The sequence below is a fragment of the Cupriavidus laharis genome (genome assembly GCF_914271435.1).
GTDB classification, from domain to species: domain Bacteria; phylum Pseudomonadota; class Gammaproteobacteria; order Burkholderiales; family Burkholderiaceae; genus Cupriavidus; species Cupriavidus laharis.
Map to the genome: position 1 here is coordinate 56,913 of NZ_CAJZAI010000012.1, position 89,183 is coordinate 146,095.

The 89,183-nt window shown below is 61.8% G+C and carries 91 protein-coding genes and 5 pseudogenes (1 of these 96 only partly in view); 61 read left to right on the forward strand and 35 right to left on the reverse strand.

Annotation, left to right across the window (positions count from 1 at the left end):
• Positions 1–130 carry the start of a PRTRC system protein D gene (locus LDO29_RS21110; protein WP_224081693.1) on the reverse strand. Its footprint begins 893 nt before the window's first position, so the window shows 130 of its 1,023 coding nt (coding positions 1–130); it begins with the start codon at positions 128–130; the stop codon falls past the left edge of the window.
• 1,131 nt (positions 131–1,261) lie between these two features.
• Here LDO29_RS21110 and LDO29_RS21115 point away from each other — a divergent pair.
• A complete protein-coding gene (locus tag LDO29_RS21115; protein WP_224081694.1) occupies positions 1,262–2,434 on the forward strand; it encodes an integrase domain-containing protein in 1,173 nt (390 codons plus the stop codon).
• A gap of 478 nt (positions 2,435–2,912) precedes the next feature.
• On the opposite strand, the gene LDO29_RS21120 is transcribed toward LDO29_RS21115, so the two are convergent.
• From LDO29_RS21120 to LDO29_RS21170, 11 genes and pseudogenes are all read right to left on the reverse strand, one after another.
• On the reverse strand, positions 2,913–3,068 hold the full coding sequence (locus LDO29_RS21120; protein ID WP_224081695.1) for a hypothetical protein: 156 nt from the start codon (positions 3,066–3,068) through the stop codon (positions 2,913–2,915).
• A 13-nt stretch (positions 3,069–3,081) separates the two neighbouring features.
• Complete coding sequence (locus LDO29_RS21125) at positions 3,082–4,032, reverse strand: DNA/RNA non-specific endonuclease (RefSeq protein ID WP_224081696.1); 951 nt, start codon at positions 4,030–4,032, stop codon at positions 3,082–3,084.
• Between the two features lie 51 nt (positions 4,033–4,083).
• Entirely contained in the window at positions 4,084–4,692 is a 609-nt protein-coding gene (locus tag LDO29_RS21130) for a hypothetical protein (RefSeq protein ID WP_224081697.1), read from the reverse strand.
• 175 nt (positions 4,693–4,867) lie between these two features.
• Positions 4,868–5,191: a hypothetical protein gene (locus LDO29_RS21135; protein WP_224081698.1), complete on the reverse strand. Its 324-nt coding sequence runs from the start codon at positions 5,189–5,191 to the stop codon at positions 4,868–4,870.
• Positions 5,192–5,458: 267 nt separating this feature from the next.
• Positions 5,459–5,848: pseudogene (locus LDO29_RS21140) on the reverse strand (DUF5131 family protein); the annotation flags it as partial.
• A complete protein-coding gene (locus LDO29_RS21145; RefSeq protein WP_224081699.1) occupies positions 5,845–6,420 on the reverse strand; it encodes a hypothetical protein in 576 nt (191 codons plus the stop codon). The gene LDO29_RS21145 and the pseudogene LDO29_RS21140, both read right to left, overlap by 4 nt.
• A gap of 45 nt (positions 6,421–6,465) precedes the next feature.
• Positions 6,466–6,996 carry a DNA translocase FtsK gene (locus LDO29_RS21150; protein WP_224081700.1) on the reverse strand — a complete coding sequence of 177 codons (531 nt, stop codon included), beginning with the start codon at positions 6,994–6,996 and terminating at the stop codon, positions 6,466–6,468.
• Positions 6,993–7,520 carry a hypothetical protein gene (locus LDO29_RS21155; RefSeq protein WP_224081701.1) on the reverse strand — a complete coding sequence of 176 codons (528 nt, stop codon included), beginning with the start codon at positions 7,518–7,520 and terminating at the stop codon, positions 6,993–6,995. The genes LDO29_RS21150 and LDO29_RS21155 overlap by 4 nt, the downstream gene beginning before the upstream one ends.
• 143 nt (positions 7,521–7,663) lie before the next feature.
• Positions 7,664–8,896, reverse strand: coding sequence for a DUF1173 family protein (locus LDO29_RS21160; RefSeq protein ID WP_224081702.1), 1,233 nt, complete (start codon positions 8,894–8,896; stop codon positions 7,664–7,666).
• Positions 8,897–8,921: 25 nt separating this feature from the next.
• On the reverse strand, positions 8,922–10,382 hold the full coding sequence (locus tag LDO29_RS21165) for a 3'-5' exonuclease (protein WP_224081703.1): 1,461 nt from the start codon (positions 10,380–10,382) through the stop codon (positions 8,922–8,924).
• A gap of 2 nt (positions 10,383–10,384) precedes the next feature.
• Positions 10,385–10,639, reverse strand: a complete 255-nt coding sequence (locus LDO29_RS21170) for a hypothetical protein (RefSeq protein ID WP_224081704.1) — start codon at positions 10,637–10,639, stop codon at positions 10,385–10,387.
• Positions 10,640–10,696: 57 nt separating this feature from the next.
• On the opposite strand from LDO29_RS21170, the gene LDO29_RS21175 reads away from it, so the two are divergent.
• The 7 genes from LDO29_RS21175 to LDO29_RS21205 all read left to right on the forward strand — a co-directional run bounded on the left by LDO29_RS21175 (position 10,697) and on the right by LDO29_RS21205 (position 19,360).
• Positions 10,697–11,494: a hypothetical protein gene (locus tag LDO29_RS21175; RefSeq protein ID WP_224081705.1), complete on the forward strand. Its 798-nt coding sequence runs from the start codon at positions 10,697–10,699 to the stop codon at positions 11,492–11,494.
• A gap of 726 nt (positions 11,495–12,220) precedes the next feature.
• Entirely contained in the window at positions 12,221–13,468 is a 1,248-nt protein-coding gene (gene ltrA / locus LDO29_RS21180; RefSeq protein WP_224081706.1) for a group II intron reverse transcriptase/maturase, read from the forward strand.
• 442 nt (positions 13,469–13,910) lie between these two features.
• Positions 13,911–14,396, forward strand: a complete 486-nt coding sequence (locus LDO29_RS21185) for a hypothetical protein (protein ID WP_224081707.1) — start codon at positions 13,911–13,913, stop codon at positions 14,394–14,396.
• Positions 14,397–14,470: 74 nt separating this feature from the next.
• A complete protein-coding gene (locus tag LDO29_RS21190) occupies positions 14,471–15,256 on the forward strand; it encodes a hypothetical protein (RefSeq protein ID WP_224081708.1) in 786 nt (261 codons plus the stop codon).
• Complete coding sequence (locus LDO29_RS21195) at positions 15,256–15,948, forward strand: hypothetical protein (RefSeq protein WP_224081709.1); 693 nt, start codon at positions 15,256–15,258, stop codon at positions 15,946–15,948. The genes LDO29_RS21190 and LDO29_RS21195 overlap by 1 nt, the downstream gene beginning before the upstream one ends.
• 65 nt (positions 15,949–16,013) lie before the next feature.
• Positions 16,014–19,121: an SNF2-related protein gene (locus LDO29_RS21200; protein ID WP_224081710.1), complete on the forward strand. Its 3,108-nt coding sequence runs from the start codon at positions 16,014–16,016 to the stop codon at positions 19,119–19,121.
• Positions 19,118–19,360, forward strand: coding sequence for a hypothetical protein (locus LDO29_RS21205; protein WP_224081711.1), 243 nt, complete (start codon positions 19,118–19,120; stop codon positions 19,358–19,360). The genes LDO29_RS21200 and LDO29_RS21205 overlap by 4 nt, the downstream gene beginning before the upstream one ends.
• A gap of 533 nt (positions 19,361–19,893) precedes the next feature.
• Here LDO29_RS21205 and LDO29_RS21210 read toward each other — a convergent pair.
• The 5 genes from LDO29_RS21210 to LDO29_RS21230 form a co-directional block, all read right to left on the reverse strand.
• Positions 19,894–20,880: a tripartite tricarboxylate transporter substrate binding protein gene (locus tag LDO29_RS21210; protein ID WP_224010945.1), complete on the reverse strand. Its 987-nt coding sequence runs from the start codon at positions 20,878–20,880 to the stop codon at positions 19,894–19,896.
• A gap of 42 nt (positions 20,881–20,922) precedes the next feature.
• Positions 20,923–22,209 carry a phosphopyruvate hydratase gene (eno, locus tag LDO29_RS21215; RefSeq protein ID WP_224081712.1) on the reverse strand — a complete coding sequence of 429 codons (1,287 nt, stop codon included), beginning with the start codon at positions 22,207–22,209 and terminating at the stop codon, positions 20,923–20,925.
• A 9-nt stretch (positions 22,210–22,218) separates the two neighbouring features.
• On the reverse strand, positions 22,219–23,637 hold the full coding sequence (gene pyk / locus LDO29_RS21220; RefSeq protein WP_224081713.1) for a pyruvate kinase: 1,419 nt from the start codon (positions 23,635–23,637) through the stop codon (positions 22,219–22,221).
• 13 nt (positions 23,638–23,650) lie between these two features.
• Complete coding sequence (locus tag LDO29_RS21225) at positions 23,651–24,919, reverse strand: glycerate kinase type-2 family protein (RefSeq protein ID WP_224081714.1); 1,269 nt, start codon at positions 24,917–24,919, stop codon at positions 23,651–23,653.
• A 338-nt stretch (positions 24,920–25,257) separates the two neighbouring features.
• On the reverse strand, positions 25,258–26,346 hold the full coding sequence (locus LDO29_RS21230; RefSeq protein WP_224010937.1) for a tartrate dehydrogenase: 1,089 nt from the start codon (positions 26,344–26,346) through the stop codon (positions 25,258–25,260).
• Between the two features lie 124 nt (positions 26,347–26,470).
• Here LDO29_RS21230 and LDO29_RS21235 point away from each other — a divergent pair, with 124 nt between their 5' ends.
• The 24 genes from LDO29_RS21235 to LDO29_RS21350 all read left to right on the forward strand — a co-directional run bounded on the left by LDO29_RS21235 (position 26,471) and on the right by LDO29_RS21350 (position 48,345).
• Positions 26,471–27,394: a LysR substrate-binding domain-containing protein gene (locus tag LDO29_RS21235; protein WP_224010935.1), complete on the forward strand. Its 924-nt coding sequence runs from the start codon at positions 26,471–26,473 to the stop codon at positions 27,392–27,394.
• Positions 27,395–27,895: 501 nt separating this feature from the next.
• The gene (locus tag LDO29_RS21240; RefSeq protein WP_224010949.1) at positions 27,896–29,197 is read left to right on the forward strand and encodes an MFS transporter; all 1,302 of its coding nucleotides are present in this window, start codon (positions 27,896–27,898) and stop codon (positions 29,195–29,197) included.
• 44 nt (positions 29,198–29,241) lie between these two features.
• Positions 29,242–30,141 carry a L(+)-tartrate dehydratase subunit alpha gene (gene ttdA, locus LDO29_RS21245; protein ID WP_224010933.1) on the forward strand — a complete coding sequence of 300 codons (900 nt, stop codon included), beginning with the start codon at positions 29,242–29,244 and terminating at the stop codon, positions 30,139–30,141.
• Positions 30,138–30,746, forward strand: coding sequence for a L(+)-tartrate dehydratase subunit beta (gene ttdB, locus LDO29_RS21250; protein ID WP_224010931.1), 609 nt, complete (start codon positions 30,138–30,140; stop codon positions 30,744–30,746). The genes ttdA and ttdB overlap by 4 nt, the downstream gene beginning before the upstream one ends.
• Before the next feature lie 715 nt (positions 30,747–31,461).
• Positions 31,462–32,337 carry a tyrosine-type recombinase/integrase gene (locus tag LDO29_RS21255; RefSeq protein WP_224081715.1) on the forward strand — a complete coding sequence of 292 codons (876 nt, stop codon included), beginning with the start codon at positions 31,462–31,464 and terminating at the stop codon, positions 32,335–32,337.
• Between the two features lie 21 nt (positions 32,338–32,358).
• The gene (locus tag LDO29_RS21260; RefSeq protein WP_224081716.1) at positions 32,359–33,528 is read left to right on the forward strand and encodes an IS91 family transposase; all 1,170 of its coding nucleotides are present in this window, start codon (positions 32,359–32,361) and stop codon (positions 33,526–33,528) included.
• A 636-nt stretch (positions 33,529–34,164) separates the two neighbouring features.
• Entirely contained in the window at positions 34,165–35,829 is a 1,665-nt protein-coding gene (locus LDO29_RS21265) for a PRTRC system ParB family protein (RefSeq protein ID WP_224081717.1), read from the forward strand.
• A 59-nt stretch (positions 35,830–35,888) separates the two neighbouring features.
• Positions 35,889–36,335, forward strand: a complete 447-nt coding sequence (locus LDO29_RS21270; RefSeq protein WP_224081718.1) for a PRTRC system protein E — start codon at positions 35,889–35,891, stop codon at positions 36,333–36,335.
• An 11-nt stretch (positions 36,336–36,346) separates the two neighbouring features.
• Positions 36,347–36,571 (forward strand): PRTRC system protein C, encoded by a 225-nt coding sequence (locus tag LDO29_RS21275; RefSeq protein WP_223999906.1) that lies wholly within the window; start codon positions 36,347–36,349, stop codon positions 36,569–36,571.
• Entirely contained in the window at positions 36,558–36,776 is a 219-nt protein-coding gene (locus LDO29_RS21280) for a hypothetical protein (RefSeq protein WP_224081719.1), read from the forward strand. Before LDO29_RS21275 ends, LDO29_RS21280 begins: the two co-directional genes overlap by 14 nt.
• A gap of 41 nt (positions 36,777–36,817) precedes the next feature.
• Entirely contained in the window at positions 36,818–37,804 is a 987-nt protein-coding gene (locus LDO29_RS21285) for a PRTRC system protein F (RefSeq protein WP_253074142.1), read from the forward strand.
• Positions 37,805–37,812: 8 nt separating this feature from the next.
• On the forward strand, positions 37,813–38,532 hold the full coding sequence (locus tag LDO29_RS21290; protein ID WP_224081720.1) for a PRTRC system protein B: 720 nt from the start codon (positions 37,813–37,815) through the stop codon (positions 38,530–38,532).
• A 2-nt stretch (positions 38,533–38,534) separates the two neighbouring features.
• Positions 38,535–39,179, forward strand: a complete 645-nt coding sequence (locus LDO29_RS21295; RefSeq protein ID WP_224081721.1) for a PRTRC system protein A — start codon at positions 38,535–38,537, stop codon at positions 39,177–39,179.
• Positions 39,176–39,970 carry a PRTRC system ThiF family protein gene (locus LDO29_RS21300; RefSeq protein ID WP_224081722.1) on the forward strand — a complete coding sequence of 265 codons (795 nt, stop codon included), beginning with the start codon at positions 39,176–39,178 and terminating at the stop codon, positions 39,968–39,970. The genes LDO29_RS21295 and LDO29_RS21300 overlap by 4 nt, the downstream gene beginning before the upstream one ends.
• Before the next feature lie 63 nt (positions 39,971–40,033).
• Positions 40,034–40,294, forward strand: a complete 261-nt coding sequence (locus LDO29_RS21305; protein WP_224081723.1) for a hypothetical protein — start codon at positions 40,034–40,036, stop codon at positions 40,292–40,294.
• A 125-nt stretch (positions 40,295–40,419) separates the two neighbouring features.
• Positions 40,420–40,887, forward strand: a complete 468-nt coding sequence (locus LDO29_RS21310) for an outer membrane lipoprotein (RefSeq protein WP_224081724.1) — start codon at positions 40,420–40,422, stop codon at positions 40,885–40,887.
• Between the two features lie 189 nt (positions 40,888–41,076).
• Entirely contained in the window at positions 41,077–41,457 is a 381-nt protein-coding gene (locus tag LDO29_RS21315; RefSeq protein ID WP_224081725.1) for a hypothetical protein, read from the forward strand.
• 195 nt (positions 41,458–41,652) lie between these two features.
• Entirely contained in the window at positions 41,653–42,033 is a 381-nt protein-coding gene (locus LDO29_RS21320) for a hypothetical protein (protein ID WP_224081726.1), read from the forward strand.
• Positions 42,034–42,043: 10 nt separating this feature from the next.
• On the forward strand, positions 42,044–42,517 hold the full coding sequence (locus LDO29_RS21325; protein ID WP_224081727.1) for a hypothetical protein: 474 nt from the start codon (positions 42,044–42,046) through the stop codon (positions 42,515–42,517).
• 230 nt (positions 42,518–42,747) lie between these two features.
• Complete coding sequence (locus LDO29_RS21330) at positions 42,748–43,119, forward strand: hypothetical protein (protein WP_224081728.1); 372 nt, start codon at positions 42,748–42,750, stop codon at positions 43,117–43,119.
• Positions 43,120–43,215: 96 nt separating this feature from the next.
• Positions 43,216–44,781 (forward strand): hypothetical protein, encoded by a 1,566-nt coding sequence (locus tag LDO29_RS21335; RefSeq protein WP_224081729.1) that lies wholly within the window; start codon positions 43,216–43,218, stop codon positions 44,779–44,781.
• Between the two features lie 282 nt (positions 44,782–45,063).
• Positions 45,064–46,089 carry an ATP-binding protein gene (locus LDO29_RS21340; protein WP_224081730.1) on the forward strand — a complete coding sequence of 342 codons (1,026 nt, stop codon included), beginning with the start codon at positions 45,064–45,066 and terminating at the stop codon, positions 46,087–46,089.
• 101 nt (positions 46,090–46,190) lie between these two features.
• The gene (locus tag LDO29_RS21345; RefSeq protein ID WP_224081731.1) at positions 46,191–47,114 is read left to right on the forward strand and encodes a hypothetical protein; all 924 of its coding nucleotides are present in this window, start codon (positions 46,191–46,193) and stop codon (positions 47,112–47,114) included.
• Between the two features lie 7 nt (positions 47,115–47,121).
• Entirely contained in the window at positions 47,122–48,345 is a 1,224-nt protein-coding gene (locus LDO29_RS21350; protein WP_224081732.1) for a vWA domain-containing protein, read from the forward strand.
• An 81-nt stretch (positions 48,346–48,426) separates the two neighbouring features.
• Here LDO29_RS21350 and LDO29_RS21355 read toward each other — a convergent pair whose 3' ends face one another.
• On the reverse strand, positions 48,427–48,726 hold the full coding sequence (locus LDO29_RS21355) for a helix-turn-helix domain-containing protein (RefSeq protein ID WP_224081733.1): 300 nt from the start codon (positions 48,724–48,726) through the stop codon (positions 48,427–48,429).
• Between the two features lie 175 nt (positions 48,727–48,901).
• Here LDO29_RS21355 and LDO29_RS28225 point away from each other — a divergent pair, with 175 nt between their 5' ends.
• Entirely contained in the window at positions 48,902–49,033 is a 132-nt protein-coding gene (locus LDO29_RS28225; RefSeq protein ID WP_290369613.1) for a hypothetical protein, read from the forward strand.
• Between the two features lie 78 nt (positions 49,034–49,111).
• Here LDO29_RS28225 and LDO29_RS21360 read toward each other — a convergent pair whose 3' ends face one another.
• Together LDO29_RS21360 and LDO29_RS21365 are read right to left on the reverse strand one after the other, a co-directional pair.
• Positions 49,112–49,549, reverse strand: a complete 438-nt coding sequence (locus LDO29_RS21360; RefSeq protein WP_224081734.1) for a bactofilin family protein — start codon at positions 49,547–49,549, stop codon at positions 49,112–49,114.
• 664 nt (positions 49,550–50,213) lie between these two features.
• Positions 50,214–50,813 (reverse strand): hypothetical protein, encoded by a 600-nt coding sequence (locus LDO29_RS21365; RefSeq protein ID WP_224081735.1) that lies wholly within the window; start codon positions 50,811–50,813, stop codon positions 50,214–50,216.
• A 719-nt stretch (positions 50,814–51,532) separates the two neighbouring features.
• Between LDO29_RS21365 and LDO29_RS28435 the strand changes: the two genes are divergently transcribed.
• The 10 genes from LDO29_RS28435 to LDO29_RS21410 all read left to right on the forward strand — a co-directional run bounded on the left by LDO29_RS28435 (position 51,533) and on the right by LDO29_RS21410 (position 61,128).
• The gene (locus tag LDO29_RS28435) at positions 51,533–51,772 is read left to right on the forward strand and encodes a DUF7696 family protein (RefSeq protein ID WP_449720083.1); all 240 of its coding nucleotides are present in this window, start codon (positions 51,533–51,535) and stop codon (positions 51,770–51,772) included.
• Positions 51,721–53,046 (forward strand): recombination directionality factor, encoded by a 1,326-nt coding sequence (locus LDO29_RS21370; RefSeq protein ID WP_224081736.1) that lies wholly within the window; start codon positions 51,721–51,723, stop codon positions 53,044–53,046. The genes LDO29_RS28435 and LDO29_RS21370 overlap by 52 nt, the downstream gene beginning before the upstream one ends.
• A 110-nt stretch (positions 53,047–53,156) precedes the next feature.
• Entirely contained in the window at positions 53,157–54,596 is a 1,440-nt protein-coding gene (locus tag LDO29_RS21375) for a metallophosphoesterase family protein (protein WP_224081737.1), read from the forward strand.
• 162 nt (positions 54,597–54,758) lie between these two features.
• Positions 54,759–55,277, forward strand: a complete 519-nt coding sequence (locus LDO29_RS21380; protein WP_224081738.1) for a hypothetical protein — start codon at positions 54,759–54,761, stop codon at positions 55,275–55,277.
• Entirely contained in the window at positions 55,265–57,589 is a 2,325-nt protein-coding gene (locus tag LDO29_RS21385) for a sbcc family protein (RefSeq protein ID WP_224081739.1), read from the forward strand. Before LDO29_RS21380 ends, LDO29_RS21385 begins: the two co-directional genes overlap by 13 nt.
• Positions 57,590–57,670: 81 nt before the next feature.
• Positions 57,671–58,180, forward strand: a complete 510-nt coding sequence (locus tag LDO29_RS21390; RefSeq protein ID WP_224081740.1) for a hypothetical protein — start codon at positions 57,671–57,673, stop codon at positions 58,178–58,180.
• 152 nt (positions 58,181–58,332) lie between these two features.
• Positions 58,333–58,563 (forward strand): hypothetical protein, encoded by a 231-nt coding sequence (locus LDO29_RS21395; protein WP_224081741.1) that lies wholly within the window; start codon positions 58,333–58,335, stop codon positions 58,561–58,563.
• Between the two features lie 247 nt (positions 58,564–58,810).
• The gene (locus tag LDO29_RS21400) at positions 58,811–59,074 is read left to right on the forward strand and encodes a hypothetical protein (RefSeq protein WP_224081742.1); all 264 of its coding nucleotides are present in this window, start codon (positions 58,811–58,813) and stop codon (positions 59,072–59,074) included.
• Between the two features lie 12 nt (positions 59,075–59,086).
• Positions 59,087–59,287: a cell division protein ZapA gene (locus LDO29_RS21405; RefSeq protein ID WP_224081743.1), complete on the forward strand. Its 201-nt coding sequence runs from the start codon at positions 59,087–59,089 to the stop codon at positions 59,285–59,287.
• A 71-nt stretch (positions 59,288–59,358) separates the two neighbouring features.
• Positions 59,359–61,128, forward strand: coding sequence for an adenine nucleotide alpha hydrolase family protein (locus LDO29_RS21410; protein ID WP_224081744.1), 1,770 nt, complete (start codon positions 59,359–59,361; stop codon positions 61,126–61,128).
• A 79-nt stretch (positions 61,129–61,207) separates the two neighbouring features.
• Here the strand turns inward: LDO29_RS21410 and LDO29_RS21415 are convergent, their stop codons facing one another.
• The gene (locus LDO29_RS21415) at positions 61,208–61,642 is read right to left on the reverse strand and encodes an HU family DNA-binding protein (protein WP_224081745.1); all 435 of its coding nucleotides are present in this window, start codon (positions 61,640–61,642) and stop codon (positions 61,208–61,210) included.
• A gap of 127 nt (positions 61,643–61,769) precedes the next feature.
• Positions 61,770–62,681: a tyrosine-type recombinase/integrase gene (locus LDO29_RS21420; RefSeq protein ID WP_224081746.1), complete on the reverse strand. Its 912-nt coding sequence runs from the start codon at positions 62,679–62,681 to the stop codon at positions 61,770–61,772.
• A gap of 877 nt (positions 62,682–63,558) precedes the next feature.
• On the opposite strand from LDO29_RS21420, the gene LDO29_RS21425 reads away from it, so the two are divergent.
• The 5 genes and pseudogenes from LDO29_RS21425 to LDO29_RS21445 all read left to right on the forward strand — a co-directional run bounded on the left by LDO29_RS21425 (position 63,559) and on the right by LDO29_RS21445 (position 68,745).
• On the forward strand, positions 63,559–64,011 hold the full coding sequence (locus tag LDO29_RS21425; RefSeq protein ID WP_224081747.1) for a hypothetical protein: 453 nt from the start codon (positions 63,559–63,561) through the stop codon (positions 64,009–64,011).
• A 70-nt stretch (positions 64,012–64,081) separates the two neighbouring features.
• Positions 64,082–66,193 carry a Mu transposase C-terminal domain-containing protein gene (locus LDO29_RS21430; protein WP_224081748.1) on the forward strand — a complete coding sequence of 704 codons (2,112 nt, stop codon included), beginning with the start codon at positions 64,082–64,084 and terminating at the stop codon, positions 66,191–66,193.
• Positions 66,183–67,109, forward strand: a complete 927-nt coding sequence (locus LDO29_RS21435) for a TniB family NTP-binding protein (RefSeq protein ID WP_224081749.1) — start codon at positions 66,183–66,185, stop codon at positions 67,107–67,109. Before LDO29_RS21430 ends, LDO29_RS21435 begins: the two co-directional genes overlap by 11 nt.
• Before the next feature lies 1 nt (position 67,110).
• Positions 67,111–67,416 (forward strand): annotated as a pseudogene (locus LDO29_RS28375) (hypothetical protein); the annotation flags it as partial.
• A gap of 321 nt (positions 67,417–67,737) precedes the next feature.
• Positions 67,738–68,745, forward strand: coding sequence for a hypothetical protein (locus LDO29_RS21445; RefSeq protein WP_224081778.1), 1,008 nt, complete (start codon positions 67,738–67,740; stop codon positions 68,743–68,745).
• Between the two features lie 359 nt (positions 68,746–69,104).
• Here LDO29_RS21445 and LDO29_RS21450 read toward each other — a convergent pair whose 3' ends face one another.
• Together LDO29_RS21450 and LDO29_RS21455 are read right to left on the reverse strand one after the other, a co-directional pair.
• The gene (locus LDO29_RS21450) at positions 69,105–69,437 is read right to left on the reverse strand and encodes a hypothetical protein (protein WP_224081750.1); all 333 of its coding nucleotides are present in this window, start codon (positions 69,435–69,437) and stop codon (positions 69,105–69,107) included.
• Positions 69,434–70,222 (reverse strand): DUF6884 domain-containing protein, encoded by a 789-nt coding sequence (locus LDO29_RS21455; RefSeq protein WP_224081751.1) that lies wholly within the window; start codon positions 70,220–70,222, stop codon positions 69,434–69,436. The genes LDO29_RS21450 and LDO29_RS21455 overlap by 4 nt, the downstream gene beginning before the upstream one ends.
• Positions 70,223–70,556: 334 nt before the next feature.
• Between LDO29_RS21455 and istA the strand changes: the two genes are divergently transcribed.
• On the forward strand, positions 70,557–72,110 hold the full coding sequence (gene istA / locus LDO29_RS21460; protein WP_224081776.1) for an IS21 family transposase: 1,554 nt from the start codon (positions 70,557–70,559) through the stop codon (positions 72,108–72,110).
• Between the two features lie 7 nt (positions 72,111–72,117).
• Positions 72,118–72,873, forward strand: a complete 756-nt coding sequence (gene istB, locus LDO29_RS21465; protein ID WP_224081752.1) for an IS21-like element ISRme9 family helper ATPase IstB — start codon at positions 72,118–72,120, stop codon at positions 72,871–72,873.
• A gap of 56 nt (positions 72,874–72,929) precedes the next feature.
• On the opposite strand, the gene LDO29_RS21470 is transcribed toward istB, so the two are convergent.
• Entirely contained in the window at positions 72,930–73,334 is a 405-nt protein-coding gene (locus LDO29_RS21470) for a hypothetical protein (RefSeq protein WP_224081753.1), read from the reverse strand.
• A 95-nt stretch (positions 73,335–73,429) separates the two neighbouring features.
• On the opposite strand from LDO29_RS21470, the gene LDO29_RS21475 reads away from it, so the two are divergent.
• Positions 73,430–73,693 (forward strand): hypothetical protein, encoded by a 264-nt coding sequence (locus LDO29_RS21475; RefSeq protein ID WP_224081754.1) that lies wholly within the window; start codon positions 73,430–73,432, stop codon positions 73,691–73,693.
• A gap of 3 nt (positions 73,694–73,696) precedes the next feature.
• Here the strand turns inward: LDO29_RS21475 and LDO29_RS21480 are convergent, their stop codons facing one another.
• Positions 73,697–74,164, reverse strand: a complete 468-nt coding sequence (locus tag LDO29_RS21480) for an RES family NAD+ phosphorylase (protein ID WP_224081755.1) — start codon at positions 74,162–74,164, stop codon at positions 73,697–73,699.
• Positions 74,164–74,592, reverse strand: coding sequence for an antitoxin Xre/MbcA/ParS toxin-binding domain-containing protein (locus tag LDO29_RS21485; protein WP_224081756.1), 429 nt, complete (start codon positions 74,590–74,592; stop codon positions 74,164–74,166). Before LDO29_RS21485 ends, LDO29_RS21480 begins: the two co-directional genes overlap by 1 nt.
• Before the next feature lie 1,068 nt (positions 74,593–75,660).
• On the opposite strand from LDO29_RS21485, the gene LDO29_RS21490 reads away from it, so the two are divergent.
• The 4 genes and pseudogenes from LDO29_RS21490 to LDO29_RS21505 all read left to right on the forward strand — a co-directional run bounded on the left by LDO29_RS21490 (position 75,661) and on the right by LDO29_RS21505 (position 78,117).
• Positions 75,661–75,909 (forward strand): DUF4160 domain-containing protein, encoded by a 249-nt coding sequence (locus LDO29_RS21490; RefSeq protein ID WP_224081757.1) that lies wholly within the window; start codon positions 75,661–75,663, stop codon positions 75,907–75,909.
• Positions 75,896–76,321 carry a DUF2442 domain-containing protein gene (locus LDO29_RS21495; RefSeq protein ID WP_224081758.1) on the forward strand — a complete coding sequence of 142 codons (426 nt, stop codon included), beginning with the start codon at positions 75,896–75,898 and terminating at the stop codon, positions 76,319–76,321. The genes LDO29_RS21490 and LDO29_RS21495 overlap by 14 nt, the downstream gene beginning before the upstream one ends.
• A gap of 624 nt (positions 76,322–76,945) precedes the next feature.
• Positions 76,946–77,446: pseudogene (locus LDO29_RS21500) on the forward strand (DUF808 family protein); the annotation flags it as partial.
• A 335-nt stretch (positions 77,447–77,781) separates the two neighbouring features.
• Positions 77,782–78,117, forward strand: coding sequence for a helix-turn-helix domain-containing protein (locus tag LDO29_RS21505; protein ID WP_224081759.1), 336 nt, complete (start codon positions 77,782–77,784; stop codon positions 78,115–78,117).
• A gap of 73 nt (positions 78,118–78,190) precedes the next feature.
• Here LDO29_RS21505 and LDO29_RS21510 read toward each other — a convergent pair whose 3' ends face one another.
• The 6 genes and pseudogenes from LDO29_RS21510 to LDO29_RS21535 all read right to left on the reverse strand — a co-directional run bounded on the left by LDO29_RS21510 (position 78,191) and on the right by LDO29_RS21535 (position 85,533).
• Positions 78,191–79,738 carry a DEAD/DEAH box helicase family protein gene (locus LDO29_RS21510; RefSeq protein ID WP_396022704.1) on the reverse strand — a complete coding sequence of 516 codons (1,548 nt, stop codon included), beginning with the start codon at positions 79,736–79,738 and terminating at the stop codon, positions 78,191–78,193.
• Between the two features lie 39 nt (positions 79,739–79,777).
• Positions 79,778–80,585 (reverse strand): annotated as a pseudogene (locus tag LDO29_RS28380) (TOTE conflict system archaeo-eukaryotic primase domain-containing protein); the annotation flags it as partial.
• Positions 80,542–81,123, reverse strand: coding sequence for a hypothetical protein (locus LDO29_RS21520; protein WP_224081762.1), 582 nt, complete (start codon positions 81,121–81,123; stop codon positions 80,542–80,544). The gene LDO29_RS21520 and the pseudogene LDO29_RS28380, both read right to left, overlap by 44 nt.
• A 94-nt stretch (positions 81,124–81,217) precedes the next feature.
• Complete coding sequence (locus LDO29_RS21525; RefSeq protein ID WP_224081763.1) at positions 81,218–82,396, reverse strand: PDDEXK nuclease domain-containing protein; 1,179 nt, start codon at positions 82,394–82,396, stop codon at positions 81,218–81,220.
• Positions 82,397–82,955: 559 nt separating this feature from the next.
• Complete coding sequence (locus tag LDO29_RS21530) at positions 82,956–85,067, reverse strand: diguanylate cyclase domain-containing protein (protein WP_224081764.1); 2,112 nt, start codon at positions 85,065–85,067, stop codon at positions 82,956–82,958.
• A 175-nt stretch (positions 85,068–85,242) separates the two neighbouring features.
• The gene (locus tag LDO29_RS21535; protein ID WP_224081765.1) at positions 85,243–85,533 is read right to left on the reverse strand and encodes an SMP-30/gluconolactonase/LRE family protein; all 291 of its coding nucleotides are present in this window, start codon (positions 85,531–85,533) and stop codon (positions 85,243–85,245) included.
• A gap of 287 nt (positions 85,534–85,820) precedes the next feature.
• On the opposite strand from LDO29_RS21535, the gene LDO29_RS21540 reads away from it, so the two are divergent.
• Both LDO29_RS21540 and LDO29_RS21545 read left to right on the forward strand, forming a co-directional pair.
• A complete protein-coding gene (locus LDO29_RS21540) occupies positions 85,821–86,084 on the forward strand; it encodes a type II toxin-antitoxin system Phd/YefM family antitoxin (protein ID WP_224081766.1) in 264 nt (87 codons plus the stop codon).
• Positions 86,081–86,350 (forward strand): Txe/YoeB family addiction module toxin, encoded by a 270-nt coding sequence (locus tag LDO29_RS21545; RefSeq protein ID WP_224081767.1) that lies wholly within the window; start codon positions 86,081–86,083, stop codon positions 86,348–86,350. The genes LDO29_RS21540 and LDO29_RS21545 overlap by 4 nt, the downstream gene beginning before the upstream one ends.
• A 113-nt stretch (positions 86,351–86,463) precedes the next feature.
• On the opposite strand, the gene LDO29_RS21550 is transcribed toward LDO29_RS21545, so the two are convergent.
• Positions 86,464–86,847, reverse strand: a complete 384-nt coding sequence (locus LDO29_RS21550) for a hypothetical protein (protein WP_224081768.1) — start codon at positions 86,845–86,847, stop codon at positions 86,464–86,466.
• Between the two features lie 353 nt (positions 86,848–87,200).
• Here LDO29_RS21550 and LDO29_RS21555 point away from each other — a divergent pair, with 353 nt between their 5' ends.
• The 4 genes and pseudogenes from LDO29_RS21555 (at position 87,201) to LDO29_RS21565 (ending at position 88,688) form a co-directional block, all read left to right on the forward strand.
• Entirely contained in the window at positions 87,201–87,704 is a 504-nt protein-coding gene (locus tag LDO29_RS21555; protein WP_224081769.1) for a helix-turn-helix transcriptional regulator, read from the forward strand.
• Between the two features lie 122 nt (positions 87,705–87,826).
• A pseudogene (locus LDO29_RS28290) lies at positions 87,827–88,078 on the forward strand (nucleotidyl transferase AbiEii/AbiGii toxin family protein); the annotation flags it as partial.
• Positions 88,079–88,155: 77 nt separating this feature from the next.
• The gene (locus tag LDO29_RS28295) at positions 88,156–88,398 is read left to right on the forward strand and encodes a hypothetical protein (RefSeq protein ID WP_318035522.1); all 243 of its coding nucleotides are present in this window, start codon (positions 88,156–88,158) and stop codon (positions 88,396–88,398) included.
• A gap of 23 nt (positions 88,399–88,421) precedes the next feature.
• On the forward strand, positions 88,422–88,688 hold the full coding sequence (locus LDO29_RS21565) for a hypothetical protein (RefSeq protein WP_224081770.1): 267 nt from the start codon (positions 88,422–88,424) through the stop codon (positions 88,686–88,688).
• Between the two features lie 181 nt (positions 88,689–88,869).
• Here LDO29_RS21565 and LDO29_RS21570 read toward each other — a convergent pair whose 3' ends face one another.
• Positions 88,870–89,019, reverse strand: coding sequence for a hypothetical protein (locus tag LDO29_RS21570; protein ID WP_224081771.1), 150 nt, complete (start codon positions 89,017–89,019; stop codon positions 88,870–88,872).
• Between the last annotated feature and the right edge of the window lie 164 nt (positions 89,020–89,183).

Here is an 89,183-nt window from a genome sequence, read left to right on the forward strand (position 1 = left end):
CCAGTGGGGCCAGCGACGGAAACATATTCATGGTGATGTCCGAGCCGAGCGCCCAGGCGGACTTGGTGTTGCCGTAGCCGACGTCGATGGCGATGGTCGAGTGTTTGATGTGCTGAATGTGTTGTTTCATGGCTTGCTCTCAGATAGTTTGGGCTTCTCGGTTCGTGTGCCAGGGCGGAATTGGAAGGCTCAAGTCGGTCGACGTGCCACTTGATGCCTTCATGTGGCACTTCGAAGGCCGTTTCGTCTTGGTTCACGTGGCACGATGTGGCACTTGGTGGGACGTGGGCCGTCGATGTGCCACCAAGGCCTACTTGGTGGCACATCGTCATGACCCACTTTACCGTTGGAGATGCGATGTCAAGAGAACGAAAGCTCGTGATTATCAGATCCGTTTCGACGCAAGCCGGGCTTGCACGTGGAAGCCCAGCTCGCTATCCTTGACACACTTCTCGCGTCCCCGACGCATCGACCTCGCCGCCAGTTTGGCGGCCATCCCAAGCACTGACACTGCCCAAAATGGGCCGTCAGTCGCCTCTCTGTACGAGCCGGATATTGATCCGGTTTTTTTTCAATCAAATCAAGTGGACAGTGTCGGATAGTGAGGACACCGGACACCGCGATACCAAGCCGATTTGCGGTCTGTTTGTGAAAGTGGATCGTAGTGTGGACGATTCCGAAGCCGGACACCGGACAGTGTTCGAAGAGTCGCCAAACGAATGAGATACGTCCCTACAGCCGGAGGCTGGGCACGGATCACGAAGCCCGACACACCGCGGCGGAGATGATCTGGCTTCGGGGCGGGGAGCTGGTTGCGAGCCACGACTGTGGCTGACGCAGGCTTCTGAGAGCATGACGATCCGGGGGGGCGCTACCGGTACCAAAACGGCGCATCAGGAATCACCCACCACGGCGGAGGCCACGAACGCAAGGACGACAATCCTGGCGAGCGAGGGTCGGCATCGAAACGATGCACCGGGTGGATGGCCGCGCAGCGGCACACAAGGCAAAGGCCTGTGTGTTCGCGTAGCGGACAGTCACGACGCATTGCTTCCATGCTCAGGGCTGATCGGTTGGCATCGCTAAAGGACAGGAAGAAGTGGACTCCGGCATGGTGGCCGGTTAGCTGGATGTGGTAGTCCGGCGCACCACGTGGTTAGTGTCGTTCGGGGCGGCATTACACCTCGCGTAGAAGCTCGCCCATGGGGCTGGGCGGAGTCATTCGCTTTGGCGAATCAGGCCGCCGATTGGAGTAACGACGATGAGCAAGGGCATCAACCTCCGCGCGGTACTGGCCGCGTACAACCTCCCCGAGAACTTCAAGGCCGCTTTCGCAGTGTTGGCGTTAGAGCACCTGCACTTGCCGCAAAGCGGAACGCGTGTCAGTGGCCGGTCGCTGTCCCAGCTAACGCAGCGGCAACGGGCACAGGCGCTGCTCAAAATGTTCGTGGATCTGCGCAAGGGTGGTTTCGCGCTGACGACGCCGTACAACCTCAGGCAAAAGCATGTCCAGTGGCTGGTGCAATCCTGGGTGGAGGGACAGAAGTTGGATGTTGGGTCGGTGGAGCTGCGACTGACGCACTTGCGCGCGCTCGCCGCGTGGATGGGCAAGACAGCCATGATCGGGAGAATCGAGGACTACGTTGAGCGTCCGGCCGACTACAAGCGAAGCTACATCGCGCGAAAGGATCGATCCTGGGAAGGTAACGGGATCGATGCGCTGGCGAAGATCGAGGAGATTGCCGGGACGGACCGTCATGTCGCGATGCAATTGAAGTTGGAAGCTGGATTCGGCCTGAGGGCGAAAGAGAGCTGGTGTTTGCGACCGGTTCATGACGTGTTGCCGTCCGGACATTTGCACACGGTCGATGGAACGAAAGGTGGTCGGCCAAGGAAGGTCCCGATTGAGTTCATCTGGCAATACGACCTGTTAATCGAGGTTGCCGAGTTGGCGGGGCAGACGAACCCAACTCGTGGCACGCTGATTCCGCGGCACTACACCCTGAACCAATGGCGGCGGCATTTCTACGCTGTTCTGGAAAAACACGGGGTCACCAAGGACGGGTGTGGCGTGACAGCGCATGGCCTGCGGCATCAGTACTTTCACCAAATGTACGAGCGGATGGCTGGGCAGGCTGCGGCCATCAAGGGCGGCGGGAAGGTGATTGACCGCGAACGGCACGAAGAAGCGATGCGCAAGATTGTCGCGGCGGCTGGGCACAGCAGGCAGACGAAGGCAAACGCATATCTGTCGACCTACTCGTTTCAGGCTGCAGAGTCCCGCCCGGCGGTCACGCCGGAGATGGCTGCTCAGGCGGTGAGAGACGCCGACGGCGTGAAAGCCAAGGCGGCTATCGCGCTTGGAATCACGCGGCAAGCACTGTACCGAATTTTGGCAAAGCTTCAGACCACCCCCAACGGGAGTAATCAATGAAGGACAATAAGCAGCACTAAGATCGCGTGTAAGGAACGGACGAGGTGTGCGGCATTCTGGCGATGGGCATTGCCTGGACTTGGCGTGTCGCTGGCATTCTGGCTCGGGGAGTCTGACTTCGACCAGATTGTGAATGATGTTGGAACGCCGGCAGCGTTACGGACAGAGACTGAAAAGAGCCTGCTTGCGAGGGACAGACTGCACTAAGTAACGGGATCGAGTGTCGCCGTGTTTTGCTGTGAACAGCGAGCATGGCGGCAGCCGTTTCGCGACTCCGTGCAGTGCAAATTTCGGACCGGCATTGAAGGTGGCCGGTCGCCGGACTTCCGCGCGTTCGACCGGTTGAATGCGCCAGCACAGAGACAAGCGCAGGGAAGGGTGCAATGCCCGGCTGCACGTTTCTGGATGTCACCACGTATCAATAGGGTGGTCGAAGCTGGACGGCGAGTTCAACCGGTTGAACTCGCTCGCCGAGCGATCAGCGAAGGAAGTTCGGAAGCCAGGGATCGTAATCGAAATGCCCGGTCGCGCCCCACCAGCAGATGAAGAGAACGGCGGCGACAACGCCTACGACCTGGAAGCGGGCCCGTTGGTCGGTGCGCAGGGTGTGGATGCTCTGTTTGATGCGTTCCATTTTTGCTTCCTGATTACTGAGGATTGAACACGGCGCGCACGAACGATACTGCGGAGGACTGTCGGAAGGCATAGTGATGCGGCTGGGCCTCGCGCGATGATGACCGTTCGACGGCGGTAGCTGTGAGCGTGGCGAGGCTTACTTTGCGACCTGTCTTCTCGCCCGGATGGGGCGTCGGCGCAAGCAGGGTCATCGGGGTATCCCGATAGGCCTTGTCCAGGCGAGGAAACGGATCGACACCAGCGAAGCCAGCCAACTCGGCAATGCTAACGACCGCATAAGACGGCGTGGCGTCATTGCGGGCCACGTAGGCGGCGGCCCCGACACCTGGGACGTAGACGGCCTTCCATAGATAGGTCGGGATCGAGATCCGGCCATTGAGCTGCGCCGCCTGCTGGGCATCGAATGCCGGGCCGGTCACCACGAAGGCCTGACCGTACTCGCGCACCATGCGACGGGTCGACGTTTCAATGTGACTCCACAGTCGGCGATTGCTGGTCGATGCCTGCGGTACGACGTTCGCAAGACTGAAGCTCTCGGCTTGCGATGCCTGGTCCGGGAAATCACCCGACGGAGCGAGGTGGCCACGATCCAGCCCGCTGCCGCGACCATAGTCCGACAGGCGCGCGCGGTCTGCAGTAGGAATCTCGGCCTCCTCGTAGAACTCGCTGTCTCGGGGAACCGAGCGGGCAGCCAGTACGGCTTGGGCGGTCAGGTTTTCAGCCGACCAAAGTGCAGTGCGGGTGGTTGCGGAAGTCTGAACGGCATAGCCCCGGTAACAGATGAAATGCGTGCGGCTGGCATAGGTCGACGCCGTGAGATTCGGCTGGCCGTTGGTCCCGAAGACCTGTGGGCAGGCCGTGGTCGGGCCTTTGGCGTAGGCGGCGCTACCAACGGTGTTAGTGACAGCCGCACTGATGGCGGTTGCAGCGATGGCCGCGGCAAGGAACAGAGGTTTGCGCATCGTTAGGATCTGGAATGGCGATACCCCTATCTTGCCAAGCCGAGCGGGAAGTCAAGGGGCCGACTGCTTGCCCGGCGGCGATGAAAGCGAAGGGCTGCTCTCCGGGGCGCAATCGAGCGCGCGTGCCAGAAACTCTTCCAGAATGATCGTGCCGCCAAACAGCTCTTCTGAGACCGTTGCCGGCAAGGCGTCGATAGGCTCAATGTGAACCCAGGGGCGGCCGTCGATCTGGACTAGCTTCGCGCGGCGCATCAGTTTGCGATAGCGGTCGGCGTCCCGGAGCAGCGTTTCAGCGGGCACCAGGTCCTGGAGGAATGGCTCAGGCTGCAATAGCTTCTCCGCCATGGCGGCAAACAGCGGCCCGCGCTCTTCCCAATTGTCTTCGTTGCGAGCGATTAGGGCGAGCACCGTGCCGAGGTCGGAACTGGATAGCTCCCTGCGGACGATCCCTGACAGCTCGTGTTGCGCGGTCGGCCGCAGGGTCACGCGCGTATTCCAGATACCCCGGAGCACGGCGTGAGCTAGGTCATACCCATCGTCGATGGATTGGGGTGGGGTGGACATGCCGCAGCCGGTGCAGACCATGACCGCCTCGAAACGATTGGCAATGAATCGAGGCTTGCTGTCGCAGTGGGCGCAGTTGAGAAGGTCGTCGGCCATGGTCGGGCGGATTGGCGGGAGTCAGGCGCGCATTATGCCAACTTCCGAGAGCCGACAGCCCATTCGAGGCTAGGTGGTGGGCGGCTGAAGGCCAAGATACTGCTCGCTGATCGCTAGCAGTTCACTGATCGCTTGTTGCATGGATTGTTCCGGGATTGCTTGATTCTGTTGCACTTCAGGTGTCGTTATCGGCAGGGGTGGGCCCAGGCTCAAGCCTGGCCGGGTACAGTGCATCGATGGCGCCGGCAGCGCGGGTGAGTGCATTGAGGTGATCCTGCAAGTGGGCGGTGTCGTCGCCTACCAATTGCTGGAATCCGTGAGCCGAATCATGCATAGCCTCGGCCGCGACGCGGGCGGTGTCGCCGACCTTCCAAAATTCAGCGAGCCACGACCCATCCGCGGGCCTGGGGCCACCCTGCAGTCCAAGGGCAATGGCGCCACGAATAGCGAGAACGGTCGACGGGCATGGGAAATCTGGATCGAGCTGGTAAGCTTGCATGAAGGGAAGTCCGATTGGTTCAAAGTTTGTGTTCGAGTCGAGGCAGGGGGCCTCGCGAAAGAGCTCTCGACAGGTCCGCTTCTGCATAGGCGGCGGCAACATGCGGGAAGAGTTCAAGCTGCGCTACGGTCGACCTCCCCAGTCGTTGGTGGAAAAGCGTGATGCTTCACCCCGTCTAGGAGGCGGCCAGCGGCCTTCTTGCCGACTCGCCGTATAGCGCACCGATTGTCGGCATCCTGGTCCGTGGCTTGCTTTGACGAAATCGCGCCGCTGCATGGCATGAGCGTTGCCGATACGCTTGGTCAGGAGAAGCCAATCGAGATTAGGCGTGTCAGCAATTAGCTGCAGCAGGTCGAGCCGCCAGCCGGGGTCAACGGCGTTATCGAAGACGTCTGCCAGGCTGGCACAAAAGACTCGCTGCCGGCGCCCGTGTTGTGCAAAGAATTCCGCATGCGACCTGTTCCATTGCAGCGGCTTTCGCCAGTTCGCTACCGACGTCCGGCGGCGCTGGGCACCAGGGCCCCATTGAACCTGATGCAGGCGCGTATCCATCATGGCCTCGGCGTAACAGTGATCGCAGCCCGGCGACACCTTTGTGCATCCGGACCATGGATTGAACGTGTGGTCGGTCCACTCAATCTTGCTGTTCTGGCTCACGCGGCCTCCTTTTTGGCGGTGCTGCCGTCGACAGAGGCTTCAAGTTCAGCAGCATCGATCGCAGCAATCGCGTCCGCCGCGGCCATGTACGCCCGCTCGCGTGCCTTCTCGTCGGCATGCCCCCTGCCTGCTTCAAATGCAAACGGCATATCGATCATGGCTTGCAGTGCTGCCCTGGCTTGGGCAAGTGCTGCCTGATGGGAATTCCGGGCGGCCTTCAAACTGGCAACTTCTGCGCGCAGGATTGCGCTGATATGCATGGCTTCGATCGACCGTTGCAACTGTTCGCGCAGCAAGGCTCGGCCGTGCTCCGCGCTCGCGGCGTCAGCCGCCAGGGACCCCAGTACGTCCCGCGGCACATAGTCCAACGCGCCGTCGCCGAAATAGAACCGATTGCCATACGATCGCTCTTTCCAGAAATTGTCGTGGCTGGCCCAGCGAAGCAGGCAATCGTGTTGCTTAAGTATGCCGCCGGCGGTGATCTCGAGGTCGTCAGCGGCTGCTGGCGTATCCTCGGGCGAGGCGCTGTCGGAGCCCTGATGGTTCGAGGGGGAAGGGATATATGCGGGCATGGTTTATCTAAGGCACCGGCAGGAGGCGCCGGTGATGCAACCAGCCTACGCCGAAGGTTTGCCTGTCAAGGCAGCATCCGGAAGTAGGCCGGTCGATGTCGAAAGGGCTGGATCCCCATCCTGAGCGGCCCCGGCATGCGTCGCGGGGCGGAAGCACTGCACTGGGAAGTCCAGCAGCTCCGCACAGGCACACGTCGGCGAGCACGGGCCGTCGATCGGCGTCTCGGTGGCCAGCCCGTAGCGCAGCGCTTCGGCCCGAAGGACGTCGGGATTGAGGTCGCCGGCCTGGAGTGCCCGGATGACCGTCCGTGCGAAGCCTCGTAAGGATGCCAATTCGCTCCCGATGGCACTTGGCGCGTAGAGGTAGAGCCCGCCTTGCGTCGGCAGCACGAAGGTGGTCTCGCTGGCCATGCGGGCGAGCAAGCGGCACGCAGCCTCGTAGCCAATCCGCAGGCGACGCTGGACCAGCGATATCGAGGCCGCCCTAAAGGTGTGGACCAGGTCGATGGCTTCGACGTAGGCCGCCTCGAAGGCTTCGGGCGAAGACAACTGCGGGTCGCGGCGGCACTTCGTCATGCTCTCGCCCTCCAAAAGATCGACTCAACGGCGGGCAACAGATCCCGCACGGGCTGATCCGGATCCGCGCGCAGCAGAGACAGTACTTCCGCAATCAGGCCGCCATGCATTGGAGGCAAGACCGCCCCGCCTGCATGGCTGCGGCGGATCATGCAGTCGTCGGGATCGCGCATGCCGCCGGGAAAGTCACGGGAGAGCCAGCGCAGGAATCCATCGCGGCGCCCCGGCTGGTAGGCACCAATTCGGGCTACTTCGTTGTAGACCTGGCGGGCTGTGGTCAGATGCGCTTCCTGGCACTCTGTCGTGAGTCCGCCGAAGCGCGGGTTCAGGCAGGCGGCGATGCTGACCAGGAGAGCGACGTCGGGCACCAAGGGCAAAATACCGGCGGGCGCCGCTAGCGTCGCCGGGGGCCCGAAGCACTGTTTGCAGTCCTCGAAGCCGTTGACGTAGGCTGTCGTGGCGGCACGGCGGATAACGGCCTCGCCGGAAGCGACGTCCTGCGGCAGCCGGTGGTAGAGCTCCAATGCGTCTCGTACCTGTCGTTCGGTAAGAGGGCCGCGGGGCAGCTGAGCAGGCCGGCTGAGTGTGGCGTTTCGTTGTCGATGCATGAGAGAGCGTTCCTGCGCGAAGTTGAGATGGAGTCCAGCCTAGCGATTGGCCGGGCAAGTCAAGTTCCGGTCGCCCTGATGGAGCGCCGTGCAGCCGGTGCTGGCAGTTGAACCGCGGCCAGAGGTTCCGCTGTCGGCACCCATTCAACGATAGGGATGCCACTTTCCCGGTAATGAGCGCGCTTCTGCGCCGTCCGCTGGTCGTACTCGGGTTGCCCGGCGAGACCAAGCACTTCGATCACCGTCTCGGGCGCGGTGTCGGTCAGGCGGAAGTCGGGGTGGATGGGTGCATTGTCGACATGCCGCAAGGGCTTCTCGAAAGCGCGACCTTCGCCCACCAGGCGATCCGCCATTGCGGCCTCATACGAAGAATCGCAGGGGATGAACTGCACGTTGGCCAGCATCGCTGCCGCGTCCATCACATTGAGATAACCCTGCCGAGACTTCTCGAAGACCAGCACAACGACACAGCGCAGGTCCTCGCGGCCGATGCCGGTGAGGGCGATCTTGTATTTTTGCTGGAACTGCTCATAGAGTTGGGTGGACAGGAAGTACCAATGCCGGGCCTGTCGCAGCTTGAGTTGACCGCCGTGCGGGCTGGGTCGAAGCACATCGACCTCGCCGAGGATGAGGCGACGCTGGTAGCCGTCCTTATCGATGCTCGCGCCGTCATGAAAGGCCTCCAGCTCCGCCGCCAGGTCAGCCTTGCGTGCCTCATCCCACCGCTCCATGATGTGAAGGACCTCGCTCCCGGGGCGGCCATTAATCTTGCACTCGGCCATCTCGGCCACCAGTCGCGACCAGCAGGCATTCCAGCCACGGCGTCCGCGGCCCGGCCAGATGTGAAGTCCTGCGGACTGCCAGGCGTACTGCAGGAAGCCGAGCAATGGTGCGGCGCGCCGCTGAGTACGAGTAGCCGAAGTTGATGACTGGCTGGGCGATTTCAGGCCGCCTGCAGCGACTTTCAACGCGACGTCGAGCCGCATGTCATGGATGCCGCCGGTGAACTGGAAGGCGTCGCGCTTCGTCGTGGTGCCGTTCAGGCGGGTAGACCGTTCGAGGAACGGGCAGCCCTCACGATGCGGTCGCGGGTCGTCCGGCCAGCGTGCCAGGATGAAGATCTTGCCGTGAGCGCGAACCACCAGCTTCGGCCTTGGTGAGGTCATGTTGCAGCCGCATTCCGCGTAACCGCGGAGCTTCTTGGCAAATTCCAGCTGCCGCGCATAGTCCGCGGGGAATTCAAGAACCTTTTCCAGGTCCAGTTCGTCACTGCCGATCCGAATCGTGGTCATTCGAGTTCATTCCTCTGGAGGTAGGTCAAACGCTTGCATCGCGGAACACCGCTTGCAGGCTGTGATCGATCCTCGAAATGTCGAGTGTGTGCTGGGCCCGGGTCAGTGCGACATAGAGCAAGCGCTTCTCGTCGGCGGCCAGCGTTTCGCGACCGTCGTCCTCGCGGCGAAAGCGGAAATCGTCGGCCAGGGTGACGGTGGGCCATTCCAGGCCTTTGGCGCGGTGCACGGTCGATACGACGTAGTCGGCCTGCTCCTCCGGAGCGATGGCGGCCAACAATTGGCGCAGGTAGGCGGGGCCTTGCTCATCGATGAGCTTGACCAGCGGCTGTAGGTCCCGCCCGGCGAAGGATTCGGCGTATTCCTGCACGTCGCGCCAGTTTTCGAAAAGGGAAAGGGCGGCCGGGTAGTGCGTGCGCTGGCCGGCGCGCAGGCGCTCCGCGCCGTCGATGAAGGCTACTAGCTCCTCCTTCTTCGTCCGGGCAGCGACCCTGTCGCCGCGTTGCAGGCCCTCGGCCACCGTGGCAAGCAAGGTGGTGTTCTTGCGGCACAGGATGGCGTTTGGACGAATTTCACCGGGCGCTGCGTGCCGAATGACACGGGAGGGGAGAGCGGCCTGCCCACGTACCGGAACGTCCTCATCCATCAGGCACAGCATGCGGCTGGCAAGCTTTGCGATGGCGTTACCGAACCGGAAAGACTCGGTGAGTCCCTTCATCGGTGCCCTAATGTGGTCCATCGCGTTGACGGCGCCGCGCCACTCGTAGATTTGCTGGTACGGATCGCCCACGTAGACGACTTGGGACGACTGCCCGCGTAGCACCGACAGCATCAACCCATCGGCGTCCTGGGCCTCATCGAACAAGATGAAATCGGCCGGGATGCGCGGACGACTGAGCTGCCAGAGCTTGACATACGTCGCGTGACTGACGGCGGCCACACCCCTCGGATCGATGCTCTCGCGCCAAAGCGTTTGCACGTGTGGAAGTAGTTCCTCGCGAAGCGCTTCGGCCAACTCCTCGTCGATCAGAGGGTCGACCGGGATATGCCATGCCTGGGGCTCGGCCTGCGCCGACGAGCAGAAGCGCGCCACGCCGTCCATCACCATGCGGCCCAGTTTGCCGGTGGTCAGTTCGACGGTCTTACCGATGGTCGTCGGTAGCTTCAGTGGGCCAAGGCCGTAGCGCATGGCCATGCTGTGGGCGGGCTCCACCGGGTAATTAAGCTTGCGCGTAATTTCCTGGGAGGTCGAGCCGAACGCAAGCGAATGCACGGTCCGACAACGCGTGTTTGCGGGGAACTTGCGCTGGGCTTCCTGGGCGATGTCCTTGTTGAAGGCCAGATACAGGCCGCGTGCGCGCGGCCGGGCCTCAGACGCCATCCGCAAAAACGTCGTCTTGCCGGCGCCGGCGTAGGCTTTGACCTTGAGCGGGCCGCCGGCGGCCACTGCGCCGACCGCTTCGGTTTGTTCCTGAGTTGGCCGCATGCTTAGACAGGCAGTGCTTCCTGCACCGGCGTCGCAGCGACGCGGGCAGTGCGTGTGGCATCGTATCGGGCTTCGCAATCTGCGACGCGGCGCGCCTGGTTGCCGCTTTCCACGTCCACCATCCAAGAGAAGTACGTGGAGGTGGTCGGGCCCGCCCATGTGGCCCACTTGGTGCGGATGACGGCCCTCACTTCCTCCGGCTGGGCGAAAAAGATGCGGCGCGCGTCGCGCCAGCACTTTGCGTGGAAGGAGCGCATGCTTTGCTCAAATGATTCCCCACGCGCGGTACGGCGTGCCAGCTCCGCATCCACCGAATGCTGCTCGGCAGCCACGTGATCGGCAAACAGTGGATAGCGGTCACGCTCGCGGGCCTGCTTGCGAGCAAACGCGGCTTGCCGGCGGGCAATGAAATCGACCGGATTGTGGCGTTCGTAACGAGTGAAGCGCATGGTATCGATTGGGACGATGTGGCGATCGATTTAGCTTATCGACTCCGCGGCAGAGTCAAGGCTGCTTCTGGACCCATCGCGGCAAGCACCATTTTCGGGGCGAAGAGGCACGAATCGGCCGGCGAAAGGCGTATGATTTCGCTCGTCTTTCGCCGAATAGCGCATATTTCAACCAAAGTCTCCATGAAGGAAGTCAACCTCGGTAATCGGCCGCGCGACGAGCGAAATCACATCGCCCCGGGCGAGCCGCTTTACCGCGAAGTCGCCACCATTGATGCACTGACCTACCGGCGCCTGCTGGATCGGGTCTTCTGGCACCCGCCCGCCGACGTGTTGCGCTTTGAAGTACGCGCCATCCCGTCGGAGAAGGGCAGTGAGTACACGGTCACAGCGATCATGGGCGGCCTGGGCGAGGTCTGGTTCGATGCCGATGCTGTTCCCGCTCGTTGGGATGCCATTTCGACGTTCGAGTTGTCGTGGTCGCTATCGCAACTGCACGCGGCGCAGCACGGGCTGGACCTGCGAGGCTTTGAGAAGCCCGGTGGCAAGCCGGGGAATGAGCGCATGCCGGACTATTCATCGGTCCAGGACCCCGCCGAGGTCGCGCGTCATCGATGGAACGTTGTGAACCGGCTGCGCAAGGCGGAAATCACGTTGAAGTAAAGGTCGGGGACTTTATCGCCGGCCGGCTTTGCGCTATTCTGCGGGCTACTTCCGCGTCTCAGACGCATCGACCTGCCGACCCGTCGGCACACAGCTTTTTTCACCCGTTGGGGCTTTGTCCCCACGGGGCATGGCTCCATCTTCCGTTTGGAGCCATCATGCCCGTCATTCACGCTCGTGAAACGTGTGCCAAGAACGCGAGCATCAGCCAATCGATGTTCGCGATGCTTTACTGAAGATGAGGGCCGGCCCCTCGAAGTCGGCTTGCAGGAGCAGGCTTCAAACCGCCACAAGCTGCGTGGGTAAAGAGCCCTCGTGGTGAGCGTTGTTGGAAAAGTCGGGGGGAAACCCCGGCAGGTGAGAGTCAAAGAGACGAACGTGAGTGAACCGCTGATGACGTGTCGTAATCGTGATAATCGATGTCAAAACCGGAGGGGTTTCATGCTCCGGGACGAGTTTGGGCGATGCCTGCTGACGGCCCATTCGGCATCCGGCATAAAGGCGGCGTGCCTTTGACTCAGGCTTCAGTAAGGAACTTGGGAACCTGTCGTCCCGATGCAAAGGGAGAAATCCAAGCGGAAGGCCTCCGCAAGGATGAGAGTACTGATGCGGGGCACAGGGGCGGAGACGTCCGTAGTAGGGCTGAAGGTCCTGTAATGGGGCTGGACCGAAGGGGCGTCATCGTCTGGCTTTGTGCTGCGGGCAACCCGCAAGGGGAGGACCCGCATGGATAAAGCAAAACCGTTTTGTATTTCCAAGCGCGAGGTGTGGGAAGCATATCAACAGGTGAAGGCCAACCGTGGGGCGGCGGGCGTGGATGGACAGTCGATGAAGGAATTCGAGGCGGATTTGAAGAACAATCTGTATCGGATCTGGAATCGGATGTCCTCCGGCAGCTACATGCCGCCGCCGGTGCTGCGGGTTGACATACCCAAAGCGGGAGGTGCGGGAACGAGGCCGTTGGGAATACCCACGATCTCCGATCGCATCGCTCAGACGGTGGTCAAGCGATATCTGGAGCCGCTCGTGGAACCGGTGTTTCACGGTGACTCATACGGGTATCGTCCCGGACGATCGGCGCATCAGGCGCTCAACGTCACCCGGCAGCGATGCTGGGAGTACGAATGGGTGCTTGACCTCGACATCAAGAATTTCTTCGGTAGTATCGATTGGGAACTCATGATGCGCGCGGTGCGCTGTCACACGGACTGCGCGTGGGTGCTGCTGTATATCGAGCGCTGGCTCAAGGCACCCGTGCAAATGCCTGACGGGGCCGTGGAGTATCCGGACAAGGGCACGCCGCAAGGCGGTGTCGTCAGTCCGGTGCTGGCTAACCTGTTCCTCCACTATGCGTTCGACCGGTGGATGCAGAAGCATCATCCGGACGTGCCATTCGCGCGTTATGCCGATGATGTCATCTGTCATTGCAAGAGCGAAGCGCAGGCGCGGCTGCTCAAGCAGGGGCTAGAGACGCGGCTGGCCGAATGCAAGCTGGATTTGCATCCAGAGAAGACCAAGATCGTGTATTGCAAGCAGGCCAACAGGCATGCAAGCTATCCGCTATGTCAGTTCGACTTCCTGGGCTATACGTTCAGACCGCGAAGTGTCAGAAGTCGGGTGGGTAAGCTGTCGGTTGGCTTCGTGCCTGCAGTCAGTAACAAGGCTGCAAAAGCGATGCGGCAAGAGTTGCGTCGCCGCAGTGTGTTGCACCGCTATGACTTGAGTTTGACTGAGTTGGCGGACCGAACGCGTCCGACGTTGCTTGGTTGGATTCACTACTACGGTCGATTCTATCGGTCTGCGCTGGGGCGGGTGCTGCTTGTGCTCGATGCCGCACTGGTCCGCTGGGCGCAACGGAAGTACAAACATCTCCGCGGTCGTAAGCGGCGTGCAGCGGCATGGTTACGAGACGTCAAGTCTCGGCAGCCGGGCCTCTTTGCGCACTGGGCCGTGGAGACCTCGGTTGGACGATAGGAGCCGGATGAATCGAGAGGTTCACGTCCGGTTCTGTGAGGGCGTGAGGGTGCGATTCCCTTGCGCTACTCGACTGCCATCGCCATCGCTGCGATGGTTGTCATTCTGTTCGTTGCACTTTTCTTCACTGTCACCACGGTGAACGTCTCTCTGCTTGCCATGCAACTCGCCTCATGCGTGACTATAGGCCTTGCCGTAGCCGCCGCATGGGGACTCATCCGGTTCGCAAAGCTGTCTGATAAGGCCTGAAGGCGGCCAGCATGCAGCCAGAGAATCGGCTCAGCAATACAGCTACGGTCTGAACTGACCACCATTCCCGCAGGAACCCATGGTTCGTGCGGCTTTCATCTTGCCCGGCCGGGAAGCATCCGAGTCGGGCGCTTCCTGATCATTGGGGCCTTGTTCCCAATGGGGCATGGCTCCGCCTTCCAAAGGAGTTGCTATGCGTTACCAGAAGACCATTAACACCGAAGTTGGCCCAGTGCCTTGTGACGAGACTTGTGCCCAAGTCGGTCAACCGAACTACGAAGCGCAGTCGCGATTGGAGTGCGCCGTCTACATCCGGCAGCTCGAGCGTCTCTTCGGCAACCCGGATCCGGCCATCCTATCGTTCGTCCGCCGCGGCTTCCCGCATGACTTCGGTCGGTATCATGAAGTGGTCGCAGTAGTGACCGCTGCCGGTGCTGCGGTATTCGACGAGTCCATGCTACCAATGAACTGGGACCACATCGCGCGCGCCGAGCTTACCTGGCTGCGGATGCATGCTCAGTGGCGTGAGCTTGTTGTGGCAGGTACCGCTGAACTGGCGGACGTTCCGCAATTGTTTCGCAGCAACGAAATTCCCGATTTCCCGGACCATCCGGTCGCGAGCTGGTGGGCAATGGGCTTTGCGCCCATGCCTAGCGGGCCGTCGCTCTGCCTCCATTAACGTCCATCCGGACCCAATTTGACCCCCACGGGAGACTCCCGTGCGGGTGGTCTCCCAGTTCCAGGAGAGACCATATGTACAACGAAATCATCGAGCGCTTCATTGCCGCTCAGAAGGCTGCGCGCGCGGCGTACCTGTCCGTTGCCGCATTCGAACGCGAGGTATTGGGCGACGTCCCTGAGCACTATCGGACGGTCGAGCTGCGTACCGAGTACAAGACGCGGGACGAGATCCGTAAGATGTGCCGGACTCTTGCCGGCAACGTCGTAAATCGCGCCCGGCGCGATTTCGCCCCACCCGGCAGCCGCCTCGACATCAAGGATCACGACGAGCACGATATCGCTGGTTTGGATATCGAAGACGCCTTGAACAAGGGGCGCATTCCCGATATCGACCGTTTGTGGTCGTCCCTGCAAGCCAGGTATCAAGGTGATGGCGGGCGAGAAATGGCATACCGTCAGGCTGCCGCCCGCATCGTCAGGACATTCGGTTTGAACCGCAAGTCCGAAGTGAAGCGCACGGCGTCAGCGATCATCCTTCGCAAGACGGTGCATTCGGAAGCCGTTAGCAGATCCAGCAGCCGACGGGTCGGTCACTACAGCACGCAATTTACCGCGGACTGTCTCTCCGGTCTGGCGACCTTCGCAGGCAAGGCTGGCTTCCCCCAAATCCAGGCGAATCTCAGCCGCGTGAACCTCTATGACCTGACGTATGACTACAGGGAGAAATGGAGCATGCCGGGCCTGGACGTGGTGTTCTTCAAGGACGCGTGGGAATTCAAGTTCTCGCACGAGGTCGGCAACGAGCTGATGCTGTTCGTCGGTGAGTATGGCCAGGAAGCCCTGAGGGAGCGTGACTGATGTACAACGCGCTGATTCAGAAGTTCCTCCGGGCCTCCCCGTCGAACGGGCCTGCCGAGACGAAGAAGTTTTGCCGACGGCTTGTGGCAAACATGATCGAGCGCGCCAGCATTCAGTTTGGTGTCCCGGACATGCCGCTGGCGATTGATGAGACCCGCATTGCTGTCGCAGGCTACCCCAACATCAGGGAAGCAATCGGGGCGGGGATCACTCCGGACCTTGATCGCTTCTGGGATCTCCTGAGCGAGACGTACGAGCCGACGGGTGTCGCGATGGCCTACCGACAAGCGGCAACAACGCTGGTCGACGGGCTGCATCTGACCCATCCCTCATCGATCTGTCGCACGGCGAGAACGGCGCGCATGCGTCTCCTTGCCGAGTCCGAATCGGCTGCCACCGATGGTCGGCCATTCCGACGCTTGACGCCGGTGTCGCTGGAGCCGGTCGGCGCTGTGGTTGCATCGTTGGTTATTGCAGCCAGGCAGGCGGGCGCATGGCCTTTAGCCGGCTGCCTCCGGCAGTTTGACTATGGCGAGCCGTTCCTCGCGCAGCGGCGCAGGACCTTCCCGGAGCTCGATGTCGTTCAGTTCAACGAGTACTGGGAGTTTCGGTTTGACGTCGCACTCGCTGACCGGCTCATGCAATTCGTGAGCCAGCATGCAGGCATTCCAGCCTGTCGGTTTTCCTCATAGTCGCTTGCGACTGCCCTTCAACTGCCCCGTCATCGACGGGGTTTTTTTCTTTATTGGAATCCAGTATGAACCATTGGTACGAGCCCTTGCGGGCCATTGTCAGTCTCGGTTCGCAGGCCGAGAAGATTGCCCACATGGGCGAATTGCACGCGGCGCGCCAGCGCCATCTTTCCCAGTTCTTCACGCCCGATGCTATCGCGCGCTTGATGTGGGGCGTGGTCTGCGGCTGGTTGCCGGAGCGCAAGGTATCCATCCTCGACAACTCGGTCGGGTCTGGCCGCCTGCTGCAGTTCGCGGATCCGGCCAAGTACAGCCTCCACGGTGTGGATGTGCATGCCCCAACGATCGAAGCAGTCCAGCATGCCGTGGAAGCCGCCGGCTTCGATGGCAGTTTTCGGCACGCTGGGATGGAGGAAATCCACCCGAAGCGCTTCGATATTGCCCTTATCAACCCGCCGTTCTCGATCCACCTTGAGTCGCCGCATCTGAAGCCATACGACTGCACCACCTGGGGCCGCTTCGGAGCTAACACCAGCGCCCTGAGCCATGAATATGCGCTGTCACAGGCGCTCGACGCGGCTCAGATCGTGGTGGCGCTGCTGCCGACGACCTTCGTCGACAAGTTCGCCAACCTGATAATCGCCCACGGCGAGCCGTTTAGTGATGCCGCGAGGCGCGTGGTCGGCGTATTTGACCTGCCCACAAGCGCGTTCCGGGAGGAAGGCGCAGAGGTGCGTACCTCCATCGCGGTGTTCGCGCGCTTCCGGATGCGAGCCCGCGATTTCGTGCGGCAAGCCGTGTCGGATCTGGCCCAGCCGCTGCCCGCGCTGGAACTGCAAGCCGACGATCGTCTCTATGGCGAGCCGCGACTGGCCCACCAGTTGCTCGACGACGAAGGGCCCGCCATCACGCGCCCGGTAACCTCGCAGAAACGGGTACGCATCGCGCATGACGGACGGCGCATCGTGTTCGGCTTCGAGTGTGGATTCACCGAGGCCATGGTGCTCAACCGAGTGCTGGAGAGCCGGATCGTGTCGCTGGAGGGCCAACGCCTGCCGCGTGGTTTTCGCTATGCCGGTACTGGTCGGTTGGACCTCGAGACCTATCTGGCGCAGGACGATCCAATCCGTGCGCTCGACCGGCTCATCAAACTGGTGAAGTCTGCGGGCGGTGAGCCGGAGTTCGCGCCGGGCTTCCTCGAGCACTTCCGCCGCCGGCTGCGCCGCAGCGCCCGTCAGGCGCTGCCTCTTCGCCACGCTGTATGGACCACGGGCGCGGGGCAGGCCGACACGATGGTTGGTGCTGCGACGAAGTCTCATGTCGTGGATCCGACCTCGTGGGGTAGCCCGGTCATCAAGGCGGGCCAGGAAGTGCGCTTCGACCGGCTGCCCGATGGCAATTACGCCTACGAGTGCGCAGGAAAGCTCTATTCGATGTCCCTGGATGAGCTTATGACGCGCTTCACCGTTGAGAGATCGGCCCAGGCATGGGAGGTTGTCCACGACGGCCTGCAGCGCCGCTACCCCGAGCAAGCAAACCACTTGCGCAAGCGGCTGCGTGCGTTGGGGATCGATAAGTGGCTGGACTGGGAATTCCAACAGGAGGACCTGGTCGAGCTGCTGCTGAAGCCCAACGGAGCCGTGGCCGCGTGGGAGCAGGGGTGCGGCAAGTCGCGGCTCGCTGCGGCGCTGATTCTGCTGTCCGGGGTCAGGCACGGCCTGATCGTGATCGAGGCCCGGCTGGTGCCAGAGATGCGCGCGGAACTGGCGCTGATCCTGCCGCCAGGCGACGTTCACGTCATCCAGTCGCCAGAAGATCTTGGTGCGCTCGGTCGAATCAACCTGATTGCCTATGAGCGTTTGCGCATGCCGGTATGCCGAGAGGCGTCTCGGCGCGTCACATATGCCCACCGGTTGCGCCGTCGCGTTGGCCTGCTGGTAGCGGACGAGGGCGAGCGGCTGTCGAACCCGGCCAGTGACCAAAGCCGTGCGCTGTGGCAGCTGTCGGCCAGGCGCCGCTACATCCTGACCGGCAGCCCCATTGCCAACTACCCGCGCGACATATTCGGGTTGATCGCTTTCACGGGAGGCGATGGCACGGCGGCTCAGCCCTACGGCTACCGGCGAGGCTATCTGGAAGCCAACTGGCTCGCTACGGTGCAGCACGCCGAGCGAGGCATTGACCGCTTCCGCAACGACTTCGTCGTGCTGGAGTGGGTGACGTGGGAGTTTGCGGAGAGCCTGCAGGATGGGGCGAAGCGCGAAGTGCCAAAGATCGGCAACTTGCCGCGGTACCGGCAAATGCTGGCGCCGCATGTGAAGCGCCGATTGGTGTGCGAACCGGATGTGTCGCGATACATTCAGATCGACCCGCCGGCGGTGGAGGTGGTCGAGACGGAATGGGATCCTGCGCACCTGTCGCTCTACCTCCGTACGGCGGACGAGTTTGCCGAGTGGTACCGGGACATGCGCAAGGTCGTGGGGAAGTCCAACAACCTCATCGCTATCCTGGCACGCATCCGGGCCGTGCACTTCGCCGCCAACTACCCGCAGCATGGGGTCGATGGCGTCGGCGGACTGCGGCAGCTCACCAGCAAGCAGCGCGCCGTGATCGAGCGAATGGAGGAAATTGCGGGCGAAGGCAAGGCAATTCTGTTCGCGGAGAACCCGGGCGTGATCAACCTCATCGCCCGGCACTTGAAGGCGAAGGGCGTTGACACCGTGCCATTCCATGGCGGGATTCCGATTGCGAAGCGCGTGGCCGACAAGGACAAGCGATTCGTGAGCGGTAGCGCCACGGGGCTCCTGTGCACCAAAGCGTCCGGCCGGGCTGGCTACAACCTGCCCAATGCCGACTATGTGCTCTTCTACGACCGCTCGTGGACGTGGCGTATCGAGTATCAGGCGATGCGGCGCGCACTACGGTGGAACCGGAAGGGCCAGCTGAAGGTGGTGTACTTCCATTTGCCCGGAAGCATCGACGTCTACCAGGACCAGATGGTTGCGCACAAACGAGACGCCATGGAGGCGGGCTTGGACTGGGCAACCCCGGAACTGGATGACGAGGCATTCCTGCACATGGATACGCTGTTGGACGATTTTGTGGCCGATCTCGCCATGCTGCACGGCCTCAAGGCCCGGGATCAACGTGAACTTTTGAAGGAGGCCGCATGAAGGCTCAAGGCTGCAGTATCGCCCTTGGCGAAGGCGTGGTGACCGTGAAGCGCCGCGGTACCTGCGGGACCACCGTGGCATCCATCCTGGGCACCGTTGAAGCGGACGGCGTCGAGGTGATTTGCCTGGACCGGCTGGTGCACGGCATCCACGAATCGGAGCTGGACGGCTGGCAAGTCGCCGGCGCCGTTACCACGCTTTTGTCGCGGCCGATTGGCCCACGCCAGCCGATACTCTGATGGCCACGCTGGCGGATCGCAGTACGCGGTCCGCCAGTGGGTCATCGCCGCGCGCTGGACGCGGGGCTATTCGGCGAAAGCGGTAGCAAATTGGTGAGCTTTCGGCGCGCCCTCCCACTGGGAGGGCAATTTTTTGGCTCATCGACGATTTGCGGGGATGACGCGATCGTCTCTGAACGACCCTTCCGAGACGTTGCATAGGATTGGTCGCAATGGCAGCTACTCGGTCAACATCGGTCGTTCATATCGGGTCGGTGTCTGAAGCGTCGCCAAAGCCTGTGCCATCCCTTACTGAATGATGCGTCGAGAGTCAAACGAAAGGCTTGTATTTTGACGCCGTTGTTCTCGCGAGAACGTCGGACGGCGAGGGACATTCCCAATGCGGCATAGCTCCTTCGGCCGTACGTCAATGCTTCTCCGCGAGTGACCGCGAGAAGCAAATTGCCTCGCTGTCAGCCTCTCCGGCGTTTTGCCAGCAGACAGCGAGGGCGGCTTGAAGGATTCGGCAACGGAACACCGAACCGCCAGCAGTCTTACTCGATCGTGACCTTGCCTTCCTTCACCAGGGTAGCGAACTTTGCGGTCTCGTCATTGATCCGCTTAGCAAAGGCTTCGGGACTACTCGACATCGGCTCTGCACCGGCGGCAAGCAGGCGCTGCTGGAAGTCAGCGGAGCCGACGATCTTTACGATTTCTGCGTTGAGACGGGTCACAATGGGTTTCGGGGTAGCGGCGGGTGCGAGCACGCCAAACCAGGTGCCGATGTCAAAGCCCTTCAACCCCGCTTCTTCCATGGTCGGAACGTCAGGCAAGGCCGACGAGCGCTTCGCGGTCGTCACCGCCAGGGCGGACAGCTTTCCCCCTTTTATGTGGGGCAGGACGGTAGTGATCGTATCGAATGACATACTAACCTGGCCGCCCAGCAGGTCGGTGGTCAGCGGCCCGCTCCCCTTGTACGGCACGTGAAGCAGTTGCGTGGCCGTTGCCTTCTGAAACTGCGTGCCGATCAGGTGTTGGGCCGTTCCATTGCCGTTTGAGCCGTAGGACAGCTCGGGCGAGGCTTTCTTCGCCAGCCCTACTAGTTCCGATACGTTCTTGGCTGGCGTCTTGGCGCTGTTAATGACTAGCACGTTCGGCACCATGGCCAGCGTTGAGATGGGTGCCAGATCTTTCTGGAAACTGTAGGGCAGTTTCTTGTACACGCTGGTGGCGATTGTATGGTGGACGGCTCCCATGAGAAGGGTATAGCCATCAGGCTTAGCCTTTGCAACGTAGTCGGCACCGACGGTTGCGCCGGCACCCGGGCGGTTTTCCACAATGACTGGTTGCCCGAGGTTCTTCGATAGCTGGTCGCCCAGCGCCCGGGCCAGGATGTCTGTCGTGCCGCCCGAGGGGAACGGCACGACCAGGCTGATCGGTTTGGCCGGCCACGTCTGGGCAATAGCCCCATTGGTTATACCGATCCCGGCAACGGCCAGGATAGCGCCGAGCGCCTTGGTTGCGAACTCTGACTTACGCATGATGTGTCTCCTCTGGTTGTAGTAGTCTGCGAAAGAATGGCTTTACTTCGAGGCGGATAGGGCGGCGCGCCCCGCGAATGTGGCAGCGCACCCCAACTCAGCTTCAATGAACAACAGTCGGTTGTACTTTGCCGTCCGATCGGACCGAGACAGAGAGCCCGTCTTGATTTGGGTGGCGGCAGTACAAACGCTCAGGTCTGCGATGGTGGTGTCTTCGGTTTCACCTGAGCGGTGGGAGATGACCGATGCATAGCCTGCGGTCCGGGCCATCTCGATGGCCGCCAGTGTCTCGGTCAGCGTACCGATCTGATTGGGCTTAATCAGGATGGCATTCGCGACGCTGGCGTCGATGCCTTCCTTCAGGATTGCCGTATTGGTCACGAAAAGATCGTCGCCCACCAACTGGAGTTGGCGGCCCAGGCGGTCAGTCAACAACTTCCAACCGCGCCAATCATTCTCGGCCATGCCATCCTCGATCGAGACGATCGGGTAGTGGGCGGCCCAGTTCGTCAAAAGTTCGACGAAGCCTGCGGCGTCATAGCTCCGCCCCTCGGATTCGAGCACATAAGCGCCGCCACGGTAAAACTCGGAACTGGCCACATCGAGCCCCAAGGCGATATCGCGGCCTGCTTCGAAGCCGCTCGCGTCGATGGCCTGCATGATCACGTCAAGCGCCTCGACATTCGACTTGAGGTCGGGTGCAAATCCACCTTCGTCGCCGACGGCCGTCGACAGGCCACGTTGCTTGAGCAGTGACTTGAGCGTGTGAAACACTTCCGCGCCCCAACGCACCGCTTCCGCGAACGACGGAGCGCCGATGGGCAGGATCATGAACTCCTGCATGTCGACGTTGTTGTCGGCGTGGGCGCCGCCGTTGACGATGTTCATCATCGGCATTGGCAGACGAAGTTCTTGGTTTGCGCCGGCAATCGAGCGATAGAGCGGGATCCGTGCGGACGAGGCCGCAGCGCGCGCTGCAGCCAACGACACGGCAAGCAGCGCGTTTGCGCCAAGCCTGGACTTGTCCGCCGTCCCATCAAGCTGGGTCAGGCAACGATCGATCTCCGCCTGTCCGGAGATGGGGAGTCCAGACAGTGCGCGCGAAATGTCCGTGTTGACGTGCTTCACCGCATTCCGGACGCCCTTGCCAGCATAGCGGTGCGGTTCTCCGTCGCGAAGCTCGATGGCCTCGCGAGACCCGGTGGAAGCGCCCGATGGCGCCGCGGCAAATCCGACACTGCCGTCGGCAAGCAATACCTGTGCAGCGACGGTAGGATTGCCTCGCGAATCCAGCACCTCATAACCACGCACTTCTTGAATCACAGACATGTTGCTTCCTCAGGCGATTTGCGCGATGCGCAGGAGGTTGGTGGTGCCGGCGACCGTGAAGGGCAGGCCGGCCGAGATCACGATGGATTGACCGCTCTGCCCAAAGCCCTCCTTCAGGACGGTGTGGCTCGCCAGGTCGGTCATTTCGAGCACGTCGACGACTTCATGGCAAAGGACCGCGTGGACGCCCCAAGCCAGTGCGAGACGGCGCGCGGTCGCCACGCGTGGTGTCATGCCAAGAATCGGAACCTCCGGGCGCTCGCGGGCCATGCGAAGGGCCGAGTATCCGGAACTGGTGTAGGCCACCGTCGCTGGGACCTTCAGCAGCCCAGCAATATGGCGAACGGCATAGCCGATGGCATCGGCTGCCTCTGCACGCGGTGGGGTATGAGAGGCCTGGATTGCGTCGTGATAAAGCGGATCCGATTCGGTGCGGCTGATGATGCTGTTCATCATCTTGACGGCTTCGACCGGAAAGCGGCCCGAGGCAGATTCGGCGGAAAGCATGACCGCATCCGCACCATCGTAGATGGCGGTGGCCACGTCGGACGCTTCCGCGCGTGTGGGAACCGGCGAAGAGATCATCGACTCGAGCATTTGGGTCGCTACGATGACCGGCTTCCCGGCCTTGCGGCATGCGCGAACGATCTGCTTCTGCAGCGAAGGCACTTGCTCCGCGGGCATCTCAACGCCGAGGTCACCACGGGCGACCATCACCGCGTCCGACTCGGCGACAATGGCCTCGAGGCTCTGGATCGCTGCTGGCTTCTCCAGTTTCGCGACGATGCCTGCGCGATTCTGCACGATGGCCTTGATTTCCTGGATGTCTTCAGGACGCTGCACAAAGGAGAGTGCGATCCAGTCGACGCCAAGCGTCAGGCCGAAGTCGAGATCGCGTCGGTCCTTTTCCGTCATGGCCGACAACGGCAGCACAACGCCGGGCACGTTCACGCCCTTGCGTTCGGACAATGTCCCACCATTGATGACAGTCGTCTCGGCAAAATCGGGCCCGCAGCGATCGACGCGAAGACGAAGCTTGCCGTCGTCGAGAAGCAGTTCCGTTCCCTCCTCTAATGCAGCGAAAATCTCCGGATGAGGCAGACTGACGCGCTCGCTCGTTCCCGGCACGCTCTTTTCCAGATCGAGTCGGAATTTTGCTTGCGCGGAGAGTTGGACCGGGCCCTCGGCAAAGGTGCCGATCCGGAGTTTCGGGCCTTGTAGATCGAGCAGGACGCCGACGGGACGAGCGCGGCGTTGTTCGATCTCGCGGATCGTTGCAAGTCGCTGTTTGTGGTCGTCATGCGAACCATGACTGAAGTTCAGCCGAAATACATCGGCTCCAGCCTCAAACAGCGCGTCGATGATCTCGGGGGACGTGCTCGCCGGACCGAGGGTGGCAACGATCTTTGCATTGCGTTGGCGTCTCATATTCTCTTGCCTTTCAAGGTGCGATCAGGATCGCGCGGAAATCATTGACGTTGGTGAGGGTCGGGCCGGTGACCACGGAATCGCCCAATGCCTCGAAGAATCCGTGGCCGTCATTGTTGGCGAGGGCGTTCTGGGGACGGATCCCGAGATCTCTCGCACGCTGCAGGGTGTCAGGCGCAATGACTGCGCCGGCGATCTCTTCCTGTCCGTCCACCCCGTCGGTATCACCAGCCAAGGCGTAGATGGAGGGATGCCCGCGCAGGGTGAGCGCCAAGGACAGCAGGAATTCGACATTGCGACCGCCGCGGCCAGTGCCTCGCACTGTCACGGTCGTCTCGCCGCCTGAGAGCAGGACGCAGGGCGGCGCGAACGGTTGCTGGTGGTTCGCCGCTTCCAAGGCTAGGGATCCCAGCACGAGGCCGACATCACGGGCTTCGCCTTCGATAGCGTCACCAAGCATGTACACCGGCAGGCCGGCGCGACGCGCCATTGCCGCTGCGGCTTCGAGAGCCATGCGGGGCGTGGCGATCATCGTGGTCTGGATCGGCGGCAGTTGCGGGCTGCCCGGCTTGATGGTTTCCGCCTGCTCGGTGCTGAGCGCCGTCATCACGTGCGAGGGCACCTCGATGGCGTAGCGCCGCAGAATGTCGATTGCGTCGTCGCGCGTGGTCGGATCGGCGACAGTCGGCCCGGATGCGATATCGATGGGGTCATCCCCGGGAACATCGGAGAGCAGCAGATTGAAGACCTTTGCGGGATGGCAGATGGCCGCCAGACGACCGCCCTTGATAGCCGAGAGGTGGCGGCGAACGCAGTTCATCTCCGTAATGGTCGCGCCGGACTTCAATAGCTCGCGATTGACGGCCTGTTTGTCTTCGAGTGAGATGCCCGACAGTGGCAAAGGCAGCAGTGAGGAGCCACCGCCGGAAATCAAGCTGACAACCAGGTCGTCTTCCGTGAGGTTCGATACCAGTTCGAGCAAGCGCCGCGCGGCGTCATGGCCTGCCTGATCGGGCACGGGATGTGCAGCTTCGACGATTTCGATGTGTGTGCAGGACACCGCATATCCATACCGGGTGACGACCAGCCCTTCGACAGGCCAGGGACAAGCCGATTCAAACGCCTGCGCCATGGCGGCTGAGGCTTTTCCGGCGCCGATCACGATGGTGCGTCCGCGGGGACGCTCGGGAAGATGGTGTGCCAGCGTTCTAGACGGCTGCGCTGCGGCGATCGCCGCATCGAACATTTCGCGCAGCAAGCCGCGCGCCTGATCCGCGTTCATGATTATGTCGGAGAGCTAGTGGAGCAAATGGGCATGGGCTTCGGCGGTTCTTTGTAGAAGCGCGCGAAGCTTGGGGAGACAGCGCTTGGCGTGGCCGCCATGGTCGGCCTGGCCGGCTCTTCTGCGCAAAAATCCTGCGGCTGCGGAGAGCCGGTCCAATGGAGCGATTTTGACGGACTGCGGGCCCTCCACTCTGTGAATCATGGCTGTCTCCTTCTGATTCGGAATGTTCTCGCGCTAGCAGCTCTGGTGGCTGTTTGAGCTAGCGCAAGGGTGCGTGCGCAAAAGGTGCCCGCGGTGCACGCAATCGTGCGGTGGGGGTGTATACCCTCTGCGGCTCAGGCGGCCAGGTTCTGTTGGCTCTTCGCCAGGAAGTCGCAGACCGCCTTGGTGACGTCAACGGTCTTGGCCTTGCCACCGAGGTCGCCGGTGTGCAGCGCCGGGTTGGCGGTCACGGCTTCGATGGCGGCCATCACGCGCTGGGCCGCGTCGTTTTCGCCGAGGTGTTCCAGCAGCATGACCACCGACCAGAAGGTGCCTACCGGGTTGGCCAGACCCTTGCCCATGATGTCGAAGGCGGAGCCATGGATCGGTTCGAACATCGACGGGTAGCGGCGTTCCGGATCGATGTTGCCGGTCGGGGCGATGCCCAGGCTGCCGGCCAGCGCGGCGGCCAGGTCGCTCAGGATGTCGGCGTGCAGGTTGGTGGCCACGATCGTGTCGAGTGTCTTCGGGCGGTTTACCATGCGCGCGGTGGCGGCATCGACCAGTTCCTTGTCCCACGTGACGTCCGGGAAGTCCTTCGCGACTTCTACAGCCACTTCGTCCCACATCACCATGGCGTGACGCTGGGCATTGGATTTGGTGATCACGGTCAGGAGCTTGCGCGGACGCGATTGGGCCAGCTTGAAGGCGAATCGCAGAATGCGCTCGACACCCACACGCGTCATCATGCACACGTCAGTGGCAGCTTCGATCGGATGGCCCTGGTGGACGCGGCCGCCCACGCCCGAGTATTCACCCTCGGAGTTCTCGCGCACGATGACCCAGTTCAGGTCTTCGGGCGCGCAACGCTTGAGCGGGCCATCGATGCCGGGCAGGATGCGCGTCGGACGCACGTTGGCGTATTGGTCGAAGCCCTGGCAAATCTTCAGGCGCAGGCCCCAGAGCGTGATGTGGTCGGGAATCTGGTTGTCGCCGGCCGAGCCGAACAGGATCGCGTCCTTGTCGCGCAGTGCATCCAGGCCATCGGCGGGCATCATCACGCCGTGCTGGCGGTAGTAGTCGCCGCCCCAGTCGAAGTCCTCGAACTCGAAGCGGAAGTTGGCGCCGGCAGCGGCCAAGGCTTCCATGACTTCACGACCCGCGGGCACTACTTCCTTGCCGATGCCGTCACCCGGGATGGTTGCGATCTTGTACGTCTTCATCTTTCGTCTCCTGTTTTTGAATCGAACTTCAACCAAAAATGCGTGAAGGTGATTCTGTCGGGTAGACGCAAGTTTTGACTGCGGCTAAAGTTAAACCGTTTTTAACTACAGGTTGAAGATTCAGATGGGTGCAGGGAATGCGATCCAGCCGGCGGAGCTGGGCTTTTTCGTGTCGGTCGCGGGCGCCGGCAGCCTTAGTGCAGCGGCACGGGATCTTGGGATTTCGACCGCGGCCGTCAGCAAGCGCTTGGCGCTGATGGAGACGCGTATCGGCATGCCACTCGTGACGCGTACGACCCGTCGTATGAGTCTGACCCCCGAGGGCGAAGTTCTGCTGGAGCATGCCCGCCGCATTCTTGGCGATATTGACGATCTCGAACAGTTGCTGACCAGTGCCAAGGGACGGCCTAGCGGCCTGTTAAGGGTAAACGCTACGCTTGGCTTTGGACGCATGCACGTAGCGCCGGTCATTTCCGAGTATTCGCGCATGTATCCGGATGTGGACGTGCAGTTGCAACTATCGGCCGACCCGCCGCCGTTAATCGAGGATGCGTTCGACGTCTGCGTCCGTTTTGGCGAGCCGCCGGATGCGAGAGTCGTGGCGCGGCACTTGGCGCCGAACCGCCGCATCCTGTGCGCGTCGCCGATGTATCTTAGGGAGCACGGCGTACCGCAAACACCGCAAGAACTCTTGCGACACAACTGCATCGGAATTCGGCAGGGTAGCGATGCCTACGGCGTGTGGCGCCTTGGAGCCACGAAGGGTCCGAAACAGCAGTCGGAGTCGATCCATGTGCGTGGCAACCTCACGACCAACGACGGCGAGATTGCCGTCCACTGGGCGCTAGAGGGACATGGCATCGTGTTGCGGGCGGAATGGGATGTTGAACGTTACCTGCGTAGCGGCAGGCTGGTGCAGGTCCTCTCCAACTACGCGACGCCCGAAGCAGATATCTACGCGGTGTATCAGCAGCGGCACCAGTTGTCCTCACGTATTCGGCTCTTCGTCGAGTTCCTGGCCAAAAAATTCGGGCAATTCGGCAAGTAAAACTTCTTCCCTCTGATACGCCTTGCCGCAGCCCTAGGCATGTCACTCGACGGCGGCCGCGTTGCGCATCCCTTTTCGCGTGTCCCGCGAAGGCTTAGGGCGACAGGCCAGTACGGCGCACGCCGCCCTGATGCGCGTTTTGCGCGGTCCTACGCGTGAACAGCTAAGCTTTTCTGCCCCCATCTTTAAGCTGAAGTTAAGAGCAGTTTAACTTCGCCCTCGCGCCATTGGCGTCCCGCGCCACCAAAATCCACTCCACGCAATAACGCTCCATTCACGAGAGCGGCACGCGACCTCGACTTGCTGGCTAGCAGCGCCATCGCGCTGTTCACCGTGCTGACGCACATGGCAATCGAAACATCGACGCGAGAAAAGGCGTTCGATCCAATGCAGCCGAAGAGCTCAGATCCGATGTCGCAGAAGGGCAAGTCCCTCAGCGTAGCCAGACAAGAAACCTCACACATGATTGGCACTGCCAGTCGGAGACATGGAGACATAAAAATGGAGCGAGACATTGAGAAACGCACCTTGCGCAAGATCACTTGGCGCATCGTGCCGTTTATCATGCTGCTGTACTTCATCGCCTATATCGACCGAGTCAACATCGGCTTTGCGTCGCTCACCATGAAGGATGACCTCGGCTTTACTGCGTCGATTCTTGGCTTCGGCGCAGGCATCTTCTTCTGGGGTTACTTCCTGTTTGAGGTGCCCTCCAACATTGCTTTACACAAGGTAGGAGCACGGCTCTGGATCGCCCGCGTGATGCTGACCTGGGGCCTGATCTCCGGGGCGATGGCGTTTGTCCAAGGGACTACGAGCTTCTACGTCATTCGCTTTCTGCTTGGCGCCGCCGAAGCCGGCTTCTTCCCCGGCATCATTCTGTACCTGAGCTACTGGTTCCCGGCGAAGCACCGCGCAGGGGTCACGGCCTTCTTCATGGCCGCGGCACCGATCTCAACGGCACTTGGATCGCCGCTCTCGGCGGCACTCCTCGAAATGCACGGATTCTGGGGCTTGGCCGGATGGAAATGGATGTTCCTGCTTGAGGCCATTCCGGCGGTGGTGCTTGGCGTGGTCGTGTTCTTTTACATGACGGACCGGCCTCAGCAGGCGCGATGGCTGCAGGATGACGAGCGCGAATGGCTTGTGAAAGTCATGGAGGAAGAGAATGCGGGGAAGGCCAAACACAGCGGTCACAGCATCCTGCGCGGCTTGGCCGATTTCCGGGTAATTGCCTTGTCATTGATCTACTTCGGCACTTCGGCTGGGCTGTATACGCTCGGCATCTGGGCGCCGCAGATCATCAAGCAGCTCGGCATGTCTTCGATGACGGTTGGCGTGCTGAATGCGATTCCGCCGTTGGTCTCGGTGGTCGCCATGGTGATCTGGTCGCGGCATTCCGACCGGACCCGGGAACGGACGTGGCACGTTGTGCTGCCCTGTCTCGCAGCCGCCGTCGGCCTGGTCATCGCGGGCAATTCGAACGGCGTCATCGGACTGATCGCTGCGCTCACGCTTGTCAACGTAGGCATCAGTTGCGCCAAGCCCCCGCTCTGGAGCATGCCAACGATGTTCCTGTCTGGCGCGGCAGCCGCGACCGGTATAGCGACGATCAACTCGATCGGCAACCTCGGCGGGTTCGTCGGACCTGCAATGATTGGATGGGTTAAGGACAAGACCGGCAGCTTCTCCGGCGGTTTGTATTTTGTCGCAGGTCTCTTGGTTCTTTCCGCAACGCTCGCGCTAATTCTCTCGCTGGCGCAGAAAGTAAAGCCAAGCACAAACGAGGTCGCTGCGCACTGAGCGTACGCGGCTTGCATACCCCCACAAAGAAACTGGAGTACTCCATGGAAAAGGAAAGCGCTGTTGTCGCGTTGACCGACACGATGGCCAAGTTCACGGCCTACATCGGCAAGCGCCTGCCGAAGGATGTCACGAAGAAGCTTGGCGAGCTGCGGACGATGGAAACGAATCCGTTGGCCAAATCGATCTATGACTCGATGGCGGGCAATCAAGAGGCGGCAGACAAGCTCGACCGGCCGAGCTGCCAGGATACCGGCGTGATCCAGTACTTTGTTGAGGCTGGCGCCCACTTCCCACTGCTTGGAGAGCTTGAGGACATCCTGAAGGAAGCGACGGCAGAAGCAACGCGCATCGGTCCGCTGCGCCATAACGCGGTGGAAACGTTCGACGAGAAGAACACCGGCACGAACACCGGCACGCAGATTCCTTGGCTTGACTGGCGCATCGTTCCCGACCGTGACACGTGCACCATCGACGTCTACATGGCGGGTGGCGGCTGCACACTGCCTGGGGCGGCAAAGGTGCTGATGCCAGGGCAAGGTTATGAAGGTGTCGCGGAGTTCGTGATGGATGTCATCACGGAGCGTGGCGTCAATGCGTGCCCGCCGCTTCTCGTTGGCGTCGGTGTGTCGACATCGGTCGAGACGGCCGCCCGCTTGTCCAAGCTGGCAATCATGCGTCCCGTGGACTCGAAGAGCGACAATCCCCGTGCCGCGCTGATGGAGGATCTGTTGGAACAGGGGCTGAACGAGATTGGTATCGGACCCCAAGGCTTGACGGGCAACAACAGCGTCATGGGCGTGAATATCGAATCTTCCGCACGCCATCCTTCGACCATTGGTGTGGCGGTCAACACGGGATGCTGGGCGCACCGGCGCGGAAAGATCCGCATCAACGCGGACATGTCGTACGAAATCATTTCCCACGAAGGAGTGGTGCTGTGAAGAAGATTCTGACTACGCCTATCAAAGACGAAGACCTTGCCGATCTGAATGTTGGTGACGTGGTGTACCTCACTGGGCGACTCGTCACTTGCCGCGATGTCGCACATCGTCGACTCATCGAGCAGGGCCGTGAGCTCCCGGTGAATCTGGAGGGCGGGGCGATCTTTCACGCGGGCCCCATTGTGCGCAAGAAGGAAGACGGCAAGTTCGAGATGGTTTCCATCGGGCCGACCACGAGCATGCGCATGGAGAAGTTTGAGCGCGAGTTTATCCGTCAAACAGGCGTCAAACTGATCGTTGGTAAGGGGGGCATGGGTCCGGAGACGGCGGCAGGCTGCCAGGAGAACATCGCAGTGCATGCCATTTTCCCGGGCGGATGCGCGGTGCTCGCAGCCACGCAGGTCGAGGAGATCGAAGCGGCGGAGTGGCAGGACTTGGGTATGCCTGAAACGCTGTGGGTGAACCGTGTCAAGGAATTTGGCCCGCTGATCATTTCCATCGACACCAAAGGTAACAATCTGATCCAGCAGAACAAGGAAGAATTCAAGGCAAAGAAGCAGCCCGTTCTGGATCGGATCAATCAGCAGTTGAGCTTCATCAAGTAATTAGTTGTGGGTCACGATCGGGCGGTAGCGGGCCGGCGATGTCTCAAAACAGATTTATCGCTCCTGGGCGCCTGCGCTCAGTGACCGAGTTGACTTCCGGTGCGGCGTCGGCAGTCGGTGTTGTTTGAACGGTGCCCGGAGGGAATCCATCCAAAAGAACCGGGCACCGTCTTTGTTCTATCTAGAACGCAGCAGTCGGCTTTTGTGTTGTCGCCAAGGCAGGCGGAGGACGGCTACCCCCGCCAAGCTTCGCCGCGGGAGTGACACCGGACACGCTCATCGACACAGGACCTGCGCCGCTACATGCTTGAAGGGCCAACATCACCGACGATGGTGCCAACGGTGTTCTGACCGCGGCAGGGTGATTGAGGAGTCCAGCAATATTGGCATGACCAAGGTATTCGAACAGGCAGGGCCCGCAGTGGCCAGTCCGCCGGGCCTCATTCGAGCTTTGACACCACGACCGCCCTGCCGCGGCGCTATTTTTTCGAATTAACACCATGTAGTCGTCTTTGCCATCCTCGTAGAGATGTCCGGTGTGCTACCCGAAGCGGCCATTCGAGGGCGAGTTGCAACTGTCGGCAATTGGCCGGCGGACTAAACCGCTCGCGCGGTAGGGGCTACGGCCATACGGTTGCGGTCAGGGAGAGGCCGGTCACACGGTTCTATGTTGGCGAATGAGGCAATCCGCCTCGTTCTCCACAGGAGCCGAATCATGACCTCCTTACCGGCAAACGCCAGTCCACTGCGTCAGCGCATGATCGACGACATGCGCATGCGTCAGCTTTCGCCGAAGACGCAGGACACCTATCTGCACATCGTGCACGAATTTGCCCGGTTTCTCGGGCGCTCACCTGACACCGCCACCGTCGAGGACCTGCGGCGCTACCAACTGCATCTCGTCGATCACGGCACATCGCCTGTGTCACTGAACCACGCGATCACCGGCCTGAAGTTCTTCTTCGAAGTCACGCTCGACCGGCCTGAGCTGATGGTCAGGATGCACCCGGTGCGCGTGCCCCGCACATTGCCCGTCGTGCTCAGCCCCGATGAAGTGCGCCGGCTAATCGAGGCGGCCGGCAACCTCAAGCACCAGACCGCGCTGTCGGTTGCCTACGGCGCCGGCCTGCGCGCCAGCGAAGTGGTGGCCCTGAAGGTGACCGACGTCGACAGCCAGCGCATGACGCTGCGCATCGAACAGGGCAAGGGCCGCCGCGATCGCTACGCCATGCTTTCCCCAGTGCTGCTCGAGCGCCTGCGTACCTGGTGGCACGTGGCCCGGGCCCAAGGCAAGATGCTGGATCGCGGCTGGCTGTTTCCCGGGCTCGATCCCGTCGACGCGCTCAGCACTCGGCAACTGAACCGCGCCATCCACGCCGCCGCCGAAGCTGCGCACATCGACAAGCGCGTGTCCATGCACACCTTGCGGCACAGCTTTGCCACGCACCTGCTCGAACAGAAGGTGGACATCCGCGTGATCCAGGTGCTGCTCGGCCATGCCAAGCTCGAGAACACCGCGCTCTACGTCCAAGTGGCCACCGACCTGCTGCACGAGGTCACCAGCCCGCTGGACCGACTGCCTCCCGAGTAAGCCCGCGCGCTGCAGCACCTCATGCTGGAGGTTGCGGACATCTTCCGCAGCCACGGGCCAGCGTGGCGAGCCACGACACACCTGAGCCTGGGGCAGTTGAAGGTCATGTCGGCCATCGAACAGTGCCGCACGGCGGCGCTGGGCGGGCATGTGCTGCGCTGTTCAGGTTGCGAGCGCATCGAGGTCGCCTTCAACTCCTGCCGCAACCGCCATTGCACGAAGTGCCAGGCCAGTGCCGCCCACCGTTGGCTCGAAGCGCGCCAGGCCGACCTGCTGCCTGTCGAGTACTACCACGTCGTGTTCACACTGCCTGCACCGGTCGGTGCGATCGCCTGGTACAACAAGACGGTGATCTACGGGCTGCTGTTCGACATTGCCGCCGAAACACTGCGTACCATCGCCGCGGATCCCAGGCACCTCGGTGCCCAGATTGGCGCCACGCTCGTGCTGCACACCTGGGGCTCGGCGCTGACGCATCATCCGCACGTGCACGGCATCATCCCGGGCGGGGGCCTCTCGCCCGATGGTGAGCGGTGGATCGCATGTCGGCGCGGCTTCTTCCTGCCCGTGCGCGTCCTGTCGCGTCTGTTCCGGCGCCGCTTCCTCGAAGCGCTCGAATCCGCTCACCAGCGTGGCCAGTTGCAGTTCTTCGGCGAATACACGGAGCTTGCCAATGCGGCCACCTTTGCACGGTGGCTCGCGCCGCTGCGCACTTGCGAGTGGGTCGTCTACGCTAAACGTCCCTTTGCCGGACCGGACGCCGTCCTCGAATACCTCTCACGCTACACGCACCGCGTGGCGATCTCCAACCAGCGCCTGGTCGCCTTCGATGAACGCGGTGTCACCTTCCGCTGGAAGGACTACCGCGCAAAGGGACGCACCCGCCACAAGATCATGACGCTCGAAACCGGCGAGTTCATACGCCGCTTCCTGCTCCATGTGCTGCCCGCCGGCTTCCATCGCATCCGTCACTACGGCCTGCTCGCCAACCCGGTGCGCCGCGCCAGTCTCGCGAAGGCCCGTGAACTGCTGGGTGTCGTGCCTGAGGTCGACACCCAGCCCGACGATCCCGGGGTTGCTATCCCTGCGGTCTTCGTCTGCCGGCACTGCGGTGCGCCGATGATCGTCATCGAGATCCTGGAGCGCACTGCGCCCATTCGCGCACCACCCAAGCGGCGAGGCCAGACATGAGCGCCACGCTTCCTGGACGTGCAACTCGACCGTCGGCTTTGCGGCAACGCGGCCTACGAGCGGACGCTTGCGCTTGCCGCTTCGCCAAGCCCCTCGCACGTCCGCTTCATCCTCAAGACTGCGCGACTCGACCACCTCGTCACCGCACCAGGCCCTATCTAACATCTTATTTGACCGCGCAGCCTCCAGCACCGTTGGGCATCCCGGCCGATCAATCGCCATAGCCGCCAACACTCCGACCGCCTCGGAGCACTCCGCGGTTTCCTCCATCGAGGCTTGTTCGCCGCCTGCCAGCAAAGCGCGGTGGCACACTCACATTCCTGCGGGTGACGGCAGGCATCGAACAACCCTAAACGAACTCGGTCGCTTGGTCCTCGCCGCAAATCAACGAAGAGCCATTTTTTTTTCCTGTTAGATTCGTGCGCACCCGGCGGCAACTGGCGCGGTCAGCACAATTGCGCTATTCTTGCGGCTACTTCCGCGTCTCTGACGCATCGACCTCGCACCACCCGGTGCACAGCTTTTTGCAGTAATTGGCTTCCCGCAGTGCCGGGCCGCCATGCCTTCCTTCTTATCCCATCGGGAACCTGTTCCCGGTGCGGCTACGGGTTCCCATTTCCGTTCCGGAGAACCCAAATGCAATCCCAACTTACCGTCAAGCTCGGCAAGATCCGTCCTGGCCGCAATCCCCGTAAGTATTTCGATCCCGCGGAGATGGCGGAGATGGAAGCCTCGATCAAGGCTGTAGGCATCATCCAGCCTCTCGTGGTTCGTCCCGTCGACGATAATGAGTTCGAGCTCGTCGACGGCGAGCGGCGATACCGCGGCGCTCAGCCGCTCGGGCCCGATTACGACGCGCCCGTTGTCATCAAGCATCTGACAGATGAGGAAGCCGATGAAATTGCGCTGATCGCCAATATCCAGCGCGCCGACATGGCTCCTTCCGAGGAGGCTCTGGCGGCGGCCCGGATCGTTGGTCGTTACAAGGGCGATCGCGATGAAGCTGCCCGCGTACTCGGCTGGTCCCGCTCGACGCTGGACAAGCGCCTGGCGCTCATGAACTGCAGCGAAGCCGTGCTCGACGCGCTCAACACGCGCGCGCTCCAGCTTGGTCACGCCGAACTCCTGGCTACCCTGGCCAAGGACAAGCAGGACAAGCTTCTGCCGGTCATCATCGCCGAGCGAAAGTCGATTGCCGAGCTGAAGAAGACCATCGAGGCCGCCGCGTGCAGTCTCGCCACGGCCATCTTCGACAAGGCCGACTGCGCTGCCTGCCCACACAATTCGTCGTTGCAGACGGAAATGTTCGGCGAGGCCATTGCCACCGGCAATTGCACCAACCGCACGTGCTACAGCCACAAGACCGACAAGCAACTGGAAACGGTTGCCTATGGCCTGAGGGATGAGTACCCGGTGATACGGATTGTGCGCGCGGGGGACAACCACACGCGCGTGCAACTGGTGGTGGACGGCCCGACGGGCGTTGGCGAGGAACAGGCGAAAGCCTGTCACGCCTGCGAGAACTTTGGGGCGGCCGTTAGCGCCTTGCCGGACAGCATCGGCAAGGTCTATCGCGGCCAGTGCTTCGATACTGCGTGCAACACCAAAAAGGTGGCGGCACGTTTAAAGGCGGAGCGCGATACCAAGGCGGCCAAGCAGGCGCCCGCGAAAGCTGCGGCGAGCACACAGGCTGTGTCGAAGGGCACAACCAAGGCTACGGCCGAGGAGAAGCCCGTCACGCGGATCAGCGAATCCGAGAAGGTGAAAGCCTACCGGACCGCGCTGTGGCGCAAGGCCTTGCGCCGCGAGGCGGCGGCCAGTGCTGACACGGCCAACACCTATCTGCTGGCGATGGCACTGACGGGGCTGACCCGCCACATTTCCGGCGAGACGATGGGCAAGATCTTTGAGAAGCTCGTGGACGAGAAATCATCGGCCACGGATCTCAAGAAGAACTTGTCAGCAGTCCACGATCTGGACGCCGGCAAGCGCCAGAACCTGACCATTGCGCTCACTGTCGCTGCAATCGAAGGGATCGACGTCAGTGACCTGACAGCGCTGTGCCAGTACCACAAGCTTGACTTGCGCCAGCACTGGAATCTTCAGAAGTCGAAGGACTTCCTGGAGATGCTCACGAAGTCCGAGATGAAGGTGCTTGCGGACGAACTCGGCTTGCGCGCTGCGCTTGGTGACAACTTCGGCAAGGTGTTCAACAAATCCAAACCGGAACTGATCGAGGCGCTTCTCCACGTGGAAGGCTTCGACTACAGCGGCAAGGTGCCCAAGGTCCTTTGCTTCTGATTCATCTTCTCTGAGGCGCCGCGTGCGCCTCTCTCTTGCCCATTCTCAAGGAATCTCCCATGTTCTCGGAACTCGTTCCGCTCGTTCGTGCGAGCGAAAAGGTCGTGCTTACCCTCACCATGCAGGGCGACACGATGTCTGTTGTCGTTGTCCCGGTCGTCAAGAACCCGACCGACGGTGCGCTCGCAACGCCTCTGGCGCTGTCCGCATCGCCGGCGGAACTCGATGCTGGGTTCGCTGACGCTGTCTCCACGGTCACCGACGCTCGCCAGTCTCTGGCCGAGCAGGCCGAGGCAACAAAATCGATCCTGGATGCCGCCAAGTCCACGCAGTCGGTCAAGGCGACGAAGGCGCTGGTCAAGGCCTCGCCCACGTCCCCTTCGTCGTCGGCGGATGCTGATGATGAGGTTGAGGAAAGCGGTGAAGGTGCGGGCACACAGGCGAAAGCCGAGCCCGAGCAGCCCGCCGAACCGGCCGGCACCAACCTTGCCGATTTGCTCGGTTGAGGGGGATCGCAATGGCTATCGAAGTCAAGAAGCTCAAGCGCGAGTTTTCCTACAACGGCATGACGCTGATGGACCCGGGGCCGACGTTTTCCCCGGAACAGGTACGCGACGTGTATTCCGCCCAGTACCCGGAGTTGACCACCGCCGCGGTGGATGGCCCGGAGCACAAGGGCGATGTCGCGCACTACACGTTCGTTCGCGCCGCCGGCGCGAAGGGCGCCTATGCGCAAGTCTGATCTGATGAAGGCGCTGTCCACCGGACAGTTCAGCCATCCGAACACGAAGCCGCCCGAAAGGGCGGTTTTTTTTCATTCTGAGGAGATTCAACAATGCTGTTCGATCCTCGGTCGTTTGTTCTTGAAGACGTTGGAGGACAACCCGCATGGTCGTCATCGCGACAGCATTCCGCTGCCCAACGTCGACCTGCCCATGATTTTCTGACGCTTCCGGTCATCCCAGCAGGGGTCCCCGGCAAGGCCTCTCTGGCTTACCAAGAGGACGTGGACTTCACGGACCTGGTTCGCGTGCAGTTTGCGACTGGCGTGCTCCGTGCCGCGCATGTCGTGAATCCCACCGGTGCTGGAGATGCCTTCGCCCAGGCGATGTTCGCGTGGATTGGCGCCCGCATGCCGAAGTGCCAGCGGTTGCAGTTCAGCTTCTCGTTGCTCGATCAGTCGGCAGTCGCCGATCAGGTGAGCCAGTTCGGCTGGGACGAAGAGCTGGACAACCCGCTGTACCTGGGCGTTGACTTGCCCGGCGACGAGACCTATGTCATCGGCATGGAGCGCGCACAGGCATTGCGAGCGGTGCACTCTTCATTGCTCTACACGGCAATGGGCATCATCAATGCCGCGGCGGGCAAGTCGTTGTACCTCCGCACGCCGGATGAGTTGCTGGACATGTTCGCGCGCTGGCATTGGGAGTTTGATTCCACGCTCACCGATGACGACGATGCACGGAGCTTCTTGAAAGAGCGCTTCGGAGAGGACGATTCCGATATCGAGCGCTACCTGCCGTCCGTCGTGCGCCCTGAACTGGCACCCGATGACACGTTGCCGAAGTTCTGTCATACCAACTCAGGGTCCTCTCATTTGCGCACGCTGAGCCAGCGCATGCTTCGTGCCCTATCGCGTTCGCAACGCGGCTGGGTAGGAGAGCTATGTGGGGCGCTCGCCGACCTGCAGTTGCTCGTTGCCCAACAGGGCGAGCGGTCAGCGCTTGAGGGCTCGCAGTGGGCGGAGCCTGCCTACTCGGCCGCAATCATCGCGTTCAGCGATTGTGACTACGTCTCGGAACTCCTGGACGACCACTACGACTGCATTAACAACTCCGGTGATGCGACCCTTTTCCAATGCTTCATTCCGCTAGCGAGCGAACCTGACGCCATTCGAAAGCAGTTCCGGGATTTGGACGGGATGCTGCGGATCATCGGTGCCCTCGACCGCGTACTCACGCTCATTTCTTCATAGGAGGCCTCATGGCCGAAATTCTGACCGCCTCGCGGTCACACGATGTGGCCCTGCAAGGGGCCATTTTGCTTTACGGCGCTCGGCCCGAGCAGTTCTCGTACGCAACCGCCCACGTCATCCAACAGGATGTGGGCGGGCGTCCGGTGATGGGTCCTGGCACGCCGCTCAACCGGCAGGCGCTGATCTACGCCGTGCGCCAGGTTGCCAAGGAAGCGCTGCCGAAAGGCGAATTCCTGACGCCGAACGTCCTGTCGGTCAGTCCCACCGCGGTGACGTGGTGGTGTCCGGCGGGCGAGCGGCGTGTTTTCTTCGATTGCAAGGAGCTGGGCAAACGCAGCGCTGTCGTTCCGCATCCGGCGCTGGTATTCCAGGCGTCTCATGCGGGATTTCGGGTCTTCGCGCTGGACGGCGAAGATCGCCCGGTGCCGACCACGGTCCTGCATGAACCTCCGTACTTCAACACCTGGGACCAGGGAAAGATCTGCATCGGGAGCGCACAAGTGCCCAAGCAGATCGACGTGGCTTCCATTACCGGGTGGGAAGAGAGTTTTTTCAACTCTGCATTCACTCACCCCAATGTGGGCGGTCAGCGCGTGAACTACGAGCGCGGCGCTTACGCCTTCTGGAAGGACATGCTTGAGGGGAAGTTTCGCAACTACCCCAAGACCGTCCTGATCTCCATGAACCTCACGCTGGCCGATCTCATCGCCGGCAAACTTGACCATTGAACATGCATCCCGCTGATACTGCCCTGCAACAGTCCTTTCCGACCGTCATGGTTCCGCGCTTTGGAGATCTGCACCCAATGCAGACGTCCGGGGAACGGCTCCTGATTGGCCAGAACGGCATCTTCCTGGAAATCGCTCGACCGTGGATCCGCCTGGTCCGCCGGCTGGCATCCTATGTATTCGAGACGCCGATCCCGTACGGTGCTGTCCAGCCGGCCACGGAGCTTCACTGTGGTCAGGTACCGCTGGAGTTAATTGGGCAGTTCGCCCGAATGGCTCGCGATGCCCACCCGAACGAGACGGGCGCGTGGATCGCCTGGAACAGCCAGACCCGCGCGTTCCGGCTTATTCCGGTGCGAATCCTGGAGCATGGGCCAGGCCACCTTCGCTACGACCGGCCACGGCTGGAAGAGGCGGAGGTGCTGGTGATGGACTGTCACTCGCACGGGCGCCATCGTGCATGCTTCTCCTCGACCGACAATGCCGACGACCGCTTCGACGTGAAGTTTGCATTGGTCGTTGGCGAGTGTGACCGTCAGTATCCGTCACTGGCACTGCGCCTGTGCGCGAAGGGGATCATGGAAGACGTCAAGCCGGTCCCGGTCGCGTGGTTTCGTGCAACGGCAGCTTACGGGGAGGTCGCATGAGCCTCGTCCATCAGATCCCCGCTGCGATGACCCAGCGAGCATGGCGTGTCGCGGTTGTTGGCGCCGGCGGTACCGGCAGCGCCTTGCTGCCGAGTCTCGCCAGACTGCACCACGCGATGTTGGAACTCGGTCATCCCGGTGGCATTGATTGCACGGTGTATGACGACGACACGGTGAGCGAAACCAACGTGGGCCGCCAGGGGTTCTACCCAGTGGACGTAGGCCAGTACAAGGCTACGTTGCTGGTGAACCGGTTGAATAACCTGATGGGTACCCGCTGGGAAGCGAAAACACGCCGGATCGGTAGCAAAGACCGCTTCGTGTGCGACCTGGTGGTCGGTTGCGTCGACACGCGGGCGGCCCGTAAGGCCATCCTTGGGTCGATGCAACGCGGAACCGGTGGCTACTACCTCGACTGCGGCAACGAATCCGATAGCGGCCAGGTCATTCTTGGTCAGGTCCGAGGCAAGGCCGCCGACCGGTTGCCTCATGTGGGCGATCTGTTCCCGGAACTGCTGAACCCGAAAGGGGACAAGGCGGACACGGCGCCGTCCTGCTCGATGGCCGATGCACTGCGCAAGCAGTCGCTGGTCATCAATCAGGCCATCGCCGTGCAGGCTTACAACCTGCTCTGGACGCTCTTTCGCACTGGCACGCTGCAGTACTGCGGTGCCTTCGTGAATCTGGCCGCCGGCCGGACGAACCCGCTGCCGGTCGACCCGGCAGCCTGGGAACGCTTCGGCTACAAGCTGCCAACGAAGGCGTCTCGTAAGCGAGCGCCGACGAAATGATCCAACGCTTCATGTAATTGCCCCCCAACTTGCTTGGGGGGCTTTCATTTTCAGGAGGACATCATGTCCGAGCTTCAGACCACCATTGCGCCGCCCTTTGGCTATCTTTATCACGATACGGTGCACTGCGCGGACTGCACAAAGACCAAATTCCGCAGGCAGGCATACGGCCGGCCGAAGGATGGCAACGGCGTACCGTTCGCCCCGTTCACCGGGGATTTCTCCGGATTTAAGAGTCTGTATCCCACGCGTGACGCGGCGGATTGGCAGGGTTGCACCTGCGATGACTGCGGACGATTGCTTGCCACAGGCCAGGACTGCTAACATAGCTGCACTTTCCGCGTCCCTGACGCATCGACATTGCCGGCATCGCTGGCACAGCTTTTTTTCTTCCCCCTACGGGCCTTCCTGCCCGTGGGCATGTTGGCCCATTTTTACGTGAGGCCATCATGATTAAGCGTTTTTTCCTGTTCGTTGCCATCGTTAGCCTGTTCACTGGCTGCGCTGCGCAATCCTCGCCGAATACCTATCGTGGATCCGACGCCATGCGCACCGGGTCCGTCGAGCAGGTGACCGTGCTACGAGTTCGCAATGTCGTCATCGCGGGCGACAGCATGCTCTCGGCAAGCTCAGGCGTTCCTGCAATTCTCAGCACATTGGTTGGCGCGGTCCTTGGCGCCCGCGTGATTGGCAATGGCGATGGTCGTTACATCGCCGGCGCCCTGTCGGGAACCGCGGCCGGCGTCGTCGGCCAACTCACTGCCACACACCTGTCGCAGCGTGACGGCGTCGAGGTCATCGTCCGTACGGACAATGGCCGTCAGCTCGTTGTGACACAGGGCTCGGAACAGCAGTTCGTTTCTGGCGAGCGGCTGTACCTGGTGTCGTCGGGAAGTAACTACCGCCTGACGCGATGACTCGAGGGCCGCACAGGCTCTCCCATCCCTTGCAAGCCCGAAAGGGCTTGCCCCAGCGTTCGCGCTTGGGCAAGCGCTTTTGATGGCGTCATGTGGCGCATCGAAACCTGCGCCTGGCTTGTCCAGGACCATCCCTTGCACCCACGGGGCACCGCCTCCGTGAGCGGCGTCCCCTTTCTGGAGCCGACTATGCAAACCATTTCCCCGATCACCACCGAAGGCAAGACCGTGCAGGAAGTTTCCGACCTGCTCGCACTCACCCTGCGTGCGATCGAACTCGAGCCGGAGTGGATCATCCCGACAAACTTCCTCGCCGACGCCGATGAAGCACAGTATGGTCTTCGACCTACCGCGCCCTGGCCAGCTGAGCATGCCCGCCACCGCTTCGCAGTCTCTGTGGAGCGCGGTATGTCGGAAGGCTGGCGTGTCCACGTCGATCACATCGCAACGATCGTAGAGGGTCCCTCCAGTAGCACTACGCTACGCAAACTGGTCTCGGCCAAGATGTTCAATCGAGAACAGGCCTGGCAGACGGCGCGCGCCATCAATCGCGCGCTGGACCTAGACTGATCACTTCGCTGGCTTGCGCGGCGCCCTGGGCGTTGCGCAGTCAGAGGAGGGCGTTTGCTCAATCGAGCGCCGATTCGGCAAGCACCCTTTGATCGCGTCGTCGACGCATCGAACCACGTCTGGCTTGCCCAGACCTTCACCCATTGCGGGACACTGTCCCGTGGGGATGGCTGTCCCGATTTACCAAAGACTGCCATGAAAATCCCAAAATCCATTAACCGACCGCACCAGCCCGGCAACGCCGCCGCTTGCGCCACCCTCAAGCGCGATGCCTCGCGCGTCATTCGCCGCCTGGCGAGCGACCTTGGACTCCGCCAGCGGGACTTCACCGTCCGCGAACGCCGCCATCGCCGCGATCGCACCGACCTCTATGTGCTGCACACCGATACGCTGTATGTGCAGATTGCCCACGCGCCGCAGCAGACGGCCGCCAGCATGAGCTTTCGCACCTGCCGCGGCCGCGACGACCACACCGGCGGTCGGGACAACGCGGTCTGCCTGCAGTCGATCGGCTCTCCGGAAGGCTATGCGTCGCTCGTCGCCACGCTCCGCGTGGTGGCCGGCCGGCGCAGCTGAAGGGGCCGCGATGACCCAGATCGCCAAAGTCCTTCTGAAGTCGACGAGCGGGGATGAGTTCTCGTGCTCGGTACACTACGAGCGAAGTTCCGGGCTTGTCATGCTGCCAGCGCGCGTGGACAGTCTAGTGGACGCGTCCACAGCGCTGGGCGAGCGGCATGTCCTAATGTTGCTCGAAGACGGTTACCAGTATCCGCTCATCCGCGAGGAGGGACCGACATACCGGGTTGACCGTGCTAGCGTAGCAAAGCGCGGATGGTTGCAGGAAGCCCGGATGGCCGTAAAGACCCCATCAAAGGACCAGCGCTTGCAGTATGGGCGCCTGGCTCATACGCTGTCGGCTGCTGCGACGATTGGCTCGGTCACCTACCTGTCCGGAGCCAGGGTCTGGAACCTCACCACTATAGGGAATGGCGCATGCCTGTTTCTGATGGCCGGTGTACTATTCGTCGTAGGCGCCGTCCTTTCGAAAGGAGACAAGTGATGTTTGGTCCACCGCTTTTGCTTGTGACCCTGCTGTTCGCGGCTTACCTGTTGTGGGCCGACCAGAACGGTCGTCGCTACCACAAGGACTGACCGCCATCGATCCTCTCAGGTGTCCGGTTTCCCGGACGTCTGCTCTGACGCACCCTTTGGGGTGCGTTTTTTGTGTCCACCACCAACACCCACACGGGGCGCGCCCCGATGGGGCGCCCCTGCACTCAGGAGTCCCCCATGGAAGACCGAATCCTTTGCGCTGGCGTAGCCAGCTACCCGGCAGGCCTGCATCTGCGCGTCCACGTCTACCAAAGCAACAATCGCCCAGCGCTGTCGCTGGTTTGCGCCGACGACTTCATGCCCTACGTCGATCTCACCTGCAACGTTCCCTGCCATCCGCTGGCGGATGACGAGGTGTTCGTGGCGGCGTGGAATGTACCCGTGGACGTCTTAGCGGCATTGCTTGAGACAGAGCTGTTCGCGCCAGTGCGCATGCTTTCCACCGGCTTCGCGCGTGGACCGGTCTGGAAAATCCAGTCCACCGAGCTGCTCGAGTGGATTGCCGACGCCCGCGCGGACGCCGCCGCGGACGCTTCGCCAAGCGCCTGACCATCGTCCGCGAGTTTGATCTCGCGTCGCTGCTACCTTTCAACCCATACGGGGCAATGCCCCGATGGGCTTGCTCCGTCGCTTTCGGAGCAAACCATGTACGTGATCTCAATTGGGCCGGAACGGGTCGAGAGCCGCACGACCCTCGCCGGCGTGCTGGCATTGCTTAACCATGAGCCTGGCCAGAAGCCCGGCATGCGTGCAGAGGAAATTTCTGTGCGACATGTGGAGCGCGGCGCCATTCCTGTGCTGCGTCTCCCTTCAGGGAGGTTCGCAGTCCGGCCTGCTGGCGAGGCTAAAGCCATACTGACCTCAATCCTCGATGAGGTCGACCGCTACATCGTCCGGCCGGACGGCAAAGTGCTGCGTCCGCATGAACTGAGCCGCACCTCCTGGCAAGCGGTGGCTGCGGCCGGACGGTTGGCGGTGTTCACCAACGAGGCAGTCGATCCGGACCAGGCTGGGAATTCCCAGTCTGCGAACCTCGACCTGTTTGCGGTGGCAGAGCCCTTCGACGCGAGCAGCTTCGTGCATGAAGAGTTCTATCGGCGCTTCGGCTACGGGACCAACGGACCGGAGTACTCGCCGGGTGCTGGCACGAACTGCCGCCATGAGGTCCACGTCGCCTATGCATTGCAGCGCGGCGAACCTGTCCGAGACTGCATCTTGAACGCCTACCGCCGTGACGGCGATGCCGTGGATGCCGGGCGCCACGACCTGCACTGGCTGCAAACGTTGATCGAGGTACCAGCGCTACGGGGTGCACTGTCCGCCAACAAGCTGCAGGCGCTGTGCTCGGTGATGCGCCATGACAAGCTGGCGATCACGGCGCGCAACGCTGCACGCCTGATTGCCTTGGTGAAGCCGCTGCCTGATGACTGCACCCATGTCGACGTCGACAATGCCCTGTATGCCGCGAAAGTGGTCCCACCGCTCTCCGCCCCGTTGGGCAAGGCCCCGACCGGAGACGATGCCAAACCGGTGTCGCCGCTGGCCGCACGTTTGCACGCCTTGATCGGTGCTAAGCGATATGCGAAGCACGTTGAGCGAGTGGCAGCGGAGCGGACCAAGGGCAACCTCAGTGAGCGGCGCTTCCAGTCGGAAATGACCATGGCCGCAGTCGAACGGGACCATGCCAGCTTCAGCTGGCCCAACCGCTTCGCCCTGGCCGTGCTGCAGCGGGACATCGCGACGCTGCTGCAGGTCCTCGATACGCCGAACGACCGCAACACGTCGTCCAAGCGTGCCCTGCGTGAGGTGTGCGGTGTCGCGCTGACGGGAGTCCCCGCGATAACGCGCCGGCGCCGCATCTTCGAGATGTGCGGCTTTTCCGAGTCGGAGCAGCAGCAGTGGGAGCTTCAGGCCCAGGCTGCGAAGTCCCAGCGCCTGCAGGAGCAAGACGCCGAATGTGCGCGCAAGCGTGCCGAGGCCTCGCGCTGGAATCTGAATGGCAAGCGGATGAACGGCCGGGAGTACGTGGATCTGTGCATCGATGAAGGCTTCAGCCAGATCCGACACTTCCCGCGTGGGAGCGCTAGGGTCTACTACATTGAGCAGCCCGCGACACGCACCGCCCGGCGCCTGCGGGCCAAGGATGGCACGCTGGACTATGCCCGTGCCCGCCTGTCCAAGCCGGTGACCGCGCTGGCGATGGCCGCGTGAGCTTCCTTGCAAATTTCCCCCGGCCTTGCGCCGGGGGACCTCTCTCCCTCATAAGCGATACGCAATCTCTCGCCTTTCGGCATTCCGCTCGTGCCGCGTTGCCTGTAGTCTTGTCGATGAAGCGTTGTTCGCACTGATACGGATTAGTCCAAACAGCGTTTTACCCGCGTCTAGCGACGCATCGACCCAAGCCAGCACTGCTGGCGCATTCATTGAACCTTCCCACAGGGACACCCTCCCTGTGGGAAGAGTGGCTTTGTGGGATCCCCTTTAGGAATTCCCATGAAAGTCAATCCGCTCCAACTGCAAACGCTTCTCGCAGCCTTCATTCCGGCACGCCTGCCTGTCCTCATTACCGGTGCCCCTGGCATCGGCAAGAGCGATATCGTCGCCCATGCCGCCAAGGCGGCCGGCTACGACCTGCTGATCTCCCACCCGGTGGTGGAGGATCCAACCGACTCCAAGGGCCTGCCGTTTCCGGCAACGGACGGTGCCGGCGCCAAGTTCCTGCCTTTCGGGGACCTGGCCACGGCGCTTAACAGCACGCGCCCCATGGTCTGGTTTATCGACGACCTCGGACAGGCCTCCCCGGCCGTCCAGGCCGCCAAGATGCAGCTGCTGCTCGCACGGCGTATCGGTGAGCACGTACTGCCGGACCACGTCACCTTTGTCGCGGCGACCAACCGTCGCAGCGACAACGCGGCGGTGTCCAACATCCTGGATCCGTTGAAATCGCGCTTCAGCACCATCGTGGAGCTGGAGCCGACGATTGAGGATTGGACGCGCTGGGCGGTCACGAACAACGTGCCGCCGGTGCTGATCGCGTTCCTGCGCTTCCGTCCGGACTTGCTGCTCTCCACGGAGCGCAGCAAGGAGGTGGAGAACCTGCCGTCGCCGCGAGGCTGGGGTCATGTGGCGCGCCAATTGCCGCTGGTACCCCCGGGCATGGAAATCATCGTCACGGCCGGCGCGGTAGGCGAGGGGGCAGCACTCGAGTTCGAGTCGTTCCGCCAGATCTACCGCGAGCTGCCCAGCGTGGACTCGGTGCTGGCTGCGCCGGAATCCGCCAGGATCCCGGACAACGTGGCGGCACAGTTTGCCATCTGTTCGGCGCTGGCATCTGTCGCCAACGAGAACAACTTCGATCGCGTGATGGTGTATGCCAATCGCCTGTTCGAAGCCCATCTCGGTGAGTTCGCTGTGATGCTGGCCACGGACGCGGCACGCCGCGACTCCCGGATCTGCGCCACTCCGGCGTGGATCAATGCCCAGGGCGGCAAACTGGGTGCGCTGCTGCTTGGCAATTGATCCAGGCAACCAGCCCCCTTTCCTTCTTCATCCGCTGACGGCGAGCCATCTGGCTCGCCGTTTCCTTTTCTGCCGTATCTATCCCATTTCCAGGACTCATCATGAACATTACCAACATCACCAAGCGCGTCATGCTCGCCACCTTCAACACGTCGGTGTGGCGCGCGCGCAAGTTCGACACCCGGGCCACCGAGGAGGTCGAAGCCAATCATGACGCCAAGGACATTGGCCGCTTCAACAAGAAGCTGCTGACCGAAGGCGCCACGTCCTACAAGGAGGTGTGCGCAATTGCCAACCGTGCGCGAGCCTACTTCGATGCACACTCGCTGGACTATGACCAACTGGGCGTACGGCTGCTGCCCACCGACATCTACATGGAGGTCGCCGACCGCCAGCGCCAGTTTCAGGACGAGTTCAATGCCGCGACCGCGGTGTTTCTCTGTGACTATCCGCGCCTGAAGGAGGAGGCGCGCTCGGCCTTGAATGGGCTCTTCGATGAAGCCGACTATCCGACGCCGGCTGAGCTGGCCAAGAAGTTCGGCATGCGTCTGGCGGTGCTGCCGTTTCCGGATGCCAGCCAGTTCGACATCGCGCTGCCGGCAAACGTGCTGGACGGCCTGCGGGCCGACATGGACCAGCGTGTGCTCGGTGCGGTGAAAACCGCAAACGACGACCTGGTCGGACGCCTCTTTGAAGCTGTGCAGCACTTCGCCAACCGCCTGTATGGAGCGACGAACGTGCGGCTGGACGTGGCTGACAAGGTGCGTGAGCTGAGCGCGCTGTTGCCGAAGCTGAACTTCTCCGGGGACCCGGCGCTCACGCGCATCCTGGAGGACACGCAGCAGCATCTGGCCCGGTACAGCGGCCTGGACCTGCGCAACTCGACTGACCTGCGCAAGCAGGTGGCCGAGAAGGCGATGGAGATTGAGGCACAGATGGCCGCCTTCATGGGCGGTCCGCCGCCGTCGGCCATGTCGGAGGCGCCGGCGCCGACGTCGCAGCTCTTCGAGATGCTGACTGCGTGAGGCGAGTATGCGCGATCGAATCTCGAAGCAGCGTTCCCAGCTCATCCTGTCGCAGCCGTTCTTCGGAGCGTTGCTGATGCGGTTGCAGCTGGTCGAGGATCCGTCATGCAAGACGTTCTGGGTGGATGGCGTCTCGCTGGGTTACAACCCTGCGTACGTCGCTACCCTGAGCGATCTTGAGCTGCGCGGCAGTCTGGCGCACGAGGTCCTGCATCCGGCCAACGGGCATTGCTGGCGCCGCGGCGTCCGCGACGCCGCCCGTTGGAACCAGGCGTGTGATTATGCGATCAATCCGTTGGTGCTCAACGCCGGCTTGCAGTTGCCGGCCGGCGCGCTCATCGATGGACGTTTCCTCGGCAAGTCCGCGGAAGAGGTCTATGCCATGCTGCGCCAGGAGGCATCCGACCAGGCGCCGCCGCAGGTCCCGCCACAGCCACAGCAGGAGGGCAACGGCGAGGGTGACGGTGGGTCGCCGCCCCAGCCCGATGGCCAGGACGGCAATGCGGAAGGGACGGCCGGTGACGAGCCGTCGCAGGCCTCGCCAGAGTTCTCGCCCGGCGAGGTGCGCCAGCAACCGCAGGCCGACCAGCAAACGCTGGCCAACGAGTGGAAGGTAGCGACCATGCAGGCGGCGAAGGCCGCGCAGATGCGGGGCAAGCTGCCGGGCGAGTTAAGTGCGATGGTGGAGTCAGCCACGCGGGCGTCGGTGGACTGGCGGGCGGTGCTGCACCGCTTTGCCTTCGAACAGACCCGGTCGGACTACAGCTGGGCGATGCCGAACCGGCGGTACACCCACATGGGGCTGTACCTGCCGGCTTTGCATGACCAGTCAGTCGGCGATGCGGTCTTCGTGCGCGATACCAGCGGTTCGGTGTTCGACGAGACGCAACGGCAGTTCGGGGCGGAAATCGAAGCAGTCTTCGCTTCGCTACAGCCGCGGCGACTGTTCGTTTTGGACTGTGACACCCGCATCGCGCAGGTGCAGTGCTTTGAACGGGGTCAGGCGATCGAACTGGGCGCTATCTGTGGCGGTGGCGGCACGAGCTTCGTGGCGCCGTTCGACTGGCTGGAAGAACAGGGTATCGCCCCGGCGTTCCTGGTCTACCTGACGGACATGCATGGAAAGTTCCCGTCGGCGCCGCCGGCGTATCCCACCCTGTGGGCGTCGACCACGCCGCTCCATCGGATTGCACCGCCGCCGTTTGGTGAGGCGCTGGAGGTGATCGTTTGAACCAACCCCGGGGACAAGTCCCCGGGGTTTTTCTTTTTTGTGGGGCCGGAGCAGTGGAAGTACCCGGGCCTTTCCCTCTCCTCAGGCGTCTGGGGTCTTGCGCGACTTGGCCAGCTTCTCGGTGGCAGCAATCAGGTCCGCCGGGCTGCAATCCAGCGCTCGCGCCAGCCGAAATATGATCGCCAGCGACGGCATGTGCTGACCGCGCTCTATCTTTCCCGTGTGCGATCGCTCGATCCCGGCGAGGTTAGCAAGAGCTTCTTGGGCGATTCCAGCCGCAAGCCGGCGAGCGCGAACAGCGCCGCCAAAGGCCTGTGCCAAGTGGGAGTCAAAAGTCACGGTGCCGAGCGGACGGCCACGCTGGATAGGACGCTTCTGCATGGCTTAAGCGTGGTGCTGCAGACCGGCTTAAACCACGTTATATTTAACTCTTTTCCTATGGTCAGGTGCGCCCGTTGAACAGCACTATCGGCAAGGCTTGGCAACATTCGCCTTGCGGCATCGCGGCCTGTACAAAATAGAAGACCCGGTACGGGGCGCGCGCAGCTTCCGCTGCATGGTGAAGCAGCAGTTCCCCTTCGTTTCCTTTGTCGGCACGCAGGGCTCCAACCTGCCATGGCTCACCGTGCCGGGACTGTTCACCGTGGATGAATTGGTTTCGCTGCGGCAGGTCGGGGGTCAGCAATAATGACGGCCCGGAGGAAACCGGGCCGTGAGAGGGCGTAAAAGATGGCCAATCGAGCGCGTTATTGCCAATAGGGTGAACTCACGTGCTCGGGGTTCCCGCTGTAATAGTCTCCGTGAGCTCGGCGGGCTGGGGCGGGTCTACCGCGATGGATTCCCGCGCAAAAATGTGTGCATCGCTCCCGGAGCCAATTGCGGCCACGCGAGAGATTTTGCTCTCTAGATTCGCGTTCAGGCCAAGGCGGATCGTGCCGGCATAGAAGATTTCACCCTTCACTCGGCCATTGATCAGCAACGTACTGCGCGCGGCGACATCGCCTTCCACGATGCCATCGACGATGACATGGTCGCCTTCAACTTTGCCGCGAACGACGCCGCCAGTTCCGACATGTAAGAGACCGGCGGTGGCGGACAGATTGCCGTCGATTAGACCAAGGCAGGTCATCCCGTGATCCGCGGCGACATCGCCGTGGATGCTCATACCATGATTGAGCACGCTGAAGGTGGGAGTCGTTTTCATGGCGGCCTCAGAACAATTTGATGTCGGTGGCTGCGTTGCCGTGCTGCGCACGGTTGGCAGGGGGGGGTGGCGGGCTTCGCCTGCGCGGGCGCTGGCTCGGCCTTGTGCGATCCAGAAGGATTTCTTGCAAGAGCCTCGCCAGATAGAGGGCGGGCTACTGGGGCAACCGGCATCGGTGACTGTGCCACAGGCTGCGGCGGCGCCGGCTTAGGGGAAAGCTCGGAGGGCTGCGTCATCTCGGACTGGTGCGCCGTTGCGGCTGGCAGTGTCGCGGCCGGGTTCACGATGGTTTGAACTGGGGTAGCCAGTTGCGCGGGATTTGGTGCTTGCGTGACGGTTGCCGTGGCGGGTGCCGCGTCGCCGGGAGCGTCGACAACAGCGACACGCCGATGTTGCCAGTTGGCGAGTGACATGCCGATGGCTCCAGCCATCAGGATACCGGCGACAATGCCGGCGACCACAAGAGCGGCTCTGTTGTAGCTTCCCCAGTGGCGTGACGCGCGCGCGGCCGCGTAGACGGGGGGCGGCAACATCCGGTTGCCGGAATGCTGGACGCCTATCGGCGCTTCGATGGTAAGTGGGGAATGGGCGAACTGCTCGTGCAGACGCTGGATCTCTCGAATGTCCACGTGGGTCCTTGAGGTTCGGTAGGGAGTAGACGCACTCAAGCCGGCAGGCGGCTGCCATCGTCGGCAAACCGGTCGCTGTCCGGGATGCAGAGTGCGTGAATGGTGTTGATGCGGCGGCTCGCGATATCGAGCTGCGTATCTCTTTCGGTCCCGGAGATCGAGCGTCCGATTTGAGCGAACAATGTTGCCGAAGAGAGCTTGTCGTATTGGTTCAACAGACGCAGTAGCCGACCAGCGAGAGCGTTGGGGACTTCGAGAACAACGGACTCATAGCCAATTGCGAACTCAAGCTGGTTTTTCCACGCGAGCCATTCGTTCACGCGCGCGAACCATTCTTCAGCCTCGCGGAACGCTTCATCTAGCGCTTTGACCTTGCCATCCCGCGCGACAGAGCACTTGGCCGCGCAAAAATAGAAATCGTCATGCAGGAATCGGCGGGTGAAGACCGACGAGAACGAAACTTCGACCCTCGTTGCCGTCTCGGGAACGATGCGCCCGATGCGGTCTTCGCTGATGAGCCGCGTGATGGGCTTGAGGCCAGTGTCTGGCTTGGCTTGCTCGGGCGTATCCGCTTGCGTCGGGGGGGATTGGGAATCTGGTGGGTTGGGGGGAAGTGTCCCCGGCTTCTCGGCCATGTCCGTGAACGTGAGTCTCTCTCGGGGGAGATTCTCGGCCACGACGGGGGCGAGATGCGTGTCGTAAGGTTAGCGATTTTCGTGAGATTACGCGCTTTGCATCGGTGCCCATTCGATGCATAATGATCTCACTTCTCGCGTCTCCGACGCATCGACCTGACTCCCTCGCGAGTCCATAGCATTTTCAAGTCGTGCCCTAGCGCATGCGCCGACCGGTTGGCTACCGGTGTGGACATTCTCTTGTGATGAGCATTTTCGCCATTTGCTCCCCATCTATCATCCGTAAAACGCGTCCTGCATCAGTGCTGCTTTTGGCATGCGCTGTGGACACCGTTCGAGCTCGGGACCATGTGGGTCTCTCTCTCTTGGCCCCTCCTGGGCAGAACGGCCGTCGTCGGCTGATCCGTGATCCCTGCGGAGGAACTTCGGTTCTCAATGGGTTGTAGTGCAGCGTGACCATGCTGCACGAGGACGACTTTACGTCCTCACATAGAGCTTGCGCATTGGCGCACGGCTCCCTGTTTGCCACGCCCCCGGAAGGGGCGTGGCAACGGGTTTTCCTGCGAACAAGCTCGCTTCCGCATCGCCGGAGCGGGCTTTTTTTGTTTGTAGGAACCCTCGAACAGGAGCTGATCATGCTGTCTGCCATCGACCAGAATTCCGAGATTCGTGCCGCGATTGCGGCCGCGCTTGCCCGTAGGCGGCCCGACTATGTCGACATGCCGCACGCGTGGCGAAGTTTGTGCGAAGCGGCCCACGTGGCCGGTCTAGCGGAACCCGCGCGAGCGGCGTTCCTTTCCCAAGTAACGACCCAGCGCGGGGCCGACACAGCCCTGCGCCTTCGGGAGCATGCTGCGTCCATCCGCGTCGCCGTCGTTCAGTTTCTCGAACGGAGGAGTAGCGCATCATGCAACGAGCCATTGGCTACAGCGACTTCAGCAGTCCCCGCAGTCTCATAGAGGAGCGGCCCGCCAGGCCCCCGATCATTGGCAAAATTCGCCCGGGCATCAAGGTGCTCACCAAGGCGGCGAAGGCCAACCCCGAGGCGGTCAAGATCCACGACGCCATGCTGGCGCTTGGCGAGTCGTTCGAATCCATCGGCAACGAAATCGAGCGCAAAACCAAGCTTCGCAACGCGCTGGTACCCAAGAACACCGGGTGGTTCACCTGCCGCGGTTCGGACTTCACCAACCCGGCCACCGCCGAGGAGATTCTCCAGAAGTACGGGGAGGATCGCGGCGACGGGCTCAAGCTGTGGCGCTTTCCGGTGATTTTCGCCTTCGACGACTGGCTGGCCAATATGCCCAACCAGTTAAAGGTCTGGGGCTCCCGCGGCCTGCAGTACTTTTCGGACTACGGGCCAGACGGCAAGCGATACTGCAAGATGTACGCAGCGCCGGAAGTCGATCAGCGCGCGCAACGCGCAAAGCGTCTGTTCGGCGGGCGGACCATCATCCTGCGCCAGGACAATGCCATTCCCGACGGCGTATGTGATCCGCATCAATGTCCGCAATACCAGGATCGCAAATGCAACCTCAGCGCGAGCTTTTTCTTTGCGATTCCGGACGTCCGCGGCCTTGGACTGATCGAATTGCCCACCAACTCCATTTACGTGCTGCAGAAGGCGTATGCCGCCATGCAGACGGTGGCAATGGCACGCGGTGGACGCTTGGCCGGCATGCGGTTCTGGCTCTCGAAGAAGGCCGTCGAGATCACCCGCATCAGTGAAGATGGCCTGCCGATTCGGCAGGAGCAGATGCTCACCATGCTGGATGCGGAGATCGACCTGGGCGCGCTGCTGGATGGTGCTGACCAGCTCGCGATCGAGGGGGCAAGCCACGCGGTTGCGTTGCTGGAAGGCACTTCCGCAGCGACGGAGGATGTGCCGTTGGCGTCGACCGGAGAGTTCGCGGACGCCGTGCCAGTCGCGACGGTATCGGAGGGCACCGCAGGAGCGGTGCCCGAACCGGGCATGCCGACCATGGCTGGCGCATCCGACCCCGAGGATCGCGAGAGCATGCTGGCCGACCTTGCCGCCCGCCTCGGCATGGCAGCGGGGCAGGAGAAGATCGACCTGCTGACCTTCGCCCGTATCGAGTATGGGCAGGGCTGGACCAAGCGGCCCAAGGACATCGACAGCCTGATCGGCGAGATGCAGACGGCGCTGGTCAACCCCATGGCCTTCCGCGAGCAAGTCCACGCCCGCGTTCGCGAGGCGACATTGCCGGTCTGACGGCATCGAGAGTGAACGACGCAAAAGCGTCGTCACTCTTTGCAATCCCCATTTCCCCTTCACCCGTGGCCACCGGCTGCGCCTTCCCCATGCCTTTGGAGAATCACATCATGCTCGACGCCAATGAGAGCCTGCTGTTGGCTCACTTTTCTGACCTGCACTACTCGCCCGGCCGTCTCGCCGAGGCGGATCGCTGCTTTGGATTCGCGGTTGAACACGCGATCGCCGCCGGCAGTCGCATCGGCGTCGTCTCGGGCGACTCGACCGATCATCGTCTGGATGCCCACAGCCCGGCACTGCGTGTGCTGGCCGAACGTATCCAGCAACTGTCTGATCACATGGCCGTCGTCATGCTCCAGGGAACCTATTCCCACGAGCCGCCCGGCACACTGGATCTGTTTCGTCTCGTTGGCGGCCGCTACCCGGTCTACATTGCCGACCGGATTCACCAGGTGGCGCTGCGCGATGGGGCGTTTGTTCCGTCCACCGGCGCGCTGTTCACGCCAGCGGAAATCGAAGAGCTCCTCGCAAGCGGGGTGCCGGAGGTGGTGTTCACCTGCGTCCCTACGGTCAACAAGGCCATGCTCGCTGCCGCAGTCGGGACAGCCGAGGCCGCGACCGCGGTGGGGGACCATCTGGCCACCTACCTGCATGCCGCCGGTACGGTGAACCGGGCCTTGCGGTCCCGGGGCATTCGCACGGTCGGTATCTCGCACGGCACCGTGAACGGCTGTCAGACCGAGCACGGCGTGCCGATGGCCGGATTCGACCACGAGTTCACCATTGGGGCGCTGTTCGACGCGGAATGCGACGGCTTCATGCTCGGTCATATCCATCGCGCCCAGCAATGGGACCGCGAGGGCCGGCTGGTGGCGTATCCGGGCTCGATCGGACGCTTCCACTACGGCGAGATCGGTGACAAGACCTACCTGCAATGGCATGTCACGCCGGGACGCGCGACAACCATCCCAGTGGTGACGCCTGCCCGGGAGACACTGTGCATCGACTTCGATGGCCCACCCGACATGTCGGAGCTGGCCCGCGTCGCCGCGCAGGCTTCCGACAAGTTCGTGCGCATCCGTTGGGTCGTGGACGAGGAGCACCGTCAGCTAGTCGATCGCGATGCCATCGGCGTGCTGTTTGCCGGTGCTGCCGAAGTGAAGCTGGAAGGCCGCGTGCTTCCCGCCGTGCGTAGTCGCGCGGAAGGTATCAGCCGTGCCGCCAGCCTGTCGGAGAAGATCACCCGGTGGGGCGAGTTGACGCGAGTCGACACCGTCCCGCTGCTGGATCGTCTGTCAATGCTGGAGCATGCGGATCCGCAGGCCATCGCAGACCTGGTGCTGCAGCAGCTAGACGGCGCCGGCGACTCGATCGTGGTCGACGCAGCGGCCGTGCCTGACGTTCTGTTGGCTCCAACAGATGACACCGTTGCGACAGCAGAGCCGCCAGTGCCTGTCGCGCGTGCCGAGCGCTTCCTTGAGGAGGTCACGACATCGCCGCAAGCGATGGACTGGCTCTCCGATGACCTGTTCGCGGAAGTGACCGCCTAACCCTTGAGCCTGGCCGCAAGCCATGTTCCGACAGCCCTGTGGCGGCTGTCGAAACAAGGTTTACCCCGCGTCGTACGGACGCATCGACCGTAGTTTCATCCCTTTGACCCCTGACGGGTGCTTCCCGTCCGGGACAGCACTCCGTCTTATCTGGAGTGCATCATGATGTTTTACCCTGCGGGCCCCGACTGGGCCCAAACCTTTGAAACCACCATCGCCGCATCCGATCTGGCCGCGCGCCTGGGAGACGCACACGGCTTTACCCGCAGTACCTTGTTCCAGCCGTTTGGGGCAGGGCGGGGCGCGGTGATTGCCCAGCGCGACCATCTTCTGGTCCTCGCGGTGCACGCCGCCGACGGCCAGCACTGGTACGAGGTCACCCCCTCGCTCGAAATGCAGAACCTTCTCTGGTCGTTCTCCAACGGCTACGCCAGCCAGTGGAGCGCACTGGAGTTGAAAGCGCTCTGCGGGTGCACGGCGTGGCCCGAAGTGATTGCGCTGGCCCGCCAGCAGTTTGCGGCCGCTGTGCGCTCCCTGGAGCGTGCGCTGGCCGGACTGCCCGAACAGGACACCCCAGCCGCAGCCCCTGACATGCCGTTCTACGACGGCGACGTGATGGAGCTGCCGTCCGACTACCTGTCGTCCATGACTGGTGCGGAGGTGTCCGAATGCGTCCACTGAAACTCACCCTCTCGGGTTTTCATGGCGTGCGCGACGGGATGCGCCGTGACAGCGTGACGCTGGACTTGACTCACTTGCCAACCGGCCTGATAGCGCTGGTCGGCCCCAATGGGGCCGGCAAGACGACGCTGATGGACAACCTGCACCCCTACCCGATCATGCCGAGCCACGCCTCGAAAATGACCGCGGATGGCTTCTCCTACTGGGATCACCTCTGTGGCACCCGTGGCGAGAAGGATCTGGAGTGGGAGCACGCCGGCAAGCTGTACCGTTCGGCGTTCGCTTTCCGGAACCCGGGCAAGAGCCGCAAGGCCGAGTACTACCTGTTTGAGAAGGGCGCCGCCGGAGACTGGGTGCCGCTGCAGTTGCCGGACGGCACGCTGTCGGATGGCAAGGCCGATACCTACAACCGCTGCATCGAGGCGGTGTTGGGGTCGCCCGAAGCGTTCTTCACCAGTGTGTTTTCTGCCCAGAACCGTCGCCCAATCGCCAGCTACCAGGCCAGCGAGATCAAGCGCCTGCTGGCTGAGCTGCTTGGGATCGATCACCTGCGCGACCTGTCGGCGAAGGCCGGCGACGTGGCGAAGGTGCTGGGGCGCAGTCTGGACACCCTCCAGCGCGAGTTGGTGGGGCTGTCCACCCAGCGTGAGCGGGCCGGGCAGCTGGGCCGGGAGATCGGCCAGACCGACGAGGCATTGACGGCGGCGCGGCGCGAGCGCGATGCGGAAACAGCCAACGGCGCAAAGCTCCTGCAGGAGCGCGCGACGCTGGCTGCCAGGCAGAGCGCGAGCGCGGCGACCGAAGCGCGTCTGCGCGAACTCAGGCAACGGGAGACCGAACTGGGGGCACGCCGGCGGCAGTTGGAGTCCGACCACCGGGCGACAGCCACTCGTGCCGCAACGCGGCGCCGGGAGCTCGAGCAGCTGGTGGCCAGCCGCAAGCTGACCCTGGCCGAAGGGCCGGCGATCCTCGCGGCCGCCGAGCAGCGCGATGCCTTGCAGATGGCCATTGGCCGGAAGCAAGGTGAGTTGGGCGCGTTGCAGCAGGCAGTGAACCAGTTGGAAGCGCAGCGGACGCAGCATGCCGCGCTTTCCACCGAGTTGCAGGGGCTTGAAGCTCGCGGCAAGTCGGCGGCGCAGTTTGCTTGCTCGCTGAAGGCGCAGGCCGATGTGATCGACACGGTGCCATGCCGGACCGATCCGATGCACAACACCTGCCCGTTGCTGGCGCAGGCGCGCGAAGCCCAAGGCAAGCTGGCCGAACAGGTCATCACGGTGCGGGATTTGCGGGCCAGCTACCAAGCCAAGCAGTTGGCGATGAAGCCGCTGGCCGAAGCGCTGGCTGCACTGCCCGGCCAGCGTACGGCATTGACTGCCCTGCAGGCGGAGTTGGCACGGAACCAGCAGGAGTTGCAGCGCCTGACCGCGCTGGCGGCCCGCAAGCCGATGCTGGACGTCGCCCGTGAGGGCCTGGCGCAGGCTGAGCGGGATCTGACGGCACTCGGTGAGGAGGAGGCGGCTGCCGCGGCAATTTTCGCGCGGGAAGTGGCCGACGCCGACGCGCAGGTGGCGACCGTGCAGCGCGAGTTGTCCGGGCTGGCCACCGAAGACGTTTCTGGCATGCTGGCCGCGCTGGACCTTCGTATCCGCCAGAGCCGGGAGGCCGTGGTGGCGCTTGATGGGCGAATTGAAGTCTTGATTCGCCAGCAGGCCACCTTGTCGACTGAACTCGAACGGGTCACCGCCATGGTTGCCGGCTTGCCCGCGGTTCAGGGAAAGGCCGATCGGCTCTCTGACGAGATCGCGCAGTGGAAGCTGCTCGCCAAGGGATTGGGCAACGACGGCGTCATCGCGTTGTCCATCGATGACGCGGGCCCGGCCCTCACAAGCATCGTCAACGACCTGCTGCTCGCTTGTTACGGACCGCGATTCACCATCGCGATTCAGACGCAGACGACGCTGGCCAATGGAGAGAAGCGTGAAGGGTTCGAGATCGCCGTCAACGACGGGGAGAACGATTCCACGAAGGACTTCTCGGTGATGTCAGGCGGACAGAAGATCTGGATCAACGAGTGCCTGACCCGCGGGATTGCGCTCTACCGGGCGCAGGATACCGGACAGGCCTTCCAGACGCTGTTCACCGACGAAGCGGATGGCCCGTTGGACCCCGAGCGCAAGCGAGCCTTCATGCGAATGAAGCGCGAAGTGCTGCGCCAGGGCGGGTACGAGCGGGAGTTTTTTATCACTCATACGCCAGACTTGGTTGACGAAGCCGATGCGGTCATTGACGTGGTTGCCTTGGCCGCCCAGTAGTTCGAACACCAACCCCTTTATCGCCATGCCCGTTGTCCCGAAAGGGGCACGGGCATTTTTCTTTTGAATGAGGAATCAGTGATGGAAAGCAATAATGATCAGCGCACGGTCTTGACCGAAGAGCAGGACGGGGCGGTCGCCCAGTCGATCGAGCTAGGCAAGCGGCAGATACAGCAGGAAATCGCCACCGGCCGGATTCCGCCGACGGTAACGGACTTCGCCAGGCTGCACGATTTCGTGGATGCCAATGAGTTCGGGGGACTGTGTGAGGACGAAGGCGAGTGGAACCGCCTGTTCCCACGCACCAGTGCTGCAGAGGAAGATGCCTTTTGCGAGGCGGCCAACCGCGTGCAAGAGGCGCTGGGAAAGTGGTTGGCCGCCAGTGTTGAGCGTAACGCGTTGTTGGTCGAGAAGCTGGTCGAGGACGCACTGAACGCGGCGTGCCTCTCCGTGCAGGACGGTCTCAAAGTGAGCGCCGGCGACGTAGCGGGCGTGTTCTTCTCCGGATCGCAAAAGGAGGCTTTCCAAGCGATGTTTGCGCGCTACGTGCTTTGCGAAATCTCCTGGATGGCTGAGGAAGAAGGGGATTGACCCGGTTTCAATCGCTTCGTGCGTGTTGTAGAATCGTTGCACTTCTCGCGTCTCTGACGCATCGACCTTGCTGGTTCGCCAGCACAGCTTTTTCTTTTCCCATAGGGGCTTTGTCCCTATGGGCAAGGCTCCGTCTTCCTAGGAGTCTTGCCATGCTGATTCAATCTCGCACGTCCGGCGCAGTGGTTCTTGCAATCGTTGCGGTGCTGTTCGTCGCGCTTTACTTCATCGTCACCGCACCCGGTGATGTCCTTCCCCAATCGCAACTCTTTGGTTGCGGCTTGGCGATTGTCTTGATCGGCATCCTTGGGGTCACGGCACGCGTGCGCAGTCTGCGCAAGATCCGGAACCTCATGAAGCTTGTCCGCGCCGGCTGGCAGTAAGCCCGCCCATCCCATTCATCGCCCTCTTCGGAGGGCATTTTTTTTGTTCTTTGGAGTAGCTCAAGGTGCCTGATGGTGATGCTCGCCATCGATGAGCATCCTTTGATGGTAGGAAGCGCCCGCGCAAGCAGTTGGACTCTGGCGTCCGCGCCGTGGCGACATTCACAGCAGCTTGATGCTGCTTCTCTCTCAAATCGCCTGCAGGTTCTGGCTTGCAAGCCTCAGTACTTCAATGATGGAAAAAATCATGATTCCGGCCGATAAGGCCGCCAAGCTGTTGCCCCGTGGCAAGAAGGTGCACACGTTCTTCAAAGTCTTCGGCTGGATGGGGGCCGACGTCGATCGGGACAAGGTGCTGGCTGCATTCGAGTCGGCCAAGGAGGTCGAGATCTCGGCCGACGCGGCAGGCTTCAACCATCACCTTGCCGTGGTGATGGACGGCATGCGCACCTACATCGACACCAACCAGACCGCGCTCCGCAACCTGCATCCGCAGCTGGCTGGTGCATGAGGGGAGCGATCGATGGACCTCATCGTCAGCGTTTGCCTGAATGCCCCGGCATTCCACGGCTCTGCCGGACCCGCAGAGGCGGCCCGCCGGCTTCGCCAGTTGGCCAGTGAAATCGAAACCAACGTGCCGGATTTCTCGGCTTGCCCGGAAGGGCATCGAATTGCCGGCTCCCCGGAGGACTGCAGCTGTATTGCATACGTCGCGGACCTGTAGAAAACCATTCTTCCAATCCACCCATGGGGGCACGCCCCTATGGGGGTGCCCTGTCCAAATGAAGGGGCACCATGCAAGCCATTTCTCTCTTCCCCGTTGGGGCACTCGATCCCATCGAGGACCTGGCGGATCGGGCCATCCTGGCCATTCGCCAATTGCTGGAGGCCGGACATCCTCTGGTCGTCGCCTACAGCGGCGGCAAGGACAGCAGCATCGTGGCAGCACTCGCGTTGCATGCGGCTGTGCTTCACCGCGCCGCCGGCGGCAACCCACTGGTGGTGGTCACCACTGGTGACACGCTCGTAGAGTCACCCGAGGTGACGGAGCATTACCGCGCCGAGCTGAGCCGCATGCGTGCGTTCGGCAAGCGGAACGGCATTAAGGTGCAGACGGCCATCGTCCAGCCCGTGCTGGCCGCAACATTCCAGATAAAGGTCTTGTCGGGCCGGGCGCTGCCAAGTTTCCCCGGTACGCACGGTGACTGCTCAACCGACCTCAAAATACTCCCACAACGTGCCTTCCGGCGCGGGCTCTTCCGGTCGCTGTCCCAGCAAGGACACGCCGAACCCGTAACGCTGCTTGGCACGCGTTACGCGGAAAGCGCACGGCGCAACGTCAATATGCGACAGAGAGGGGAATCAGCAACTCGGCCTGCGCGCAATCAAGACGGAGACTTGGTGCTTAGCCCGGTTTGCCACTGGCAGGACGACGACATTTGGGAGGGCCTCGCTCTTTACGGCAGCAGCGTGCGGCCCGGCTACTCCGACTTCGAGGACATGCGTCGCCTCTACGCGCACGCGGTGGGCACGTCCTGCGCTGTTGTCGCTGACGCGATCCTCTACGGAGGTAGCGGCTCGCGGCGCCAGGGTAAATGTGGCGCCCGGCTCGGGTGCCACGTATGCCAGATGGCCGAAGACAAGAGCCTGGCCAACATGGTCGAATACGACGAGCGCTATGCCTACGCCGCAGGCCTGCAGCGGCTGAACCGCTTCATCCGGAACACCCGCTTCGACTGGGGCCGTCGCCACTGGGTGGGTCGAACCATACGCGGCGGCTTCATCAAGGTCCAGCCGGACACCTACCATCCAACGATGGTGCGGGAACTGGTGCGGTACATGCTTCAACTGGACTACGACGAGCAGTGTCGCGCTGAAAGAGCCGGGGAACGTCCAAAGTTCGAACTCCTGCCGTTGGACATGCTGGTAGCCGTCGACGCGCTTCAGTCGCTGAACGGGCTGGCTAGACCGTTCGCGGCCTGGGCCGACTGGCGCGATATCCGCACGCGCGGTATCCGGTACGACATCCCGGACGTGCCACCGGTTGCGCAGACTGCTGTGCCGCAGGCGCGCTTTCTGCACGTCGGTGAAGAGTGGGACGATACGGCCGCCGCTGCGGAGTGGACCGGTCTGCGCGATCCCTACCTCGAGAGCTTCACGGCGGATTCGGCCTGTGGGCCGGAGATCCAACTGACGGCGAGCGGCCGCGCGATCTGGTCGTTACCGACAGATCAGCAGTTTTCCGTGGACGTGGAAGCTGCGCTGCTGATTTCCGAGTTCGAACTGGACCGCTTGTTGGAGACCCACGATGCCGGCGTGGCGCCTGGTCAGGTCGTCTACGGCTACCGCTGGTACGCGCAGTACGGCTGCCTCACGCTGTCGCACGGACAGCGCGCCGAGCACGACGAGGTCGCGCGGCGCACCGCGTACAAGGACCGCCTCGGGCTGACCCTTGAGTATGACGTCGGGGCCTTGCGCGAGCGGGCGCTGCCCTTCGAAGCCTTGCAGCCGGCTGGACAGGCGGCGTGGCAGCAGGTCGCGACGCCGCAGCATTCGCTGTTCTGATGACCGTCAACATGCAGAAAAGCCCCGGAATCTCACGATTCCGGGGCTTTTCCTTTTGCAGCTGTCGGCCGCGAATCGATTACAGCGCGGCGTCCTTGAGCTTCTTCAGGGGACGCACTTTCACCTTCACGCTGGCCGGCTTGGCGGCGAACCATTGCTCCTGGCCGGTAAAGGGGTTCTTGCCGAAGCGCTTCTTGGTGGCGGGAACCTGGATTGCTTGCACCTTGAACAGGCCCGGCAGAGTGAATTCGCCAGCGCCCTTCTTGTGAATGGCGCTGACGATGGTGTTTTCCAGATGGGCCAGCACCGTTTGAACGGTCCTCTTTTCCAGCTGAGTCTGCTCGATCAGGTGAGTCAGCAGGCTGGACTTATTGAAGGTGTCCTTGATGGGCTTGCCGACCGGGGCGGCTGCGGCGGCCCTCTTAGCCGGGGCGGCAGCCTTCTTGGCCGGAGCGGCTTTCTTCGCTGCGGTCTTCGTTGCAGTCTTTGCTACGGGTTTTGCTTTCGTGGCCATAGTCTTAGGTCTGGATAGAAATGCGCGCCTGCCAGCCGGATTTGGCTTTCATCGCACCGGCGAAGCATAGCAAAGAGGGGCGGCTGTGCAAGGCCGGGATTTCACGAGGCGTTCGAACGCTGCGCGCTTACAACGGTCTGTCGACAGGGATCGTGGCCGCGATGCGATCGCACGTGCGGTGGCTGGACAGGCCGAGCATCCGGCTGACTTCCTCGCGTGAGCGGCCGGCCATGAGGTGCCGGCGGCCGAAGGTGTTGCGCAGCGTGCGCGGGCTCAGCTCCGTATCCGTCTCGCCAATCGCTTCGAGAACCGCTGACACGATCCGTCCGAAGCTCATGTCCGTGATGGGGCGCCCGTCCGGATTCAGCGTGAACAGTCGATCGCCCTCGATCGGCAACGTTTTGCGCCGCGCCAGCCATGCACGAACGACGGGTACGGCAAAGTCGGGCAGGTGCACCGTGCGGGCGTCTCGGGGCCCGTGAGCGGCCACGAAGAGGTAAGGAGGGCGGGCGTTAGTGACTAGATCCGCGATGCGTGCGGCACGCGCTTCCCCTGCGGTGATGCCTGTCGCCAGAAACGTGGCCACGATGGCGTGGCTGCGCAGTTTTGCTAGATCGTTGACAGGCAAACTCAAAAAAGCCTGCAGCCGGGCATCGTCGTCGACGTCGAGATACTGAGGCGTGGGCTCCATGTCCGGCCACCGCTCGGTAGCAAGAAGCGGGGCGGCTGGGTTGTCCTTGCGCACGCCGGCGAAGACCAGATGTCGGCATAACCGGTCCAGCAGCTTGACGTACCGCATACGCGTGGCTTGGGAATAGGTTCGGGCCTCGGGGCTTAGCCAGAAGGCCTCGATATCATCGGCGCCAAATGCGACGACGGACTTCCCCCTGGCCAGCAGATGCCGGCGGAAGTGTTCGAACATGGCCTGATGCTGGACGATCGAGCGTGCCGCAAACGGGCGGCGATCGGCGCCGGCCGCCTCACGGGCTTGCCAGTCACGGTAGGCTAAGGTGGGATGACTGAGCCAGAGGGTATCCATGACCCCTGTTATATACTGAATTTGCTCTTGCCCACACCCCTGCCGCCTCACCGAGGCGGATATTGCGTGCAGCTGTCACGTCTCAAAGTTGTTGAGTTTTGTCTCACAGTTAGTGGGTTGGATTCTCAAAGTTAATGGGTAAAAGGCGCTGATGATGTCTGCGGCATGCTACGTGGAGGTAGACGTTGCCTGGAATCCGGCGCGGCGTATCACGGGCGGCAGCTTCCCCCGGCAGCTTCGAGGCCTTTTTAACGCGCTGCGCAAGGCGTCTGCGGGACAGCGATCCGGCGGGGCCACGCGCCTGGAGCGGACGGCGGACACCACGATCCGCCATGTGATGACCGATATCGTACAAAAACTGCGGACCATGCAGCAGCTGTGGCAGCAAGCGAGCGTGGCGTATTCCGACCCTCTAGCAGGGCAGGGGGGAATTGGGAGGAAACCTGCGGCCTGCTACACCGACTCGATGGAATTCAGAGACTGAAGAAGAACATAGTGCTGACCCAGTCTGACAGGGCCAAGCATGCACTCCGAGTTTGGAAGCTCTCGCTTCTATTACTATGCTTGACTCGGACGTTTCCGCTCTGACGAGCGGAAACGAAAAGCCGCGTAACGCAGTTGGCGCTGCATCACGCGGCTTAGAGTTCTGCGCAGGACCACGAGGCCTACGCATGTACGAAGTTTGATCATTGGGGTGGTACGTCCTCAGTATTGAACAGCGGGCATGCCGGGTCAAGGATTTTGTCGTCCTGCAATTCGCGAGGCGATTGAAACAATCCCCCGCGTGGAGGCTGATATGCCTGCCACCGCTCTGCCCACAGATCCCCTGGGGATATTCCGATGGAGTCCCGCGACACCCCGCATCGGTCGCCGAGCCGTGAGCTACTACGCAAGGTGGCCTTCTCCGACGCAGGGGCGCTCGATACTGCTGCAAGCCAAGGAGCTACTCCCGGTCACGGGCTTCCTGGAGGCCTGCGCGGTGTTGCAGCTCATCCAGCAGTTTCACGAGCAACCAGGGGTCCTGAGCCAGACCGCGGCCGGAGGATCGGTTGAGTACCGCCCGGACTTTGTCTTCTCCCGCAGCGGAAATTTGTATCTCGTGTTCGCGTGCGCGCGGTCAATTGCGCGGACCGTTGATTTGGCTGCCGATCTGATCGCCTACTACCAGGCGAAGCCCGTCAATTTTCGCGTTTGCCGATTCTCGCCGACCAAGGCAACTGTCGCCGCGCTGTTGGCTCTGAGTCCTGCACAACTCAAGCGGGGATTGCTCAGCGATGCCGAACGACGGTTAGTCATGCATCTCTTCGAGGAATGGACGGATACGCGTTGAATGCCGCCTCTATGGCGCGAGAATTGCCAACTACCAAGAGCGAGGTCGGCGGTTCATTCGGGGGATAGCTATGAAGCGAAACGATCAAGTTGCGACGTTGAAAATAGAGAAGCCCGTTGCATGTGCCTCCGAGCTTCTCGAAGCGGCGAAGGCAACGTCGGCGTGCGTGGGGAGCGGTTCCGGCACCTTCCGGTATGGAGGGAGGACCTATCAGGTTTGCGTGGCGCTTGACGCCAGGACGCTTATTTGCCGGGACCTGCAGGATGGCAAGCTCGTCGAGTTCGGTACGGATGAGGTCGGCTTTCCGCCGGCCGCTATTGTGGCGGGAGCAACTGGCCAGCTCCGCGACGCGCCTGATACTGTGCGCAAGGAGACCGCGCGACGGCGCCACTATCTGCGCGAAGTCGCCAGGCATGGCACAGGGGCGTTCCGCCGAGGCGACAGTTTGCGTGCCATCATTCGCCTTGTCGCGCAGCAATTCGGGGACGAACGGCCGCCGTCCGACTCCACGGTGGTGCGCTGGTGGCAAGCCCTGTTGCGCGATGGTTTCGCGGGACTGGTGTCTCATACGGACCTGCGGGGTGGAAAAGGGAAATCCCGCCTGAGTGCGGGCCACGTCGAAAAGATAACCGTGGCGGTGAAGCAGTGTCTGCAGCGACCCAGGCGTTCGGTCATTGAAATCCTTGGTGAGGCCAACCAGCAGGTCGCAGCGGAGAATGCTTGGGCACCTGGCGCGCCCGAGCGGCCGATCAGCCGTGCGACCCTTTACCGGTTTCTGCGGAGTCGGCCTGCCATTGAGCGGTTGTGTGCGACAGTCGGAGCGGCCGAGGCGCACCGGATGCTCAGTCTGTCCAAGGCGAATCACAGTGAAGATGTGCAGCGGCCACTTCAATGCGTTCAGTCCGACCACGGTCAACTCGATGTGATGCTTGTTGATGAAGTAACCGGGGAGCCGGTAGGTAGGCCATACCTTTCTGTCATGGTGTGTGTCGCCACGCGCATGGTCGTGGCGTGGGACGTTTCGCTGGCATCCCCCAACGAACAGACCGTTCTCGCCCTATTGTGGCAAGCCATGACAGGACGACCAAAAGGAAACCAGAAGCCGATCGCCGACTATGCAGGCATCGACGATGGGAAGGCTGACCAGCCAAAAGAACTTCCGCGACGCCTGGCCCACGGCCAGGTCGAAATGCTGCTGTTCGATCGTGCCAAGGAGTTCGACTCCGCTGCGGTGCAGTCGGCGTGTTCAGATCTGGACATCGTGGCGATGTTTTGTCCAGCTTATAGTCCCGACAGGAAGGGATATGTCGAGCGATTCATCGGGACCATCAATCGAAGCTTCATTAGTTCATTGCCGGGTACCACCTACGGTAATCCAAAAGAGCGTCGCGGTTACGACGCGAGTGCCAACGCTGCCCTGACCATTTCAGGCCTTCGCGCGGTTGTCCAGGTCTGGGTCGATACGGTCTACGCATCGACGCCGCACGATGGCCTGAACGGAGCGACACCCGAAAATGCCTGGCGGAAACTGGCTAAAGGATGCCGACTCGATTCGCTGCACAGCGACGAGGCGGTCGCACGCGCATGCCGCCCACGGGAGCGGCGGCACATCGGAAAGAGTGGCATCAAGCTGTTCGGCAATCAACGATATGCCTCTGTCGAGCTCGAGGGAGTGCGGGTTCAATTTGGTCTGCACTGCGAGGTCACGGTTCGCTTTGATCCATTGGACATCGGCCAGATCTGGGTCACTCATCCGCAGACTCAGTTTGAGCTGGTCGTACCAAACGTCGATGCGACCTACTCGCGTGGTCTCACGCTACGCGAGCACGAACTTCTGCGCGAACGCCAACGTGCAAGCAATCGTAGCGCGACAGACGCCTTCCAACTGACAACAAACCGCGAGGCGGTGCGTCGGGAAGTCGAACGGGCGCAAGTGGACAGGACCATGCGACGGCGCAAGGCCGCGGCGATTGCCAAGGATATCGATCGTCGCGCCATGCCGGTGATGCCTGCTGCGGCGTCGTTCATTGTTGAGGCAAGCACTGCACCGACACTCGGTGGCTTTCGCATACGCGCGCGCAAGGAGTTGCTAGGCTTCGCCATAGGCGCTACGAAGCGTCTTGGTGCGTTGCATCCGTTGCCAAATGCTGATGGCTCAGATGGAGCGAATCATGAAGAATGATGTGGAGGGCTTGGGGGCCACGCGCGAAGTATCGCGGTACATCATCGACTATCCTGCATTCCATGATCTGAGGGAGAGAATGGAACGCATGCTTCGTTCGCCCGATCCATGTGGCCTACTGATCGTGGGGGATACAAGAGTGGGAAAGACCACGCTGGCGAAGTCGGTCCTGGAGGCGCACCCCAGGACCATTGTCGATGGCACACCAAGCGTTCCGGTGCTCTACATCGAGATCCCGACCATTCCGACAGAAAAGTCCATCGCTCGCGCTCTGATGTTGCAACTCGACGTGACGACGAGCCTGACACTCAGCGAGCAGGAATTGATCGCCCGCTTTGCCAAAATTGCGGAGTACTGCCGGATTCAGCTGGTGATCATTGACGAGTTTCATCACTTCACGGAATCGTCGCACTATCCAAAACTTCTCCGATATGCAAATTCGGTGAAGAGCCTCATGAATCGAGCCAGTGTTTCGGTGGTGCTGATGGGGCTTCCGAGCTCGCGTGCGATCCTCGATAAGAACCAGCAACTGCGTGGCCGGTTCTCATCGGTACAGCACATCGGTGCATTCGCGTTGGACGATTGCGTCCAGTTTAATGATTTTTTGGACGTGTTGCGAGCATTAGCGGAAAAGCTCCCCTTTGAAAACGCAATAGAACTGGCTGGCGAACTGTACGGGCCGCGCATGTGGTATGCGACCCATGGGGCCTTGGGGTACGTGAAGAAACTGCTAATTGAGGCCATTGAAATGAGCGAAACGAACAAACATAAACTCACCATGGCCTTGATGGAAAAGGCGTTCACGGTGGCGATCTGGCATGACGGAGTTGGGAAGTTGAATCCGTTCAACCGCAGCTTCAGTCACCATCTTCTGGACGAAGTCGGACAGCCGTTCTGCCCGGACATGACGTTCTGAGATGAGAGGTTTTCTTCGGACTAGCAGAGACACCAATCTGGCCACATTGCCAATCGAAGACCGGCGCTCCTCGTCAGTGCGTGCAGCGCATCTTCCTGAGCAAGCGTTCCGGTCGGAAGTGTGGACATGCGGCCAGCCGACAGATCATGAGATTCTGCGCGGTTATACGCTTTGGACTGGCATCAAGTTGGACGCGAAGGCGACAGTCTTACTCAGAGAGCGCGCCACGCGAAACGTGGAGTTCGATCGGCTTCGCCACCGTGCGTGCTTTTGCCCGGTGTGTTTTCAGGCTGAGCCGGTCTGGCGTGACGAGTGGCAACTGCGAGGTGTGCTCGCGTGTCTGCTGCATGGAGTTCGCCTGGTGGCGGAGTGCCCCATCTGTAGGAGGTCATTGAGCTGGCGTCGCCGCGATCTTGGCCACTGTAGCTGTGGATTTCCATTGCCACTCTGGCCGCGTGAGGTAGCCAACGACGGCGAGGTAGCCGCCACCCGGTACGTGTTGTTTTCAGAGGGACCGACCGGCAAGACTCGATGTGGATGGACAGGTCTGTCGCGACAGGCGCGCGTGTCCTTTCTACGGGCGCTTGGCTACGCCTGGTTAAGGGAGGCTGTTACTGCACGCCAACAGTTGAGCAACCTCGACGACAGGGATGCCCGCGCCTTTTCGGCAGCAGGTGACGCAATTTTGAGCTTAAAGGACCCGGTCTCTTTCCTCGTAGAGGAATTTGCCGAAGTCAACGACAGCAAGTTCTTTGAACTTCATAAGCTGGTTACTATCGAGTTGTACCGAGGTATGCAATTTTCGTGGGTCTCAGAGACAGCCTCAGAGTTGCACCAGCACTTTCAGGCAGCAATCGCAAGGTTCTTCGCGGGCAGTGTGGGCGCGGGTCAGGTGCTCAGCTACTGGATACCTATCTTCCTCGGTGGCTCGACCAATTGGCCAGCGGATATCGAGCCGCTTACCAACCGGGGAGGAGGTGTCGTCCCGTTGCAGCACCGTACGATCTGGGCGAATGAGCCGGAGAACGTCTCGCTGACGGATCTTCGGCGCGCTTGGCTTGCGCGACAAGGAGGGCAGTCAGCTCGTGACATTGCGGAGAAACTCAATGTCCCCGTGTCAATCATCGCCCGCATGCTTCGGCGAATTGGCTGCAGAAAATATGGACCAGAGCACAGGTATCCCCACCAGGCAGTTGAAGTGCTGCTCAGCGATTATAGGAGGACAAGCAGGGTAGCTGATTACATCGACGTCGCAACTGTAATGCGGAACGGGATGACACTGGACGAGTGCGTTAGACGAATGCTGGACCCCGAATGCGTCCATCGGCGCGCGGTGGCGCTTGTGTACTGTGGAGGCGAATACCAGTTGAAGTTTGCCAAGAGGGCTCTTCCAGATTGCCCCTCCGTTCGAGTTGTGGTGCCGAGCGGCTACGGGGGAGGCCGACGCGACGTGCGGTGGGCCAGTGTCAGCGTCGCGGCGAAGTTCTTGCGAGTTGAACGAGATGCGATCATTCGTTGGGCTCGAGAAGGGCGCCTTGGTATCGTGCTGCCTGGTGTACCAAATGAGGAAATGGGTATTCCGCGGGAGGCGCTACGGCGCATGCAGAAGAAGCGGCGGGCTATCGTCGCGCGCTGAGGGCTGAACGCAAAAAGAACGTTTTCTTAGAAAAGGATTGGTTGCGCGTACGCATCCCGATTGATGCGGACCATCTCATGTCGATGCGTCTGGATGCCGAAATACGGTGGCTTACGGAAGAAGTAGGCGGCAGTCACATGGCCAAGTGATTTCACATAGCCATGTGACTGGGAGGTAGAGCTACGCGGTTCTTTCCACTCCGCCGTCGCCGTGTACCCACTTACTGTGAGACAAGCTGCGTCTTTTACCCAGTTACTGTGAGAATTTTGCTCAGTTAACTTGAGACGGTGCCTTGTAACCCATTGATTTTTTTGCGATCGGGCTCCCATCAACTTTGAGACGTGACAGCAGGCGAGAGGTCAGAATCGCGGCCGCCCATAACGGTTGCGGCGCGCGGCGAGCCTTGCGCGGGTGCAGGCATAGCGGGGGTACGCGACGTCGAGCATGCCCGCGATCCGCTCCAAGCGATCCTCCTGCGTGAAACAGCACGCGAGCAGGCATTCGTAAGCGCAGTAGCGCATGGTCTCCTGTAGCAGCGCATACCGCTTTTCGGGCGGGAATTGGAGATTGCCGACCTTCGCCCAGGCCTTCAGCCCGGCATGAGCAAGGGCGACGAGTTTGTCGGGTCTTGCCGGCCCCGTGTGGCATAGCTCGATCGCCTCTCGACGCAGCTCTCGGTCAAAATCGCTCATGCCGGCTCCTTGGCGAAAGGATGCAGATCTGCGACGCTGACCCAACGCGGGCGGATTCTCGCGCGCCCGCGCACGAGGTCTTCCACCTCAACATCAGCGGTGGGGCCGCTCGGCCCCTTGAAGACGGAGAGCACGCGGGCCTGGCGGGCTGGGAGAGCGGGCGCTGCCCGGTAGCGCAAGGTAGCAACGTCGCCCGCCACGATTCGTCCATAGGCGCGAAAAATCGGTGTGCCGTTGGCATGCAGACCGATCTGGTCGCGGAATGCAGGCTTCAGCCCGTCAAGAAAGGCGCCCAGCTGAGATCGCTGCATGCCGATACCACCATAGGATTCCTGCAGGACAGGCAGGGTAGGGCCGTACCGGCGCGCCAGCGCGGCGCGCATGACGCGCCGATATTCGGCACCGCCGGCGAGCATCACCGATCCGACACGCGTTGGCCAGGCACCGGGCCGAAGATAGCTCGACAAGTCGGCCATCATCTCGTCGGCGCGTTGCCGCGTCATGCGCGCGTCATATGGCGCAATTTTGGTGTCAGGATGCAGGAAGCCGTGACGCGCGGATAGGATCAGGACACTTGGCGCCGCATCGGTGCGCAGGTGTGCCCGGTACGATTGATACATGACGCCCCGGTATAGGTCGATAGCACGCGCATCCCGATCGAGCTTGGAGCTGGAGCAGGCCATCAATAGCAGGGCTGGCTCGGCGGTATCGTTGCTGAGCGTTGGCGGGAGGAGAAACAGGGGAAGCTGTGTAGTGGAGAGCATGAGCATGGAGTCGGGTTGCATGCCTTTCACTCTACAGAGCCACCGTCGAAGTCAAGTCAGCCGCGCGCTAAGGTGCGTATTTCGGGGCGCGTGATCAGCGATTTCGAGGGAACGTGATCACCTGTTTCGGCGGGAAGATGATCGCTGGTTTCGGCGGAACGTGATCACTTCGGCGAGGCCGCCGAAATCGTTGATCACGATCCCGAAACGAGTGATCACGTTGCCGAAATAGGTGATCAAGCAGCCGAAACGGGTGATCACGCACCGTAATGGGCCGGGCAAGGGCTGGGGTGGGACTGCGCATGGACTAGAACGCCGGCGATACGCTGCTTCCTTTTTGCAAGGAAGCAAGCTGATGCCGGCCAACCGGATGACCATGCGCAAGATCAAGGAAGTGCTTCGCCTGAAGTGGGCGTGTGGCCTTTCGCACCGGCAGATCGCTAGGGCGACGGGTGTGAGTGTTGGTGCCGTTTCGCAGTACGCGGCAATGGCGAAGGCAGCGGGGCTGGATTGGCCGCAGGTGGACAGCCTGAACGAGGATACGCTGGAGCAGCGGTTGTTCGGCGCGCAGAAGCCGGCCAACAGCCCGGGCGGACGGGTAACGCCGGACTTCCCCTACCTGCATCGCGAGCTGCGCCGCAAGGGCGTGACACTGCAGTTGCTGTGGGAGGAATACCTGGAGGCGAATCCAGGGATCCCCATTTACCAATACACGCAGTTCTGCTGCCGTTACCGGGACTGGGCAGCGACACTCAAACGGTCCATGCGCCAGCAGCACCGCGCCGGCGAGAAGCTGTTTGCGGACTTCGCCGGTCAGATGGTGCAGATTCTGGACCCGGAAGGCGGCCTTGCCTTCGAAGCCAGCATCTTCGTCGCCGTGCTGGGCGCGTCGAATTACACCTACGCGTGCGCCACGCGGGGGCAGACCACCGCCGACTGGATCGGGGGAATGGTCTGCGCGATGGAATTCGTCGGCGGCGTGCCTGAGCTGCTGGTGCCGGACAACCCACGCGCACTGGTGGCTCGCCCTGACCGGTACGAGCCGGTGCTGTCCCGGACCGCGGAGGACTTTGTTCATCATTACGGCACGGCCATGCTGCCGGCGCGGCCGCGCAAGCCACAAGACAAGGCCAAGGTCGAGACCGGCGTGCTGATCGTCGAGCGGTGGATCTTGGCCCGACTGCGCAACCACCGCTTCTACAGCCTGGCCGAGCTCAACAAGGCCATCAAGAAGCTCATCGCGGACCTGAACGACCGACCATTCAAGAAACTGCCCGGCACTCGCCGGGAGTGGTTCGAGCGGTTGGACCGACCAGTGCTGCGACCGTTACCGCCGCGGCGCTATGAGGTGGCAACGTTCAAACAGTGCCGCGTCAACGTCGACTACCACGTCGAGATCGACGGCCACTACTACAGCGTGCCGCATGCCCTGGTGCGCAAGGCGGTGGAGGCCCGCGTAACCCGGCACACCATCGAGATCCTGTACGGTGGCAAGCGCGTGGCGCTGCACGCGCGCAATACGCGCAAGGGCAGCCACAGCACGGTCAAGGAACACATGCCGGCGGCGCACCGAGCCCACCTCGAATGGACGCCAGGCCGGCTGCTCAATTGGGCAGCCTCGATCGGGCCCAGCGTCGCCGTCATCGTCCAATACCAGCTCACCCACAAGAGTCATCCTGAGATGGGCTATCGCGCCTGCCTGGGTCTGCTGAGTCTGGCCAAGAAGTATGGCAAGGAGCGGCTCGAAGCCGCTTGCGCCCGCGCCGTCGCTATTGGGTCGCTCACGCGCAAGTCGGTGGTCTCCATCCTTGAAAACCATCTGGACCGGCAGGCCACTCTGCCGGTATCGCAAGCCGAGTGGCATTCCCCCATGCACGACAACGTGCGTGGCCCCGACTACTACCATTAGGAAAATTATGCTGATGCAACACACCGTCGGCCAACTCAAAGCCCTCAAGCTCGACGGGATGGCGCGGGCCTTCGAGGAACAGTCCGTCTTGGCCGCCAGCGCCAGCCTGCCGTTCGAGGAACGCTTCTCCATGCTGGTCGACCGGGAGATTGCTTGGCGCGACACCCGGCGGCTGGAGCGGCTGCTGCGCTCGGCCAAGCTCAAGCACACCCAGGCTTGCCTCGAGGATGTGGTCTATGACGGCAGCCGCGGCCTTGACCAGCGGTTGGTCGCCAGCCTGGCCAGTTGCGACTGGATCCGCAATGCTCAGAGCCTCATCCTGACCGGGGCGACCGGTGCTGGCAAGTCCTGGCTGGCCTGTGCGTTTGCTCAGCAGGCCTGTCGGCAGGGATTCTCTGCGCTCTATCTGCGGGTGCCTCGACTGTTCGAGGAACTGCAGATCGCCCACGGCGACGGGAGCTTCACCCGCCGCCTGGCGCAGCTCGCGCGCATCGATGTCCTGTTGCTGGACGACTGGGGCCTACAGGAGCCTTCTGAAAGCGCCCGCGGCGATCTGCTGGAAGTTCTGGACGACCGCGTCGGTACCCGCTCGACCATCGTGACCAGCCAGCTCCCGATCGAGCATTGGCACCAGTGGTTGAATGACCCGACGCTGGCTGACGCCATCCTGGACCGGCTCGTCCACCAGGCGCACAAGGTGCCGCTCAAAGGCGAATCCATGCGCAAGCGCACGGCAACCGACGCCAAGAAACGGGCATCGTGATCACCTACGCTACAATCTCCTGACCGCGCAGTACCACCTTCCTTCCCTGATCACGTTCACCGAAACCGCTGATCACCTTCACCGAAATCCGCACTAAGGCGTTGGACCAGTGGCTTTCGTCCTCCAGCGATGTTTGCCAGCTTGGGCCAAGCAGCGAGGCTTTGCGCATTTGATACGGGCACGTTTGGCAGGTTCCGGAACACCACTGCACACGCGCGTAGGGTATTCTGGAGATGACGATGCCGAGGCTCCGTTGAGCGTGTTTTCGCCATTTCATCGCCGACCAGACGCGGTGGAGATGCTTGCGCGAGTATGTCCGCCAACTCACGGGTGAAGGGGTGGCGGGCGACGATCTGATCCATTGTATGGCGGGCCACATACCCCACCTGCAGCGTGTTTGGGTAGGTGCCAGTGAACAGCAGCTTGCCAAGTTGTGTCAGGACTATCCCGGCTTCTTTCATTACGCGAGCCTCATGGAAGAGGCGGCCGAAGCGGAGCGCGCTAACCCTACCAAGAAGTACTTGGAAATTCCGGAGTTGAATGCTCCGTTCAAGTCATGCTGGCGGCGCTGCTTACTGATGCGGCGACACTAGAGCTCGGCTATCAGGCACTAATCGAAGTGGAAAAACGAGACGGCATGGGCGGTAAGCTCAATGAACTTAATCAGTGTCACCGCATTTGGCTCGCGGAGTGTGATCGCTTTGTTGGGGCCTTGAAGGAGACGAGCGCGCAAACAATCGTGCTGGAAGCGGTCGTTCCAGCCCTCGACCAGATAGCAGACCGCATTGCCCAGCTCGAAAAGCGCGTCATCGCGGGATGATCATTACAACGATTGTCGCGGGAATAGCCTGTCATCCCATTGCACAGGCTCAGGTGTGGAGACCTGGATCCGCGGCGCATCGGGATGGTGGGGATTGACGAAGGCGTTCCACTCCAGACGGGCTACCACGGATGGCACAAGCAGGATCGCGGATCGGCCCTCGGCCAGCCAGCGATCACCGAAACTACGGGCGGCGCGGGGGGTTTCCAGCGTATCCCAGCCAGTCGGCAACTGATTGGCGGTGGCTCGTTCCACTGGCATGTCGTCAGGCACGGAGCCAATTACGAGGACATGACGGCGCGGAACCTTGCCGATGCGGGCATGCACCAGCACCTCGAGCATGGCGCCAGCAAATGTCAGCGCGCCATAAATCAGGGGCCGCCCTGGGCTGTTGAAGCGCCCACCGACCAGCATGGCGCCTGTGCCGTTCCAGACCTCATGCCGCTGGTCCGCAATCCGAAAAATCTGCATCAGGCGGACATGCCGTAGAAGAGCCGCCACAACAGTTCCTCAACGCGCCTAGCGCCGAGCTCCGTCATGGCAACATCTAGCGGCTTGCTGCCGCCGAGCAGCGGATGGGCGGCATTGAGGAATGCGCGTGCGTCGTCCTCATCGTCCCAGACGAAGTTTGCGGTGGCGAAAATGCGCGCCAGCCGCTCTGTCTTTTCCGATTCGTCCGGGGTGAGGCGCTCCTTGCGACGTTTGAAAGTGGCTTCCGGCACGATACGGGACATCAAAGCGCGTCGTTCCTCGGAAGTCCGCACCACGTGATCGACGATTTCCCGCAACGCCGACTTCGGAAGACCTTCGCGCACGGCCGCGTCGAGTTCGGCGATCGATAACAGCGGCGGGGATAGCGCCATCGCGGCGCTAATGTTCTCAGGCGAGACGACCAGCATGGCATCACCTCAAGTATCAATTGATACCAGATTGTAGTTCAAATGAGCTGGGGGGCTTCGCTGGACCATCATTGGCTAAAAACATGCTCTAAAAGACACAAGTTCAATTCTCCGCGCGACGTTCTTACTAAGAGTCGTATGCTGCTCGTGGGATGCGTCGCCATGAAATGACCAATCTAATCCCCGGTGACCAGAAATCTCGTGCTGTGTTGTATGGTCCACGCCCTGTCTGCTGGCAGGGCGTCGCGGCTTAGTTAAGGCCGCTTAACGCGCGCTGTGTCTTAATCAAAAATTCCGGAAAAATCTTATTAAGATGTCCCGACGCCGCAGGCCCAAGCTAGCCGTATCGCCATAGCCGGCCAAATTTGTGGGAACTGGCGGCACAGGATGAAGTAAGCCATCAAACGGCATCAAGGGCAGGCCATCAGCGTTGCAGCGTGTAATTTCACTATCATGAAAGATAGGGCGAACAGCCTCCCTGACTCTACTTTGAGGGACGGACCCCATGTCGCGACCACTACCTAATCCGACGCTGTCTTCGCGCGCGACGCCCTTCGTGTATCCAAACCACGATCACTACTATGGGCAGCGTGCACATTGCAAAGCTTAGTTACGCGGCGGCAATGCAGTCAGTTGGGTGGCCCCGTCACCTGGGATGCCTTTCAAGATTCGAGTTCCGACGGGCGCAAGCCGTAGCGTACAGAGCGTGGCGCAGTTCGCTTGAGGAATGGCGCCATTTTGGCGCAGTTTTTTAAACTGCGCCTGGAGCAGTATGACGTTACGCTTGGAAGGCCCGCAGCTAATGGCCAGCTGCGTATCTCTTGCATCACTTATTTCCATCCCGCGCCGAAATAAAATGCAATTAACCGACTAGTTGCACCTGCAACTATCAAATCACGGCTGCCAGCGGCATGCCGCGATCACGCCCTGCTTCAAGGTTGCGCGGGATTGCTACCAGCAACGCAAGGGCCACATCGAATCCGCGTATGGCGAAAGTAGCCATAGGCATCAGGCCGTTGTAAGATCACGGCAACTAATAACCCAAGCCGCTTAGGTTTGGTACAATCAATGCCAACGGTCTTATCGATTTCCGGCTTGCGCGTGGTGATCTACCCCAACGACCATCGCCCGGCCCATGTCCACGTGATGGGCAAAGGCTGCGAAGCTGTCTTCAATCTGCACTGCCCGAAGGGGCCGCCAGAACTGCGCGAGAACTATGGCTTTTCGGCGAAGGACTTGGGGAAAATTGTCGACGCGCTGATCGCGCATTTGGCGGCTTTGTGCCGCGACTGGAGAGGCATCCATGGAAATTACTGACGACGTGCTGGCCGCTGCTAATGCGCGCGGCGCGGCCAAAAAGGCCGCCTTCCCGGCGGTGGTGTCGGTGCGCTATGACCGGCGCGTCTCGCGAGTGGTGATCGCGCTGGCATCCGGCCTTGAACTGGCGTTTTCGCCCAAAGCGGCGCAGGGTCTGGAGCACGCCCACCCGGCGGACCTGGCCGACGCCGAGATCAGCCCCTCGGGGCTTGGCATCCATTTCCCCCACCTGGACGCGGATCTGTATCTGCCGGCGCTGCTCGAAGGTTTTCTCGGCTCCAAACGCTGGATGGCGTCAGAGCTGGGCAAACGCGGAGGTGCGGCGTCGACGGCTGCCAAGGCGGCGGCTGCGAGGGAAAACGGAAGGCTTGGCGGACGCCCCCGCAAAAGCAAGTCGCCTGCCGCCGCGTGAAACAAAGAGCGCCCCTGAAGCGCTTCAGCAGTGGCCAATCATGACGCACTATCGTTGCGAATTAACCCGCGGACGGCCGAAGTGAATGGTGGTTGGCGCTGCAATTGCTCGAGGATGGCAAGGAAGTTGGCGGCCGGTATTTCCCGCCGATCCCAACGCGGACCCGCATGCTGGCATGGCCTGGTTTAACGCACTCGCGGAGCCGGAACGCGCCAGGGAGTGGGGCAGGGCGTGCCAGGCCTGTCGACGCCTAAGCGGCCTACCTGCGCCTCGAAGCTATGACGACGCGGAGGGCACGGCCCGGGACTGTCTGGCGTCCCCGTTGGGATAAGGGAAACACCCCTATGGGCAATTCACCAGGAGGCGCGCCGCACCGGCTGGCAGCCAACATGTCGTCACGAGCCAGAGTCGACCTCGCGTGCGATCGCGAGCAGTTCCGGGGCGGCATCGGCAGCGACGCTGAGCAGCGTCATCGTGCCAACAGCGGGGTTCCAGCCAGGCACGACATCGGCGCTGCGCAGGGACGGTGTCGCGTTGCATGCTTTCTACTCTACAGACTCACCGCCATAGTCAAGGCAACCGCGCGCATAGGTAGCGCTGGACCGCGCGGAAGGCCATCCATGAGAGATCAAGGGTGCGGTCCGCACGGTCTTCATACTCTCGGCTGAAATCATCGTCATCTCGCTGGGCACCGTCGCCGACGCCCCTTTCGGGCAGCGGCTCGCGGTCTTGTGCGCGATTGCAGTCATCATGACGGTCGGCGTCTATGGCCTGGTGGGCGGCATCGTGAAGCTTGATGACGCAGGCCTGTATCTGAGCCGGCGGTCGTCGGCCGGATTCCGCTGGTTGGGCCAAGGTTTGCTGCGGCTGGCACCCTGGCTGATGAAAGCCTTGTCGCTCGCCGGGACGGCGGCGATGTTCCTGGTGGGCGGCGGCATCCTGATGCACGGCATCCTGGCGATGCACCACGTGTTGGGCGCGGCGGCACAGGCAGCGGCAGGCGTGCCCGAGATCGGCGGTGTGCTATCAGTGCTGGTCCCGTTAGCGCTCGACGGCATTGCCGGCATCCTCGGCGGTGCGCTGGTGCTGGCGGCGGTGACCGTGGTGAAGGCCGGGATGCGAGCTGCGGCCGTCGGCGCGCTAGGCAGAGTAGCAGGATACCCCTGCCGTTCGGCGGGGTGGTATGCACTAGGCCGCCCGGCGACGCACCAAACCGCAGTTTGGGGATGGCTGCTCAACCGGCCTTATCCGTAAGGCAGTCGAGCTGGCCGCAGGCGGTTCGGCATCCACAGGGTAGGGCGGTTGTGCCATTTCATCGAGGCCGACAACCACGCACAGGCAAATGCAGCACACACCCCGCTAAAACGGAATCCTTCGCGCCCGAAAAAGAGTACTGGCTCTTGAGTATGATTTCACGATCATGGAAAAATTGATGAGCCGCTTGCACGGAACGAGTTCCAATGCCACGACCACTCCCTGATTCGACGCCGCCATCGCGCGCAACCATCCGTACCATTCCGCAATTAGGTGACCGCGTCCGAGCCACGCGGGCAGGGGACGGGATGCCCATTGACCAAGCGGCGAGGCATTGCGGCGTCTCGGTCGGCATGCTGTCCAAGCTAGAGAACGGCAAGGGCGTCAATCTCGAGCACGCCCTGCGTGTGCTGGATGGCCTGGGTTTGACGATGCTGGTTGTACCCAAGGCGCATGCGACTTGGCTCGAACATGCAGCGGCTCATGCGGCCAAGATCGGCGAGGATGCTTCCAGGGAACAGCATGCCTGGCTGGAAGGGTAGAGACGCCGACAGCCCATGCGTGCGGGGCAAATCGGCGAAGAAGTACTCGTAGGAACCCAGCTACAGGGAAACATCACTCTGTCCCGGCCCCTCCGGCCATCCGATATCCCATAGCCCGGTACCCGCGTTGGCGCTTGTCCCACATCCGCAGCAAGGCCGCGTGGCCCGTATCGACAAAATCGATGATTCGTACGTCGGTCTTCTCGGCATGCTCCCGGTGCAGCCGGCCTGCGTACTGTTGCAGGGTTCCTGTCCACGACACAGGCATCGCCAGCACCAGGGTGTCGAGTGGCGGGTGGTCGAACCCTTCACCGACCAGTTTGCCGATCGCCAGCAAGACGCGAGGTGCGTCGGCTGGCAGGGTGTCGAGCGCGGTGATCAATGCGGCGCGTTGCGGCTTCGACATCCGTCCGTGCAGCGCGAATAGCGGGGAAACTCGCCCGTCCAATGCAGCCTGGATGGCGTTGAGATGTTCAGTGCGTTCTGTCAGCAGCAAAATCTTGCGGCCTTGCTTGAAGGCCTCGAGCACTTCCGCAGCGATGGCGTCAGTGCGGGCCTGATCGTGGACCAGGTGCCGGAATACATCCTGAATGCCAGCTCCTGTCGGCAACTCGATCGGCGAAGGGCAGGTGTGCGGGACGACCTCCAAGGCGTGCGGTGAGCTGGGCGGCTTTGCCGCCGTGTACCGGATCGGCCCGCACTGCATGAAGATGATGGGCTGCTGGCCATCCCGTCGAATCGGGGTGGCGGTCAGGCCAAGCACGTACTTCGCCTTGGTCCGTTTCAGGATCGCGTCGAACGACACAGCGCCGATGTGGTGGCACTCATCGACGATGACATGACCGTAGTGCTCGACCAGCGGGTTGACTTCGCCTTGCCGCGACAGCGATTGCATCACGGCGATGTCAATCTTCCCGGAAGGCTTGACCTTGCCCCCGCCGATGGTGCCAACCACGCCTTTGCCGGCGCCCAGAAAGGCTTGCAGGCGCTCCTGCCATTGCTTGAGCAGTTCCGTGCGATGTACCAGCACCAAGGTATTCACACCGCGGCGGGCGATCATGGCCGCCGCCGTGACCGTCTTGCCGAAAGCGGTCGGTGCGCATAGTACGCCAGCATCGTGCTGCAACATCCCGGCAACGGCAGCCTCCTGGTCGAGGCGAAGCGTGCCGACGAAGGCAACATCGATGGGCTCACCGGAGTAGCGCTCGTCGCGTAGATCACAGCGGATGCGGTTGTCGCGCAGCAGTTCGAGCGCGGCATTGAGACAGCCACGCGGCAGGGCGATGTGCTGCGGATAGTTTTCTGCATTACCGATCACGCGTGGCTTGTCCCACACCGACATCCGCATCGCTTGCGCCTTATAGAACTCGGGGTTCTGGAACGCCGCCAGACGAATCAGGCGATTGGCCAGCGGCTGCGGCAATTGCGCCTTCTCAAAATAGATGAGGTTGGCCAGCGTCACGGTCAGGGACTCCGGCATCTTGCCTGTGAGCTTTTTTACTGTCGAGGCTTCGCGCTTCCATGGTGTGGCCAAATCCTCATCGCCGATGAAGGTGACATCCAGCGGGTGGACGCTACCGGTGGCACGAATGATGGTGGGCTCGATGTCGTGCGGCGCCATCGGCTGGATTGCCGCCAGGAACGCCCACTGGTCGGGATAGGGATGGAAAGCGGCATCGACGAACACGCTACAGCCCTGCTCACGCGGTCGCTTCTGCAGTGGCAGCGCGATCAGATTGCCGAAGCCACCCTTTGGCATCGTGTCCTGGTTGGGAAACAGACGGTCATAGGAGGCCAGCTTGAGCTGCCGGGTGCGCGAGCAAGTGTGGCTGATAATGGCTGTGCCCAGGCGGCGCGCATCGCGCGCCGACACCTTGCCCGCGAAGAAGATCCAGGCATGCGCGCCGTGGCCGGAACGGGAAATCTCCAGCGCGACCGGCACACCGAGCTCACCGCAGGACTGCACGAAAGCACGGGCATCGTCCTGCCACTCGGCCTCGTCGAAATCGGCGGCAAGGAAATAGCAGGTGTCGTCTTCCAGCAGCGGATAGATGCCCACCGTGTGCTCACCGGCCAAGTGGTCGTAGATGACCTGATCGGAGAGCGGGATCAGCAATCGGTTACCGCAGTCGCTGCACTTGATGCGTGGCTTCTCGCAAACGCCGGCGCCATTCGTTGGCGCAAGCCGGCGCGTAGCCAGACTTGCCTGTGGACTTGCTCTCCCAACGGATCGGGTAGGCATCCGTGCGGCCGCGAAACAACTGGCGGAACAGCGCGACCTTTTCGACCGTGGACAGGTGCGGTTGTTCAGCCCCCAGAACGCCAGGCGCCGGCTTCGCCGACATGCGCCAATCGATGCCATGCGCTTCCAGTAGCGCGATCAGGCGGGCGTTTTCGGCTTGCAGCGCGGCGAACGCATCACGATCAGCCATCGACGCCATACTCGGCCAGCAATGCATACATGTCATCGCCCACCCCGTAGCCGAAGCTGTCGCTTGTGCGGCGCACTTGGGCAAGGCGCGTCCAGAGTGCCGGCCGCTGGGTATCGGGCAAGGTAGCAATCATTTGCAGCGACTGCTCGAACATTCGCACCAAGGCGGCAAAATAGCCATCGTCCTGGTAGCCAATATCAGCGCTGAAGCCGGACGCGCGTTCGCAATAGAACACCATCAGTTCGGCTAACCCTTGCGGCTGGCCAATGGCCTTCTTGTACTCCGAGATCGCCTTCTTCGCCTTGGCAACCGAGGTGTCCTGGTTTTTGAACGCATCCGGCCACAGCCAGCGGTCGATGGTCACCTTGTATGGCTTGAGCACATCGCGGCCCAGCGTAAACCGGGCGTGCAAGAAGGCCTGGTTGTCCTTACTCGCCACGTACAGGGCCTGTACCAGCCCGATCAAGCCGGCACGGTCGAAGTCGGTCAGCTTGGCTTTGACATCGTTCCAGGAAGGCGAGGCTTTGCGGGCGGCCTTTGGTTTTACGTCTGGCATTGACTTGCCCCCCGACATGGAAGAACTGCTTCCGCGTCGCTGGTAGCAGCCCGAACGGACACCGGTTCGCGTCGGCGCAACACGTCCGACAATACAGTTTCTGGCCGCGCCTTCATTCGCCGCTCCCTGTGTCGTCTAGCCGGCCAAGGCGAGCCTCCAGCTCCCGCCGTGTCCTGGCCAGTTCCGCAGCCAGCAGATTCTCGTCAGGCAAAACGGTCTGGTATTCGGCGGCCAGCACCTTGTTCGGCAGGCCCTCCAGTGCGTAGTGCGCCTCGTTGCTACCCTTGCTCGCACACAGGATCAACCCGACGGGCGGGTTTTCGCCCGGCTTCATCCATTGCTCGCGGGCGTAGTTCAGATACATGTGCATCTGGCCGGCATCAGCATGGCTGAATTTCCCGATCTTGAGGTCGATGACCAGCAGGCATTTCAGCTGGCGGTGGAAGAACAGCAGATCGACGCGAAACCAGCTGTCGTCGATGCGTAGACGGCGCTGACGTCCGACGAAAGCGAAGTCGTCGCCCAGCTCCAGGAGGAAGTCGGCTAAGTGCTGGATCAGCGCATCTTCGAGGTCCGACTCGGAATACTCGTCTTTCAGGTTGAGAAACTCCAGCACGAACGGGTCCTTCAAGGCCTGCTCGGGTGTGATGACATCGAGGCTTTCAGCTACCTCGCCTTTTCGCAACATGGCGGCCTTGTTGCGTGACAGGGCAATGCGTTCGTAGAACTGGCTATTGATTTGCCGGTCAAGTTGCCGTACCGACCAGCCGCAGCGCAGGGCTTCGGTTTCGTAGAAACCGCGCGCCATCTCATTGCGCACCGAGAGTAGTCGGACGTACGCCGACCAGGGCAGGGGGAAGGCTTTGGCCAGCTCCGACAGGTCGACGGAATTCCGGGACAAGGCTCTGGAAATCTCGTCACCCGTGGAAATGGCAGACGATGTCTGCGAGATCCGAGCGGTGGGCAATTTCGCAGACGGTGTCTGCGAAATGTGCTCGATGGGCCAAGCTTGGTAGAACAGGCGCATTTGTTCCAGATTGCGCTCAGAGAAGCCGCGCCCGAACCTCCTCGAGAGATCAGCCGAGAGCCGTTTGAGCAAGGCTTGCCCGTAGCCAGCGCGGTCCTGCCCGCCCTGCTCAAACTCAACGATGCGGCGGCCAATTTCCCAATAGGTGGCAGTCATCAGCACGTTGACGCTTCGCGCAGCGGCACGACGGGCGTCTTCCAGCAGGGCGACGATGTCGCCGTGCATGCTGCCATAGTCGGCACGGGCCGGAATAAGATCGCTCATGCCTGTACCTCGTTCACCAGCTCATCGCCACCGTCAAAGCGGCTCGGGTAGATGTTCGTTGTTCGCTGACGAGGCAGTGATGCCGTCCTCCCGTCGTCGACCTGTTCCGACGTGCCACATTCACGGCCCGCGATTATTACGCTTTCGCGCGTAGCCATCCTTGTCATCATCCTCTCATAGTCGATTAGCGAATCGCGATCGATTGTATCAATGTGGGACGACTGGTTGGCATTCGCCGCCCCAGGAAGACTGGCGCGAAGTTCTGCAGAGCGCAGGAGTGCCCTGTACATGCATCAATGAAACATGGCGCCACCGATGCTAGGCTGGAAACGAGAATGGTGGATCGGCGACGGCCTGTGAACTTCACGACCGCCGCCTCGAGAGCATCCCTTCGTCCACATTGCTCAAGCTCGGCAATCTTAATGCTGTGATCAGTCGGATCGGGCGAGGAGCGGTCCGGCGTCACAAACGGTATCAACACCTTGCTGGCATGCCACGTACGTAGAATTAGTGGCCGCCAGGCCAAGTCGCAGAGTTAGCGGTCCTCAACACCAGTTCCTTAGATGCTCGTCGGGCGAGAGCCTGAATTTCGAGACGTCGTCTCCGACGCACTGAATATGATGAATCGCCCTTTGCCCGCATGTTTGGACGCATAAAGCGCAGTGTCAGCCTTGAGAAAGAGTTCATTTCGTGTGTAGCCGTCGCCAAACCAGTTAAGCACGCCGCCGACGCTCGTGCCGCATGCAATCTGGTGGCCATCAATGATGCAGGATTCGGAGGTCGCCGAGATTATCGCCTCGGCGACACGTTCCGCAGCATTTGGCGAGACGCCCTCCAAGATCACGGCAAACTCGTCGCCGCCGACGCGCGCAATGGCATCGGATTCGCGAACGCAGGATCTAAGGCGCGCCGAGAGGGTGATTAGGAGTTTGTCGCCAACCGCGTGGCCGTAGGTGTCATTCACGAGCTTGAAATTGTCGAGGTCGACGAGAAGCAACGCCATTGCCCGTCCACCTCCTTCGGCCTGTTCCATGGCTGATGCCAAGCGCCGGTCAAAGCCTTTCCGATTGAGCAGGCCAGTCAGGTAGTCTGACAGCGTCTTTTGCTCGAGCTCCCGCATCTTCTGGCGCTCTAGCGTTATGTCTCTGGCGAAGACATGCACGCCAACGACCGTGTCGGCCGTCCCATTCCAGGCGGGTTGATAAGTGACTTCAAAACAAACGGGCGGGTTCTCGTACGGATGCTCAGCGTCAAACGTAACCAGTTCGCCTGAAAGCGCGAGTTCGAGGTGAGGCCTTATAACTTTCGCATAATGGTCCTCGCCCCAAAGGTGCCTTGGTGTCGGACCAATGATTTTATCTGCGGATATCCCGAATCGTTGTTCGTACGCCTGATTAACGAACACATAGCATTCATCCGCGTCGAGATAGGCAACGAGGTCCGGTATATGATTGGCAATGGCATGGATGCGTGCCTCCCGTTCCTCCGCTATCTTCCTTGCTTCCAGCAAAGCACCGGTACGTTCGGCAAGCTGACCCATAACGCTCGAGAACGTTCTGGCTAGGGCGCCGATTTCGTCTGCTCTTGATGTGGGAAGCGCAGCGCGCGCTGACAAGTCCATCGCACTCTGCTGCACGACCTGCTCCAGGTTCTCCAACGGTGCCAGCAGGCGTCGGGCTACCCGCCACATCAGCAATCCAGCAATAGCCAAGGCTCCTCCTGCCACAGTCAAAATCTTCACCCTGGCACGGGTGATTGGCGAGAAGGCTTCTTCCGCGGGGAGTGTGGCGACCAATTCCCACCCAGCCGTTCCAATCCGATGTCGAGCAACGATGGGACGAGTTGGCCAAGCGAATTCCCATTTGGAGTTGGCCTTGTCAGTCCCGCAAGTCTCACCTGCGGAAGCTGCAGGCTGGAGTACCTTTGCCGGGTCAGCATGCATGACGTAGCGAGGCAACGGCCCAGACGAGACAAGGCAATATGTGCCGGTTTTGCCGATGCGACTGCGAGACAGCGCCAGGAGAAAGTTTTCGCGCCGGAGGTCCAAGCTTCCGACAAGAACCGCCCGTAGCCGCCCATCGGCCGAGCGCACCGGTACGGCCATGGCGATGCCGGGCGCGCCGGTTACCTTGGTTATCACCGGTTCGGAAACGACGACAGATGCGCCGCGCAGAATGTCACGAAAGTACTGTCGGTCTGAGATATCAGGGTTATGGTCTATCGGCCTGGTATCGAATGCCCGCTTACCGTCCGGCCGAGCGAGAAATACCCAATCGAACAATTCAGGTATCGGAGTGGCCTGCTCAGCCACGCGCTTTAGTTCCGCCGGGCCCCGGTCCAACAGCGGGGCAAGTTGCTCGGCAAGCCGGCGCAGGATGACGACACGTACTTCGAACTTGTCATCGAGTTGTTCAGCGACCAGTTTGACCTGTGCATTCTGCTGTGCCTGCAGGGAATCCTTTAGGTTCGCGAAGACATAATGGCGCGCGACCAGTATCAGGAGGACTGCAAGAAGTAGAACCACAACGACTGTTGAGGCGACCACCCGGGATTTCAACGACCAGCGCAACATACCTTCAGCCTCTGCTCTTCTTTGCTGGCTCATCGCAGCGAGTAATTCGTCCTCAAACAGTGGCGGTGCATTATTCGCAACATTGAAGCGAACGACCAATGTCCGTTCACCCGGATGGGGTACCGAGGGCTCAATGTTAACGGACCTCTGCATGTTGACAGCGTGTATTCACGTTTGGGGCATCGGGCCTCGTCTGCCGCCGGCGGGATAGTGCGAATGAGTGGTCAAGCGGAAATTTATCCGGGTGATAACATGGCTGACAATGACGACCCTGTTAAGGGCACGTCCAACGCCAATGGATCCTTGGTGCCGCCGCGCTGAGCTGCACGGTGGCTCTCGTCACGTAGAGCGTATAGAGTCGCTCGCCGGCGAAGCAGCAACTGGTCCGCCGCGGCACGGGCAACTGGATGCCGGCCAGTTCCTCGCCGTCGGGGGAATAGCGCGACAGCCGCCAAGTGTCCCAGATCGCCCACCAGAGGCAGCCTTCGTCGCCGACCGTCATGCCGCCGCGCAGGTCGAAGTCGTAGCGATGAATGGTGCGGCGCCTCGAGTCGATGAAATACATAAGTCATGACTCAGAAAGGCCGAGCGAGCCAGGGATTGGCTTGAGCGATGCCGCCCCTCTCAAAATCTTTGCTGTTACGCGTGGCCAGCGCGGCGGCGTGGTGCCGGCTGATAGCTGCAATCTGCAGCATCGACGAGCGGGCATCGTGTACGTCACACGGGTCGCCCGACAGTTTCGCGCCCTGACGCTCGCGACGCGCTCCCGGGCTGCGCGCAGATCCACCGACGTCTCACGCGGGTTTGCTATACTTGTACAAGTTTAAGTACGAGTTATAGCAGGAGGGCGCGATGCGCACTATCCATTTCTCTGATGCCCGCAGTAACCTGAAAGCAGTCATGGACCAAGCCATCGACGATCACGACGCCGTGCTAATCACGCGTCGTGACGCGCCGAATGTGGTCATCATGTCGCAAGACCAGTACGACAGCTGGATGGAAACGATGCACCTGCTCAGCTCGCCGGCCAACGCCACGCGCCTGATGCGCTCGATTAAGCAGCACCGCGCCGGCATGGCCGAGAAGCACGAACTTGTCGACCCGGGCGCTGAATGACGCGCCAGCTGACCTTCATGCCCGACGCTTGGGAGGACTACCTCTACTGGCAGGGCCAAGACAAAAAGACGCTCAAGCGCATCAATGCACTGATCCAGGATACGCAGCGCGTGCCCTTCGAGGGCATCGGCAAGCCCGAGCCCTTGAAAGGCAACCTCTCGGGCTACTGGTCGCGGCGCATCGATGACACCAACCGCCTAGTGTATTTCGCCAATGATGATGAGCTGACGATCATCGCGTGTCGGCTGCATTACGGCGATAAGTAGCTCAGGATCGGCTCCTGGCAAGGCTGCTCGACGACACTCGGGTCAGCGTTCTTCGATGGTATCCGCGCCACTGCACGCCAACTATCTTGCCAGACTCGCTCGACATGGTCTGCTCAAAGGCATCGTGGCAAGCGCCCCGAAGCCAGACGATCCTTGGCCCGAAGAAGCAAAATTTTCGCAAGAGCTGCCTCAATGTTCAGGGGCTGCTCGCTGGCAGTGAATCTGAAGAACCGGTAGTTCCACAGGTCCTCCTCAGCAAACTCGCGAATCTGGTCGTCATCGAAAAGCTGGTGCGCCGGCACGCCGTCGTCATTAAGACCATAGCGGTGCATATCGACGATGTCCTCGAACACTCGTTCCGCGATGCGCTGATCGTCGGCGACGAACCCGGCCTCACTTGCGTCGAAATGATCGGCGTCCTTGACATCGAACGCCACCACGAGCCCTGACACGAGAGCCTGGTCAACCGCGTCCATCGCCTTGTAGGCTTCAACCACGTGGTGCCAGCTTGGCGCTTGACTGCCTGTCCCACCCGTTCAAGGGCGAGGTGATGAGGAATGCCCTCAGCCCGCTTGAGCTTGCGCGCACACTGCTTCAGCTTCTCAATGTCAGCGGCGGTGAGGATGTTCGGCATTTGCGATTTCTCCTGGTGCTGGAAAGGACGCGCGGTGCCCACTGCCGCCGCTTCCGCATCAAGGGAAATGGCAAAAAGGTTGTCTGGAGATCGTCCCCGCCTAGGTGGGCAGCCGGCTCCGACTAAGCCGTGTGCGGACTTATAGCACGCGGGCGGCGGAAAAATACGTACCCAAGAATGTCGTCTATACTTGACACAAGTTTGGAGATTAACGCCATGAATCCTGCTCTCTTGGGTAACGCGATTCAACGCAAGCGGGTTGCCTTGGGCCTGACCCAACAGCAGCTGGCCGACATGGCCGAGCTGTCGCGCCAGTCGCTCAACGGCATTGAGCACGGCAGCGTCAACGCCACGCTCCAGACGCTCGGGCGGCTGATGGACGTGCTCGGCCTGGCACTCGATATAACCGATCCCGATGACAGCCGTCTGGCCAGTGGGGCGCCGACGCGCGCGCTGTGGATGGCCGCGAAGGGCGCCAACGTGAGCTACACGGGCGAGCTCACACCAGACGAGCTGGAGCGCGCCCTGGCCACCGGAGAGGTGCCGTCGGAGTATCGCCCGCAAGTCGCCCAAGTTCTGGATGAAGCGCCTCTGCAGCTCGTCACTAAGGTTGTCGCGGAAGTGGCGGCGAAGCAACACCGGAATCCGGCCGAGATCTGGAAGAACCTCAGGCGGCTCGCGGAGTCCTTGATGGCTACACGCGGAGGCCTGTGGGCATGAAGGTTGAACTCCAGGGCGACATCTGGGAATACCTGTTCCCGCACGCCTTCACGCTGATGGACGAGGTCAGAAAGCACGGGGGCATCGAGCCGTTCTGGACCTTCGGGGGAGGGACGGTCCTGATGCTCCGGTACCGCCATCACCTTTCCCGTGATATCGACCTCTTTGTACCGGATCCGCAATACTTGGGGTTCGTGACACCGCGTTTGAGCGAGGCCGCGGAAAGCATCACGAGCGACTATGTCGAGCAAGGGAATTTCGTGAAGCTGGTCCTCGACGCCGGCGAAGTCGACGTCGTGGCCTCGCCCAACCTGACCGACGAGCCATTCGAAAACTGGGAGATCATGGGGCAGCCCGTTAAGGTGGAGACCGCAGCCGAGATTGTTGCCAAGAAGCTTTACCATCGTGGCGACCGGGCCACGGCACGGGATCTCTCTTCGACTTGGCTGTCGTGGTCGAGCAGGAACCCACAGCGCTCGCGCTTGCCGCGCCGTTTCTGCGTCGGCACGCGGCCGCCTTCCTGGGCCAGGTCGAAGCCGGCCCGCCGATCATGCGCGAGCAGTTCAGCAGGATCCAGCGCATCAACTTCAACCGGAGCTTTGATGACTGTGTCGCGCTGGCAGGGGATTTTCTTCATTCGCTGCAGGAAACCGACGATGCTACGCAGACGGCGCGGGGAAGGCAGCGTCCGTAGGATTCAATGCCGGCCAAATCCACATGTCTTCTCTGCTCAGGTTCGCCATCCAATTGGTTCTGGCAACCGCCTTCATCGTGATGGTGGCAATTCTGTCGCGCCACATCTACCTCAGGCTCGAGGGAGCCGACTCGAATCCGGTTGGCTCGCCGCGCGGGGCGGTGGTCCCAGTGAATTTCGATGCCGGATCAGAGTGCGAGCAATTGCTCAACCGGTTAGCCCGGCAGGCCGGCGCATCGGATGCAGCCCGTCGTGAGACCGCGCGGCGGGCAGGCTGCCTGCATTCCTGAGCCTTGTGATCACTCTATCGTCCGCCGCCGCAGCATCACTGTGCCCGGATCCTGCGGGCGGAGCCGCGCGGTAAGCATGTCGCGCAGGCGTGGCAATCCGATGATCCAGCCCGGCGCACGACTTCTACATTTGGAACGACGTCGGCAGGATGCTCCTTGAAGTATCTCTCGCTCGCCAACATCAACCTCCGGTTCTCGGCGTCAAATCGCGGCCCCAGACCAGGGCGGCCAGACGGAAGATATTGGCCTCCCGCTGATCGATGGCAGCGTCAAGTTCGCCGACCGCAGCAGCCGCCCACCGGTCGAGCATTGCGCTCATCTTGGACGTCATCTCGTGAGTCCCTTCGTAGCCAGCGTCTCATAAAGTGCATCTAAGCGCACTCGCGCATTCTTGGCACCTGTGGCCTAGTGTTGCGCTGGGCTTTTCCCGTTTTGTTGTATTTCAGCGGGAAGGTGGCCGAGTTCTCCACTGGGCACCCACTTTTTTGGCTGGCA

Bases quoted from the DNA above. Each gene is read 5' to 3' on its own strand.
- LDO29_RS21115 (WP_224081694.1), top strand. From the start codon at position 1,262: ATGAGCAAGGGCATCAACCTCCGCGCGGTACTGGCCGCGTACAACCTC.
- LDO29_RS21120 (WP_224081695.1), bottom strand. From the start codon at position 3,068: ATGGAACGCATCAAACAGAGCATCCACACCCTGCGCACCGACCAACGG.
- LDO29_RS21125 (WP_224081696.1), bottom strand. From the start codon at position 4,032: ATGCGCAAACCTCTGTTCCTTGCCGCGGCCATCGCTGCAACCGCCATC.
- LDO29_RS21130 (WP_224081697.1), bottom strand. From the start codon at position 4,692: ATGGCCGACGACCTTCTCAACTGCGCCCACTGCGACAGCAAGCCTCGA.
- LDO29_RS21135 (WP_224081698.1), bottom strand. From the start codon at position 5,191: ATGCAAGCTTACCAGCTCGATCCAGATTTCCCATGCCCGTCGACCGTT.
- LDO29_RS21145 (WP_224081699.1), bottom strand. From the start codon at position 6,420: ATGCCCGCATATATCCCTTCCCCCTCGAACCATCAGGGCTCCGACAGC.
- LDO29_RS21150 (WP_224081700.1), bottom strand. From the start codon at position 6,996: ATGACGAAGTGCCGCCGCGACCCGCAGTTGTCTTCGCCCGAAGCCTTC.
- LDO29_RS21160 (WP_224081702.1), bottom strand. From the start codon at position 8,896: ATGACCACGATTCGGATCGGCAGTGACGAACTGGACCTGGAAAAGGTT.
- LDO29_RS21165 (WP_224081703.1), bottom strand. From the start codon at position 10,382: ATGCGGCCAACTCAGGAACAAACCGAAGCGGTCGGCGCAGTGGCCGCC.
- LDO29_RS21170 (WP_224081704.1), bottom strand. From the start codon at position 10,639: ATGCGCTCCTTCCACGCAAAGTGCTGGCGCGACGCGCGCCGCATCTTT.
- LDO29_RS21175 (WP_224081705.1), top strand. From the start codon at position 10,697: ATGCTGCTCGGCAGCCACGTGATCGGCAAACAGTGGATAGCGGTCACG.
- ltrA (WP_224081706.1), top strand. From the start codon at position 12,221: ATGGATAAAGCAAAACCGTTTTGTATTTCCAAGCGCGAGGTGTGGGAA.
- LDO29_RS21185 (WP_224081707.1), top strand. From the start codon at position 13,911: ATGCGTTACCAGAAGACCATTAACACCGAAGTTGGCCCAGTGCCTTGT.
- LDO29_RS21190 (WP_224081708.1), top strand. From the start codon at position 14,471: ATGTACAACGAAATCATCGAGCGCTTCATTGCCGCTCAGAAGGCTGCG.
- LDO29_RS21195 (WP_224081709.1), top strand. From the start codon at position 15,256: ATGTACAACGCGCTGATTCAGAAGTTCCTCCGGGCCTCCCCGTCGAAC.
- LDO29_RS21200 (WP_224081710.1), top strand. From the start codon at position 16,014: ATGAACCATTGGTACGAGCCCTTGCGGGCCATTGTCAGTCTCGGTTCG.
- LDO29_RS21205 (WP_224081711.1), top strand. From the start codon at position 19,118: ATGAAGGCTCAAGGCTGCAGTATCGCCCTTGGCGAAGGCGTGGTGACC.
- LDO29_RS21210 (WP_224010945.1), bottom strand. From the start codon at position 20,880: ATGCGTAAGTCAGAGTTCGCAACCAAGGCGCTCGGCGCTATCCTGGCC.
- eno (WP_224081712.1), bottom strand. From the start codon at position 22,209: ATGTCTGTGATTCAAGAAGTGCGTGGTTATGAGGTGCTGGATTCGCGA.
- pyk (WP_224081713.1), bottom strand. From the start codon at position 23,637: ATGAGACGCCAACGCAATGCAAAGATCGTTGCCACCCTCGGTCCGGCG.
- LDO29_RS21225 (WP_224081714.1), bottom strand. From the start codon at position 24,919: ATGAACGCGGATCAGGCGCGCGGCTTGCTGCGCGAAATGTTCGATGCG.
- LDO29_RS21230 (WP_224010937.1), bottom strand. From the start codon at position 26,346: ATGAAGACGTACAAGATCGCAACCATCCCGGGTGACGGCATCGGCAAG.
- LDO29_RS21235 (WP_224010935.1), top strand. From the start codon at position 26,471: ATGGGTGCAGGGAATGCGATCCAGCCGGCGGAGCTGGGCTTTTTCGTG.
- LDO29_RS21240 (WP_224010949.1), top strand. From the start codon at position 27,896: ATGGAGCGAGACATTGAGAAACGCACCTTGCGCAAGATCACTTGGCGC.
- ttdA (WP_224010933.1), top strand. From the start codon at position 29,242: ATGGAAAAGGAAAGCGCTGTTGTCGCGTTGACCGACACGATGGCCAAG.
- LDO29_RS21255 (WP_224081715.1), top strand. From the start codon at position 31,462: ATGACCTCCTTACCGGCAAACGCCAGTCCACTGCGTCAGCGCATGATC.
- LDO29_RS21260 (WP_224081716.1), top strand. From the start codon at position 32,359: ATGCTGGAGGTTGCGGACATCTTCCGCAGCCACGGGCCAGCGTGGCGA.
- LDO29_RS21265 (WP_224081717.1), top strand. From the start codon at position 34,165: ATGCAATCCCAACTTACCGTCAAGCTCGGCAAGATCCGTCCTGGCCGC.
- LDO29_RS21270 (WP_224081718.1), top strand. From the start codon at position 35,889: ATGTTCTCGGAACTCGTTCCGCTCGTTCGTGCGAGCGAAAAGGTCGTG.
- LDO29_RS21275 (WP_223999906.1), top strand. From the start codon at position 36,347: ATGGCTATCGAAGTCAAGAAGCTCAAGCGCGAGTTTTCCTACAACGGC.
- LDO29_RS21280 (WP_224081719.1), top strand. From the start codon at position 36,558: ATGCGCAAGTCTGATCTGATGAAGGCGCTGTCCACCGGACAGTTCAGC.
- LDO29_RS21290 (WP_224081720.1), top strand. From the start codon at position 37,813: ATGGCCGAAATTCTGACCGCCTCGCGGTCACACGATGTGGCCCTGCAA.
- LDO29_RS21295 (WP_224081721.1), top strand. From the start codon at position 38,535: ATGCATCCCGCTGATACTGCCCTGCAACAGTCCTTTCCGACCGTCATG.
- LDO29_RS21300 (WP_224081722.1), top strand. From the start codon at position 39,176: ATGAGCCTCGTCCATCAGATCCCCGCTGCGATGACCCAGCGAGCATGG.
- LDO29_RS21305 (WP_224081723.1), top strand. From the start codon at position 40,034: ATGTCCGAGCTTCAGACCACCATTGCGCCGCCCTTTGGCTATCTTTAT.
- LDO29_RS21310 (WP_224081724.1), top strand. From the start codon at position 40,420: ATGATTAAGCGTTTTTTCCTGTTCGTTGCCATCGTTAGCCTGTTCACT.
- LDO29_RS21315 (WP_224081725.1), top strand. From the start codon at position 41,077: ATGCAAACCATTTCCCCGATCACCACCGAAGGCAAGACCGTGCAGGAA.
- LDO29_RS21320 (WP_224081726.1), top strand. From the start codon at position 41,653: ATGAAAATCCCAAAATCCATTAACCGACCGCACCAGCCCGGCAACGCC.
- LDO29_RS21325 (WP_224081727.1), top strand. From the start codon at position 42,044: ATGACCCAGATCGCCAAAGTCCTTCTGAAGTCGACGAGCGGGGATGAG.
- LDO29_RS21330 (WP_224081728.1), top strand. From the start codon at position 42,748: ATGGAAGACCGAATCCTTTGCGCTGGCGTAGCCAGCTACCCGGCAGGC.
- LDO29_RS21335 (WP_224081729.1), top strand. From the start codon at position 43,216: ATGTACGTGATCTCAATTGGGCCGGAACGGGTCGAGAGCCGCACGACC.
- LDO29_RS21340 (WP_224081730.1), top strand. From the start codon at position 45,064: ATGAAAGTCAATCCGCTCCAACTGCAAACGCTTCTCGCAGCCTTCATT.
- LDO29_RS21345 (WP_224081731.1), top strand. From the start codon at position 46,191: ATGAACATTACCAACATCACCAAGCGCGTCATGCTCGCCACCTTCAAC.
- LDO29_RS21350 (WP_224081732.1), top strand. From the start codon at position 47,122: ATGCGCGATCGAATCTCGAAGCAGCGTTCCCAGCTCATCCTGTCGCAG.
- LDO29_RS21355 (WP_224081733.1), bottom strand. From the start codon at position 48,726: ATGCAGAAGCGTCCTATCCAGCGTGGCCGTCCGCTCGGCACCGTGACT.
- LDO29_RS28225 (WP_290369613.1), top strand. From the start codon at position 48,902: ATGGTGAAGCAGCAGTTCCCCTTCGTTTCCTTTGTCGGCACGCAGGGC.
- LDO29_RS21360 (WP_224081734.1), bottom strand. From the start codon at position 49,549: ATGAAAACGACTCCCACCTTCAGCGTGCTCAATCATGGTATGAGCATC.
- LDO29_RS21365 (WP_224081735.1), bottom strand. From the start codon at position 50,813: ATGGCCGAGAAGCCGGGGACACTTCCCCCCAACCCACCAGATTCCCAA.
- LDO29_RS28435 (WP_449720083.1), top strand. From the start codon at position 51,533: ATGCCGCACGCGTGGCGAAGTTTGTGCGAAGCGGCCCACGTGGCCGGT.
- LDO29_RS21370 (WP_224081736.1), top strand. From the start codon at position 51,721: ATGCAACGAGCCATTGGCTACAGCGACTTCAGCAGTCCCCGCAGTCTC.
- LDO29_RS21375 (WP_224081737.1), top strand. From the start codon at position 53,157: ATGCTCGACGCCAATGAGAGCCTGCTGTTGGCTCACTTTTCTGACCTG.
- LDO29_RS21380 (WP_224081738.1), top strand. From the start codon at position 54,759: ATGATGTTTTACCCTGCGGGCCCCGACTGGGCCCAAACCTTTGAAACC.
- LDO29_RS21385 (WP_224081739.1), top strand. From the start codon at position 55,265: ATGCGTCCACTGAAACTCACCCTCTCGGGTTTTCATGGCGTGCGCGAC.
- LDO29_RS21390 (WP_224081740.1), top strand. From the start codon at position 57,671: ATGGAAAGCAATAATGATCAGCGCACGGTCTTGACCGAAGAGCAGGAC.
- LDO29_RS21395 (WP_224081741.1), top strand. From the start codon at position 58,333: ATGCTGATTCAATCTCGCACGTCCGGCGCAGTGGTTCTTGCAATCGTT.
- LDO29_RS21400 (WP_224081742.1), top strand. From the start codon at position 58,811: ATGATTCCGGCCGATAAGGCCGCCAAGCTGTTGCCCCGTGGCAAGAAG.
- LDO29_RS21405 (WP_224081743.1), top strand. From the start codon at position 59,087: ATGGACCTCATCGTCAGCGTTTGCCTGAATGCCCCGGCATTCCACGGC.
- LDO29_RS21410 (WP_224081744.1), top strand. From the start codon at position 59,359: ATGCAAGCCATTTCTCTCTTCCCCGTTGGGGCACTCGATCCCATCGAG.
- LDO29_RS21415 (WP_224081745.1), bottom strand. From the start codon at position 61,642: ATGGCCACGAAAGCAAAACCCGTAGCAAAGACTGCAACGAAGACCGCA.
- LDO29_RS21420 (WP_224081746.1), bottom strand. From the start codon at position 62,681: ATGGATACCCTCTGGCTCAGTCATCCCACCTTAGCCTACCGTGACTGG.
- LDO29_RS21430 (WP_224081748.1), top strand. From the start codon at position 64,082: ATGAAGCGAAACGATCAAGTTGCGACGTTGAAAATAGAGAAGCCCGTT.
- LDO29_RS21435 (WP_224081749.1), top strand. From the start codon at position 66,183: ATGAAGAATGATGTGGAGGGCTTGGGGGCCACGCGCGAAGTATCGCGG.
- LDO29_RS21450 (WP_224081750.1), bottom strand. From the start codon at position 69,437: ATGAGCGATTTTGACCGAGAGCTGCGTCGAGAGGCGATCGAGCTATGC.
- LDO29_RS21455 (WP_224081751.1), bottom strand. From the start codon at position 70,222: ATGCAACCCGACTCCATGCTCATGCTCTCCACTACACAGCTTCCCCTG.
- istA (WP_224081776.1), top strand. From the start codon at position 70,557: ATGCCGGCCAACCGGATGACCATGCGCAAGATCAAGGAAGTGCTTCGC.
- istB (WP_224081752.1), top strand. From the start codon at position 72,118: ATGCTGATGCAACACACCGTCGGCCAACTCAAAGCCCTCAAGCTCGAC.
- LDO29_RS21470 (WP_224081753.1), bottom strand. From the start codon at position 73,334: ATGAAAGAAGCCGGGATAGTCCTGACACAACTTGGCAAGCTGCTGTTC.
- LDO29_RS21475 (WP_224081754.1), top strand. From the start codon at position 73,430: ATGCTGGCGGCGCTGCTTACTGATGCGGCGACACTAGAGCTCGGCTAT.
- LDO29_RS21480 (WP_224081755.1), bottom strand. From the start codon at position 74,164: ATGCAGATTTTTCGGATTGCGGACCAGCGGCATGAGGTCTGGAACGGC.
- LDO29_RS21485 (WP_224081756.1), bottom strand. From the start codon at position 74,592: ATGCTGGTCGTCTCGCCTGAGAACATTAGCGCCGCGATGGCGCTATCC.
- LDO29_RS21490 (WP_224081757.1), top strand. From the start codon at position 75,661: ATGCCAACGGTCTTATCGATTTCCGGCTTGCGCGTGGTGATCTACCCC.
- LDO29_RS21495 (WP_224081758.1), top strand. From the start codon at position 75,896: ATGGAAATTACTGACGACGTGCTGGCCGCTGCTAATGCGCGCGGCGCG.
- LDO29_RS21505 (WP_224081759.1), top strand. From the start codon at position 77,782: ATGCCACGACCACTCCCTGATTCGACGCCGCCATCGCGCGCAACCATC.
- LDO29_RS21510 (WP_396022704.1), bottom strand. From the start codon at position 79,738: ATGGCGCCGCACGACATCGAGCCCACCATCATTCGTGCCACCGGTAGC.
- LDO29_RS21520 (WP_224081762.1), bottom strand. From the start codon at position 81,123: ATGTCGGGGGGCAAGTCAATGCCAGACGTAAAACCAAAGGCCGCCCGC.
- LDO29_RS21525 (WP_224081763.1), bottom strand. From the start codon at position 82,396: ATGAGCGATCTTATTCCGGCCCGTGCCGACTATGGCAGCATGCACGGC.
- LDO29_RS21535 (WP_224081765.1), bottom strand. From the start codon at position 85,533: ATGTATTTCATCGACTCGAGGCGCCGCACCATTCATCGCTACGACTTC.
- LDO29_RS21540 (WP_224081766.1), top strand. From the start codon at position 85,821: ATGCGCACTATCCATTTCTCTGATGCCCGCAGTAACCTGAAAGCAGTC.
- LDO29_RS21545 (WP_224081767.1), top strand. From the start codon at position 86,081: ATGACGCGCCAGCTGACCTTCATGCCCGACGCTTGGGAGGACTACCTC.
- LDO29_RS21555 (WP_224081769.1), top strand. From the start codon at position 87,201: ATGAATCCTGCTCTCTTGGGTAACGCGATTCAACGCAAGCGGGTTGCC.
- LDO29_RS21565 (WP_224081770.1), top strand. From the start codon at position 88,422: ATGTCTTCTCTGCTCAGGTTCGCCATCCAATTGGTTCTGGCAACCGCC.
- LDO29_RS21570 (WP_224081771.1), bottom strand. From the start codon at position 89,019: ATGACGTCCAAGATGAGCGCAATGCTCGACCGGTGGGCGGCTGCTGCG.